The organism is Neobacillus sp. plas4, from assembly GCF_057221695.1.
This window is the reverse complement of record NZ_CM170152.1, coordinates 3,547,593-3,662,935: the sequence shown is the minus strand read 5'-3', so window position 1 is coordinate 3,662,935 and position 115,343 is coordinate 3,547,593. Positions and strand designations below refer to the sequence as shown.

At 38.1% G+C, this 115,343-nt stretch carries 113 protein-coding genes, 1 pseudogene and 2 riboswitches (2 of these 116 cut by a window edge); of the genes and pseudogenes, 87 read left to right on the top strand and 27 right to left on the bottom strand.

Annotation, left to right across the window (positions count from 1 at the left end):
- From AC2TFD_RS18290 to AC2TFD_RS18245, 10 genes are all read left to right on the top strand, one after another.
- Positions 1 to 767 carry the 3' portion of a GntR family transcriptional regulator gene (locus AC2TFD_RS18290; RefSeq protein ID WP_484673695.1) on the top strand. The gene continues 25 nt to the left of window position 1, outside the view, so the window shows 767 of its 792 coding nt (coding positions 26–792); its start codon lies off the left edge, out of view; it ends in the stop codon at positions 765 to 767.
- Between the two features lie 83 nt (positions 768 to 850).
- Entirely contained in the window at positions 851 to 2,056 is a 1,206-nt protein-coding gene (locus tag AC2TFD_RS18285) for an acyl-CoA dehydrogenase family protein (RefSeq protein ID WP_484673694.1), read from the top strand.
- Between the two features lie 54 nt (positions 2,057 to 2,110).
- Positions 2,111 to 3,280 (top strand): acyl-CoA dehydrogenase family protein, encoded by a 1,170-nt coding sequence (locus AC2TFD_RS18280; RefSeq protein WP_484673693.1) that lies wholly within the window; start codon positions 2,111 to 2,113, stop codon positions 3,278 to 3,280.
- On the top strand, positions 3,267 to 4,334 hold the full coding sequence (locus tag AC2TFD_RS18275; protein ID WP_335519698.1) for an acyl-CoA dehydrogenase family protein: 1,068 nt from the start codon (positions 3,267 to 3,269) through the stop codon (positions 4,332 to 4,334). The genes AC2TFD_RS18280 and AC2TFD_RS18275 overlap by 14 nt, the downstream gene beginning before the upstream one ends.
- 369 nt (positions 4,335 to 4,703) lie before the next feature.
- Positions 4,704 to 6,845, top strand: coding sequence for an acetate--CoA ligase family protein (locus AC2TFD_RS18270; protein ID WP_484673692.1), 2,142 nt, complete (start codon positions 4,704 to 4,706; stop codon positions 6,843 to 6,845).
- A 115-nt stretch (positions 6,846 to 6,960) separates the two neighbouring features.
- On the top strand, positions 6,961 to 7,749 hold the full coding sequence (locus AC2TFD_RS18265; RefSeq protein WP_335519705.1) for an alpha/beta fold hydrolase: 789 nt from the start codon (positions 6,961 to 6,963) through the stop codon (positions 7,747 to 7,749).
- Positions 7,750 to 7,816: 67 nt separating this feature from the next.
- Positions 7,817 to 9,034: an LLM class flavin-dependent oxidoreductase gene (locus tag AC2TFD_RS18260; protein ID WP_335519708.1), complete on the top strand. Its 1,218-nt coding sequence runs from the start codon at positions 7,817 to 7,819 to the stop codon at positions 9,032 to 9,034.
- A gap of 201 nt (positions 9,035 to 9,235) precedes the next feature.
- Positions 9,236 to 10,309, top strand: coding sequence for a TRAP transporter substrate-binding protein (locus AC2TFD_RS18255; protein WP_335519711.1), 1,074 nt, complete (start codon positions 9,236 to 9,238; stop codon positions 10,307 to 10,309).
- Between the two features lie 194 nt (positions 10,310 to 10,503).
- Positions 10,504 to 10,686 carry an aspartyl-phosphate phosphatase Spo0E family protein gene (locus AC2TFD_RS18250; protein ID WP_335519714.1) on the top strand — a complete coding sequence of 61 codons (183 nt, stop codon included), beginning with the start codon at positions 10,504 to 10,506 and terminating at the stop codon, positions 10,684 to 10,686.
- 178 nt (positions 10,687 to 10,864) lie between these two features.
- Positions 10,865 to 12,382: a carboxylesterase/lipase family protein gene (locus AC2TFD_RS18245; RefSeq protein WP_335519716.1), complete on the top strand. Its 1,518-nt coding sequence runs from the start codon at positions 10,865 to 10,867 to the stop codon at positions 12,380 to 12,382.
- 46 nt (positions 12,383 to 12,428) lie between these two features.
- Here the strand turns inward: AC2TFD_RS18245 and AC2TFD_RS18240 are convergent, their stop codons facing one another.
- Both AC2TFD_RS18240 and AC2TFD_RS18235 read right to left on the bottom strand, forming a co-directional pair.
- A complete protein-coding gene (locus AC2TFD_RS18240) occupies positions 12,429 to 13,223 on the bottom strand; it encodes a GntR family transcriptional regulator (protein WP_335567972.1) in 795 nt (264 codons plus the stop codon).
- Between the two features lie 213 nt (positions 13,224 to 13,436).
- On the bottom strand, positions 13,437 to 14,348 hold the full coding sequence (locus AC2TFD_RS18235) for an EamA family transporter (protein WP_484673691.1): 912 nt from the start codon (positions 14,346 to 14,348) through the stop codon (positions 13,437 to 13,439).
- 330 nt (positions 14,349 to 14,678) lie between these two features.
- Here AC2TFD_RS18235 and AC2TFD_RS18230 point away from each other — a divergent pair, with 330 nt between their 5' ends.
- From AC2TFD_RS18230 to AC2TFD_RS18105, 26 genes are all read left to right on the top strand, one after another.
- On the top strand, positions 14,679 to 15,278 hold the full coding sequence (locus AC2TFD_RS18230; RefSeq protein ID WP_335516036.1) for a short chain dehydrogenase: 600 nt from the start codon (positions 14,679 to 14,681) through the stop codon (positions 15,276 to 15,278).
- A gap of 250 nt (positions 15,279 to 15,528) precedes the next feature.
- Entirely contained in the window at positions 15,529 to 16,128 is a 600-nt protein-coding gene (locus tag AC2TFD_RS18225; protein WP_335516038.1) for a TetR/AcrR family transcriptional regulator, read from the top strand.
- Between the two features lie 16 nt (positions 16,129 to 16,144).
- Entirely contained in the window at positions 16,145 to 16,513 is a 369-nt protein-coding gene (locus AC2TFD_RS18220) for a DsrE family protein (protein ID WP_335516040.1), read from the top strand.
- 15 nt (positions 16,514 to 16,528) lie between these two features.
- Positions 16,529 to 17,239, top strand: coding sequence for an isochorismatase family protein (locus tag AC2TFD_RS18215; protein ID WP_335516044.1), 711 nt, complete (start codon positions 16,529 to 16,531; stop codon positions 17,237 to 17,239).
- A complete protein-coding gene (locus AC2TFD_RS18210) occupies positions 17,236 to 18,045 on the top strand; it encodes a DUF3891 family protein (protein WP_484673690.1) in 810 nt (269 codons plus the stop codon). The genes AC2TFD_RS18215 and AC2TFD_RS18210 overlap by 4 nt, the downstream gene beginning before the upstream one ends.
- Positions 18,046 to 18,172: 127 nt before the next feature.
- Complete coding sequence (locus AC2TFD_RS18205) at positions 18,173 to 18,403, top strand: hypothetical protein (protein WP_335516050.1); 231 nt, start codon at positions 18,173 to 18,175, stop codon at positions 18,401 to 18,403.
- A 58-nt stretch (positions 18,404 to 18,461) separates the two neighbouring features.
- A complete protein-coding gene (locus AC2TFD_RS18200) occupies positions 18,462 to 19,559 on the top strand; it encodes a zinc-dependent alcohol dehydrogenase (protein ID WP_335516054.1) in 1,098 nt (365 codons plus the stop codon).
- A gap of 5 nt (positions 19,560 to 19,564) precedes the next feature.
- A complete protein-coding gene (locus tag AC2TFD_RS18195) occupies positions 19,565 to 20,722 on the top strand; it encodes an aromatic ring-hydroxylating oxygenase subunit alpha (RefSeq protein WP_335567974.1) in 1,158 nt (385 codons plus the stop codon).
- A 22-nt stretch (positions 20,723 to 20,744) separates the two neighbouring features.
- Entirely contained in the window at positions 20,745 to 21,227 is a 483-nt protein-coding gene (locus tag AC2TFD_RS18190) for an aromatic-ring-hydroxylating dioxygenase subunit beta (protein WP_335567975.1), read from the top strand.
- A 16-nt stretch (positions 21,228 to 21,243) separates the two neighbouring features.
- Positions 21,244 to 22,224 carry a CobW family GTP-binding protein gene (locus tag AC2TFD_RS18185; protein ID WP_335516061.1) on the top strand — a complete coding sequence of 327 codons (981 nt, stop codon included), beginning with the start codon at positions 21,244 to 21,246 and terminating at the stop codon, positions 22,222 to 22,224.
- Positions 22,225 to 22,395: 171 nt separating this feature from the next.
- Positions 22,396 to 22,875 carry an SRPBCC family protein gene (locus AC2TFD_RS18180; protein ID WP_484673689.1) on the top strand — a complete coding sequence of 160 codons (480 nt, stop codon included), beginning with the start codon at positions 22,396 to 22,398 and terminating at the stop codon, positions 22,873 to 22,875.
- A gap of 101 nt (positions 22,876 to 22,976) precedes the next feature.
- Positions 22,977 to 23,732 (top strand): maleate cis-trans isomerase family protein, encoded by a 756-nt coding sequence (locus tag AC2TFD_RS18175; protein WP_335516066.1) that lies wholly within the window; start codon positions 22,977 to 22,979, stop codon positions 23,730 to 23,732.
- A gap of 39 nt (positions 23,733 to 23,771) precedes the next feature.
- Positions 23,772 to 24,653: an FAD binding domain-containing protein gene (locus AC2TFD_RS18170; RefSeq protein WP_484673688.1), complete on the top strand. Its 882-nt coding sequence runs from the start codon at positions 23,772 to 23,774 to the stop codon at positions 24,651 to 24,653.
- A complete protein-coding gene (locus AC2TFD_RS18165) occupies positions 24,650 to 25,126 on the top strand; it encodes a (2Fe-2S)-binding protein (RefSeq protein ID WP_335516072.1) in 477 nt (158 codons plus the stop codon). Before AC2TFD_RS18170 ends, AC2TFD_RS18165 begins: the two co-directional genes overlap by 4 nt.
- 19 nt (positions 25,127 to 25,145) lie before the next feature.
- Positions 25,146 to 27,515 carry a xanthine dehydrogenase family protein molybdopterin-binding subunit gene (locus AC2TFD_RS18160; RefSeq protein ID WP_335567976.1) on the top strand — a complete coding sequence of 790 codons (2,370 nt, stop codon included), beginning with the start codon at positions 25,146 to 25,148 and terminating at the stop codon, positions 27,513 to 27,515.
- 166 nt (positions 27,516 to 27,681) lie between these two features.
- Positions 27,682 to 28,536 (top strand): branched-chain amino acid ABC transporter permease, encoded by an 855-nt coding sequence (locus AC2TFD_RS18155; RefSeq protein WP_335567977.1) that lies wholly within the window; start codon positions 27,682 to 27,684, stop codon positions 28,534 to 28,536.
- Positions 28,537 to 29,526 (top strand): branched-chain amino acid ABC transporter permease, encoded by a 990-nt coding sequence (locus AC2TFD_RS18150; RefSeq protein ID WP_335567978.1) that lies wholly within the window; start codon positions 28,537 to 28,539, stop codon positions 29,524 to 29,526.
- Entirely contained in the window at positions 29,501 to 30,250 is a 750-nt protein-coding gene (locus AC2TFD_RS18145; RefSeq protein WP_335567979.1) for an ABC transporter ATP-binding protein, read from the top strand. Before AC2TFD_RS18150 ends, AC2TFD_RS18145 begins: the two co-directional genes overlap by 26 nt.
- A 1-nt stretch (position 30,251) precedes the next feature.
- Positions 30,252 to 30,956, top strand: a complete 705-nt coding sequence (locus AC2TFD_RS18140) for an ABC transporter ATP-binding protein (RefSeq protein ID WP_335567980.1) — start codon at positions 30,252 to 30,254, stop codon at positions 30,954 to 30,956.
- Between the two features lie 13 nt (positions 30,957 to 30,969).
- Positions 30,970 to 32,217, top strand: coding sequence for an ABC transporter substrate-binding protein (locus AC2TFD_RS18135; protein WP_335567981.1), 1,248 nt, complete (start codon positions 30,970 to 30,972; stop codon positions 32,215 to 32,217).
- Between the two features lie 91 nt (positions 32,218 to 32,308).
- Positions 32,309 to 33,538, top strand: a complete 1,230-nt coding sequence (locus AC2TFD_RS18130; protein WP_484673687.1) for a benzoate/H(+) symporter BenE family transporter — start codon at positions 32,309 to 32,311, stop codon at positions 33,536 to 33,538.
- 4 nt (positions 33,539 to 33,542) lie between these two features.
- A complete protein-coding gene (locus AC2TFD_RS18125) occupies positions 33,543 to 34,784 on the top strand; it encodes an MFS transporter (protein WP_484673686.1) in 1,242 nt (413 codons plus the stop codon).
- A gap of 113 nt (positions 34,785 to 34,897) precedes the next feature.
- Entirely contained in the window at positions 34,898 to 35,950 is a 1,053-nt protein-coding gene (locus AC2TFD_RS18120; RefSeq protein WP_484673685.1) for an XdhC family protein, read from the top strand.
- The gene (locus tag AC2TFD_RS18115) at positions 35,943 to 36,569 is read left to right on the top strand and encodes a nucleotidyltransferase family protein (RefSeq protein WP_484673684.1); all 627 of its coding nucleotides are present in this window, start codon (positions 35,943 to 35,945) and stop codon (positions 36,567 to 36,569) included. Before AC2TFD_RS18120 ends, AC2TFD_RS18115 begins: the two co-directional genes overlap by 8 nt.
- A gap of 305 nt (positions 36,570 to 36,874) precedes the next feature.
- Positions 36,875 to 37,573 (top strand): GNAT family N-acetyltransferase, encoded by a 699-nt coding sequence (locus AC2TFD_RS18110; RefSeq protein ID WP_484673683.1) that lies wholly within the window; start codon positions 36,875 to 36,877, stop codon positions 37,571 to 37,573.
- A 97-nt stretch (positions 37,574 to 37,670) separates the two neighbouring features.
- A complete protein-coding gene (locus tag AC2TFD_RS18105; RefSeq protein WP_335519312.1) occupies positions 37,671 to 38,294 on the top strand; it encodes a fumarylacetoacetate hydrolase family protein in 624 nt (207 codons plus the stop codon).
- A gap of 79 nt (positions 38,295 to 38,373) precedes the next feature.
- Here the strand turns inward: AC2TFD_RS18105 and AC2TFD_RS18100 are convergent, their stop codons facing one another.
- A complete protein-coding gene (locus AC2TFD_RS18100; RefSeq protein ID WP_484673682.1) occupies positions 38,374 to 41,502 on the bottom strand; it encodes a S8 family serine peptidase in 3,129 nt (1,042 codons plus the stop codon).
- A gap of 432 nt (positions 41,503 to 41,934) precedes the next feature.
- Here AC2TFD_RS18100 and AC2TFD_RS18095 point away from each other — a divergent pair, with 432 nt between their 5' ends.
- Together AC2TFD_RS18095 and AC2TFD_RS18090 are read left to right on the top strand one after the other, a co-directional pair.
- Positions 41,935 to 42,621 carry a DNA-3-methyladenine glycosylase family protein gene (locus tag AC2TFD_RS18095; RefSeq protein WP_335567988.1) on the top strand — a complete coding sequence of 229 codons (687 nt, stop codon included), beginning with the start codon at positions 41,935 to 41,937 and terminating at the stop codon, positions 42,619 to 42,621.
- Between the two features lie 404 nt (positions 42,622 to 43,025).
- A complete protein-coding gene (locus tag AC2TFD_RS18090; RefSeq protein ID WP_335520457.1) occupies positions 43,026 to 43,298 on the top strand; it encodes a hypothetical protein in 273 nt (90 codons plus the stop codon).
- Between the two features lie 407 nt (positions 43,299 to 43,705).
- Here AC2TFD_RS18090 and AC2TFD_RS18085 read toward each other — a convergent pair whose 3' ends face one another.
- Positions 43,706 to 43,978 carry a hypothetical protein gene (locus AC2TFD_RS18085; protein ID WP_335567989.1) on the bottom strand — a complete coding sequence of 91 codons (273 nt, stop codon included), beginning with the start codon at positions 43,976 to 43,978 and terminating at the stop codon, positions 43,706 to 43,708.
- A gap of 223 nt (positions 43,979 to 44,201) precedes the next feature.
- On the opposite strand from AC2TFD_RS18085, the gene AC2TFD_RS18080 reads away from it, so the two are divergent.
- The 3 genes from AC2TFD_RS18080 to AC2TFD_RS18070 all read left to right on the top strand — a co-directional run bounded on the left by AC2TFD_RS18080 (position 44,202) and on the right by AC2TFD_RS18070 (position 46,069).
- Positions 44,202 to 44,624 (top strand): hypothetical protein, encoded by a 423-nt coding sequence (locus AC2TFD_RS18080; RefSeq protein WP_335567990.1) that lies wholly within the window; start codon positions 44,202 to 44,204, stop codon positions 44,622 to 44,624.
- Positions 44,625 to 44,956: 332 nt separating this feature from the next.
- The gene (locus AC2TFD_RS18075) at positions 44,957 to 45,325 is read left to right on the top strand and encodes a hypothetical protein (protein ID WP_335567991.1); all 369 of its coding nucleotides are present in this window, start codon (positions 44,957 to 44,959) and stop codon (positions 45,323 to 45,325) included.
- A 543-nt stretch (positions 45,326 to 45,868) separates the two neighbouring features.
- Complete coding sequence (locus AC2TFD_RS18070) at positions 45,869 to 46,069, top strand: hypothetical protein (RefSeq protein WP_335520722.1); 201 nt, start codon at positions 45,869 to 45,871, stop codon at positions 46,067 to 46,069.
- A 350-nt stretch (positions 46,070 to 46,419) separates the two neighbouring features.
- On the opposite strand, the gene AC2TFD_RS18065 is transcribed toward AC2TFD_RS18070, so the two are convergent.
- The gene (locus tag AC2TFD_RS18065) at positions 46,420 to 46,752 is read right to left on the bottom strand and encodes a hypothetical protein (RefSeq protein WP_335519547.1); all 333 of its coding nucleotides are present in this window, start codon (positions 46,750 to 46,752) and stop codon (positions 46,420 to 46,422) included.
- 214 nt (positions 46,753 to 46,966) lie between these two features.
- Between AC2TFD_RS18065 and AC2TFD_RS18060 the strand changes: the two are divergent.
- Positions 46,967 to 47,083: pseudogene (locus tag AC2TFD_RS18060) on the top strand (ketopantoate reductase C-terminal domain-containing protein); the annotation flags it as partial.
- Between the two features lie 86 nt (positions 47,084 to 47,169).
- Here AC2TFD_RS18060 and AC2TFD_RS18055 read toward each other — a convergent pair.
- Together AC2TFD_RS18055 and AC2TFD_RS18050 are read right to left on the bottom strand one after the other, a co-directional pair.
- Positions 47,170 to 47,379, bottom strand: coding sequence for a hypothetical protein (locus AC2TFD_RS18055; protein ID WP_335519544.1), 210 nt, complete (start codon positions 47,377 to 47,379; stop codon positions 47,170 to 47,172).
- Between the two features lie 141 nt (positions 47,380 to 47,520).
- Entirely contained in the window at positions 47,521 to 47,703 is a 183-nt protein-coding gene (locus AC2TFD_RS18050; protein WP_335519540.1) for a hypothetical protein, read from the bottom strand.
- A gap of 364 nt (positions 47,704 to 48,067) precedes the next feature.
- Here AC2TFD_RS18050 and AC2TFD_RS18045 point away from each other — a divergent pair, with 364 nt between their 5' ends.
- The 5 genes from AC2TFD_RS18045 to AC2TFD_RS18025 all read left to right on the top strand — a co-directional run bounded on the left by AC2TFD_RS18045 (position 48,068) and on the right by AC2TFD_RS18025 (position 51,854).
- Positions 48,068 to 48,889 carry a squalene/phytoene synthase family protein gene (locus tag AC2TFD_RS18045; RefSeq protein ID WP_335519538.1) on the top strand — a complete coding sequence of 274 codons (822 nt, stop codon included), beginning with the start codon at positions 48,068 to 48,070 and terminating at the stop codon, positions 48,887 to 48,889.
- A 19-nt stretch (positions 48,890 to 48,908) separates the two neighbouring features.
- A complete protein-coding gene (locus AC2TFD_RS18040; protein WP_484673681.1) occupies positions 48,909 to 49,673 on the top strand; it encodes a DUF421 domain-containing protein in 765 nt (254 codons plus the stop codon).
- A gap of 236 nt (positions 49,674 to 49,909) precedes the next feature.
- Complete coding sequence (locus AC2TFD_RS18035; RefSeq protein ID WP_335519534.1) at positions 49,910 to 50,281, top strand: GntR family transcriptional regulator; 372 nt, start codon at positions 49,910 to 49,912, stop codon at positions 50,279 to 50,281.
- Complete coding sequence (locus tag AC2TFD_RS18030; RefSeq protein WP_484673680.1) at positions 50,278 to 51,174, top strand: ABC transporter ATP-binding protein; 897 nt, start codon at positions 50,278 to 50,280, stop codon at positions 51,172 to 51,174. Before AC2TFD_RS18035 ends, AC2TFD_RS18030 begins: the two co-directional genes overlap by 4 nt.
- A complete protein-coding gene (locus tag AC2TFD_RS18025) occupies positions 51,171 to 51,854 on the top strand; it encodes a hypothetical protein (protein WP_484673679.1) in 684 nt (227 codons plus the stop codon). Before AC2TFD_RS18030 ends, AC2TFD_RS18025 begins: the two co-directional genes overlap by 4 nt.
- Positions 51,855 to 51,998: 144 nt before the next feature.
- Here the strand turns inward: AC2TFD_RS18025 and AC2TFD_RS18020 are convergent, their stop codons facing one another.
- The 5 genes from AC2TFD_RS18020 to AC2TFD_RS18000 form a co-directional block, all read right to left on the bottom strand.
- Complete coding sequence (locus AC2TFD_RS18020) at positions 51,999 to 53,018, bottom strand: FUSC family protein (RefSeq protein ID WP_335520746.1); 1,020 nt, start codon at positions 53,016 to 53,018, stop codon at positions 51,999 to 52,001.
- 499 nt (positions 53,019 to 53,517) lie between these two features.
- Entirely contained in the window at positions 53,518 to 53,754 is a 237-nt protein-coding gene (locus AC2TFD_RS18015; protein ID WP_335519525.1) for a spore germination protein, read from the bottom strand.
- A gap of 52 nt (positions 53,755 to 53,806) precedes the next feature.
- Positions 53,807 to 54,040, bottom strand: coding sequence for a hypothetical protein (locus AC2TFD_RS18010; protein ID WP_335519522.1), 234 nt, complete (start codon positions 54,038 to 54,040; stop codon positions 53,807 to 53,809).
- A gap of 11 nt (positions 54,041 to 54,051) precedes the next feature.
- Positions 54,052 to 54,300: a hypothetical protein gene (locus AC2TFD_RS18005; RefSeq protein WP_335519519.1), complete on the bottom strand. Its 249-nt coding sequence runs from the start codon at positions 54,298 to 54,300 to the stop codon at positions 54,052 to 54,054.
- Positions 54,301 to 54,327: 27 nt separating this feature from the next.
- A complete protein-coding gene (locus AC2TFD_RS18000) occupies positions 54,328 to 54,570 on the bottom strand; it encodes a hypothetical protein (protein ID WP_335519517.1) in 243 nt (80 codons plus the stop codon).
- Positions 54,571 to 54,800: 230 nt separating this feature from the next.
- Here AC2TFD_RS18000 and AC2TFD_RS17995 point away from each other — a divergent pair, with 230 nt between their 5' ends.
- From AC2TFD_RS17995 to AC2TFD_RS17985, 3 genes are all read left to right on the top strand, one after another.
- Positions 54,801 to 55,274: an Hsp20/alpha crystallin family protein gene (locus AC2TFD_RS17995; protein ID WP_335519515.1), complete on the top strand. Its 474-nt coding sequence runs from the start codon at positions 54,801 to 54,803 to the stop codon at positions 55,272 to 55,274.
- Positions 55,275 to 55,317: 43 nt separating this feature from the next.
- The gene (locus tag AC2TFD_RS17990; RefSeq protein WP_335567998.1) at positions 55,318 to 56,415 is read left to right on the top strand and encodes a hypothetical protein; all 1,098 of its coding nucleotides are present in this window, start codon (positions 55,318 to 55,320) and stop codon (positions 56,413 to 56,415) included.
- 192 nt (positions 56,416 to 56,607) lie between these two features.
- Positions 56,608 to 56,706 (top strand): YjcZ family sporulation protein, encoded by a 99-nt coding sequence (locus AC2TFD_RS17985; protein WP_335510086.1) that lies wholly within the window; start codon positions 56,608 to 56,610, stop codon positions 56,704 to 56,706.
- Positions 56,707 to 56,880: 174 nt separating this feature from the next.
- Here the strand turns inward: AC2TFD_RS17985 and AC2TFD_RS17980 are convergent, their stop codons facing one another.
- Entirely contained in the window at positions 56,881 to 58,200 is a 1,320-nt protein-coding gene (locus AC2TFD_RS17980; protein ID WP_335567999.1) for a helix-turn-helix domain-containing protein, read from the bottom strand.
- 227 nt (positions 58,201 to 58,427) lie between these two features.
- On the opposite strand from AC2TFD_RS17980, the gene AC2TFD_RS17975 reads away from it, so the two are divergent.
- From AC2TFD_RS17975 to AC2TFD_RS17895, 17 genes are all read left to right on the top strand, one after another.
- Positions 58,428 to 58,937: a flavin reductase family protein gene (locus AC2TFD_RS17975; protein ID WP_335568000.1), complete on the top strand. Its 510-nt coding sequence runs from the start codon at positions 58,428 to 58,430 to the stop codon at positions 58,935 to 58,937.
- A 40-nt stretch (positions 58,938 to 58,977) separates the two neighbouring features.
- Positions 58,978 to 60,441: a 4-hydroxyphenylacetate 3-hydroxylase family protein gene (locus AC2TFD_RS17970; RefSeq protein ID WP_335568001.1), complete on the top strand. Its 1,464-nt coding sequence runs from the start codon at positions 58,978 to 58,980 to the stop codon at positions 60,439 to 60,441.
- An 18-nt stretch (positions 60,442 to 60,459) separates the two neighbouring features.
- Positions 60,460 to 61,026, top strand: coding sequence for an FAD synthetase family protein (locus AC2TFD_RS17965; protein WP_335568002.1), 567 nt, complete (start codon positions 60,460 to 60,462; stop codon positions 61,024 to 61,026).
- A gap of 151 nt (positions 61,027 to 61,177) precedes the next feature.
- Positions 61,178 to 62,434: an allantoate amidohydrolase gene (locus AC2TFD_RS17960; protein WP_484673678.1), complete on the top strand. Its 1,257-nt coding sequence runs from the start codon at positions 61,178 to 61,180 to the stop codon at positions 62,432 to 62,434.
- Between the two features lie 354 nt (positions 62,435 to 62,788).
- Positions 62,789 to 64,258, top strand: a complete 1,470-nt coding sequence (locus AC2TFD_RS17955) for a 4-hydroxyphenylacetate 3-hydroxylase family protein (protein WP_484673677.1) — start codon at positions 62,789 to 62,791, stop codon at positions 64,256 to 64,258.
- Positions 64,259 to 64,326: 68 nt separating this feature from the next.
- Positions 64,327 to 65,496 carry an ABC transporter substrate-binding protein gene (locus tag AC2TFD_RS17950; RefSeq protein WP_484673676.1) on the top strand — a complete coding sequence of 390 codons (1,170 nt, stop codon included), beginning with the start codon at positions 64,327 to 64,329 and terminating at the stop codon, positions 65,494 to 65,496.
- An 11-nt stretch (positions 65,497 to 65,507) separates the two neighbouring features.
- The gene (locus AC2TFD_RS17945) at positions 65,508 to 66,374 is read left to right on the top strand and encodes a branched-chain amino acid ABC transporter permease (protein WP_335568006.1); all 867 of its coding nucleotides are present in this window, start codon (positions 65,508 to 65,510) and stop codon (positions 66,372 to 66,374) included.
- Positions 66,375 to 66,387: 13 nt separating this feature from the next.
- Positions 66,388 to 67,416 (top strand): branched-chain amino acid ABC transporter permease, encoded by a 1,029-nt coding sequence (locus AC2TFD_RS17940; protein ID WP_335568007.1) that lies wholly within the window; start codon positions 66,388 to 66,390, stop codon positions 67,414 to 67,416.
- Positions 67,406 to 68,200 (top strand): ABC transporter ATP-binding protein, encoded by a 795-nt coding sequence (locus AC2TFD_RS17935; protein WP_335518479.1) that lies wholly within the window; start codon positions 67,406 to 67,408, stop codon positions 68,198 to 68,200. The genes AC2TFD_RS17940 and AC2TFD_RS17935 overlap by 11 nt, the downstream gene beginning before the upstream one ends.
- A complete protein-coding gene (locus tag AC2TFD_RS17930; protein ID WP_335518482.1) occupies positions 68,193 to 68,891 on the top strand; it encodes an ABC transporter ATP-binding protein in 699 nt (232 codons plus the stop codon). Before AC2TFD_RS17935 ends, AC2TFD_RS17930 begins: the two co-directional genes overlap by 8 nt.
- A 102-nt stretch (positions 68,892 to 68,993) precedes the next feature.
- On the top strand, positions 68,994 to 69,446 hold the full coding sequence (locus tag AC2TFD_RS17925; RefSeq protein ID WP_335518485.1) for a Rid family hydrolase: 453 nt from the start codon (positions 68,994 to 68,996) through the stop codon (positions 69,444 to 69,446).
- Positions 69,447 to 69,515: 69 nt separating this feature from the next.
- Positions 69,516 to 70,190 (top strand): DUF1028 domain-containing protein, encoded by a 675-nt coding sequence (locus AC2TFD_RS17920; protein WP_484673675.1) that lies wholly within the window; start codon positions 69,516 to 69,518, stop codon positions 70,188 to 70,190.
- A 496-nt stretch (positions 70,191 to 70,686) separates the two neighbouring features.
- Complete coding sequence (locus tag AC2TFD_RS17915; protein WP_335518494.1) at positions 70,687 to 71,706, top strand: LacI family DNA-binding transcriptional regulator; 1,020 nt, start codon at positions 70,687 to 70,689, stop codon at positions 71,704 to 71,706.
- Positions 71,707 to 72,180: 474 nt separating this feature from the next.
- Positions 72,181 to 73,038, top strand: coding sequence for a beta-keto acid cleavage family enzyme (locus tag AC2TFD_RS17910; protein ID WP_484673674.1), 858 nt, complete (start codon positions 72,181 to 72,183; stop codon positions 73,036 to 73,038).
- A gap of 55 nt (positions 73,039 to 73,093) precedes the next feature.
- The gene (locus AC2TFD_RS17905; protein WP_484673673.1) at positions 73,094 to 74,140 is read left to right on the top strand and encodes a ketopantoate reductase family protein; all 1,047 of its coding nucleotides are present in this window, start codon (positions 73,094 to 73,096) and stop codon (positions 74,138 to 74,140) included.
- Complete coding sequence (locus tag AC2TFD_RS17900) at positions 74,133 to 75,110, top strand: 3-hydroxyacyl-CoA dehydrogenase family protein (protein WP_484673672.1); 978 nt, start codon at positions 74,133 to 74,135, stop codon at positions 75,108 to 75,110. The genes AC2TFD_RS17905 and AC2TFD_RS17900 overlap by 8 nt, the downstream gene beginning before the upstream one ends.
- 151 nt (positions 75,111 to 75,261) lie before the next feature.
- Positions 75,262 to 76,584: a gluconate:H+ symporter gene (locus AC2TFD_RS17895; protein WP_335518505.1), complete on the top strand. Its 1,323-nt coding sequence runs from the start codon at positions 75,262 to 75,264 to the stop codon at positions 76,582 to 76,584.
- 95 nt (positions 76,585 to 76,679) lie between these two features.
- Here the strand turns inward: AC2TFD_RS17895 and AC2TFD_RS17890 are convergent, their stop codons facing one another.
- Positions 76,680 to 77,807 carry a 5-methyltetrahydropteroyltriglutamate--homocysteine S-methyltransferase gene (locus AC2TFD_RS17890; RefSeq protein WP_484673671.1) on the bottom strand — a complete coding sequence of 376 codons (1,128 nt, stop codon included), beginning with the start codon at positions 77,805 to 77,807 and terminating at the stop codon, positions 76,680 to 76,682.
- Positions 77,808 to 78,331: 524 nt separating this feature from the next.
- Positions 78,332 to 79,462 carry an NADH-dependent flavin oxidoreductase gene (locus AC2TFD_RS17885; RefSeq protein ID WP_484673670.1) on the bottom strand — a complete coding sequence of 377 codons (1,131 nt, stop codon included), beginning with the start codon at positions 79,460 to 79,462 and terminating at the stop codon, positions 78,332 to 78,334.
- 129 nt (positions 79,463 to 79,591) lie between these two features.
- On the opposite strand from AC2TFD_RS17885, the gene AC2TFD_RS17880 reads away from it, so the two are divergent.
- Positions 79,592 to 79,768 (top strand): hypothetical protein, encoded by a 177-nt coding sequence (locus tag AC2TFD_RS17880; RefSeq protein WP_335519336.1) that lies wholly within the window; start codon positions 79,592 to 79,594, stop codon positions 79,766 to 79,768.
- A 63-nt stretch (positions 79,769 to 79,831) separates the two neighbouring features.
- Here AC2TFD_RS17880 and AC2TFD_RS17875 read toward each other — a convergent pair whose 3' ends face one another.
- Genes AC2TFD_RS17875 through AC2TFD_RS17865 form a run of 3 tightly spaced genes read right to left on the bottom strand, consistent with a single transcriptional unit; the run spans position 79,832 to position 83,515 of the window.
- Positions 79,832 to 81,001: a Ger(x)C family spore germination protein gene (locus tag AC2TFD_RS17875; protein WP_335519339.1), complete on the bottom strand. Its 1,170-nt coding sequence runs from the start codon at positions 80,999 to 81,001 to the stop codon at positions 79,832 to 79,834.
- A gap of 1 nt (position 81,002) precedes the next feature.
- Entirely contained in the window at positions 81,003 to 82,433 is a 1,431-nt protein-coding gene (locus tag AC2TFD_RS17870; RefSeq protein WP_484673669.1) for a spore germination protein, read from the bottom strand.
- Positions 82,430 to 83,515, bottom strand: coding sequence for an endospore germination permease (locus AC2TFD_RS17865; protein WP_335519345.1), 1,086 nt, complete (start codon positions 83,513 to 83,515; stop codon positions 82,430 to 82,432). The genes AC2TFD_RS17870 and AC2TFD_RS17865 overlap by 4 nt, the downstream gene beginning before the upstream one ends.
- Before the next feature lie 361 nt (positions 83,516 to 83,876).
- Here AC2TFD_RS17865 and purT point away from each other — a divergent pair, with 361 nt between their 5' ends.
- The 3 genes from purT (at position 83,877) to AC2TFD_RS17850 (ending at position 87,180) form a co-directional block, all read left to right on the top strand.
- A complete protein-coding gene (purT, locus tag AC2TFD_RS17860) occupies positions 83,877 to 85,046 on the top strand; it encodes a formate-dependent phosphoribosylglycinamide formyltransferase (RefSeq protein WP_335568012.1) in 1,170 nt (389 codons plus the stop codon).
- Between the two features lie 55 nt (positions 85,047 to 85,101).
- Positions 85,102 to 86,373 (top strand): L-lactate MFS transporter, encoded by a 1,272-nt coding sequence (locus AC2TFD_RS17855; protein ID WP_484673668.1) that lies wholly within the window; start codon positions 85,102 to 85,104, stop codon positions 86,371 to 86,373.
- Positions 86,374 to 86,751: 378 nt separating this feature from the next.
- Complete coding sequence (locus AC2TFD_RS17850; RefSeq protein WP_335520276.1) at positions 86,752 to 87,180, top strand: DUF192 domain-containing protein; 429 nt, start codon at positions 86,752 to 86,754, stop codon at positions 87,178 to 87,180.
- 46 nt (positions 87,181 to 87,226) lie between these two features.
- Here AC2TFD_RS17850 and AC2TFD_RS17845 read toward each other — a convergent pair whose 3' ends face one another.
- Positions 87,227 to 87,424: a hypothetical protein gene (locus tag AC2TFD_RS17845; protein ID WP_335520273.1), complete on the bottom strand. Its 198-nt coding sequence runs from the start codon at positions 87,422 to 87,424 to the stop codon at positions 87,227 to 87,229.
- Between the two features lie 98 nt (positions 87,425 to 87,522).
- The gene (locus AC2TFD_RS17840; RefSeq protein WP_335568014.1) at positions 87,523 to 87,807 is read right to left on the bottom strand and encodes a DUF3784 domain-containing protein; all 285 of its coding nucleotides are present in this window, start codon (positions 87,805 to 87,807) and stop codon (positions 87,523 to 87,525) included.
- A gap of 616 nt (positions 87,808 to 88,423) precedes the next feature.
- On the opposite strand from AC2TFD_RS17840, the gene AC2TFD_RS17835 reads away from it, so the two are divergent.
- The 4 genes from AC2TFD_RS17835 (at position 88,424) to AC2TFD_RS17820 (ending at position 92,563) form a co-directional block, all read left to right on the top strand.
- Entirely contained in the window at positions 88,424 to 88,669 is a 246-nt protein-coding gene (locus AC2TFD_RS17835; protein WP_335515734.1) for a cytoplasmic protein, read from the top strand.
- 170 nt (positions 88,670 to 88,839) lie between these two features.
- Entirely contained in the window at positions 88,840 to 91,422 is a 2,583-nt protein-coding gene (gene ppsA / locus AC2TFD_RS17830; RefSeq protein ID WP_484673667.1) for a phosphoenolpyruvate synthase, read from the top strand.
- A 476-nt stretch (positions 91,423 to 91,898) separates the two neighbouring features.
- Positions 91,899 to 92,060 (top strand): hypothetical protein, encoded by a 162-nt coding sequence (locus tag AC2TFD_RS17825; protein WP_335520011.1) that lies wholly within the window; start codon positions 91,899 to 91,901, stop codon positions 92,058 to 92,060.
- A 56-nt stretch (positions 92,061 to 92,116) separates the two neighbouring features.
- Entirely contained in the window at positions 92,117 to 92,563 is a 447-nt protein-coding gene (locus AC2TFD_RS17820) for an SgcJ/EcaC family oxidoreductase (RefSeq protein ID WP_484673666.1), read from the top strand.
- 68 nt (positions 92,564 to 92,631) lie between these two features.
- Here AC2TFD_RS17820 and AC2TFD_RS17815 read toward each other — a convergent pair whose 3' ends face one another.
- A complete protein-coding gene (locus AC2TFD_RS17815) occupies positions 92,632 to 92,907 on the bottom strand; it encodes a phage holin family protein (RefSeq protein WP_335520016.1) in 276 nt (91 codons plus the stop codon).
- Between the two features lie 298 nt (positions 92,908 to 93,205).
- Between AC2TFD_RS17815 and AC2TFD_RS17810 the strand changes: the two genes are divergently transcribed.
- Positions 93,206 to 95,275 carry a glycoside hydrolase family 3 protein gene (locus AC2TFD_RS17810; RefSeq protein WP_484673665.1) on the top strand — a complete coding sequence of 690 codons (2,070 nt, stop codon included), beginning with the start codon at positions 93,206 to 93,208 and terminating at the stop codon, positions 95,273 to 95,275.
- 182 nt (positions 95,276 to 95,457) lie between these two features.
- Here the strand turns inward: AC2TFD_RS17810 and AC2TFD_RS17805 are convergent, their stop codons facing one another.
- Positions 95,458 to 96,072: an RraA family protein gene (locus AC2TFD_RS17805; RefSeq protein ID WP_484673664.1), complete on the bottom strand. Its 615-nt coding sequence runs from the start codon at positions 96,070 to 96,072 to the stop codon at positions 95,458 to 95,460.
- Positions 96,073 to 96,394: 322 nt separating this feature from the next.
- On the opposite strand from AC2TFD_RS17805, the gene AC2TFD_RS17800 reads away from it, so the two are divergent.
- Positions 96,395 to 97,666: a mechanosensitive ion channel family protein gene (locus AC2TFD_RS17800; protein WP_484673663.1), complete on the top strand. Its 1,272-nt coding sequence runs from the start codon at positions 96,395 to 96,397 to the stop codon at positions 97,664 to 97,666.
- Positions 97,667 to 97,776: 110 nt separating this feature from the next.
- Here AC2TFD_RS17800 and AC2TFD_RS17795 read toward each other — a convergent pair whose 3' ends face one another.
- Positions 97,777 to 98,091 (bottom strand): DMT family transporter, encoded by a 315-nt coding sequence (locus AC2TFD_RS17795; protein ID WP_335568020.1) that lies wholly within the window; start codon positions 98,089 to 98,091, stop codon positions 97,777 to 97,779.
- Positions 98,091 to 98,432 carry a DMT family transporter gene (locus AC2TFD_RS17790; protein WP_484673662.1) on the bottom strand — a complete coding sequence of 114 codons (342 nt, stop codon included), beginning with the start codon at positions 98,430 to 98,432 and terminating at the stop codon, positions 98,091 to 98,093. The genes AC2TFD_RS17795 and AC2TFD_RS17790 overlap by 1 nt, the downstream gene beginning before the upstream one ends.
- Before the next feature lie 68 nt (positions 98,433 to 98,500).
- Positions 98,501 to 98,597, bottom strand: a riboswitch (guanidine-I (ykkC/yxkD leader).
- Between the two features lie 132 nt (positions 98,598 to 98,729).
- On the opposite strand from AC2TFD_RS17790, the gene AC2TFD_RS17785 reads away from it, so the two are divergent.
- On the top strand, positions 98,730 to 99,758 hold the full coding sequence (locus AC2TFD_RS17785; RefSeq protein ID WP_484673661.1) for a DUF421 domain-containing protein: 1,029 nt from the start codon (positions 98,730 to 98,732) through the stop codon (positions 99,756 to 99,758).
- Between the two features lie 103 nt (positions 99,759 to 99,861).
- On the opposite strand, the gene AC2TFD_RS17780 is transcribed toward AC2TFD_RS17785, so the two are convergent.
- The gene (locus AC2TFD_RS17780) at positions 99,862 to 100,086 is read right to left on the bottom strand and encodes a helix-turn-helix domain-containing protein (RefSeq protein ID WP_335568023.1); all 225 of its coding nucleotides are present in this window, start codon (positions 100,084 to 100,086) and stop codon (positions 99,862 to 99,864) included.
- A gap of 10 nt (positions 100,087 to 100,096) precedes the next feature.
- A complete protein-coding gene (locus AC2TFD_RS17775; protein WP_335568024.1) occupies positions 100,097 to 100,573 on the bottom strand; it encodes a DUF2975 domain-containing protein in 477 nt (158 codons plus the stop codon).
- Positions 100,574 to 100,959: 386 nt separating this feature from the next.
- Between AC2TFD_RS17775 and AC2TFD_RS17770 the strand changes: the two genes are divergently transcribed.
- The 5 genes from AC2TFD_RS17770 (at position 100,960) to AC2TFD_RS17750 (ending at position 107,389) form a co-directional block, all read left to right on the top strand.
- Positions 100,960 to 101,649, top strand: a complete 690-nt coding sequence (locus AC2TFD_RS17770) for a response regulator transcription factor (protein ID WP_484673660.1) — start codon at positions 100,960 to 100,962, stop codon at positions 101,647 to 101,649.
- A 1-nt stretch (position 101,650) separates the two neighbouring features.
- On the top strand, positions 101,651 to 102,655 hold the full coding sequence (locus tag AC2TFD_RS17765; protein ID WP_484673659.1) for a sensor histidine kinase: 1,005 nt from the start codon (positions 101,651 to 101,653) through the stop codon (positions 102,653 to 102,655).
- 91 nt (positions 102,656 to 102,746) lie between these two features.
- On the top strand, positions 102,747 to 103,430 hold the full coding sequence (locus tag AC2TFD_RS17760; RefSeq protein WP_335568027.1) for an ABC transporter ATP-binding protein: 684 nt from the start codon (positions 102,747 to 102,749) through the stop codon (positions 103,428 to 103,430).
- A complete protein-coding gene (locus AC2TFD_RS17755) occupies positions 103,427 to 106,018 on the top strand; it encodes an FtsX-like permease family protein (RefSeq protein ID WP_484673658.1) in 2,592 nt (863 codons plus the stop codon). Before AC2TFD_RS17760 ends, AC2TFD_RS17755 begins: the two co-directional genes overlap by 4 nt.
- Positions 106,019 to 106,238: 220 nt before the next feature.
- A riboswitch (purine riboswitch) is annotated at positions 106,239 to 106,342 on the top strand.
- 171 nt (positions 106,343 to 106,513) lie between these two features.
- Positions 106,514 to 107,389: a 5'-methylthioadenosine/S-adenosylhomocysteine nucleosidase gene (locus AC2TFD_RS17750; RefSeq protein WP_484673657.1), complete on the top strand. Its 876-nt coding sequence runs from the start codon at positions 106,514 to 106,516 to the stop codon at positions 107,387 to 107,389.
- Between the two features lie 258 nt (positions 107,390 to 107,647).
- On the opposite strand, the gene AC2TFD_RS17745 is transcribed toward AC2TFD_RS17750, so the two are convergent.
- On the bottom strand, positions 107,648 to 110,149 hold the full coding sequence (locus AC2TFD_RS17745) for an NEW3 domain-containing protein (protein WP_335510467.1): 2,502 nt from the start codon (positions 110,147 to 110,149) through the stop codon (positions 107,648 to 107,650).
- 389 nt (positions 110,150 to 110,538) lie between these two features.
- Between AC2TFD_RS17745 and AC2TFD_RS17740 the strand changes: the two genes are divergently transcribed.
- From AC2TFD_RS17740 to AC2TFD_RS17725, 4 genes are all read left to right on the top strand, one after another.
- Positions 110,539 to 111,744, top strand: a complete 1,206-nt coding sequence (locus AC2TFD_RS17740; protein WP_335510469.1) for an ROK family transcriptional regulator — start codon at positions 110,539 to 110,541, stop codon at positions 111,742 to 111,744.
- A gap of 77 nt (positions 111,745 to 111,821) precedes the next feature.
- Positions 111,822 to 112,910 carry an extracellular solute-binding protein gene (locus AC2TFD_RS17735; RefSeq protein WP_484673656.1) on the top strand — a complete coding sequence of 363 codons (1,089 nt, stop codon included), beginning with the start codon at positions 111,822 to 111,824 and terminating at the stop codon, positions 112,908 to 112,910.
- A gap of 145 nt (positions 112,911 to 113,055) precedes the next feature.
- Complete coding sequence (locus tag AC2TFD_RS17730; protein ID WP_484673655.1) at positions 113,056 to 114,126, top strand: ABC transporter ATP-binding protein; 1,071 nt, start codon at positions 113,056 to 113,058, stop codon at positions 114,124 to 114,126.
- Positions 114,127 to 114,136: 10 nt separating this feature from the next.
- On the top strand, positions 114,137 to 115,343 hold the 5' portion of the coding sequence (locus AC2TFD_RS17725) for an ABC transporter permease (RefSeq protein ID WP_484673654.1). The gene runs 521 nt beyond the window's last position; only the first 1,207 of its 1,728 coding nucleotides appear in the window; the start codon lies at positions 114,137 to 114,139; its stop codon lies off the right edge, out of view.

Genomic DNA, 115,343 nt, shown 5'->3' with positions numbered 1-115,343 from the left:
TTCCCCTTTATTATCAATTAAAGGAAGTACTAAAAGAGACAATAAAGGAAGGTTCATGGGAAGAAGGGCAAAAAGTACCCTCTGAGAGAGAATTAATGGAAACATATAAAGTAAGCCGTGCCACAGTAAGAAAAGCATTAAATGAACTTATGGTAGAAGGAGTCATTTATCGAAAACAAGGGGTCGGAACCTTTATTTCTAAATCCAAAGTGACCCAGGATTTGATAGGGGAACTGAGTTTTAATCACCAAGCGATAAAGCAAGGGTTAATACCAAGCTCTAAAATTGTTTATAGTGCAGTAGAGAAAGATGTTCCAAATCGAATTTTAGAAATATTCCAGTTACCTCGATTTCATAAAACGATTAACATCGTCCGAAATCGTTTAATAAATAATGAGCCTTTAATGCTCGAGTCTTTATACATTCCACAACATTTTGCGCCCAACCTCTTAGATCAAGATTTGGAAAATACAACTATATTTGAATACTTAAAAAAAGAATGTAATTTAAACTTTACCCACTCCACATTAGATATCGAAGCTAACTCAATTAGTGAATTTGAAGCTCAATATTTAGGTTTTGATCTTGGGGTTCCAGCTCTATCGTTAGAACGGGTTGTTTACTCAGGTGAAAATGCCGTTATTGTTCAGAAACGAAAAGTAAGGGGAGATCGCTTAAAGCTATCCTTGACAGTTGGACTAAGTTTAGAAAGAGAAGATAATTATATTTTAGGGTTAGAGTTTAACCAACATTCCCAGGAATCTTAAGTAATAGCTTTGGCTGCAAAAGATTTTTGTAGAAAATTATAGGAATCATTCTTAAAAAAATAAATGAAACTGAGGTGTGTGTTGTGAATTTTGAATATTCGGATAAAGTGGTTCATCTGCAAAAAAAATTAAATCAATTTATGGAAGAAGTTGTCTTTCCAAACGAAAAAACGTATCACGAGCAGATGGAACAAGCTGAAAATCGTTGGGTATCACCTCCGATTATGGAAGAAATGAAAGGAAAGGCGAAGGCAGCCGGGCTTTGGAATTTATTCCTTCAAGATCCGGAATATGGAGCTGGGTTGAACAATCTTGAATATGCTCCTTTATGTGAAATAATGGGCCGTTCCCCTATCGCACCGGAAGTGTTCAACTGTCATGGTCCAAATGCACCTAATTTAGAAATGCTGGTTCAATATGGGACTGATGAGCAAAAAGAAAAGTGGCTTCCTCAACTGTTAAACGGGGAAATTCTTTCTTGTTTTAGTATGACTGAGCCTCGAGTCGCTTCATCTGATGCGTTAAATATTGAGACGTCTATTGTCAGAGATGGAGATCAGTACGTAATTAATGGCAGAAAGTGGTGGTCATCAGGTGCGGCCTCTCCAAATTGCAAGTTTGCAATCGTTTTAGGGAAATCCAGTACCTCTGGGGAACGGCATAAACAACACTCGATGGTCATTGTACCGTTAGACACTCCAGGGGTAAAGATCATTCGAACTACACCAGTGTTTGGATATGACCGTGCTCCTATTGGTCATGCAGAAATTGAATTTAATAATGTTAGAGTCCCTGTCGCCAATATTCTTGTTGGAGAAGGGGAAGGGTTTGCGATTGCGCAAGGAAGGCTTGGTCCAGCTCGTATACAGCATTGTATGAGATCAATCGGGACGTCTGAACGTGCTCTTGAAATCATTTGCAAGCGTTCCATGGAGCGTGTTACTTTTGGTAAGCCTTTATCTGAACAAGGAGTTGTCAGAGAATGGATTGCCAATTCCCGTATTGACATTGAACAGTCTCGTTTATTGGTCTTAAAAGCAGCCTATATGGTAGATAAAGTTGGAAATAAGGCAGCAAAAAAGGAAATTGCCATGATTAAGGTAGCGGTGCCAAACATGAGCACAAAGGTTTTGGACAGGGCGATTCAAATACTAGGCGGAGCTGGAGTAACAGACGACTTCCCTATTGCTCACATGTGGACTCATGAAAGAGGATTGCGAATCTATGACGGTCCGGATGAGGTTCACCGTGCCACGATTGCTAAGTGGGAGCTGCAAGATTATCTGTGATGAGCTTTTTGTTTAGGAAGGATTTAATAGAGACTGATAGAAAGGAGTTTATATATGAATTTATTACATGAAGCCGATCTATGGAATGCGAAAATGAGAAAGTTTGTTGAAGAAGAAATGGTTCCCTATGAATATTTGCTTCCAAAGTTTTTAAATGAACTGCCTGAGGACATTGTTAATCACATCTTTTCCGAAATGAAAAAACAAGGTTTATGGGCTCCTTCCGCACCAAAGGAATATGGGGGTCAAAGCTTGCCAAGCGTTACCTATTTAGGCTGGCGGGAAGCTTTGGGTCGAACAGCCCTATGGAGCGTGATGGGAGTTGTTTTGGAAAACCCTATGTACATTCTCTATTCTGCTAGTGAAAAGCAAAAGGAACGTTATTTGTATCCGACCATCCGTGGAGAAAAGCTGGGCGGGTTTGCTCAAACGGAACCAGAGGCAGGGGCAGATCCAGCAAGGATGACATGTTATGCCACTCGAAAAGGTTCCGGTTGGGTTATAAATGGAGTGAAAAAATTCATTGGGTATGGGGGATATGTGGATTATTGCCTCGTATATGCAAAAACGGATCCAGAAAAAGGGCGAGACGGGATTACCTGTTTTATTGTAGACAAGGATACGCCCGGATTTAACCCAACTGAGCAAATTGTAACTATGGGTGGAGATCAGCCTTGGTATATCAGGTTTGATGATTGTTATGTTTCGGATGAGCAGGTGTTAGGAAATATTGGAGAAGGATTCAATATTGCTCAAACCTGGTTTACCAGAAATCGCTATATGCTCCAGTCACCAATTTGTTTAGGGGCTGTGTCAAGAGCAATAGATGAGCTTTTAAAGCATTTTCCAGATAAAGTCGATCCTGAGTGGCTAGGGCGTGTTCAAGCAGAATATCGTCGTGCGCGTTTCTTGATGTACAATGCAGCATACAAATTTGATAATGGCGAAGATGCTCGTTATGATGCTGCCCTTAGTAAGCTAGCCAGCAACAAACTTTCCATGGAAGTATTTCGCAGAGCTTTAGAAATTAGCGGCCCCTATGGTTATGCTGTTGGCACGGTTTTCGAGCGTTATTATCGTGATCTTCGACGGTTCCCGATTACGGAAGGATCCACAGAGACCATGAAGCTGTTAGCAAGCCGTTCATTAATTCGTGGCTATGAAGAGGTTGATCGTCTTAGTCCGTACAATGTGCATGAGGAGGTAAAACATGTTTCGCAGTAGAGAGGATTCACTATTAAGAAAAATGCTACGGAATTTTGTTGAAACAGAAATGATTCCAGTAGAAAAAAAAAGAATGGCAAACGGAAAGGTTCCTCAAGAAATTTCAACAACTCTTCGTTCTAAACTATTTGCAGAAGGTTACTTAGGGAATGGAATAGGAGATTTGGAATCCTTATCCGCTTATTCCAGCTTGACGGTTTATGAAGAATTGCATCGATCTCTCTTAGGATTTTTGGGAGCAGGCGTAGTCGATGGGGCAGAACCAATGAATTTAGTTTCCTCTGATTGGTCTTCTGATACTCTTAAAGAGGGTGTCTACCCTGTTACAAATGTAACTTGGTGTGAAACCATCCCTGTGGAGAATGGTGTGGTTGTTTCTGGAAGCTTTTCGGCAATCGGGGATGAGAATTGTCAATGGTATTGGATTGATTCGAAGCAGGTCCTCATTAACCGTTCCAGCCCAGGAGTAAGAGTACTTACTCGTGAAGGAATAGGTATTCTAGATGTAAGTGAAGTCCATTTAGATAAAGTTCACGGTCAAAAAATAAATTCTAATAAAGACTTGAACAACGAAAAGAATCCACAATTGGTATTCATGTATTTACAACTGGCCGCAGGTGCTGTTGGAAGTTCTTTACGAGCGATTGAAGAGGCAGTTGAATTCACGAAAACCAGGGTAACCTTTGGAAAGCCGTTAAGTGACAGACAAGCGATTCAATGGAAATTGGCAGACGCGTCTGTCACTGTTCAAGGTGCACGATTGTCATTATTCGAAAGTGCTGTGTCTTTGGAACAGGATCCCTCAAATGAGAATCTACAAGCAATCGCCAAACTTTCTGCAGCAGACGCTGTTCAGGTTGCTATCTCTATCTTTGATGATATCATTCAGATTTTCGGTGGGAAAGGATATTCCCAATATTTTTGGATTGAAGAAGCGTTCCGTAATCTTCTTGGTTATCAGGCAATATTGAATTCAAGCGAAGTTTATAAAGCGGTTGGCGAACGCATTAAACATCAAAAAAAATTATTTAGTAATCTTGCAGAAATTAAATAGTATAGGTTTGGTTACCAATCTATTACTATCTACATGAAGTTAATAGATAAAAAAATAATGCAGATTTTCTCTGCCACTCTTTTACAATGAGACAAAAGGTAAGCGTTGGTTGCAGACTAATGCTTACCAAAAAACTATAATAAAAATTTTTAGAATTGTTTGACACCTATTTATTCATCGCGGTAAAGTATAAGTATACATTAGGTGGACCGTACAACCTTACAATATATTAACATGGTGTTCGCGCATAAATTGATAAAAGACAACTAGACTCTTAATACATTTTGTTGCTGAAAGTAGAATCATAGAGATTTTAGACGTTTTCCGATAGGAGAATCATTAATCTAAAAAATTTTGAGGTGTTCTTGCATGATTGAATTTGATTTAAAACCAATGTTTTCCCCACAATCCATCGCAATTATTGGTGCATCATCTGATGAAAGCAAAATTGGCGGCAGACCCTTATATATGCTAAAACAGATCGGATTTAAAGGAGAAATTTTTCCTGTAAATCCAAAATACGAGGAGATTGCTGGGTATAGGTGTTTACCAGATATTCAAAGCCTCCCGGAACATATAGATTTAGCCATCATTGCGGTTAAATCGAATGCAGTCTTATCTTCTTTAGAATTACTAGCTGCTCGCTCAATTAAAAGCGCTGTCATTTTTAGTTCCGGTTTTGCTGAGGTAGGAGCAGAGGGCATTGAAATGCAGAATAAATTAACTGAATTTATTAAGAAGTCAGGTATCCCGGTTGCTGGACCGAATTGTAATGGTTTTACGAATTTAAAAGAAAATGTAATCGCTTCTTTTTCTCCAGTAAACCTTGACCAGGTCGATCCGATTGCGTTTATTTCTCAAAGTGGAGCAGTTGCCACGGTTACAACAAAATTAATCCGTGATATTGGATGTGGCTATCAATATTTAGTTGGTACCGGGAATGAAGCCGGAGTTGATTTCTTCGATTACGTCAATTATTTTGCACAGCAGCAGGAAGTCAAGGTAATAGGTGGATATCTAGAAGGAGCAAGAAACAAGGAGTCGATGGAAAGAGCATTAGCTTCATGCCTTGAAAATGAAAAACCGCTTGTGCTTTTAAAGGTTGGCAACTCTGAAAAAGGTGCCGATGCAGCAACGTCGCATACGGGATCACTTGCAGGGAACTCAGCGATTTATAGTAGCTATCTGAAGAAGAAAAATGTGATTCAAGTCAATAGCGAAGAAGAATTAGTTGATACGCTTGCCCTATTTAATAATGCCAAGCTGCCTTCAAGTTTTGGGGATGTTGCCTTAGTCACTGGATCTGGCGGTGCCGGGATTATAATGGCGGACAAATGTGAAGAGTACGGTGTTCCACTGGCCAAATTACAACCAGAGACCACGGCAAAGTTAAAAGATTTATTGCCTTCCTTTGCTGCATTTGGGAATCCAATTGATGTCACCGCTCAAGTCTTGCAAACGCTGGACAATTTGTTTGAATCCATTGAGGTTATTTTAAATGATGATAACGTTGGGACAGTTGTGTACTATATGCAGCTTTGGGACCATTTAGCCCCAACTTTTATCCCGAGATTGGAGCAAATTGCTGCCAATACGGATAAAACGTTCATTGTATGTTGGTCAGGTGTAGCGGATGAGACAAAACAAAAGTTTCGTGAGAGCGATTTTTGTTGGATGCCTACTCCAAGCAGAACGATTAGAGCGCTCAAAAACATAAATGAATATAACCGAACTCGATTAACTGGCTCTTATAAAAAGTTTAGCAGCGAAGAGCGAATGACAGTTCCGCAAGCATTGGAAGCAGTTTTTGGTAATGCAAATGAGCACACAGGCAAAACCTATCTTGCAAAGTATGGGATTTCAGTTCCAACTGGCAAAGTCGTAACAAGTAAACAGGATGCCGTAAATACAGCTGAAGAAATTGGTTATCCTGTCGTCATGAAAATTGCTTCTGAACAAATTGCGCATAAGAGTGACGCAGGAGGTGTGAAGATTAATGTGAAGTCTTACCTAGAGGTCAAGGCTGCTTATGATGAAATATGGACCAATGCAAAGAACTATAATCCTAATGCACAACTAGAAGGAATCCTTGTAGAGAAGATGATAGAGGACGGAATTGAGGTTATTATTGGTTCCGTACAAGATCCATTATTTGGTCCATGTATACTGTTTGGGATTGGCGGGATATTTGTTGAAGTATTCAATGACGTCGTTCTCCGTCCAGCTCCACTAACTCGAGAAGATGCTTATGAAATGGTTCAATCTATCAAAGGTTATACCATTTTAAAAGGTGCAAGAGGAAAAGGTCCTTATGATATTGCTGCTCTTGTGGAGACATTGGTGAAAATATCCGAATTTAGTTTTGATCAAAGTGAATGGTTGAAAGAGCTAGATATTAATCCAGTGATTGTACATGAAAAAGGGAAGGGTGTCACAGCAGTCGATGCATTAATCGTTGGAAATGAAAAGAAGGTTAGCCATTCTACTCCTGCCATTGAAGCAGTTCGTTGATACAAGCCGGCTAAGTTTCGCAAGTAAATAATAATGTACTAGGAATTACCTTCGTTATGTGGTTCCATGTGCCATTTGTTTGTATAAATAAAATTAATTAGGAGGGGTTTGAAGGATGTTTAAAAGCGAGATTGTACAAATTGGAGAGGTAAAAGCTCATGTCTTTACTGCAGGTCAAGGGGAACCATTAGTCTGGTTAAATGGAGCTGGGGCTGTTAATCCGGATATTAGCTTCTTTTCAAAGCTAGCAGAAAATAATAAGGTTTATTTGGTTGAAAATCCTGGTTTCGGGCAATCAGAAAAAATTAAATGGGTGAAGGAAGCAGCAGATTATAATTACTTTTATCGGGATTTCCTAGATTATTATAATCTAGACAAAGTAAATCTCGTTGGACATTCCATTGGTGGAAGAATCGCTCTTGAATTTGCCATCAGCCATCCGCATCGCGTGGAAAATTTAGTATTAATCAGTCCGCAAGGGGCGTATGTGAACGGTGTGAAGGTACCTGATTACTTCCATGGAGACAAGGAGTACCAAGCAAAATTAATTTTTCACGATGAAGGTTTATTAAAGCAAGCAATTAATATTCAAAATACCAGAGAAGAAGTGGCAAGAAAAGATAAAAATGAAGCGGCATTAGCAAGATTAATCTGGGAAAGAAATTACAATCCTAAGTTCCCAGTGCTATTAAAATATGTAACTGCACCAACCTGCATTATTTGGGGTAAAGAAGATCGATTATACCCAGTAGAGCATGGTACATTTTTTAATCAAAACATTAAAAATTCTACACTTCAAATCATTGAAGACACAGGTCATGTCCCACATATTGAAAAAAGTGAGGAAACGAATCGAATCGTTCAGGAATTTCTCACAAAAAAGTATTCAGTTAATACATTCTAAAATATTTTAACCATTTATCGTTTAGTAAAAGTAGGATAATAGCTAACAATTCAAGGGGGTAAAAACAATGACAAAAGTATTTTCTTTTCATTTAATGCCATATTTAGACGCTGATATTGAGGGGTATAATCAAAATAAATATGATTCTGCATGGGTAACATACCCTAATAAACATTACGATCCAGTAAAAGGGCATCAATATTATAACGAATTTCTAGAGCAATTAGAATATGCAGACAGAATGGGATTTGATGCTGTGTGTGTTAACGAGCATCATCAGAACTCTTACGGTAACATGCCATCACCAAATATTATGGCTGCAATGTTAGCTCGTAGTACAAAAGGGAAGATTGCCATTTTGGGGAATGCTACATCGTTACACAGCCTCCCACAGCGCGTGGCTGAAGAAATTGCAATGCTGGACGTGGTTACAGGTGGAGACCGAATTATTTGCGGCCTTGTACGAGGAATCGGAGCCGAATACTTTAACTTCCGTAATGTAAACCCGAACGAATCAAAAGACAGATTCTATGAAGCTCATGATTTAATCTTAAAAGCTTGGTATGAAGATGGTCCGATTGAATTCCATGGTGAATATTTTGATGTTCCATTCCTCAATTCATGGCCGAGGCCAATTAGTAAACAGATTCCGATTTTCCTTCCGTCAACTGGAAGCCGGGACACCGTTAAATTCGCTGCAAGACACAAATATCCTTATATCGTAACGGTTTCTTCTTTACCTACCATTAAAAAAATCTATGATGATTATCGTGAGCAAGCGAATCGATTTGGATACACTGCTGTCCAATCTCAATTAGGATTAAACCATAAGATTTATGTGGCAGAAACGGATGCTAAAGCTTGGGAAGAATTTGAAGAGCATATCCGATTTTGGTATAAATACCAAATTAATTTCAAAGGTTATCAGGCCTTCCCTCCAGGATACATTGGAGCAGAAGCAAGACAATTTGCCATGGAAGCATTGGTTAATGATAATATTGCAGACATGTCTCCTCAAGAAATGTTTGATAAAGGTTATGTCACAGTAGGATCTCCTGAGACTGTGAAACAAAGATTAACAGAACTACAAAAAGAAACAGGTGTTGGTGTAATTAATGCATTTATGCAAATTGGTAATATGCCACATTGGAAAGCAATGAAGAACATTGATCTATTCTCACGTTATGTCTTAAAAGACATTCAAAAGCTGGGTGATGATACAGAGTTAGAACAAGGCGACACGCTCGCAGGAAAGAGTAAAGAAGAGGTTGCTTTATTCTATTAAAAGGTCCGTTGTAAAAATTATTCTGTATATTCGGGTTGTAACCGAATATACAGAATAATTTTGTGATTCAATGAAAAAGAGATTCCCTTCTATTAATGATTATTAATCAAAGGAGACTAAATTGGCTGTTTAATAACATTTTAACCGTACTAATAAAATTACGTTAATTTAATAGACCAATTGAAGGGTTGAGGAGCAATTATGAAGAAAATTCATCTATTAGGCGTTTTACTTTTAGGTATTCTTTTAGTTTTATCAGCCTGTGGCGGCGGGGCTTCGCAATCAAATGGAGGAGCCGAAAGCAATGATGATAATTCGTCCACAAACAAAAATAAATACGTATTAAAAGCAGTTCATGGTTATTCTACTAATTCAACCATGCATGATCTTGCTACATGGTTTAGTGACGAGGTTGAAAAGCGAAGCAATGGAAGACTAACGGTTGAAGTATATCCCAATGGCCAAATCGTTCCTGTAGATCAAGAAATACCAGCCATGCTAAATGGTCAAGTGGATATAACTTTAAGTAGTTCCAATGCTTTAGCCGCGATTGAAGATGGCTATTATGTCTTAGAGCTTCCATTCTTGTTCGATTACGATCCAAAAGACGTCTCAGTCTTTCTAAAAGATATGAGAGCCTTTTTATCCCACGAAAATGGAGGTCAACAGTTTGCTAGTAAGCTCGAAAAAAAGGGACTTATCGTATTATCTAACACAGCCAATGCGGATCCCGGAGTTCTTTGGACAACAAAAAAAATGGTTACAAACGTGGAAAGTATTAAAGGAATAAAAACGCGAGTTCCAGGAGGACTTGGTATCCCTGAAACGTTAAAGGTAGTAGGAGCAAGTGGGGTTTCGATCCCTGCCTCAGAACAGATTACTGCTTTACACCAAGGTGTTGTTGATGCAACAATCAATCCTGTCATCTATGCTCTTGATTATAAGATACCAGTTAAATCAGGAACATTACTACCATTAGCTGCCTATGGAAATCCACTAGTAATTTCTAAAGCCAAATATGAATCATTACCTGCCGACCTTCAAGAGATTTTAATTGAAGTTGGTAAAGACCTAGAACCTTACTCGGATGAAAATGTAAAAAATCGCTATGCTACTGTTTTTGATGAACTAGAAAAATCTGGAATTGAAGTGCATTATCCTACTAAGGAAGAACTTGAAGATTGGAAAACAGCAGTAGAGCCTGTTTATAAATGGTTTACAGATAAAGTAAATGGTGGTCAAGAATTAATTGATGCTGTATCAAAAGACAACTAAAATAACGTCAAATTCTTCTTCCTAATTGAAGGCATTTTACATTTTCGGTCAAAGTAAAATTTCTTTGAGATATCTGACCATAACTATTGTTCATTTTTATCTTTGAAAACCTACATTGTACCTCGTTATAGAATATATAAAATTAATTAAATATTAAATATTCCCTTGTATAAAGTTAGAAAGGAGAAGAGCTGATGCAGCTAATGGAATATATGAAAAAATACTATCATTTAAAAAATGTGATGGAATTGTCAGGGGTAAGATTCGGTATGACTGATCAAAGAACGATAGGTCATAGTAAAGAATTAGATTTGTTAATAAATGAAATCTTGAAAATTAAATATCCGGGAAGCTCCAATCGGAAAGAAACTCACTAGCAATCCGTTTAAGTTAAATAGTTAGTCTGTGAAAATACAAATTAACATTCGAATTCTATTATTTTAATTCGTAAAGAAGGGAAAGAACCTGAGATTCTTTCCCTATCTTCGTTTAATTAACTGTCTTTTTTAGTAGTTTAAATACTTGATTTTAAAAGAGAGGAGATAGAAAAGATTAATGTGCACTTTAGTTGAAACTTCTAATGGAAAAATTGAAGGGAAAATGGAGAATGGAATCACTGTTTGGAAAGGGGTTCCTTACGCGAAACCACCTATCCAAAAATTGCGTTTTAAGCCTCCTGAACCACCTGCCCCGTGGAATGGTGTATATGATGCGACTCAGTTTGCACCAGGATGCCCTCAACCCAAAAATCCTTTTGCTAACATTCTTGGCGAAAGGAAGGAATTAGAAACCAGTGAAGACTGCCTTTATCTAAATATTTGGTCACCGGCTGCCGATACGAAAGGACGTCCGGTAATGGTTTTTATTCATGGCGGTGGTTTTTGGTTTGATGCGGGATCAAACCCATGGTATGACGGAACTTCATTTGCTCAACAAGGGGATGTTGTCCTCGTAACGATTAATTATCGTTTAGGTCCTCTTGGATTTTTACATTTAGCCGAAATAGGTGGAGAAGAGTATGCTTATTCTGGAAATTGTGGTTTATTAGATCAGGTCCAAGCATTAAAATGGATACAAGAAAATATTCATCATTTTGGCGGTGATCCTGAACGGGTTACGATTTTTGGTGAGTCAGCTGGGGCAACCAGTGTTGCCTTGTTAATGGCCATGCCTAGTGCGAAGGGATTATTTAACCAGGCAATTTTACAAAGCCATGCTGGTGATTTTTTTACGAAATCAAAAGAGGCAACGGAAGTGGCGAGGAAATGGTTGGAGATTCTTGGTATACAGGAGAATGAGTTATGGAAATTAGAAAATGTACCAGTTGAAGAGCTTTTAAAAGTGACGGATACACTAAGAGTGAATGCAGCAAAATCCGCAGTTTTTCAGCCCGTTATCGATGGTACCCTTATTCCGATGGAGCCACTGCAAGCCCTGCAGTCCGTGGCTTCAAACCATTTATCTGTTTTATTAGGGACAAATAAGGACGAAGATCGGTTGAGGGCAGCAGTAACACCTGGATGGAATTCAATGAGTGATCAACAAATTTATGAATCCATTGAGAAGACGATAGGACAAATCTGGTCGGAGGTCTCAAGTCACTACTTAAACAGAGAGAAAGACGAACAAAGTTTACGAGATTCTGTTGAATGTGCAATTGGCGACTTTCGATTTTGGTTTCCAATGATTAAAATGGGGGAGCGCCTTGTTGAAGCAGGAGCATCTGTTTGGATGTATCGGTTTGATTGGCCATCTCCAGTCCTTGAAGGACAATTAGGGTGTTGCCACTATATGGAAATTCCATTTGTTTTTCATCACTTAAATCATCATGATGCTCTTATCTTAACTGGTGATTCCCCTCAAAGAGAAGATATATCCTTGCAACTGCATCGTGCTTGGATTGCTTTTGCACATAGTGGAAATCCTAATCACGCTCTCATTCCAGAGTGGCCGCACTATGAGGTAAATAACCGGCCAACCATAGTTTTCCACGAGAAGAGCAAGATCGAGAACGATCCTCGCAGGGGAGAAAGGTTGGTATGGGAGGAGGCATGGAAGTTACTAGAATCTTAAATTAAACAGAAAGAGTACATATTACTATAAAAAAAAGAGCGGAAGATTATTCCTCCGTTCCCCCGTACTCTTTATCTAACTTCATTTTAAAAGAATAATCTTTGTCTTTATCCGAACCATGTTTTAGTGTAAACAGGTATTTGGTTCTTTCACCAAGTACCACTCTCTTTTCAATTAAAATAAGGTTTTCTCCTACATAAAACAGTCTTTCAACAGATAATGCTGGTTTTCCAACTGTTGAATTTAAATAATAGGCACTAAAATCATCTAATAAGATTGGATCCATTTCTAAAGTTGAGTGAGTAAAACGGATGTTAAGGTCATTCTCCAAATACTCATGGAACACAGTTTTTTCAAAATCTATCGATTCAATTTTTGGTGCAAATTTCAAAGGAATGTAAGTTGTACCTAAAATTAGCGGGGAATCGTTAGCATTTGCTACAGCATTTATTTTAAAAACACTTTCTGAAGAATCCATTTTAAAAAGGCTATATATACGATTTGGGACATCCTTATCTATGGATGCTTTAATCACTTTAAGGCTTGGATTAAGTCCCTGTTCACGTGCCTGACGAGCAAAGGCGATTTCTCCCGTTAAATCCTGTAATACCTTTTTTGGTGAGACAAATGTCCCGATTCCTTGTTTTCTTTCGATGAGCCCCTCGATCATTAGGTCATTCAATGCTTTTCTAGCGGTTGCGCGGCTAATATTGTACATTTCCATGAGCTCTCTTTCGGAAGGCACCATTTCACCTTCTTTCAAAGAGCCATCCTTTATTTTTTCTTTTAAAATTTCTTTTAACTGATAATACAGTGGGATTATACTTTTTTCATCTAACATTTAATCACTCTTCCATTAATTATATTATTAACTTAATATGTTATACGTACCATTAATTATATTTTAAATTCAAAATAAAGATAATACAAGAAAGATTTATTGATATAGGTGATTAACCTGTCTGAACGGGAAGAGTGAAAAGATCCATTTAAGACCAAAAAATAAAAAGGGGAGGGAATCCCGAAAAGGACCACCCACCCCTGAATACCAACCTTATAAGCTAGACTCCCTTTCCGCATAGGAAGACTTTATTTTTGTTTTAGGTAACCTCAAATTTCCTGCTATTATTCCGCCTAATATTAAAACAACTCCGAGCCATTGGAACATACCTACCTGTTCTGATAAAACTAGCGATGATAAGATGACAGCAATAGGAAGTTCAGCAGATGTTAAAATGGTTCCCAGACCTGGTCCGATATGTGGCATACCGATTGTAAAGAGGATTGGCGGTAATACTACACCTAATAAACCAAGGTAAAAACCGTACGGTGCAATTTCCATTAATACTGGCAATTGCAGCAAATCCGTTGGCGGACTGAGGAGGAAGACGGTAATCATGCCCCCAGTGGTAAACAAAGCACTTTTTTGCACAACTGGTGTATCTTTCTCCACACTGCTGCTAAGAAAAATAAAAGTCGTATAGGTTATTGCAGAAAGCATTCCCCAAATAGTACCTTGCCATGTCATTCCTCCGCTGCCTTCAGCGATAATTCCTGAAGCAAATATGGAACCAATCACCAGAATCGCAATAGAAACAACCTTCCCCATGGTTGGTTTCTTTTTATAAAAGAACCATTCAAATAAGCTGCCAATCCAGACAAATTGAAACAAAAAGATGATCGCAAGCGAAGCGTTAAGTGATTGCAGAGATTGGTAATAAAATAGACTCGTTAATCCAAGCGGAATCCCCGATAAAAGCAATTTGCCTATTTTTGGCAGTGTTAGTTTTTTCTTTTTCGTAAAGAGAGCTGCGATCCAGATTAAGAGAGTCCCCATTAAGAATTGACTTCCTGTCACCGTTGCACTAGTAAAACCAGCGGAATAAGCTAACTTTACAAATGTTGATAATGCGCCGTAGCAGCATCCCCCCAATAAAACAAGTAATGCGTAATGCCAAGTTTTCATTTTTACATACCCCTTTCAGTCTATAAAACATAAAAAGCCACACAGCTTATATTAGCTGTGTGGCGAAAATAGAGAATTCTCTAGAAAAGTCCACGAACAATTTTTTTGGGTTCAATATTACTTTGTTTATTCTAAGGGTATTTACAGTGGATGTCAATCAACAACTTTCATTTCAGAATCTCCTAAGTGAAACAATCTAGTGCCATTTACCCTTTTTTTATTGAGAAAAAGGGATTGGAAGATATAGTATATAATTATCATCTTGATAGGAAGGAAATACCAAATAGGAACATAAATTAGGTAGATACTTAATTTGAGGAGGGTTTTAAAGTGAAAGTTCTTTTAATAGGAGCAAATGGGACAATTGGTCGTGCGGTTCGTAAAGAATTAGAAATGAGACATGAAGTGGTGACAGCTGGGCGGAATGGAGCAGAGTTGCAGGTCGATATCACATCGCCGGATAGCATCAAAGAAATGTACGTAAAAATAGGGAAGGTTGATGCCGTGATTTGTGCAGCGGGTGCCACATTTTTTGGCCCACTGACAGAACTTACGCCTGAAGAGAATGAACTATCGATTCAAAGCAAGTTAAAAGGCCAAGTAAACTTAGTTCTTCTTGGTCATAAACACGTAAATAATAGTGGTAGTTTTACCTTAACAACCGGTATTATTATGGAGGATCCAATTGTGGGTGGTGTGTCTGCTGCTATGGTAGGGGGTGCAATTAAGGCCTTTGTGGAATCAGCAGCGATTGAGTTACCTAGAGGAATTCGGATTAATAATATTAGTCCGACGGTCTTATCTGAATCAATTGAAAAATATGGTCCTTATTTTCCTGGATTCGAGCCTGTTTCTGCATACCGAGTGGCTAAAGCCTATCAAAAGAGTGTAGAAGGTGGTCAAACAGGGAAGACATATCGTGTTTACTAGGTGAGGAAAATCATTTAAGTAATCACCTGAGTTATTGGAACGCTATGCACCTTAATAAACAATTAAAAGTACCAGTACAAAGTTGTACCGGTGCTTTTTTGTATTTTAATATTTATTATATGTCAATCATTTATTTAAATTTTTAAATAATTCAGAAAAAATATTGACACAATTTTGTCACTGTTATAACATTCTTATTAGGAGAAAGTTAGTGAGTACTAACAAACATAGTTAGGTAGGTAGAAGGCATATGACCACGGATGAAAAAATCTTGAAGGTCGCAATTGATATGATTGCGAAAAAAGGATTTAAGGGAGCAACCACGAAACAAATAGCTGAAAAAGCTGGTGTGAGTGAAATGACTCTTTTTAGACATTTTCCGAACAAAAAAAAAATATTAGAAGCAGCAATTGACCGTTACTATTATAGTTTTCAGATGAAGGAGCTGTTTGAGCATAAGTTAATTTGGAATCTAGAAAAAGATTTATTGATGATTGCCCAGACATATCACACCATCATGAAAAAAAATAAAAACGTCATAAAAATTGCCATTCAAGAAGGGCATAATGTGCCGGGACTGCTTGAACAGGTTAATAAGCACCCAAGGCAATTAAAGGAATTGATTGAAAAATATTTAGAAGAGATGAATAAAAGGAAACTTATCAGAGATTGTGATTATGAGCTCACAGCCATGAATTTTCTTTATATGAGTTATGGTCTTTTTATATCACGATCTTTCGTTTCAGGAGAAATCATTACTTCCCTTTCAGAAGAGGATGTAATAAAAGGAAGTGTCCATGTATTTATCGATCACTTAACATCCAGTAAGGTAGATGAAAGAGTCCATTAATGAAGGAGGAAAAAACATGCATTTATTAATTCACTTAACACATGGTCCAGAGGCACCAACCCAAGCAGACCGGGCATTTCTAATTGCTAAAACAGCTCTTCGGGATGGACATCAGGCCTCAATGTTTCTTGCAGGAAGTGCAGTCCAATTACTAAAGGAAGAAAATCTTGACACGGTATTTGGGGTAGGGGTAACGGCAACGGAGTTACGAAACTCTGTTAATGAAATACTTGAACGTGGAGGTCGAATTGTTCTATCACAAGTATCCTGCGGGGCCAGAGGTATTACGGAAGATGATTTACAAGGGAAAAAGATAGAATTAGGGTCTCCCAGTGTCCTAGTCGAAATGACCGCAGCTTGTGATAAGGTCATAACTTACGGGTAAGAGAGGTGAAGTCAAATGACTGGAATTTGGGAAAAATACTTAGATGAACGTGACTCAAAAATATACTCTGGAGCTGGACTAGGGAAGACATATGGTTTAGGCAAAAAAACAGCACTCATCATTGTCGATGTGCAATATGGATTCACTGGGGATGTGCCAGAGGAAATTGAAGAGGCAATTAAAACATATCCAACCAGTTGTGGAGCAGCTAGTTGGGAGGCCATTCCACATATTAGAAGAGTACTAGAAATATTCCGAGAAAAAGGACTTCCCGTGATTTATACCATTATCGAAGGCTCCAAGAGCAGTGATAATGACCGTGTAGCAATTAAAGGTCAGATTTTTGATCACCCGCTGCTCCTGGAAGGAGAAAAAGGAACTAAGGTAGTTGAAGAGTTAGCACCGATCAATGGTGAAATCATTTTATCGAAGAAAAAACCTAGTGCGTTTTTTGGAACTCCATTGGTTTCTCTTTTAACAGCAAAGGGAGTAGATAGTGTAATCGTGACAGGCTGCACAACAAGCGGATGTGTTAGAGCAACTGTAGTTGACGCTTTTTCAAATAATTATAAAGTTGTCGTTCCAGAGGAATGCGTATTTGATCGTGGTATTACGACCCATGCGATTAACTTGTTTGATATACAACAAAAGTATGGTGATGTCATACCTGTAGAACAGGTTATATCCCATTTGAAAGCGCTTAAACTTGAGGGGGAAGGTAAATGATTATCTCAAAGCAGGACGGAAAATTAGTGTTGGTCAGGCAAGACGAACATGCCATCCAAATGGGAACAGTATCCAGGTTATGGGGAAACGAACAGTTTCAAAAGTTAGTAAATCATGAATCTGTTAGTCTTGGAATTGAAAAACATGATGCTGGTTGGAGGCAGCCTGATGATGAAGTATTATTTAACGAAGCAACAAAACGACCAACCAACTTTTTAGAAGTTAATTTACCTGAACATGTTCGTTTCTATGAAATTGGCTATCGTGACACATTAAAACAAGATCAATATGCAGGAATGATGTTAGGAATGCATTGGATTGGTTTATATACAAGTAGGTTTGGATACGATCCAACCTTTACGTATAAAGTTTCCGATGATCTCAGAGGCTTTATGAATGAAACGATTAACACAATCCAAAAGGAATGGGTTGATATCAAGCAGCAATATTGGGCAGCACAACTTAAACGCAGTGAATTTGAAGATAACATATGGATGCAATATGAGTATTTTCAGGTTATGGATCGCTTAGGGTTATTCATGGGATTAAATAATCCAAAAGAAAAGAATGAAGTTACATTAGGTCCAGTTAGAATGACAAGGGAAAGCGAACCGGTTCACTTAACAGTAAAATCAAAAGGAAATGGAGAAATTCTTATTCAGCCATTCCCATTTGCGGATGAATTTGATACCTCCGTCCCCGGAAGAAGAATAGATGACCGTGACTATGAAAATCACCAAGAAGCAAAGGAAATCATCGAAGGTACTGAAAAAGAAGATATTCAATGGAGAATTGTTGCTAGCTAATCTAACACATTATGGTTTTTGTTATCTGAACCTTGCTAATATTCAGGTAACCAACCGATGAAAATGTGCAAAAGTATAAGGTAATGATGTTAGTGGGTACTAACTAACTTCAATCGAATGCAGGTGAATGAAATTGAGCGAAGGCTTTATCCTAAAAAATGAATTTGCACATGTTTCCGTAAAACTAGACAGATCTGCTAATGGGGATCGGTTATTAATAGAGGATATCCGAACCGGAAAAGTTTCCTTTTTCGATCCCCTTGAATTAGAAAGTTTATTATGGAGTACGCACAAGGATCTTACTACTCTATTAGATCCATCACAAACAAGATGGATTGATGAAGCAGACGACATATAGCAATTTTGTCAGTAAAATTGGTTGATAAGAGCGGATAAAAGGTAGGAGGTAAAAGCATTTGAATAAAGTAAAAGCAGCTGTACTGACAGAAAAAGAAACGATAGAAATAAAGGAATTTCCAATCCCTGAAACAGGAGAAAACGACGCCCTCCTCCATGTGGAAGCCTGCGGGGTATGCGGATTCGACAGTGAAGCATATTTAAATGACGGAAATGGGGTTTTTCAACTCCCCTGTGTTATTGGCCATGAAATAGTTGGCAGGGTAACAAATTTAGGTCAAAGGGCTGCAGAACGATGGGGGTTAAAAGAAGGCGACCGAGTGGTAGTCGAAGAGTATATCCCATGTGGTTCCTGTAATAATTGTCTGACCGGAAACTATCAACAATGTTTTGATTTACGATATGGGGCAATGCGGATAGACAATGAGAAAACGGCTTTATGGGGAGGATTTGCAGAATATATGTATCTGCACCCAAATTCTATTATTCATAAAGCGAGTGCTGATGTTTCTCCAGAACTATTGCAATTATATATTCCGATATCGAATGGAATTCACTGGGTTCAAGAAGTAGGGAATACGAAAGTCGGTGATACCGTTCTTATCCAAGGACCAGGACCAATGGGCTTAGGTGCAGTAATCGGAGCTAAAGAAGCAGGAGCGGGGAAAATCATTGTTACGGGTATGTCAAAAGACGAACATCGTCTAAAATTAGCAAAGGAGTTTGGTGCGACTCACACGTTTTTTGCAGATACTCAGGATCTCGTTAAAGAGGTTCATGCAGTAACGGATGGGAAAATGGCAGATACCGTTATTAACGCAGCAACTGCCCCGCAACAGCTCGTAACTTCATTAGATCTTGCTGGACTTAGAGCAACCATCGTTCACTCTGGGACCGATGATAAATTATCCCAAAATCTCATGTCTAGTAAAATCACTTGGAAGCTGCTGACTGTAAAAGGAGTCCTTGGCCGGCCAAAGAAAGCAGTCGGAGTCGCATTAAGGGTCATTGAATCAAGGAAATACCCTCTTGAAAAGATGGTTACGCACAGTTTTTCTATTGAAGAGGCAGCCAAAGCAGTCAGGACCCATGCATACGGTGAGGATGGGTGTATACATGTTGCAGTTGTTAACGAATCTTTAAAGGAAGATAGGTGAAAATAGTGAACATTTCTGATCTCGTAAAAGAAGGCGCAGTACACGGAGATGTCTATAAGGATGAAGGTATTTTTCAAAAGGAAATGAAGAAAATCTTTGAAAATACTTGGGTCTATGTAGCACATGAAAGCGAGATTGCTAATTCAGGTGACTACAAGACAACAGTTATAGGTTCCAATCCAGTCATCGTGACCCGCGACTCTGACACAGATGAGATACATGTTGTTTTGAACCGCTGCAGACACAGAGCTGCTACGGTTTGTCAGCAGGAACAAGGAAATGCAAACTATTTCCGCTGTGCCTATCATGGATGGACATATTCCAATAATGGCGATTTGACAGGAATGCCATTTCAAGATGGATATGATGAAAAATTTGACCGCTGTAAAATGGGGTTAATAAAAGTTCCTAAGGTTGGAGTGTACCGGGGCTTTATCTTTGCTAGTTTATCGGAAGACGTTCCTAGTCTAAAAGACTACTTGGGGCATGCCCGTAAATATATCGATTATGTAATAAATACAGGACCTGAGGGCATTGCACTAAATGCAGGTGTTCATAAATACAGCTTTGACGGCAATTGGAAGCTACAAGTAGAAAATACCATCGACCCTTATCATTTAAGTGTCACTCATAGAAGTTTCTTTAATCTTGTCGCCAACAAAACCGGAAAAAGAATAAATTTTTCTAAAATGCACAAAAACGAAAAAATACGTGACTTGGGTAATGGACACTCCTTATATGAATTAGATGGAGACCTTGGTATTGGTGCATTACCATTTAATTTGATTATTTTTCCTAACCTCGGCTTTGTAGGTTCTCAAGTTCGTGTAACGAGACCAATATCCGTTAATAAGACTCACGTAAGCTTATACCCGATCATGCTGAAGGGTGTTTCCATAGAAGAGAATGCCAGCAGGTTAAGAAAGCACGAAGGTTTCTATGGTCCGGCTGGTTTTGGGACTGTCGATGACCTCGAGGTTGGATTTGACCGAGTCATGGAAGGACTGAATGCAAAAGCCAATGGAGCAGAATGGCTTGAAATCAGTCGAGGAATGAACCGGGAAGAGATAGATGAAGACGGGATTATTACTGCCACTTCAAGTGACGAGGTTTCGGCAAGAGCATTATACAAAGAATGGCGGAGACTAATGACTAAAGAATAATAGGATGTTAGGAGGCATGAAAATGAATGGAGTTCTTATAGACCGAAAGGATGTAGAAGCTTTTCTTATAGATGAGGCCTCTTATTTAAATGATGGGAAGTTTAATGAATGGCTTGAATTATTTACAGAGGACGCTTGGTATTGGATTCCGTCAAATAAGGATCACTATGATCCAAATGCGCATGTATCAATCATATACGATAACAAAGAGCGGCTGGGAGAACGAGTTTGGCGATTACAAAGTGGTTTAGCATATGGTCAAGAGCCGCAATCAAGAACGAGACATTTAATCTCAAATATTAGAGTTCTAGATCAAGATGATCAATCGATTACCGTAAGCTCAAATTTTATAATTGTGGAATTAAGGCGGAGTATCCAAACCATATATTCTGGCAGATTTGAACACAAGCTGAGAAAAAACGGGAACTCATGGAAAATTGCCTCAAAAAAAGTGGAGCTCATTAATAATAACGAATTTATCGGAAACCTGAGCTTCTTGTTATAGAAAAGGTGCAAAATTTATGAGCAGAGTACCGGTAATCATTTTAAGTGGATTTTTAGGAAGTGGAAAGACAACTCTATTATTAAATTTACTTGAGGAATCCAAGCAAAAGGAAATGACGTTTGGAATACTCATGAATGAGTTCGGAAAGATGGATGTTGACAGTCATATTCTTAATGGAAGAAGTTCTGTACCTATTCAATCTCTTAATGACGGATGTGTCTGTTGCAGTAAAAAAAGTGAACTGGTAAAAAGCTTCGAACAACTTTTAAAGACAAACCCAGCTACCATTTTTGTTGAATTAACAGGCATTGCGAATCCAGAGGAAGTCATGGATGAAATGTTGAAAAAAGAATTAGTTTCTCGTATTTACGTGAAAAGTGTCGTTTCACTTGTTGACGCTGAAACTATTTCTAAAATAACTTCTTTCGATATAAGGACCACATTTGCCAGACAACTATGTTCTGCAGATTTTATTATCGTAAATAAGGTAGATACGGTAGAGAATCTGAATAGGTCTAAAATTAAAACATTAATTCAAGTGTTAAATGATTCAGCCGAGCTTCTATTCACGGTTAAAGGTCAGGTAGGTCTGGATCACCTGCTAACGATTAATAGAACAGGAAAGAAACACCATAAAAGGTCCCTTCAAGCGATAGAGGATATGGAGCAGCAGGAAGACCAACCTTCTTACGAATATTTATCTACTATTGCAATTCCTGTTCCAATTAAGGTAACAAAAAGCATGATAGAGGAGTATTTCTTTTGTCTAAAGCCCAATCTAATGAGGGCTAAAGGGTTCGTTTGTTTAGAAGAAGACAATAACATATATTTAGTTCAATGGATTGGGAATAGGCTGAGTTGGGAAGTCTTTATGGAATATGAAAGGCAACCTTTTATTACCTTAATAGGCGTTGATTTAAATGCAAATCAGGCATTTGAAAAGTTCTCCCAACTTGTAAGAATGCCAATTGAAAAGCTTTTGAAAATGAATGGATAAAAATATACAAAAATAATGCTGGTAAAATGCTGTTTGAATAGTCTATGTAGGAATATGTCGATTTTTTTATTATTCAGAAAATACAGAATTATATATAATAGGAAGGGGAAGACTAGTTAATTTTTACTAGTCTTAAACATAAGTACTAGAATACAAGGGGTGTTTGCGCAGATGAATCTTGAAGGTGAAGCGAAATTTTCAATGGATGTCAATCAGTTGTGGAATTCACTGTTAGATGAGGAAATTTTGAAAAAAGTCATACCAGGCTGTCATGAATTGGTCTTGAAAGAAAATGGTGAATACGATATCGTTTTAAAATTGGGCGTGGCTGCAGTCAAGGGAGAGTATGTAGGAAAAGTAAAAATTGAAGGTGTAGATAAACCAAATTATTATATTCTTCACGCCTCTGGAAGTGGATCTCCTGGTCATGTAAAAGCAGAAATGCATTGCCGATTATTTGGGACAGAAGACGGATCTAGACTTGAATGGAACTGTGACGCGGAAATAGGCGGCACGATTGCAAGTGTCGGTAACCGAGTTCTAGGCGGTGTAGCAAAATTTTTAGCAGGTAAATTTTTTAAAGATATACAAAAGGCGGTAAAATCAGCTTCCATAGAATCGCCCGCAGATTCAGCAATTAAAATGGAATAAATCCTTCAATATATCGATTATACCAATAGCACTATTTCTCATTGTCTTAGAAAATCGCAGAAGAACATATATAAACTAAATTAAAGGTGGTTGTTAAGAGAATGACAAGAAATTATCGAGTAGGACTAATTGTCCCAAGTTCTAATACAACAATGGAAACTGAAATACCAGCCATGCTGTACGCGAAAATGAAAGAATCTTCCAAAATCTCTTTCACCTTTCATTCTAGCAGGATGAGAATGAAGCATGTTTCAAAAGAGGAATTATCAAAAATGGATGTGGAAAGTGACCGATGTGCGGTGGAATTATCTGATGCACGTTGTGATGTTCTTGCTTATGCGTGTCTGGTTGCCATCATGTGTCAGGGAGCGGGCTACCATATAAGCTCGGAAAAAAGGTTGTATGGTGCAACGGTTGAAAATGATGGTGCGGTCCCAGTAATCAGTAGTGCTGGAGCATTAGTGGAGGGGATAAAAACCATAAATGCAAAGAAAGTCTCTATTATTACCCCATACATGAAACCTTTAACTCAGATGGTAATTGATTATTTGGAACAGAGTGGAATTGAAGTAATTGATGCGATCAGCCTTGAGGTACCGGATAATTTAGAAGTTGGGCGATTAGATCCAAATAATCTTCCTGAGATTGCAAAAAAGCTAAATATTAAAGGAGCTGATGCAGTCGTTCTTTCTGCGTGTGTACAAATGCCATCGCTTCCAGCAGTCCAAAAGGTCGAAGATGAGCTGGGTATTCCAGTATTAACTGCTGCCACTTCAACGGTTTATAAAATTTTAAAGCAATTGGAGCTGGAGACATCAGTCCCTAACGCTGGAAGCTTATTATCAGGTAAATATTAATAATCGAAAAAATGAACCTAGTAAAAGGAGGTCATCATAATGAAGCCCCCAAAGTTCTCCTATCTAAGACCTAATAATCTCCAAGAAGCTCTAAATATGCTGGCTGAATATGGAGACGAAGCCAAGATTATGTCTGGAGGCCAAAGTTTGATTCCTTTATTAAGCATGAGGCTTTCAACTCCTGGCTACATAATAGATATTGGCAGAGTAGAAGAATTGAAAGGAATCAGAGAAGAAGAAGATGCCCTTGTAATCGGCGGGATGACTCGTCATGTGGATGTAGAAAAGTCTGCATTGGTTCAGGAAAAATGCCCGCTACTGACGGAAGGAATACGCTGGGTAGGACACAATCAAATCAGATCGAGGGGCACGATTGGCGGAAGCATCGCACATGCTGATCCCTCCGCTGAGCTGCCATGTATGTTAACTGCCTTAAGAGGCGAAATCGTTATTGTTTCAAGTGAGGGGGAAATGACCTTATCACCTGAGGAATTTTTTCTAAGTTATTTATTAACGACGTTAGAACCAAATCAGCTTGTAAAGGAAATTCGCTTTCCAAAAATCAAAAAGGGGAGTGGATACGCCTTTGAAGAAGTTGCTAGGAGGCATGGGGATTTCGCTCTAGTAGAGGTAGCAGCCGTCATAGAGCTTGATCATAATGGGACGATAGCTGATGCAAAAATTGCACTAGGCGGTGCAAACTCGGTTCCTTTTGTCCCTGAAGCAACAGAGGAATTTTTAATAGGAAAGCTGCCTGACTATTCCATTATCAAAGAAGCAGCTACTCTTCAATTAGATGAATTGGATCCAGAAGGAGATATACACGGCTCGAAGGAATACCGTCGATATTTATCAGGTGTTTTACTAGAAAGGGCATTATATAAAGCGGTTGATCGGGCTAGGGAAGGAGTAATCGCATGAGCAATTGTAACGTCAAAATGAAAGTAAATGGAAAAGTGATAGAAAAAGAGATTGAGCCTAGATGGCTTTTATCCGACTATCTGCGAGATAAACTTGGCCTGACTGGAACACATGTTGGCTGTGAACATGGTGTGTGTGGAGCGTGTACGGTATTACTAAATGGTGAGCCTGTTCGTTCCTGTTTAATGCTTGCTGTCCAGGCGGATGGCTCAGAAGTTGAGACAGTGGAATCCCTTGCTGAAGTAGATGGTACTTTACATCCGATTCAACAAGCATTTGCAAACAATCATGCGTTACAATGTGGATTTTGTACTCCAGGTTTTCTAATGTCTGTAAAAAACTTCATGGAAACTCATCCTGATTTACCAACAGATGATGAAATCCGTGAAGCGATCTCTGGTAACCTTTGCCGTTGTACTGGATACAGCAATATTATTAAAGCTGTGAAAGAGGCATACGTACTGAAATGTTAACCAAAGGAGGGACCCGAGCGTGAAACAATTTGTTGGACAAAATGTAAAAAGAAAAGAGGATTATCGGCTGCTTACTGGTTCTGGAAGGTTTGTAGCGGATATTCGAATTGAAAATATGGTCGAAGCAGCGATTCTAAGAAGCCCTTATGCACATGCAAGGATAAAAAACATTGATCTTTCACAGGCAAAGAATTATAAGGGTGTCCTTGATGTCATCATTGCTGCTGATTTAAAAGGAAAAGTAAAACCTTTCACTGAATTTGTAGAATTCACCTTGCCTCCGCAGCTAGAAGCTGATATAAAGCCCACGATTAAGAAAAACCCTGAACCCATGTTAGCAGAAGACAAGGTAACATTTGTCGGTCAAGCGGTTGCGATTGTATTAGCAGAAGACCGGTATGTTGCTGAGGATGCACTTGCTTTAATCAAGGTAGACTATGAGCCTTTGCCTGTAATTACGGATCCCTATGAAACCATAAAGGAAGACGCACCTGTTATCCATCCAGAGCTGGGTAATAATATTCAATCACATTTTGAGGTGAAAGTTGGAGATGTTGACCATGTCTTTAGGCAGGCAAATCACATTTTAAAAACAAGAATAAAAACTCCAAGAGTATCGGGAAATCCACTTGAGACCAGAGGAGTAATTGCCGAGTACCAAGAACGAAATCAACAACTTGATGTTTGGTCATCTACTCAAGTACCATTTATGGTTCGGTCCTATCTTTCAAAGCTCGTTGGGTTGGTCGAAGGCAATATACGTGTTGTTGCCCCAGATGTTGGCGGCGGATTCGGTCCGAAATGTGCGGTCTATCCAGAGGAAATTATCATACCGTATCTTGCGATGAAATACAAACGTCCAGTTAAGTGGATTGAAGATCGTCTTGAGCATATGCAGAGTACCAGACATTCGCGTGATCAGGTACATGACGTTGAAGTTGCATATAGAAATGATGGAACAATTCTTGGATTGAAAGATCAGTTCCTCTTAGATAATGGAGCACATAACTCCTTTGCTTTATGCTGTGCCTACAATTCGGCCGCACATTTGCGGGGAATGTATCACATTCCAAATTATGAGATAACCGGACGAATCGTCTTAACCAATAAGACACCAAACGTACCATACCGCGGGGCAGGCAGACCAGAAGCAGTTTACGTAATGGATCGAATCATTTATATGATTGCTGACAAGTTAAATCTTGATCCGGTAGTAGTTTCGATGAAGAATTTTGTTCGTCCTGATCAAATGCCGTATGAAACAGGTATTTTTTACCGCGATGGTGCAAATATGGTTTTGGAAAATGGTGACTACGTAAAATCGTTGCAGCAAGCAATGAAAATAGCCGGGTACGAGGAATTCCGTCAACAACAAAATGAGGCTAGGAAAAACAATAAAAATATCGGGATTGGTTTTTCGTCTTACATTGAGGGAACAGGTATTGGTCCATTTGAAGGTGCTGCTGTCAAAGTTGACTCCACTGGACATATTTTGGTAGGGGTTGGCTCTAGTCCACACGGCCAAAGTCATGAAACCACTTTTTCCCAAATTTGTGCTGATGTGTTTGGAGTAAATCCAGAACAAGTATCAGTACGGGCCGGAGATACAAGTCTGTTGCCATATGGTGTGGGTACTTTTGCAAGCAGGGGTGCAGTTACGGCTGGATCAGCGGTTCATGGCGCTTCCAAACAATTAAAAGAAAAGTTCATTCTCATTGCTGGCCAGATGCTTGGAGTTTCAATAGATGAACTAGAAATGAATGGCGGTAAAGTTTATTTGAAAAATATGCCTGCCAAATTTGTTACTTTACAAGAAATAGCTCAGGCTGCTAAACCGGGTCCTCGCTGCAAGGTTCCAAAAGGAATTGAACCAGGTGCGAGTGCGACTTACTACTTTGTACCTCCAACCGTGACATTTTCGTCTGGCTTTCACATAGCAGTTGTGGAGGTTGATAAGGAAACAGGATTTGTCGACATCTTGCGTTATATTGTCGTTCATGATTGTGGCCGTGTAATTAATCCTAAGATTGTCGATGGTCAAATTCAAGGTGGAGTTGCACAGGGTATTGGTGGTGCACTTTATGAAGAAATTATTTACGATAAAAACGGCCAATTAGTGACCGGAACCTATATGGATTATTTAATTCCTACGGCAATGGAGGTCCCTGAAGTTGAAATGGGTCACCAAGAGTATCTTTCGCCACACAATCCGATGGGGATTAAGGGAGTGGGAGAAGGTGGTGCCATCAGCCCGCCAGCTGCAATCGCCAATGCTGTTTGTGATGCAATGAGACCATTAAAAATAGAAATAAACACTCTCCCAATTAGCCCTAATAAACTAAGAAGTTTAATAGAAGAAGCTGAAAATGCAGAAAGTGTCCTAAGTTAAGAGGAATCTAGTAACCTTTTTAGAAATTTTTTTAGTCGGTAAACAATATAAGTTTAGTGATAATAAAGAAATCTATTCAAGGGTAAGACCAGCCTTATTTACGAGTCTGACCCTTGAACTGTCAATGGATAAAAACCATGTATAAAGAATGTAGGGGAGGCTGAAGATGGAATACGTTATATATGGAATTATTACTGGTTGTATCTTAATCATTGCTTCCATTGGTTTTTCGATGGTTTGGAAAACAGAAAACTTCTTAAATATAGCACATGGTCAAATGCTATTAATAGGGGCTTATATGGCTTATCTCTTTAAAAGCGTGCTCAACCTTCCATTTGCTCTGGCAATGGTCCTTTCCGTCATCGCTACAGCTGTGTTAGGGCTATTGTTAGCTAAGGTATTCTATTTTCCAGTAAGGAAAAGTGGAATTCTAGTATTACTTTTTACATCCATAGGTCTCTCTTGGGTAATTTACGGTATTGTTCAGGCAATAGTAGGTCCGCAGATTCGAACATTTGGACTTGAGACGAGCAAAATGATTGAATTGTTTGGCAGACAGATTCTTTCCTTTCAGGAATTGTTGATTATTGTTATCTCGGTGGCGTGTGTCGTTGGTCTTCATTTTATATTAACAAAAACAAAAAATGGCAAAGGTTTCAGAGCCATGGCAGAAAATCGCGATTTAGCACAATTAAGAGGAATAAATTCTAAGAAACTATCAAATTACGTTTGGTTACTATCATCAGGATTGGCAGGATTAGCCGGCATTCTACTGGCGATGTCGGGCACACTTAATATGGAGTTAGGCTGGCAGCAGATTTTGATCATCATGTCAGTTGTTATTGTTGGAGGTATGGGGAATTTATACGGTACGATGCTTGCTGCATTAATTATCGGATTGAGTATGGATGTTAGTACGGTGATAGTCCCTACATCATATAGAACAGCAATAGCATTCGTTATTGTGATTCTTGTCCTTTTAATCCGTCCTCAAGGACTGTCAAAGGGTGGTGCACATTAAATGGAGATTCTAGTCTTTTTATCAGGTCTCATAGCATTAGGTGGGATTTATGCCATGCTGGCGTTGGCATTAAATGTCAATGGTGGACTACTAGGACTGTGGGATTTAGGGGTTGTTGGATATTTTGCAGTTGGTGCCTATTCCTACACATTGCTCACCATTGATGCTCCCGAGGGACTCGGGCTCCCGATGTTCGCCGGTGTGATTGGTTCGGTTATCATCACTGGGTTACTAAGTTTATTTATCGGCTATACTTCACTTCGTTTACAAAATGAATATCTATTAATTACAACTTTTGCTTTCGCTGAAATCATTCGAATTCTTGCTGTTAATGAAGAATGGTTAACAAATGGAAACATTGGATTTTTTGGTTTAGATAAACCATTTCAGGAGCTTATCCCTGGTGCAAATTACATGTTATTTTTCTCAGGATTGGTCCTGATAAGTTTGGCTGTCTTTTACTTCTTTGCCCAAAGGTTGGCCGATTCTCCAATGGGGCGTTATATGAGGGCTATTCGTGAAAATGAAATCGTAACGCAATCGATAGGTAAGAAAATATTTGCTACAAAGTTAAAAGTGTTTGTTTTAAGTAGTTCCATGGTTGGTTTAGTGGGTTGCTTTTATGTTTGGTACATGTCCATCATTGCACCAAATATGTTTACCTCTGCTATAACGTTTACGGTTTGGACAGCACTTGTATTAGGTGGAATCGGTAATAATCGTGGAGCTGTCATTGGTGCCTTCGTACTTATTCTTGTTCAAGAAGCTACACGCTTCATTCCAGTACCAGCTGAATATAGCGTTGTATTGGCGGGCTTACGTCAGTTTATCTCTGGGATGATGCTGGTTCTTGTTCTTCGCTTCCTTCCTCAGGGATTGATCGCTGAGAAGTTTAAATCTGTTGAGAAGCTATTTAAGTTCCATGATAATTCGTTAATCCTAGAACCGAAGGGAGTAGGGAAAAATGCTGCAAGTCAAGGAGCTGAGTAAAAACTTTGGAGGCGTTCAAGCCGTTAAAAACGTAACATTGGAGGTTAATAAAGGGGAAATTGTTGGATTAATCGGTCCTAATGGTGCAGGAAAAACAACCCTTTTTAATATGATTAGTTTATTTCTAGCTTCCAATTCTGGTGAAATCTCCTTCTTGGATGAAAAAATTGATACTTCTACTCCCGAAGCTGTAGTGGAAAAGGGATTATTAAGGACTTTTCAGACTCCAGTCGGTTTTCCAAAACTAAGTTTGCTTGAAAACTTAATGGTAGTGCCTTCCAATGCTGGTGAAGGATTATTCTCTATCTTTTATAAAAAGAAGAAAATTATCCGCAAAGAGCAAGAGCATTATGATCAAGTTTGTGGGCTGCTTCGACAATTTAACTTATATGAAAAACGAAATGAACTTGCGGAAAATTTAAGTGCGGCAGAGTTGAAATTGCTGGAACTATGCCGCCAGTTAATGGCAAATCCAAAAATCATGCTCCTGGATGAACCTGCATCAGGTGTAAATCCAATCATGCTTGATAAAATGGTTCAACACATCTTAAGACTTAGAAGTGAAGGAATGACATTTCTTGTTATTGACCATAATCTAGGTTTTATCTATCGTATATGTGACCGGATTTATTGTCTTGCAAATGGAGAGCTCATCGCTTCAGGTACTCCAGAAGAAATTTCCAATAATGAAAAGGTTAAATCTGTATACTTGGGGGCGAGTTAAGATGAGCTTTCTTGAGGTTAAAGATGTGGTTTCTGGTTATGGAAAAATCCCCATTTTACATGGACTCAATCTCCATGTAAATCAAGGGGAGATGGTGGGGATTATTGGTTCTAATGGAGCAGGGAAGACAACCTTAATGCATACTATTAGTGGTTTGCTTCCTGTCATGAGCGGTTCGATTTCCTTTCAAGGGAAGCGGATTGACAATGGCTCCCCAAGTGACATTTCAAAGATGGGTTTAGGTTATGTCCCCCAGCGAAAAAATGTTTTTGCGGAATTAACGGTTTTCGAGAATCTTGAAATGGGTGCGTACACGCTAAAAAAACCTAAGGAAAAAATAAATGAGATGTTGGAGATGTTTCCACGCCTAAAAGAACGGATTAATCAGAAAGCTGGAACCTTAAGCGGTGGAGAAAGACAGATGTTAGCTTTAGCAAGTGCATTGATTGTGAACCCTAAATTTCTCCTCCTAGATGAACCGATAACCGGATTGGCTCCTCAAATTATTCAAGGGTTAATCAACATGATTGTTGAAATTCGTGATAAAGGTACAACAGTGATATGGGTCGTTGAGGAAAATCCAAAAGAAGTTTTAAAGCATGCTGATCGCGTTTATTTAATGGACTCTGGAATCATTAAAATGGAACGGACTGGAAAGCAATTTTTAGAAGAAGAAAATTTCGAAGAACTATTCTTGGGCCACTAAGGGGGATAAGGAAATGAAAAAAGTATCGATGGCTGCTATTTCTATTTGTACGGCATTAACAGTAATGACTGGCTGCGCAAGCTCTACAGGAAGTTCAAGTAATAGTGGTTCTAACAGTGGCAGTGATATTAATGTCGGATTTTTATCAGGACTTACTGGCTGGCTCGGAGCATTTACAAAAGAAAATATCAATTCTATTCTTTTGGCAAAGGATGAAATTAACGCAGCAGGTGGAATCCTAGATGGGAAGAAAATTAATATTATCGACGTAGATACAGCTTCTACTGTTGAAGGCTCCATTAAAGGGTATCAAAAGCTGGTAAACGCAGATAAGGCTGTTGCTGCGATTGGACCTGAAACAGAATCTATGCTTGCTTTATTAAAAGAAGCGCCAAAATCAAAAGTGCCGATCATGTCTGCTTTTGCAGGTTCAACAGAACTTGATAAGGTTGGCGGAAATTATGCATTCCGAACAGCCGCTTCAGATTCAACCATTGGTGAAGTTCGTGCAAAGGTATTAATTGAGAGCGGTGTGAAAGAAATAGCCGTTATGGTAGGAAACTATGAAGGAGCCCAAAGTGATGTGGAGAAATTTAGAGAAACATATGAAAGTTTGGGCGGGAAGATTCTTGCGGAGGTAACCTTTAATACAGGTCAGAATACGTACAATGGTGAATTGAAAAAGATCGCTGATGCGAATCCAAAATTAGTTTATTATTCTGGTGCCATTGATACTGCACCTACCATTTTTAAATCAGCAAAGCAAAGAGGTTACAATTGGGAATGGTATGTAACACCAGACGTTGCTGTACAAGAATTTATTGATGTTATTGGAAAGGATATCGCAGAAGGAATTAAGACGATTATTCCAATGGAAGATGAAAATAATGAAGGCTTCAAACGTTTCAACCAGGAGTACGAAGCGAAGTTTAAAGCTAAACCATCTGGCGGATACTATAATGCCAATACGTATGACTTATTAATTGCCTCTGCTCTGGCTATGGAAGCAGCAGGTGAAGCAAGCGGCAGTGCGATCAATGAAAAAATCCGTGAAGTTACGAACCCTCCAGGCAAGGTAGTCACTACATTTGAAGAAGGAATTAAGGAACTTCGTGCAGGAAACGATATCGACTATCAAGGTGCATCTGGCCCCATCGACTTTGACGAACACGGAAATGTATTAGCTTCCTATGCCTTAATGGAAGTTAAAGGTGGCGAATGGAAGCAAAATGAGTTTTTTACTGCAGATTTTCTTGAATAGAGATTTCAGAATAGTAAAGAAATAAAAGACAAAGAGGCAATGATCAAGTAACTTGCCTCTTTGTTTATTTAAAATATTGGGAGGTGTACAGATGAGGAAAATCGGTTTCCCTAAACTAAATTTACCTTCGATACATCATTCAACTGCAGCAATTCATCCAAAGAATCTTTCGGCAGGTATTGTTTCTGGGTTACTGGCAGCCACTGGTCCGCCCGTTATTATATTAGAAGCAGCAGCAAATGGCAATTTTACAGACGCTCAAACGATTTTTTGGATGTTTTCCGTCTATTTTTTTGGAGGGCTTTTTAGTGTTGTCCTCCCATTATATTATCGAATCCCCATTGTAGGAGCCCACTCCATTACTGGAGTTGCCTTTCTTGCAACAATCACTTCACAGGTCCCTTACAATCAATTAATCGGCAGTTATATCATAACAAGTCTATTAATCTTACTAGTTGGCATACTAGGGTTGTTCTCAAAATTTATGAAATATGTTCCAAAGGAAATTATTGCAGCGATGATGGCAGGAATCATTACAAGCTATGTTGTAAGATTAATTGTTTCCATACAACACCTGCCACTAATAGGGGGAACCGCTTTACTTACATATTTTTTGTTTTCAAAGTGGAAATTACGTGTTCCGCCCGTCATAGCTGCGGTTTTCTCAGGATTTATCGTTCTGTTACTAACATATAATTTTGATTCACCAGCTGAAAGTAACATTGGTTTTGTCATGCCGCAAATACAACTGCCGGAATTTAATCTATTAACTATCTTTACCGTTTCAGTACCTCTTGCCTTATTAATCTTGAGCAATGATGCGGCACCCGGAATAGGCGCATTGGAACAAAACAACTTTAAGCCTCCTATTAATAGAATTGTTACGTTAAGCGGGATATTTTCTCTGTTTGCTAATTTGTTTGGCGGTCAGTCTGCAAATGTAGCGGGAATGATGACGGCTATTTGCTCAGGAGAGGAAACGGGTATTAAAGAAAAAAGGTATATTGCCGCCATTGTATCGGGAATTTTAATCATAATGTTTGGTATTTTTTCCTGGTGGACGGTGCCTGCTATTAAAGCATTACCAAGTGAATTTGTATCAATGCTGGCTGGATTTGCTCTATTTGGAGTACTGGGTTCCAGCCTAAATTTGAGTTTTTCGCAGCCAAAAATGATGATGAGTGTTACCTTTACGTTTGTTATTGCGATGTCAAACATAAGTTTATTTTATATAAGTGCACCTGTTTGGGCATTAGCTGCAGGAGCGTTAATTGCAAACTTTATAGAAAGAAATGTAGAAAAGCAGGTCGGAAAGGGGTGAATTCATGGGTAAGGCGGCTCTTACAGCGGTGGAAAATAAGCCGAAAATTTATTATGGATATTTCATAGTTGTTTTATCTTTTATAGCTATGTTTGCCACTTTAGGAATCCGCGGTACATTTGGAACATATGTTACACCTTGGGAAGAATCATTTTCTGTTAATCGTTTATGGGTAAGTATCGTTTCCTTTACGAGTCTTTTTATATACGGTATCAGTATTGCCATTGCTGGTAGACTGGCTGATAGAATTGGTCCACGAAAAGTATTAACCTACAGTATGGTATTAATGAGTTTTTGCTTATTAGGATCCTATTTTGCCACAAACATATGGCATATCGTAATTCTATACGGATTGATTGGCTCTGTTGGGTTTGGTTTTGCTTCAAATATAACTGTTTCTGTTGCAATTGTTCGTTGGTTTAAGGAAAAAAAGGGGCTTATGATTAGTATTGTAGTTGTTGGAATGGCAGCAGGACCTATGGTTTATACCCCGCTTAATATTCTGTTGATCGAAAAGATGGGATGGAAATGGCTGTTTGTGCTCTATGGCAGTGTATATGCCCTACTATTAATCCCATTGTTTGCACTTTTTTTCAAGGACCACCCGGTTCAAAATGCTGTTATTGAAAGAAATAAATCAAAGCAAAATGAAAAAATAAAAGGTGAATCGATATTTTCTATATTTCGTTATCCAATTACCTGGGTGATTTGTATGACCTATTTTATATGCGGCTTCACCGATGTTGGCCTAGTTTATACACATATGGTTCCCTTAGGGGAAGGAAAGGGATACTCTCGTATACTAGTAGGTAATGCAATGATGGTTTATGGGATTGCCAATATCGTCGGAACCATTATAGTAGGGTATATTTCTGATAAATTTAATAATAAAAAATTACTTTGTATATTGTTTTCCATTAGGGTAATTGCGTTACTGTTTCTGCTATTTATCAATCATCCCATCCTATTATTTACATTTGCACTTTTATATGGTTTTACCGATATCGCAACGATTGCTCCTTTTACAATGCTTTGTTCCAAAATATTTGGAATCAATCGAATGGGTTCTGCTTTTGGGATGGTTAGCTTTTTCCACCAATTTGGAGCTGCATTCGGTTCGTTGATTCCAGGATTATTATTTAGCCTTTCATTAGACTATATATCAACGCTGTGGCTTTGTATTATACTCCTATTGGCTAGTGCTATTCTCATCCAAACTATTAATACGAAGCAGATATTAGATTGAACATGCCAACTAAGGATATACGATATCTAATAAATTAACAGATTATTGATAATATTCTTTAAACAATATATTATTACCATAGAGTAACACTTACAAGGGGGAGGAACTAGAGTATGTCACAATTAAAAGAATTTCGTACAATCATGAATTCGATGAAATTTGTATGGGAAAAGGATAAAAAAGCTTCGATTGTTATGTTAATTGGTGTTAATGGCTCAGCATACAGATTGCCAGGAACTAAAATGATGATGGCAGAGGATGCTGAAATGATTGGAACAATCTCGGGTGGGTGCTTAGAAGGTGATATTTACGGTCATGCAGAGAAAGGGCTGCAAACAGGGATACCGACAATAATAAATTATGATTTAAGTGATAACGAAATCTGGGGTTTAGGAATTGGCTGTAAAGGTTCATTAGAAATTCTCATCCTTCCGGCAAAAAAAGAGGATCCTTTTTGGAAGTCAACGGACAAATTGTTAAACGACGAAGAGGAATTTTCCTTTATTATAGAAATACAAACAGGAGTTAAAGCAATCGTAACAAAATATGGAGATATCATTGGTGACAGCGATTACCTTCCTTCTATGGTGTACGAAAGTGCACGAAAGAGCCTCAAATCACAAAAGCGAGCTGAAATTGTCACTTTGGATGGGCGGAAATTTGTGGTTGATGCCATTCGTCCAAGCCAAAAATTAATCGTAGCAGGTGCTGGTAAGGACGCAATACCAGTCGTTGAACTTGCTGCAAAAGCAGGCTTTTCCGTAACCGTCCTAGATCCACGAAGTGATTATAATAAAGAACGCTACTTCCCTGAGGCACATCATTTTGTTGAAATACCTGAAAACATAAATCCAGTAAATGTGAAAAATGCATGGTGGGTGATTATGAATCATTTGCAGAGTCGCGATGAAGAGGCTCTCCATCTAGCCCTAAAAAGTAATCCGAAATACATTGGTGTTTTAGGTCCTGTATCAAGAACACAAGAAATGCTATTGAATATAGGAGCGGATCTAACCATTGGAGAAGATATTTTTTCACCTGTTGGTTTAGATATAGGTGCAGAAACCATGGAAGAAGTGGCAATAAGTATTGTTTCTGAATTGATGGCGGTACGATCCAATCGTGAGGGGAAATCACTGAAAGGGAAATTGAAGATTCATGCCTAAGATTGGGGCCATCATTCTTGCTGCTGGATTGTCTAAACGGATGGGGCATCCTAAACTTTTACTGTCCCTAAAAGGAAAACCACTTTTTCGTTATCCACTTGAACAAGCAATAAGAAATCACTTGCAGCCAATCTGTTTAATTGCGGGTCAACATATGCAGGCGTTTCAAACAGAAACCTCTGATTTACAAAATGTGGAATATATTTATAACCCTAGATATGAAAAAGGAATGTCTTCTTCACTAAAAATAGGGATTGAAAATATTAAGTATCGTACAGATGCAGCCATCATTTTTTTAGCAGATCAGCCATTTGTTCCAGATTTGGTCCTACAATCTATGATTGAACAGTTTTGTAATGATACGCTTATTGTACGACCCCAATATCAAGGCAATTTCGGTCACCCCATTTTAATTGATAACAGCTTATATGATGAATTTCTAAATTTAGAGGGTGATCAAGGTGGTAAAGAAATCATAAATAAATATATAAAAGATACAAAAATTCTTTCATTTGATCACCTATTTTGGGGTATGGATATTGATACACCTGAAGATTATCAAAAATGTGCACAACTTTTAAAATATGATCGAGGAATGAACGATGGTGAAAAGAAATGAGGTAACAAAAAGGATAGTGAAACAAAATCTAATCTAAACCTCATTTTCAACTGAATAATACGTTAAAACACTCACAAATGTATGTCAATGTTTGCGAGTGTTTTTATTTCGGCGGAAACGGCTGAAAAATGTAGGAAATTGCCAATAAAAGGAAATATGACGAATATGGTATAATTCATCTGTGAAAAACCTTGATAGCTGGGACAGAATTTTAGATAAACGTGCCCCCGCCGAATCTTAGTTAATGATTGATGCAAACATACTTTCAGTTGAAAGATGGGGACAAACACAACGGAGGGAAATCGTTGAAAAAACAAACAAAACGCTATAAACAAAACATATATTTTGAGGAAGATTCAAACGATAATTTCTCTTTTATTGCAGGATATACGGATGGTGGTGCACCCTATGGAATGACTTGGGAAGAAATCATTCCCCAAGATTTGAGATTTAGGGCGGCATTGAAAAAGGATGCCGAGAAAGCTGCAGAACTCATTCATATCGCAATTGCTGATATCGCTGAGAAGTTGACTGGACAAACGAAAAATGAAAATATCCGTGAAACACTAGCGCATTTCTTCCGCGAAGAGAACAATCGTCTAAGCTACAAAAATACGATTGTTGCAGATATTTTAGGAGAAGCAGCAGGAATTGTGATTACTTATCCGGGAGAGGCTGCCTCTCGATTAGACGAGCCTATATTAAAACGATTAAGAAAGAAAAGACAGAATGAAGAGATATTCTTGGATAAGGAAGCCGACGAAGGGGATTTTTATGTTGACACACTGTGTGTTGCTGATCGGTTTAGAGGCAATGGAATCGGATTAAAGCTTCTAAAGGAAGCCGAAAAAACAGCATTACAAAAGGGATATTCAAGACTCTCGTTAAATGTTGCTCAAGATAATCCGCATGCAAAGAAGGTATACGAACGGATTGGCTATAGGAAGGATAAAGTTATTGAAATAAACGAACATCCATATGATTATATGGTGAAGATCCTTTGAGATAAAAAACGATTTAAAAGGTAAAAAGCATTGAAGTAATATGGTGTGGTGAATGAATAATCAAGGCTTTAAAAATTTATTAAGGGGCTAAAACTTAATGAATATCAAAAATATCTATTGTATTGGAAGAAATTATGCTTCGCATGCAAAAGAATTAAATAATGCAGTACCAACTTCTCCATTTTTATTTTCTAAGCCAACACATGCTGTTGTTGAAGCAAATGGTCAAGAGGTGATTTTACCTGGAGATAGAGGGTCCGTGCACTATGAGACGGAGCTTGTCCTTCATATTGGACAAGAGTATGAAAAAGGGATTACTGTCGATGAAATTGTGGATAAACTGGCGCTGGGGATTGATTTTACCTTAAGAGATGTACAAAACCAATTAAAAGAACAGCGTTATCCATGGTTATTAGCAAAAGGTTTTCCGAATTCAGCTCTACTAACGAAATTTATTGAATTTCCCGGAGAAGCTGCATGTAAAAATACCGATTTCTCATTACTAAAAAATGGGCAGCAGGTACAAATCGGCAATATCACAAATTTACTTTTTAATCTGCAAACAATCATTGACTTCACAGCTAAGCATTTTGGATTAGGTAAAGGGGACATCTTATTCACTGGGACTCCAGAAGGCGTGGGTCCCATTCAAGATGGTGACATCCTTTCCTTAGCATGGGGCGAAGAAACGCTTGGACAAAGTATCATAAGATTAGTGTGAACCAGTGTTAAAAGAATCATGAAAAATAATAAAAGGCTAGCAACCATAATAGTTTGCTAGCCTTTTTACAACTATTTAATTATTTTTTATTACCTGTAGTTCCATTATTTCCTTTGCTGCCAACTTTTACAGTGTTCTTAGTTACGTTACCGGCATTATCAACAGCAATGACTTCAACTTTTTGACCGTTTGTTACTGGCGAAGCAAGAACGTGTGAAGTTTCACCATGTACATAAGGTTTTTCTGTTACAACTTTTTCGTCAACTTTTACATACCAGGAAGCAACACCACTAGTTTTATCCGTTACATCAACTGTTACTGTTTGATTGTCAGCACCTAGTGTTGTTTTTAGTTTAGGCGTTGTTACATCAAGCTTTACTGGTAATGTAATGGTTTGAGCTTCTGCACCATCATAGTCAATCGTCGCTTCTACTTGCAAGTAGTATTGACCATCTGGAGCTCGCTTGCCGTTATGCATGGTTCCATCCCATGTCCAATCGGAGAATAGGTAGTACATTGCTCCTCTTCCACCGTCATAGTAGTTTTTACGTACATCTACTTCATTCGCAATTTCTTTTACTAAGTTGCCATCTGCATTCACTACACGTAAATTAAATTGTTTTGCATTGCGGATGAGAGATAAAATGTAAGTAGCGCTGTCATTTTCTCCATCACCATTTGGTGAAATCGCAATAAGGTCTGGGTTTAAATTGCCAGTGGCCTGGTCAATACCTAAGTAATCATAGCTGCCACCACCGGTATGAGTCAAAACCCCAGTATATCCATAGTAAGACATTGGATCCCAAGCAGGAGTATCAACAATTGGTGATGCATTCCAGTCACCTTTAAATCCAACGTATGGTACTACTAAATCTGGATTTGTATCAGTTGGGTCCGTTAGTTTTACAAAACCTTCTAACCAATAACCATTAGTGAAATAAGATTTTAAAGCTGCATCCCAATCACTTACATCAACAGTTACGTCAAATGACGTTGAACCATTGGCAGGTACTTCGATGGAGCTACTAGCTTTACCGTTAATTGTCGCAATTGCTCCTAAATCCATTGCTCCAAAAAGGTTAGGTGCTGATACCAATACACCTGCGTTTACCGGAGTATCCGTTTGAGCACTTGCGCTAACATCATAAGTCACAGCTTCATTAGAGTGGTTTTCCGCTGTTAATGTAAACGTAACTACATTATCGGTTACTTCTTTAAGTGCTACTTTTGCTTCACCAGTTTTGAAGTCAGTTACAGTTACTGGTGTTTCTAATGCTGCATGAAGTTGCATTAAACCTGCACCTTGTCGGCGTGGAGATACAGGTGCTCCATCAAATTCAACAGGTTTAGATGTGTTTAATAGGAATTTCTTCGCAAGTTTTGATCTTGTTGCACCTTGAAGTCCAAATTCTTCGTCAACACGTTGTAGTACTAATGCTGATCCACCAGAAACGTGTGGAGCTGCCATTGATGTACCACTCATGATTTGGTATTCGTTATGATTAGCAGTTGAGTAGATTTGTCCACCTGGAGCAGTGATTTCTGGTTTAAAATCAAGGTTTGGAGTAATACCCCAAGATGTGAAAGAACTCATTTTGCCGGATTCAACATTTGGTACTGAAGTTTTTTCGCCGCCAAAGCTTATTGTTACAGTTTGTCCAGCTTTAAGTGCTTCTGCAAATCGGTCTCCATCGGCCTTTAACATAAACAATTGTGGAATCTTAATGGCCTCTTCAGTTGCCATGTTTACGGTTCCATCCGCATTGTTGTAGATAATTACTCCTGCTGCTCCTGTAGCTTGAGCATTTTTAGCTTTATCAACAAATCCTAATGTTCCACGTTGAACTAGAGCGAATTTGCCTTCCATATCTTTCCCCGCAAAGTCTTCTGGAGCTCCTATTCCAGCATGAACCAATTCAAAATTTGTTCCTACTGTCGGGGCAGTCTGGCCAGCAGATAAAAACATTACTTGCTTTGCTTCACCATCACCTATCGAAACATTAGCTGCGTCTACAGTTAAAGTAGTATTTTCAAATGACGCTACGGAAATAGAATCATAGGATACACCAGGTGATCCCACTACTCCGTAATCAGGATTTGAGGCATAGGGGTGGAAATAGCCGCTTCCGTAGTAAGTAGAGTTACCTGCAGAAATAGACATAACGACTCCGTTGTCAACGGCACGTTTCACCGCTTGTTGTTCAGGAGACTCAGGATCTACAAACCCAGCTGAAGAACCGAGACTCATATTAAGAACGTCTGCTCCTAGTTTGATAGCATCATCAATCGCTTTAATATAAATATCACCTGTAGTTGTAGCTTCGTCTTCACCAAATACTCGTAGAGCTAATAGTTGTGCCTCTGGAGCAACACCTTTAATACCACCGTTTTCTTCGTCACCGTTTGCAGCGACTGTTCCACCTACGTGCATACCATGCATTCCAGTGTCAACATTGTCGTCAATAATGTCTTCGGTGCCATCCGCATAATTCCAGCCATAAGGAACTTTTTCATTCCAGAATTGTCCAGGTAGTTCAAACTCGGAAATAGCGCTATTAACCTCAGCCTCTGATAATTCACCTTTTGATTCATCAGTTAATAGAAAATCTTTATGCTCCGGGTCTATTCCCGAATCAATGATCCCCACAACCATACCTTCACCATCGTAACCAAAATCACGCCAAGCCGCTTGTGCCTCTACTAGTTCTTTACTATACTTCATATCAGGTGCTTCATTTGGGAGTTCATACTCAGTTGCTATGTACACACCTTTTACTCCTGCTACTTCTTTAATCTTTGCAATATCACCATATTTTACTTCGGCGCTAAATCCGTTAACGACTGCATTAAATTCTTGTTCGTAGGCAATTGTAATCTTTTTATCTTTGATTTTATCTTTTGCTGCCTTTTGTTGATTTTTAGCCGCTTTCTCGAGTTGCTTCCGTTCTCCTTTAGAAAGCTTATCGTACTTTACCCCTTTTTTGGTTGCTGTTTCAACTGGGGTAGTACCATCTACTTCTACGATAACTCGAACCTCTTTGTTGGGATCAACGTCTATTAAATCTGTAGCTACTAGATTTGTTTTTGGAAGTGTCGGTTTTTGCACATCTAATGGCTGTGGTGTAATGCCACCTGTAGTTGCAAAACCGCTATTACCAATTGCTAATAATGAAACTAGTAAAATTGCAGAAATTCTTCTTTTCGACATGTTCTTCCTCCTTTAGTTTTTTAAAAAAATAGTAGACAAGACGAAGATCCTCCCTTCAAAATGGTTAATAAAAATAAGACATAATATTCGGTCTACTTTCACTATATTAAATTACCATTTTATGGACTAGTTCTTTTGGGCATGGTGGAAAAGTACTAATTTTATTAGGTTGTTGGAATTTGTTATTCTTTCTGAATTTAGCAGAAGTTTATTATGTAGGATGTGGTCGAAAATCCAAGGTTATTGGCGAATATACGATGTTGCTTGAAGGTATATTTGAAAAATAGATAGAATTTTCTCGAAAAAATTTTAGTGCACTAATGCCTATGATCAGCTAATAGAAAACATAACCTGGGTAGTAGAAAATGCAAAAGGAAAATAGGGAAGTAAATATGGTATATTTATTGATAAAAAATAGGTGAGGGAAAAGTGATGAAGATAAAGATTGAAGCGAATTTAAAAAATGAAGATGTTCAGTTTTTATGGAAAGCAGATAAGGTTATGGGTAAATTGATTCAAATAATTGGGAACATTGAAATACCGATTAAGGGAAATCGTTATGAATCACTTGTAAAGTCTATAATCGGACAGCAACTTTCTGTAAAAGCTGCGGGTACGATTATAGGAAGGGTAGAAGCACTATGTAACGGAATTACTCCTCAATCCATTGATAATGCTTCCATTGATGAATTAAGAGCAACAGGTATTTCAAGATCAAAAATCAATTACATGAAAGATTTGACCGAGAAATTTTTATCTAACCAATTAAAATTAGACCAATTAGACCGTTTTAGCAATGATGAAGTAATTACTGAACTTACAAAAGTTAAAGGGATTGGGCAATGGACAGCGGAAATGTTTCTCATTTTTTCGTTAGTAAGAAATGATGTTTTGTCGTTAGGTGATGTTGGCCTTCAACGTGCCTGCAAATGGTTGTATCAAGCTGATAAAGAAACGAATGGAAAAGATTTTTTAGAGCAAAAAGCCGAGAAATGGAAGCCTTATTATTCTATTGCTTCACTATATTTGTGGGAAGCAGTCAATAGGGATTACGTTATTAAATACAAAACAATCGACGATCTTTTTTCCGAAAAGGAAATACACATGGAGGAAGCATGAAACCAATTAAAGGTTACGAAAAGCTTTATTTGATTGGTCTTGATTTTATACGGATCTCAAGTGTTAAAATTTGGCAGTGATAAAGCCATATTGATACAAAGGAATCTTAATCATCTATGTAGAATATAATTGAGGACGCTTACATTATGTGACTCTATTTGAAAAATAAAAGGAGGGATGCAAAGGAGACATATTATTACATATTACCCTTGTAATTGAAAAAATTGAGGGGAAGAAATAGAAAGATAGTAAAGATTAAAACTAAAGTATTTTGTGTTTCACCTCTCACTGAGGCGTCTTACAAGCCAAAAAAATCCTAAATAACAATTGTAGAATTATATTTTTATCCTCCAGTAGATGCTTTCTAACTAATTCCAGTGTAAAAAATTGTGGGTGGAAGTTAAATGTATAATAAAAAGGTTATAGATATATCAACCAAAATGATTCCAGAATGGTTAAACAAAGACATTGAACGGATTACCAAAAAAGAAGAGGTATCAGCTAAACCTGGTTATATTATTTCACGAATTTATAACCAATATTCTATTGGTTATAGACATCTTGTTTCGGTGATGACGGGAAATACGGAATGGGCACGCATCGCTAGGGAAAGGCTTACTTACATTGATGAAAACCTTGAATTAATAGTAAAACACCTAAAAAGGCAGCAGAATTAGTTCTAAGAAGTTCGGTTGAAGAAATTTGTAGATAACAAGCAAAAGTGGCAGGAACACACCAAAAATTGGGAGATACCTTGCGTTTTATTTGGTGAATATTGTTTATTTTAATACTTTCGTGGTCTAGCTAGACCTTATTATTATATTTTCTTTTTTTATTATTTTTTTGTCGGCATTTCTTCAAAAAGGGGAAATGCTCTTTTTGTTGAAATAAATTAAATGTTAATGGTGATATAATTTCTGAAGAAAAAGAACCCATTATTGAGTTCTTCCTCTATACATTTCACCGTTTAGCACCCCATATAGTAGTTCTTCATCATCTGAGATTAACGGAAAATGTACATTTGCTTGTTAAATTGTTGTTAGGGATCCTTATGAAATAAGGCTACTTGTTAATAGCGTTAATATTATTGCTCATCACGATTATTGGAAGCTGAATCGTTACCTGCTTCAGCCTCCTCCACCATCTGGTTGCCAATCACACCGCCAGAGACACCGCCTATAACAGTACCAATTAATCCAAATTGGGAACCTATCATAGCACCCGCAACAGCATCAGTAATCGTTCCTGCTGTTTCACCAAAGTCACTGGTACCTTGATTAGCAATACCATCAGCCTGATTGTTGCCACTTTCTTCTGCATTTCCACCGAAGTCATTGCGTTCTTTACTCTGATTCATCTTTTCACTTCCTCGTTTATTGATAGGGAATATGTTAAATATGAAAGAACACTATCCCTAACATATACTACCCAGGTGAAGTAGTTTTACTCACTATATGTGTAGGAAGCATGCTTTATCCTCATTCGAGCCTTTGTGAAATCGCTTGATAGTACATAAATAAATTTAACATTGGCATTTGCCCAGATATTGCATACTTATATAAAGAATGGGGTGAAATACATTGTATGCTCAAAACGAAAATAAAAACCAAATCAAGGAAAATAGTAATACTGATAATGTGGAAATTATTTTACAACTTGAAAAACAAATTTCAATAACTATATGGATACAAACCATTGGTAAAATAATGGAGGTATTATTATTAACCAAACTTTTTCTCAAAGATGAGGAAGCCAAACATGACCCCTATGAAAGAAATTTAGTTGAAGGGGTTTGGATACAGACCATTGGACAAATTTTAGAAGCTATCGGTGTAACAAGGGAAGTTTTATCCAACGAAGAACCCGTCAGGCTAGAAGCAGCGACGATGGCTAATATCGGGGATTGGTTACAAGGAATTGGTGCAACTTATGAATCATATGCAGGGAAACAGATTATTGCTGAAGATAGAGAGGGATTGGTAACCAATATTTTCGTCCCATAAAAAAGAATGTACTATTTATTAGCAGTTCAATAGTCTGGGTCATGCAGCGAGAGATTTGGCAATTGCAAGGAAATCAGAAAACAAAATTCTGACATAGAAATTTCTTGGCTCGCTGCAGGTCCGGCACTTAGGATCATAGTAGAGGCAGACGAGAATCTGCTGCCGGAGTGCAATTTGCTAACTGAAGGCTTAGCCGAAAAGGTGTCAAATGGGTTCGGACTGAATGTGTATATATATTTGTTCAGGGTGCTATTGGGTGGAGAAAAAGCATTGCTGCCATAAAAAAGATTATTGGAGAGAAAAAGTTCATTAGTGCAGACGAAGCCTATGATTTGATCTTAACTTTTCTAGTCTATCCAGGCATGAAAAAGAAAGCACCTTTTGTCATGATTTATGATTTTTTTGGCTTTGATGCGACAACAAAAAATCCCTTTGAAAAATTAGGTACATATTTTTGGAATTTCGCCTGGATTACCGGAAATGGAACTCCCTGGGTGGAGGATCTTACTCTGTTTGTTGGGTATCCAGAGGATATTGTTGACAGTTCCTATGGAGTTTTCCTGCCAAATGCCAGAAAACAAGCTAAAAAGCATTATCAAGGTGGGGGCACAACGAAGACAGAGCTTGCTGTATTAAACAAGAATTTCCTCTATTTTCTTTGGAAGAGCACTTTGAACAAAAACTTGTTTCTGATCGACTAGAAAGAATGGGCATAGGAGTCAAAACGAGGTTTTCAAAAACAGGCGAAGCAACCCTTTCAAGATTAGTAATGGAAAATATAGAAAAAAACCTGACGATCGAAAGATTAAGATTGACGGTGCGCAAAAAGCTGCAGAATTAATCTTACAACTGGGATTTTAACTGGCATCGCAAACTGTTATTAGATGAAATCATTGGTTTAGGTTTAGTCCTCCGGTGCGAAAAGCTTTGCTTCACTTGGGAAACCATTATTAAAATTAGAAATCCTAATGGTACTATTGGAAGTTTTATTGATACAATAGGATCATTTACAAATGCTCCGACACCATATCATGAGTTCCAATGGGATGGCACCGTACAAGGGGAAAGAATCTTCCTAATGGGAATTGGGTATTAGGTGTGTATATAAAAAAAGCTGGTGTTGTGAATATAAAGCATATTTAGTCACAAAAAGAATAATTGTAAAGTGTTCCTTCTAGCATTGCTAATGGGAATTTTATTTTATTTCCCAAAAAAGCCACCAGAACCGTCCCCACGGTCAAAAAGTGGCAAGAAAAGAAGATGTAAAGGCAACCCTGTTTTTTAAGTATGATGAGAATATGCCTGAAAGATTATTTGAGTACCAGATTTGGTTCAATCAAAGTAATGATACAGCAATGATTATTAGCAGCAATGTAAAGGAAGGGTACGGAACTTTAGATAAAGAGAATGCACAGGCATTAGAAAAAATCTTACTCAATAAATAAAGTCTTTTATCGAAAAATTTGTTTTTTTAGGTGTTTTAAATAATCGTTCTTTTATAGAAATTATCAGCTGTATAATCTTATAGATTAACGAGTTAATCCTAGTCCAAATTCCTCTTATATCATTGGATAATTTTAGTAATATTTCCTCTATATTAGATTTCGTAAACACATTATAATTGGAATCACTATTTGACCCCCTATTAAATAGATAAGTACTGTTTGGACTCCCAAGATTTTGGGAGTCTCTTTTTTAATAAAATTTTTCTTAATCAAAGAATGTTTGTGAAATACTGTACCTAAACTGTTTAGAGACACGAAATAAATGAAAAAATGCAGCAGGGCTTACCCAGCTACATCTTATCCAGCCTATTTAACAAATAACAGCTTCCATCTTCCGCAAACCATAAAAATTCTCCAAATTTAAAATTAAACTCAACGGTGTTTTTATTATAAATTAACTTTGTTGCTTTTTTAAATTGCTTTAGTAATTCAAACGGGGGATCTGTGATGATGTCCTGAGTGTCGTTAGTAATGACGAATCCTTTTGGATCTAACCTTCGCTCAGGTTTTACTTCTGTCTTCCAATTGCCGTTAAGCAAAATCGATTTAGCCGTTATTTTCTTTTTTCGATTCTGGATAGACCAGATCTTTCGACAATTACACCGATGTATTTTACTCTTCATCCCATAACCTCTTTTCTTTTAAAATAAGGTCATGGTTCATTATATTTACACTTGTAGCAAAACAGTATGATAAGATGGTTACCTATTATTAGTTATTTTGGAGAATTCAGCAGCGATGACCGAGGAACTTGTGTGAACACTGGGACATATTTACGTTAAAAAGAAGACATCTTGTATCGTCAACCATTGGACAAAATAGTTAGTCGAAGTCGAGCATTTACAAGGAGGGGCACTTCGTTTGGCAGCCGAACACAATGTGGAGGTTCCAGTCATTGAAACCTTGTATGGGATTTTAAAACCGTATGAAAATGGAAGACCGAACGTTCAATAATATTTGGTCCTTCTTCAATAAGGGGGTAATTCTGCTATAGAATGTTGGATGGCTATAGTAAATTCCCCCAATAAAAAAGCATCCGATTATTCGGATGCATACTTAAGTATTCCTTGTAAATAAACTGAGTATTCTCTCTGTACATTTTCTCTTAATTTAATTCTTTTTTCTGTTTCTAATACTCTAATTAAATCTTGAATCTCATTTTCATTCTCTTTTGTAGTAGGAATCTCTAATGCAAACAAATTACCTCGACTACTATTTAACAATTTTTTTAATAACTCAACTTTGTTCATTGGATAATCCCCTTTATCTCCTATATTCGACATAAAGGCGACCTTTTCCTTGGAATATTTTATATTGTTTCAAGTTTTCCCTCTTTCCACTAAAAAAATCTGATTAGAGGTACTATAACATGAATGGGGTATCTTTTGTTATTAACTTTTTTTATAAGTACCTTCTACCAACCTAATCATATCGCGCCCAGATATCTTTTCAGTTTCATGATAACCTTCTTTATCTCGCAAACTTAAGTACCAGCTGCTATCGTTATCTTCATTTAACCTATATACCTTATTGGTCAAAATATTTGTATAAAAATCTCCATTTCTTAGCCTCATAAGATCCCCCTCTCTACTATATATAAATTGTATTATGCCCAAGATCCTGACTGGGAGTCATTAGACATATACAGTCTCGAAATCCAGGATATACAAGGGTAATAAGTGAAAAAACAAAACATGGATGTTGTGTAAAGGAAAAAGTTCGGGCAACAGAATGTTTGCTTATTTAGCTAAATGATACATCAGCTCAAACAGAATTTCAGCGGTGTTCCTTTTCTTATTTAAAACGGTCAGGTTTATAAATTAACAAGGGCTTAAATTTTATGTTAGAGTTATTTTATTATTTATTTTAAATAGGGAGGATAATCCCCACTTTAAATGGAAAAAATCTGCATGTTGATAAAAAGGAGACAAAAACTAGATGAGTAAAGCAACTAATTTACATAAAAGTGCGAAACACATGTTAAAGGAGACAAGCCGGACCTTCTTCATTCCTATTAGTTTACTGCCGTCAGGATTACAAGAAGCAGTAGCATCTGCTTACTTATGCATGAGAGCAATTGATGAGATTGAAGACCACCATCAACTCCCATTGGAAACTAAACATAATCTATTGCATTCTATCAGCGATATTTTGAAAAAGCCCTTTACGAATAAGGAGGTAATGGCTTTATTTCACCCATACGACACCCTTCTGCCGGAGGTTACCTTACGGTTAGGAGATTGGATCAATCTTTGTCCACCAACAATTGTTGAGAAGATGTTGGATGCCACATCTACGATGGCGAAGGGGATGGGTGACTGGGCTTTAAAAGAGTGGGTGATTCATACTGAAGAAGATTTAAATGAATATACATTTTATGTTGCTGGATTGGTAGGAGTCATGCTCTCAGATATTTGGAAGTGGTACGACGATGTTGAAACGGACAAGGAACTGGCTGTAGCTTTTGGTCGTGGCTTACAGTCTGTCAATATTCTTCGCAATCGCGCGGAAGATTTTGAACGTGGTGTGAATTTCTTTCCCGATGGATGGGAGTTAGAAGATATGTTTAAGTACGCCCGACGTAACCTAGAATTGGCTGACGTTTATATGGAGGATATTAAACCCGGTCCGATTCTTAATTTTTGTAAAATCCCGATAGCACTTGCTCATGGTACTCTTGATGCCTTAATGGAGGGGAAGGAAAAAATGGGTAGAGCTGCTGTAATTGAAATAGTTAGTCGTGTAGTAAATAAAAAATAAGATTTCCGGCGTAATTCAGTTGAATATTAGTCTATATTTCCATCCTAAAAATATATGGATTCATAAATTTTGTTATTATCTCGTTTCCAAAACCATCTACATATTTGGTATGTATTTAACAAATAATAACAAAAAACTTAAAGGAATGAGAGATATGATGGACTTTTTGGACAATCTACCAACCTTGCCTTATATATTTAAGGCATTGTTAATTTTTTTGGCTGCCATTATGCTTTTGCGTATCGCAGGCAAGAGATCGCTTGCAGAAACGACGGTTTCGGAAGCAGTGTTAAGGATTTCGATTGGTGCTGTACTAATCCAACCTTTAGCATTAAGAAATGAATGGGAAGCAATATATGCTGGAACTTTGCTTATTATCGGAATTGTATTACTTGCAAAAATACAAATATGGATACCAAAATCCAGAAAGTTTATTAATGGAGTACCATCCATACTAATTAATGATGGGCAGATGAGATTAGAAGAGCTAAAAAAAGCCAGACTCACGACAGATGAGCTGCAAAGTTCACTTCGCTTAAAAAACATAGGCAATGTCGAAGATGTGGAATTGGCGGTTTTAGAGTCCAATGGAAAAATATCGACTACTCTAAAGCCAAATAAAGCACCTGCAACCAAAGAAGATATTCAAAAAATTTTGGATATCTTAGCTCAAAATGGAATTAATCCCCCATCACAAAATCAGTCTCAAGCGAAAACGCCGCCGTTATTCCAAGAAGCATATGACGAGGGGGACATAGTGGACTATAAACCTCAGATCCATTAAATAAGGTTTTGTCTTCATTCCAATGAAAATATTCATAATAAAATATCTTAAATGCTCACAAACGTTATTAAATCAACGTTGTGAGCATTTTTTGGTTTTAAAGAGATCAAGTTTGTTTTTTTAGGTTAAGAAAAAAATGTAAAAATTTAACTCTATGTACGAACATCTATTGACTCTATACTTTACTTGTTATATGGTTAATTACATAAGTAACTAACCAACATGGTGGTGAAGAGATGAAACAGTTAATTGATGACGGTCGGCCCATATTTTTGCAGATTTCTGAACGTATTGAGGATGAGATTATTGAAGGTGGGCTGCCGGAGGAATCTCAGGTTCCATCGACAAATCAGTTTGCCGCATTTTACAAAATTAATCCTGCAACTGCTGCGAAAGGTGTCAATTTATTGGTGGATGAAGGTATTTTATATAAAAAACGGGGGATTGGAATGTTTGTTGCTGAAGGAGCACGTGAAAAGGTCATTAACAAACGGAAAGAACAGTTTTTCGAACAGTATGTAATCACGATGGTTCATGAGGCAAAGAAGTTAGGGATTACGGTTGATCAGTTGACCGATATGGTTCGGAGAGGGGATGAAAAACAATGAAAAAAGTAGTTGAGGTTAAACAACTTGTTAAGTCATACGGGGAATTTAAGGCGATAGAAGATATAGATTTTATCATGGAGGAAAACAAAATTTACGGATTACTTGGAAGAAATGGTGCGGGTAAAACAACATTAATGAAATTATTAACTGCCCAAGAGTTTCCTACTAGTGGTGAATTAAACGTGTTTGGTGAAAATCCCGAAGAAAACAGGAAAGTATTAAGTCAAATTTGTTTCATAAAAGAAAGTCAAAAGTATCCGGATAATTTCAGTGTTCAAGATATTTTAAAAGTGTCAAAATCACTTTTTCCGAATTGGGATGAAGAATTCGCCTACTCCTTAATTAAGGATTTCAATCTCCCTTTAAAAAGAAAACCAAAGAAACTATCAAGGGGAATGCACTCTGCAGTTGGGGTGGTGATCGGCCTTGCCAGTAGAGCACCGTTAACAATTTTTGATGAACCCTATTTAGGACTGGATGCCGTTTCAAGAAGTTTATTTTATGACAAGTTGATGCAGGATTACTCAGAGCATCCGCGTACGGTAATCTTGTCGACTCATTTGATTGATGAGGTAAGTAATTTACTTGAACATATTTTAGTCATTGACAGAGGTCGATTAATCATTAATGATGAAGCGGAAAATTTACGAGGTATCGCCTATACGGTAACCGGGCAAGCAGCAAAAGTAGAGGCATTTGTGAAAAACAAAGAAGTTATTGATCGGGAGCCTTTTGGCGGATTGTTATCTGCTACCGTCATGCAAATGGAGAACAGGTTGGATATTCAACAAGCAAGTGCTAGTGGATTAGAAATTTCGCCAGTGTCCTTACAGCAATTGATTGTCCATTTAACGAAAGAAAAATCTACTCGTGAGGGAGAGATTGTCAAGTGAATATACAAGGTGTGTTAAAAATGTACTCGAGAGATAAATGGGCGTGGTTTTTCATACCAAATATGATTCTCTTCTCAGTTTTCCTTTTAAATTTTATCGTCAGTCTCCTGATTTCAAGTAATGTGATGATGTATACCGGAGGAGTTTCCTACATCTTTTTCTATATGCTGGTCATGGGGATTATGGTTGTGACACAAACTTTTCCATATGCAATCGGCATGTCAATTAGAAGAACAGATTATTTTCTTGGTACTGTCGTTATGGCTGTGGCTGTAAATGTATTGTTTGGCATTATGTTGGTATTCTTTTCGGTAATTGAAAATGCAACAAATGGGTGGGGTGGCCGGTTCCATTTCTTTCATTTTCCCTATTTGAATGATGGGTCAATTTTGGAACAATTGACAATGTATGTGATCTTGTTAATAAATTTATTTTGTATGGGGCTATTAATATCCAGCACTGCTCGTCGCTTTGGTGCAAAAGGCCTTGTAATTGCGGTTATTTCTGTATTATTAATCTTAAGCGTTGTTGCACTGCTTGTGACTTATTATAGTGTTTGGCTGGATATTTTTCATTGGTTCGCCAGTTATACTGCTGTTCAAATCGCGTATTGGCTCATCATTCCAACAATAGTATATATGTTGCTTTCATTTGCGTTGCTGAGAAGAGCAACTGTCTAATTGTTTACTCGAAAATGAAGAACCTACACTTTTGTTCCTCGGTTGTACCTATATCATGGTATTTTTAGAACTTGCTTATTTCATTTAATACAAAAGGAGTAGCAGAATATCATCTAGCTACTCCTTTCCTATTATCCCTGCTTTCTAAAGTGACTTCTTCCTATATTGTTCTATGAGCGTGTTCAACCTGTTCAATTGAAAGGCATAATGATAAATAGAAGCCCCAACGACGGCCATTTGAATTTTATGATCTTCATGATAGGATTGCATAACTTTTTCTAAAAAGACCTCTGTTTGTTTCATAAACTCATCTTCTACTGAAGGCAGATCCATTTTTATCTTTCCATCATATTTTAATAGATATAGCTCATGATACTTGATGAGATATTCGAGGTGTTGATCAAAGAGTTGATTTTCTTCAGGTGTCGGCTTGCTCTTAAAATAGAAGGAATCAATATCCTCTATGACAATAAATCCCTGTTGGAGTGATTTAAACATTTGCTTAAAAACGACGATTTCCCGTACATCCATATTATTTACTTTGGCCATTTTTTCACGTTCTTCATCAAATAATATAAAGTGTTCTTCTAAAAGGAAAATATTATTTTCTAATTGTTCCATTTGCTCCTTAAACGACTTTTCAGTCATTTCGTCAGAGATAGCTGTTCTCATTAAAATAGAAAACTCTTGGAAAATATCATTGATTTTATTTAAGTAATTTTTCTTGTAGTTGGGCGGGTAGATAAAAATATTGACTAGCAGTGCGGTTGCCATTCCAACGAAAGTAACGATAAAACGGTTCAAAGCAAAAAACCAATCGTTTCCTGGTGCACTCATAATCGCCAACACTGTTACGACCGTTAGCGAAATCGTTTCGCCCATTTTTAATTTTAAACTAATCGAAATCAGGAGAATGATAACAAGTCCAATCGAAAATGGATCATTGCCAAGAAAGTATAAACCTAGAAAGGCAAAAATCGCACCTAAGATATTGGTTTGAGCTTGGTTCCATACTTGTTTCCATGTGCGATAAATGGACGGTTGAATCGTAAAAATAGCAGCAATTCCCGCAAAGACTGCAGATTCAAGCTTTAATACAGAACAAATATATAAGGCTAATGTAACAGCAATTCCTGTTTTAATGACGCGCGGTCCTAACTTCACAAAACTCAATCCTCCATAAAAAGCGCAGAACAATAATTCTCCCCAGTCACTTTCGTCCATTCCCCTATCAAATATAGCTATTAAAACGAAACATTTCAATTGTTTTTTAAGATTTTGGGGACATTCCCCGGTTGGTCTTGCTAGCAGAATTAGAGGTGATTATTTTAACAGAAAATAATAGGGAGGAGGTGAAACTTCGATGAAAAATAAAGTGTCATAAATACAATAGGAATTAGCATAATGGGATGATTTTATAAATTCTACTTATCCAAAATACAAAAGGAGTAGCTGAATATCATCTAGCTACTCCTTTCATATAACCAAAGCTTTCAATTTTGATTTCTACTTCATATATTCAGTCTAATTGACGCATAAATTATTCCCTTATAACCAGGAACGCTTCTGTTAAAATAAATTACCCTCGGTCCCCAGACATCATACCCATCTTCAATGCCCAAGATCTTTGACATCCTAAAAAACGAAAGAACCATCCCATGCTTTATACTACACTGTTTTTAATGGCATTACTATCACTGACATCGGGATCAATGACTGTGGCAGCTGGGACAGCTACAGGGGAAAAGTCGCCATTTTGTTCTCCAAAGGCTTGATTTCGCTTATAGGTTACAAGTTGATCAATTAATTGAACGGTCCCCATATTCGCTACTGCACCATTATCTAATGTATTCACTTTAAATCCAAGAACATTGATGACAACTGGTGAAACAAAAAACATGTTAACACCCCTATTTTTTAAGTCATTCAAATCTTGTTCGGTACATTGCCCACTATAAAAAGCTTGTTTTAACCGAGTTGCTATCAGAGATATCCGGGTCCAATACCCAGGAACTAGACAGTATTGTTGGGGATAAGTCCCCGTTCTGTTCTCCTATTCCTTGATTCCGTTTATAGGAGACAAACTGATCCAAGTGTTGACTTGGACCAAGGTTGACGACTGCTGCATGGTCAATGGCATTGATTTTAATTCCTAAGATATTAAGTGATACGGGTGCAAATTTCATATGATTACTCCTTATAAATTAGGCAGATTGGCGGTTTCAAAAGAAGAATTTGAATCAATTTGATCCCGGTCATCGACGGCGCTTTTCGTTCCAATAAAATTGGTTCCATCACCCATATTTTGGCCTAGTCCCTGGTTTTTCTTATCAGAATTATGCCACTCCGCTAAAAGGTTTTGACCCACATTGATTGCGGATGCATTCTCAAATGAATTGACTTTAATGATATTGATATTGATATTAATGTATGGAACGGGACCCACTAATTAAAACCTCCTAATTATTTTTCCTTAAAGGGGTGGTTTACCATTTACTTTTTGTGAGTTGGAATCCTCGATATCATGATCCAAAATCGAGCTTGTTGAGTATATTCTCAAACATCCATCAGCCAACTGCTGGCCAAAACCTTGATTTTTCTTTGCCGCAACATTCCTGTTTTTTTTCAAGGTAGAACTAAAAGAGATGGAACTACCATGATCGATATTATTTAGTTTTATTGCTTTAATAGTCACCTTGGTTGGTATAAAGTCCATGAATGATTATCCTCTCTTTACCTTTGCCCCGGGGTACTTAACTATATGACTGTTAACTAGAAAATATGTTTTTTCAGTATATAAGGACTATACGGAACGTGGGTAAATCATGGGGGTTTCATTTCAGATTGGACACTTTTTATGAATGATTTACTAAATAATAAATATCATTAATATAAGAAGACATGTACTGGGATTTTTACCGAGCCTTACAAGGAGGATGATCCATCATGGATATGAATAAGATCTTACAATGGATGGATTTGGCGAAAAAATACCAAACTGGTGATTTTTGGGATGGGATTTTTGATCAATCCTCCTTTCAAGAATTTATGAAAAGTAATTTGGAATCAAATAAATCGGGTGAAACGGCTGCGAAAGCCGGGCATGGAAAAAAATTTCCTCCAACAGATATTTTTATTACGGATGAGGAAATTTTGTTAATATCGGATTTAGCGGGTTACGTAAAGGAAAATATACAATTATCGGTATCAGGAACGAATCTTTTAATCAAAGGAAACAATCACCAATTGATGACGGGAGAGCCAGTACAGAAAGAAAGGTATCATGGCTCCTTTGAACGGGTTATCCAGCTTCCAGAACCGACGTATCCCAATCTAATCCGAGCTAAATTTAAAAATGGACTTCTATTTGTTTCATATAAACGGCAATTTTTGACAGAAGAGCGAGTAAATATCGAGTAACCTTGGTCGGGAAAATAAAATTACGTTAATGTGGGGAGACACGATGCCTATAAAAGGGATGTTCAATCAAAAAGTTCAAAAGCAAGCCCTAGATGATTTGGAAAAGCAGACGTTAAGAATCAATGCACTTGAGGTTCAATTGAAAAGCTTATTGGAGTTTGAGAAGAAGATTCGAACATCAATGTATAGTTACAACAGTGGGGAAAAAAAAGAGCAGGAGCGAGTAAAGACACAAGGTAAGGATTTCCAAATAAACATGATGGAGAACGCCCAGAAATTTAAAGAAATCAATCAAAGATTGGAAGAAATGGGACAAAGAGTAGATCAACTTGAAAATATTAATCCCTTTCCAAGAAAAAATGAATATAAAGTCGATGAACGTTTAATCCATTTTATAGAACAACTCATCTCAGAAAAATATGCCGTTCATATCCAAAAGGAAAAAAAGTTGGTTGAAAAAATTCAAGCTTTAGAAAATGAAATTTCGATATTAAAGCACAGAAAACTACCTTACGAAGATCAATCAATAATAGAAGATCACCGACAGACATCTTCTGAAGACTTTTCAACACATGAGCATAAAAGTGAGAAAAGAGATGACAAGGAAGTGTTTTACACGCAGATTGAAATGAGAGTACAACTCTTAGAACGCAATATTTTATTGGTAAATGAAGTTCAGGCTGGGTTGCTAAAACGGATGGAGGAAACCATAGAGAAAAGTAATGGTTTGGTGAAACAAATGAACGAAACAGAAGTTTCAATGAAGAACGAAGAACCTATTTTAAAAACGTTATATATTGATAAGTTATATTTAGAAAGGTATGAACAAAACAATAACTTTGCTCAGATTGGCATCAAAAGTTTAAGCGGAGCATTAAATATTGGTGCAACATATGGAAAAGAAGCAATCCCTAAGAAAATCACTGATCAAGTAAAAGAGGAAATGGAAAAAATGAAGGAAATGAAAGTGGAAATGGAAAATAGCCCGCCTAGTACAAACCAGTCTTCTGCTATTCACGATGATGAATCATCCTCAGAAGTAGCCTCCGCTCCATCAGACGAAAAGATTCAATATACGGAGATTGTTATTGAAGAGGACAACCCTTCTCTTGATGAAGATATTTATAATGATGAGAAATAGGGCTTCTCCATCCTAGAAGTCCTATTTTTGGCAGATCATAAATGAAGATGATACTGTTTGCAGAAACACGATGAATAATCCCCCAGTTAACTCTCCATAATTTAAGCCCAAAATAAAAAAGTCGGGATTTAATCCATTCCAATGACCGTGCAATGACATAGACTATTTTAAATAGCATGGAGGTGATCATATATGAGCGGAGCAGGAGCAGGCTATGGAGGCGGATTTGCCTTGTTGGTCGTATTATTTATTCTACTAATCATTATTGGAGCTTCTTGGTGGGGTTACTAAGATGTTCGCAGCCAGCACACGTGGTGTTATTTAATTAGGTGTGTCGGTAAAATTTGAAAAGAGCCGTCCGCTCTATTGCCTATTATATAATAGTTAATAGAGCGGGCGGCTCTTAATCTTAGTATGACCTGTGTAAAAAATCATGATTTATTCTTGTAATAGGTATTAACTTGTCTAGCTTGTCCCCGTTTCGACTCCATCACTCACTCGATATATTTTCCGTGGACGTCCTTTGGAGGTTGGAGCTTCATCGCCAATGATTTCCGCAATTCCCTGGTCCACTAAACCCGTTAGAATCCGGCGGGCATTTCTTGGTGTCATTTTTAATGTGTCTGCTATTTGAGTTGCGGTAATGGTCCCATTCCCAACTCTTTTTTGCACGGATAAAATTTTGTTAAATGTTGTGATGGTGATTCCGCTATTTTTTAGTTTCTCACTTATTTCCTTATTTTCAGTTCGGTATTGGAAGGTGAGGACTTCTTGTTGTTCTAAAGGCCCTTCAATGGTTCCATTATTATCAACAAGGAAAGCACAGAAAGAGTCATAGTTTTGCGCATGATTTAAAGCAAGCCGGGCGTTTTCTTCGGCAGACAGAGCGGTATCGCCATAACCAATACCAATATTGGATGGTAAATCAGAAATTAACGATAAATCATCTAGAAGAGATCCTATCGGTTTCTCGGTTTCTTCAACAGAACCTCTGGTGGAGAAAATAACAAAGGCTCCGGTTCCAATCGTAATAAAAGAGCCAGAAATGGATTCTGCAAAATTTAAGATGGCGGCCTGAATATCTAAGATTAACCGATGTAAATCGTACGATACCATATTATGATCATCTTTTTTCTCTATCCCTTGAACTTTCACGAGTATTACGGCGATTTGTGATTGTTTAAAATGCATCGTTTCCCATTGTTGTATGGCCGTTGATAGCGTCTCACGAATGTTGCTTCTTGTAGGAGTAACTCTGAAGGCAGGAATGTTTTCCAACCGCAATTGATCATAGATAGAACGCAGACAAGTGATACAAAGTTCTACTTTTCCATCTTGATAAAGGTTTTGATGAAAGGTTAGAAGATGATCTAGAGGAGTTTCATGTGTATACTCATGCACATAAACCTGACTGCTAGAAATATTAAGGTCGTTGAAAGTTTCATAGACATCACGTTCTGTCACCATATCAATACTAATACTTTCTAAGGCTTTTTTATCATTGTATCCAATCTCCACTAAAGTCTTTGTTAAGCTGGCACCATCTAACTTTAGTAGAAAAAAGGGCTGATTGACACCACTTTCTAGAAATGAATTATATAATGCCGGTCCTGCCAAGATCCAAAGATCAACTAGGTGTTGATTATGTTGTATGAGGCTGGCAGCTTCATTTGTATTCGAATAAATGAAAGGCACTGGTTGGATTTGTTCGCTATATTCCATTGCAATTTCAGAAATAAGTTGGACAGAGTCTGCTGGTCCAATAATTCCAACACTTGGTTTCAAGTAATTCCCCCCAATAAAAAGATTGTATTTAATTATATCAATGATGAAAATAATTAGGTATAAATAACTTCATTTTAAGTTTACCTCATCTTTAAACCATATTTCCAACATAATAATAGTGAATTTTTTGAAAATTCTGTTGACATTAATTTATCACCTCTGTATAGTTTTATTTAAGGAACAGATTAAGAAAAATTCCGTAAATTAATAAAGAGGAGTGTTTGTAAATGAATGCATCGAAGGAGAATAAAGAACAATCACCTTTGGTTGAACAAGATCAATTCAAACATGTCATCGGCCATTTTGCCAGCGGTGTATCGGTGATCACCGTTAGAAACAATGGAGTCGATTTTGGTATTACTGCCAGCGCTGTCAGTTCTGTATCCGTTGAGCCGCCCATGCTGCTCGTTTGTGTCAATAAAAGCACAGGAACATGTCATGCGATAACGGCTGCAGAATCCTTTACGGTCAACATAATGAACGAAAGCCAAAAGGATTTAGCTCTTACATTTGCTAGAGCAAATACTGATAAATTTAAGGATGTGAATTTTTCTTATGGGGAACTGGGGAATCCTGTCCTCGAAGATACACTTGCACATCTTGAATGTCGTGTAGTTGAAGAAGTAACAGGTGGAACTCATACGGTTTTTCTTGCTGAGGTACAAAATGCCCAAGCAGCAAGCGCCGATCCATTAGTCTATTTTCGGGGGAAGTTTGGTCAATTTAAAGAAGCTTAGTAGATAAGAAATTAATAACATTAATAGGGAGGAAAATGGAATGACATTAATGACAGGGAAACAATATCGGGAGTCACTGAATGATGGCAGGGAAGTTTATATCGATGGAGAAAAGGTTCGGAATTTAGCTGAACATCCATCTTTTAAGCCCATCATTGATGTAAAAGCTAGAATGTATGATATGGCGTTTGAAGAGAAGTATGCTAGTACTTTAACGACTAGACTTGAAGATGGTGAGATTGTATCCCGAGCATACAAAGCACCTGAGACGAAGGAAGATTTAAGCGCGATTCGCAAACATGTGGAAACCGTTCTAGACGACCTTGGCGGGGTAGTATACCGAGTTGGTGATGAAACGATTGGTGAAATGTGGTCGCTCTTTGACGCCCAAGATAAATTAAATGAAATTGACCCAACGTATGCAAAAAATATTAAGTATCACATTGACCGTGTCGCAAGAGAAGACTTGTTCCATGTTTCGGCAAACACCGATCCAAAAGGCGATAGAAGTAAATTATTCGGTGGAAAAGACGGTGGAACCCTGCTTCATGTGGTCGAGGAAAATGATAAAGGAATCGTCGTAAAAGGCGCTAAGTTTGAAACAGCCGCTGCCTATGCCCATCAAGCATTTGTAAAACCAACGATTTTAGATTGGAATGCTGGATCAGAAAAAATGGCTCCTTTCGCTTGTGGATTCATCTGCGATATGGGATCACCTGGTCTGAAGCATATTTGCCGGACATCTTTGGGTGCTGACCGAAATCCACAAGATTATCCGATTGCCACAAAATTTGAAGAAATTGATACATTACTTATCTTTGATAATGTCCTAATTCCATGGGAAAATGTACTTTTCCATCGCTCCTTAGAATCAGCCGCTTATATCCGTTCCACCCTTCATCGTTATTCTGCTTTTAATTACACCCTTAGAATGTTACGTCGAGCCGATTACTTAATCGGAGCCGCCTTATTGAATGTGGAACAAACTGGTTTAACCCATCTACAAGCTGTAAAAGAGAAAATCTCAGAACTTATCAATTATCGTGAAGGAATTAATGCTCATTTAACTGCAGCGGTAGCGGCAGCAGAAAGAAGCCCAGGCGGGTTAATGATGCCAAATCAATCACTCCTTTACACAGGCCGAGTCTTCGCGTTGGCTAATTTCCCGGCAATGGCCCATTTAACGAGAGAGCTTGTTGGCGGACAATTAGCGGTTACTCCGGACTCTACGACGATGGCAGACCCGGAAATCCAATCTTATATTGATCAATATTACTCTGTTGGGGAATGGACACCAGAGGACCGTGGAAAATTACTTTATTTCGCAAGAGATTTGTTAAATTCCTCTTATGCCGGTCACCGTACAACCTTTGAATTATTCGCCCAAAGTCCGCCATTTGCACAACAAATGGCTGTGTTTAACAATTTTGATTTGGAGCCTAATCGTGAATTGGTGCGAAAAGCAGCAGGAATTCAACCGTCTGTACCTGTTTCTAGCATCTAGTAGAAAGGAGTTTTTACTTTGGAAATTCATGCACCTGGTACGTTAAAGCTCCCAGCATCAACGCTCACGATTGGAGCCCTTGACGGTGTGCATTTAGGGCACCAAGCATTGCTTTTAAAAACAAAATTACGGGCGGAAAAACTTGAGGTTCCATTTGTGGTTTATACCTTTGATCCGCCTCCGAAGGTATTTTTTAAAAATTGCCAAATGATCACTTCACTCGATGAAAAGCTTAGCCGGCTTGAGATGCTGGGAGCTGAGCATGTGATTGTGGGGGAATTTAACGAAGCATTTACCAAACAAACTGTTTCTTCTTTTTTAGAAGAAATACAGCGAATCAATCCGATTGAAATTTGGGAAGGGCCAAACTTCCAATTTGGTAAGGATCGAAAGGGCACAATTGATGATCTACGGGCCCATTTCAATGTCGGTGTTTTAAATCCGCTGCAATGTGACCAAGGTGAATTAATCTCTTCCACTCGTATCCGCAAATTATTACTGCAAGGAAACTATTCTTCAGCCAAAAAATTACTAGGAGATATCCGCCATATTTCCTTTTTGGCAGAAAAAAACTTTGCCGTATAAGGAATTCGCGTTTTATTAGTAGACAAGTAACCTATAAAAATTGGAGCAGCAATGATTGAGTTATTCAAAATTGTTGCTCCCGTTTATTTTTTGATAAAAAAATAGAATCAGATTGCTAAACTGATAGGGTTTGAAAGTGGGGAACTGTGTATTGAAAATTAATCTTGGTCGTTTATTACAGGATATTGAGCGATATGGAAAATATGGAAAGAATGAATATGGAGGTGTGACTAGACCTAGTTTTTCTTACGAAGATCATCAAGTACGTCAATTGTTTATCGAAGAACTAAAGGAAATGGGACTTGAAATTACCATTGATGGTGCGGCCAATATATGGGGGAAATATAAAGGAACAGGAAAAAAGAAAGACAGTATCGTGATTGGCTCCCACTTGGATTCTGTTCCAAATGGGGGAGAATACGATGGGCCTCTTGGTGTTCTGATGGCAAAAGAAATTATCAAAACGTTAAAAGAGCATAGTATTCCACTTGATCATGATATTGAAATCGTTTCCTTCACTGCAGAAGAATCTAACGATTTTAATGTATCCACTTTCGGCAGCCGTTGCTTTGTCGGAAAGCTAACATCAGGAATGTTAGAGGATGTACGAGATTCAAAAGGAGCTCTATTGAGTGAAGAACTGAAGAAGGTTGGCGGTGGACTTGAAAAGTTCCCAGAAATGAAGGAGATGCACAAGGATAAAAAAGCTTTTATTGAACTTCATATTGAGCAGGGGCAGCGGCTAGAAAGCGCGAATATTTCGATGGCGGTAATTAACAGTGTTGTTGGGACGTATCGTAGTTTTGTATCCGTAAAAGGAGACCCCAATCATTCTGGTACGACCATGATGGTCAATAGAAGAGATGCCCTTACCGCAGCTTCGGAAATGATTCTTGAAGTGGAGCGGTATTGCAAATCCAAGGGGAATGTTGTTGGAACCGTAGGGAGATTAAATGTAAGTCCTAATGCTGCCAATATCATTCCAGGACAAGTTGATTTTATAGTAGAAATAAGAGCTGAGTCACAGGGAATCATTCAGGAGGCAATAGATTCCATCCAGGATGTTTGGAATGAGATTTCAAGTAGAAGACAGGTAAAAGTTTCACAAGAAGTATTTCTTGACCAAAAACCAGTACGTCTAGATCAGGAGTTGGTAGCTGTTCTTGAAAACACTGCCAGGGAAATGAAGGAACCTTGTTTAACGCTGCCAAGTATGGCTGTGCACGATGCCGCCCATATGGCAAGTGTAACGAAATCGGTTATGGTTTTTGTGAAGAGTATCGGCGGGAAAAGCCATTGCCCTGAAGAGTTTAGTGAACCCGAGGATATTGAAAAGGTTGGAAATTTAATCCTGCAAGGTATAATTCGGCTGGATCGAACGCTTTCAGAAAAGGAAATTAGCGTCTAAGAAAATACATGAAAGGGAAAGGATACGTATCAGTCTTTTTTTTCTTCAAAATGGAGGCTTGCTAGTAAACTAGCAAGCTTTCATTTTGGCATAGATATTTTGTCCTAACTTTAAATGGTTATCTAGTTTCTCTATTAAAATAGGTATAAGATTTATATTTATTTGTGATATAGTAATTATTGAATTTATAAAATAAAGAATTTTTAGAATATTTAATTGACATTAACACTGTGGATTTGTTATTTTTAATTAAAGAATAATTAAAGAAAAGTTCCGTAAATGAAAAAAGAACACTTAATCTTTGAAATTCATGTAGCGGATTCAAGTCATCAATGAAATGATAGGAGGAATCGTATGGCATTAATGACAGGAAAAGAGTACCGTGAATCGCTGAATGACGGAAGGGAAGTCTATATTGATGGTGAAAAAGTTCGGAACGTAGCAGAACATTCATCCTTTAAGCCCATTATTGATGTAAAAGCTAGAATGTATGATATGGCATTTGAAGAGAAGTACGCTGAAACCTTAACCACTAGACTTCCAGATGGTGAGATTGTATCCCGAGCATACAAAGCACCAGAGACGAAGGAAGATTTAAAGGCGATTCGCATACATGTGGAAACCGTACTAGACGACCTTGGCGGGGTAGTGTACCGGGTCGGTGATGAAACGATTGGTGAAATGTGGTCGCTCTTTGATGCCCAAGATAAACTAAATGAAATTGATCCAACGTATGCAAAAAATATAAAGTATCACATTGACCGTGTCGCAAGAGAAGACTTGTTCCATGTTTCGGCAAACACTGATCCCAAAGGCGATAGAAGCAAATTGTTCGGTGGAAAAGACGGTGGAACCCTGCTTCATGTGGTCGAGGAAAATGATAAAGGAATTGTCGTAAAAGGCGCTAAGTTTGAAACAGCCGCTGCCTATGCCCATCAAGCATTTGTAAAGCCAACGATTTTAGATTGGAATGCCGGATCGGAGAAAATGGCACCTTTCGCCTGTGGTTTTATATGTGACATGGGTTCACCTGGGTTGAAACATATTTGCCGGACATCCCTGGGTACTGACCGAAATCCACAAGATTATCCGATTGCCACAAAATTTGAAGAAATTGATACATTACTGATTTTCGATCATGTCTTAATTCCGTGGGAAAATGTACTTTTCCATCGCTCCTTAGAATCAGCCGCCTATATCCGTTCTACCCTTCATCGTTACTCTGCTTTTAATTACACCCTGAGAATGTTACGTCGAGCCGATTATTTAATCGGAACCGCATTACTGAATGTGGAACAAACTGGTTTAACCCATTTACAAGCTGTAAAAGAGAAAATTTCACAACTCATCAACTATCGTGAAGGAATTAATGCTCATTTAACCGCAGCTGTAGCGGAAGGGGAAAGAAGCCCTGGCGGATTAATGATGCCAAATCAATCACTCCTTTACACAGGCCGAGTCTTTGCATTGGCTAATTTCCCGGCCATGGCTCATCTAACAAGAGAGCTTGTTGGCGGACAATTAGCGGTTACTCCGGACTCTGCGACAATGGCAGACCCGGAAATCAAACCATACATTGATCAATATTACTCCGTTGGGGAATGGACACCAGAGGATCGTGGGAAATTACTTTATTTTGCAAGAGATTTGTTAAATTCCTCTTATGCCGGTCACCGTACAACCTTTGAATTATTTGCCCAAAGCCCGCCGTTTGCCCAACAAATGGCTGTGTTTAACAATTTTGATTTGGAGCCTAATCGTGAATTGGTGCGAAAAGCGGCAGGAATTAAACCAGCTACTACTGAGTCTTCTATTAACCTATAAAAATTTTGAGATAATTAAATTTTTGAAGTGAATAAAAATTCCTATAAATAATTAAAGGGGGACTTATGTTGGCACATTCTACAAAATTATTAATGAAAAAGATGGTTATGTTTTTGGTTTTAGCTGTATTGTTGGTTGGGTGTTCTGGGACTAACTCTTCATCGGGAAATGGTGATTCTTCTTCTGAAAGCGGAGACAAGATTCTCGTAGGGCTGCAAGCACCGATGACTGGTGATAACGCACAGTACGGACAGGATATGAAAAATGGCGTAGACCTTGCTTTTAAAAAGATTAATAGTGAAGGCGGCATAAACGGAAAAAAGCTTGAGTTAGTAGTCGGTGACGATAAAGCTACTCCTTCAGAAGCAGTTGCCGTTGTGAACAAAATGATTATGAATGATGGGGTAAAGGCCATTATCGGAGGATATAATTCATCACCAACATTGGCTGCACAGGAAGTTTCAGGATCCTCAAAAGTACTTCATTTAAATATGGGGGCGAGCCCTGATTTATCCAAAACAGGTAACGAATACCTATTCCGTGTTATTTTAACTGGTTCCGTTTATGTACCTGCTGTAATGAAATATATGGCGGAAGAGAAAAAGGTAAAGAAAATAGCCGCCTTATTTGAAAATACAGATTATGGAATTACGATGTATGACGCAGCAAAGGAATCTACAAAAGACCTTGGGGTAGAATTTATCGCTACTGAAAAATATAATCCAGGCGATAAAAACTTCTCAGCACAATTATCAAAGATTAAAAACCTAAACCCTGACGCTGTAATGGTAGTTGGATTGTACAATGAGGTAGCTTTAATTGAGCAACAAGCAAGACAGGCTGGATTGAATGTTCAGTTCTTCTCACCAGATGATTCTATGTATTCAGAGCAACTCATCACATTAGGTGGAGATGCGGTTGAAAATCATATTTTTGCTTCGATGATTGATTTAAATGCTGGTTCAGATGAGATGAAAGAATTTAAAGCGTTAGCAGATGAAAATAAGATTCCAGCACAGGCTAATACGGCAATTGCTTTTGACGCGGCCATGGCTCTTGCAAAAGCACTAGAAGAGGGTGCCGGAGATGCTGAAAAATCACGTAATGCTTTAGCCAATATTGAATATCAAGGAATTACTGGACCAATTAAATTTGATAAAAACGGTGATCGTGCAAATACTCCAATGATTATGCAAGTTCAAAAGGGTAACTTCTCGGTAATTAAAGAATCAGAATAGGGGGATAATCAGTGTTCTTTGACCAACTAATAAATGGAATCGTCCTCGGCAGCATATACGCATTAATGGCGATTGGATACACAATGGTATGGAATGTGCTTCGTTTTATTAACTTTGCACACGGTGAAGTCTATATGGGAGGGGCATTCGTGTCCCTTTATCTTCTATTATTAGACACACCTATTTGGCTGGCTTATATTGGAGGCGTGTGTGCAGGGGCACTTCTTGGGTATTTAATGGAGAAAATGGTATACATGAGAATGCGAAGTGCACCGAAATTAAATTTGCTGATTGCAGCGATTGGGATTTCGATTGTCCTTCAAAATTTAGCTCAATATATTTGGGGGGCTACACCGGAAAGATTAACCTCTCCATTCCTTTCCAATAATATCAGTATCGGGGATATGCTGATCAATCAGCACTATGTTTATATCATCATTGTCACCATTCTTGTCATGATTGTTTTAGAATTATTTATCAATCGAACACTTATGGGAAAAGCTGTCCAAGCTGCCTCACAGAATATTCAAGCTACCCAATTAATGGGGATAAATGCAAATAAGATTATTTCGATTACGTTTGCAATTGGTTCAGCTGTTGGTGCGCTAGCAGGTATTTTAGTAGGACCGGTATTCCTGGTATATCCGACCATGGGAGTATTCGCTGGACTAAAAGGATTTACTGCCTCGGTTATGGGGGGAATGGGGAATATTCCAGGAGCCATGATTGCCGGCTTATTATTAGGTATCATTGAGAGTTTTGCAGCTGGTTTTATTTCTTCAGGTTATCGAGATGCGGTTGCCATGGTTATCTTATTATTTATTTTATTAGTTCGTCCTCAAGGGATCTTTGGGAAAATCGTTCAACAAAAGGTATAAGGGGGGAGAAAGGATGGAACAAATCAAAAAAACAGGTTTTCGAAAAATCGTGTTCATTTTTGGAGGGATTGCATTATTTCTCCTGCCTCTTGCAGTAGTGAATCCTTACTTTATGTATGTGATTAATCTTATCCTAATCTATGCCATCCTTGCACTAGGTCTAGATTTAATTGTTGGATACACGGGTCAGGTTTCCGTGGGACATGGTGCATTCTTTGGAATCGGAGCATATGTCGCTGCCATATTGGCCAAAAAACTGGGCTTTTCACTATGGATGAATCTTCCACTCTCCATTCTGGTTACAGCATTAATCGGATTTGTCATTGGATTTATTGGATTGAAATTAATTGAAGAATACCTAGTTATGGCAACGCTTGCATTTGGAACCATCATATGGCTTGTATTTTTAAACTGGAATGATCTTACAGGCGGACCGATGGGAATTGCCGGAATACCTGCTCCTCCGCCCATTAAAATAGGATCATTTGAGCTTTTGTTTACGCGTTACCATGATTATTATCCCTTATTATTGATATTTGTATTTTTAGGCATTTTCGTCACACGGTTAATCATTAAGTCCGGATTTGGCCGTGCATGTACCGCCATTCGTGATGACGAACTCGCAGCTCAAGCAATGGGGATCCCTGTATTTAAAACAAAAGTAATGATGTTTACCATTTCCGCTGCTTTTTGCGGTGCGGCTGGTGCCTTATATGCTCATTTCCTGCGTGTTGTTAGTCCGGAAACATTTGCTTTTGGGATGTCTGTCACGATTTTAACGATGGTTATGATTGGCGGCCAAGGTTCGATAGCAGGAGCGTTGATTGGAGCATCGATTCTTACCGTTTCTTCAGAGTTACTACGTGAGACACCAGAATTAAGAATGTTAATTTATGGAGTTTTAATCGTCGTCATGATTATGTTTTTCCCTAAGGGAGTCATGGGGTTATTAAAAATGTCAAAGAAACGATTTTTTCAAAGAAATTCACGAATTGAAAAAAAAACAGCGATAGAGAAAGAGGGGTTAAGTTATGAGCAGTAATGTTGTGAATGACTCAGCCATCTTAACCGTCAACAATCTTTCAAAGTCTTTTGGGGGAGTAAAGGCAGTAAACAATCTATCGTTCTCGGTTTCACAAAACAATATCCATGCCATCATTGGCCCGAATGGTGCAGGGAAAAGTACGCTATTTAACCTAGTCACAGGTGTGATTACCCCAGATGAAGGGAAAATACAACTACTAAATCGGGACATCACTTCATTGAGACCAGATAAAATTGCAGAGCAAGGGGTTTCCCGTACCTTCCAAAATATCCGGCTATTTCCTGATATGACAGTCTTTGAAACTGTATTGATAGGAACCTATCTTTTAACAGGCGGCAACCTTCTGCCTGCTTTATTTCGGACGAAGAACTTTCGGAACAAGGAAAGGCAGGCGAAGGAACGTATAGAGGAAATATTGAAATTCGTAGGGTTGTGGGAGCTGCGTCATGAGTATGCAGCAAAACTTTCCTATGGAAGTCAAAGACGTGTTGAAATTGCCAGGGCTTTAGCAACAAATCCTGATCTATTATTACTTGATGAGCCAACCGCGGGTATGAATCAGAAGGAAACAAAAGAGCTTATGAATCTATTTACACAGGTGAATAAACAAGGCATAACGATTTTAATTATTGCGCACGATATGCATCTCGTAAATACGTTGTCCGACCAAATAACGGTGATAAATTTTGGAGAAAAGTTAGTAGAAGGTCCTCCTGAAGTGATTCAGAATCATCCTGCAGTATTGGAAGCTTATATGGGGAGGGCTGAGGTAAATGCTTAATGTAGAAAATGTAAGTACCTATTATGGACAAATATGTGCTTTAGACAATGTAAGCTTGAAAGTAGGAGAAAAGGAAGCCGTTTCGGTTATCGGTGCTAATGGTGCAGGGAAAAGTACATTATTGAAAACAATCATTGGAGAGCTGCGTCCCAAAAGTGGAAGTATTCAACTTTCTGGTAAATCAATCGTGAATGAAAAAACCTTTAAATTAGTTAGTCGCGGCATGACACTTGTTCCTGAAGGAAGGCATGTATTTCCATTACTTTCGGTTTGGGATAATTTACTTCTAGGTGGTTACACACTTCCAGCTAAAAGTCGTCAGCAAAGGGCGGAAGAGGTTACAGAGCCTTTTCCGATTTTAAGAGAAAGAAAAGAACAGTTGGCAGGTCTATTGTCTGGCGGAGAGCAGCAAATGCTGGCAATCGCAAGAGCCATGATGACGAAACCGAAACTATTATTACTCGATGAACCATCAATGGGTTTATCACCAAAACTAGTGTTTGAAGTCTATGATAAAATCACCGAATTACATCAGCAAGGAACCACCATCCTTTTGGTCGATCAGAATGCTGAAATGGCGATTGATTTTTGCAGTCGCGGCTATGTACTAATGGCTGGGCGTTTAGCTGGGCAAGGAACAAAAAAAGAATTAAAAGAAAGCGAAATTGTTCAAAAATCTTATCTCGGGTAATTGTTTAAAATGTTGACAATTTTCAGAAAAAACATTATATTATTTTTAGGGTATAAATAGGGATAAATTCCTTTAATAAAAATTTAGGGAGGAAATACCAAGATGACAGTCCATGGTGAAACAAAAAAAGTAGAGATTCAGAGATTCCGAAAGTTCAAAACAGCCCAATATTATCCAAAAAACCTGGGAAAACCAGAACACCATATTGATAATGAATTTTGCATGGCCGTTCGAGCTGGAAATCGAATCTTCTTACGAGGTCAAACGGGATTTGATTTAGATGGAAACTTTCATGGCATTGGCGATGTGGCAGCGCAAGCGGAAATGGCATGTACCTGTGTAAGGCAGCTGATTGAAGAGGCTGGCGGCACGATTAATGATATTTGTAAGATTACCGTTTACTTAATGCATCGTGAAGATCGAAGCAAAGTCTATCCGGTAATTGCGAAGCATTTTAAAGATGTATATCCTTGCAGTACTGGTTTATTGGTAAGTGGGTTTGCGATGCCTGAGATGTTAATGGAAATTGATGTTGAGGCTGTCATTAGCGAATAGGTTTTTATTTTAGTAGATTCATACAGTATTAAAGTGAATATAAATATATCTACCGAGGAGGGATAGAAAATGACATTTTCGGTAGCAGGACGTTGTTCTTCCACCGGTGCATTAGGAGTCATTGTTACTTCTAGTAGTCCAGCAGTTGGGGCAAGATGCCCATGGGTGAAAGCAGGAGAAGGTGCTATTTTATCGCAAAATGTGACTGACCCAAGATTAGCCACTATCGGTTTTACCGTGTTGGAAAATGGTTTCGATGCCGAATGGACGATACGTTCCATGAAGGCGGCTTCACCATATCCTGAATACAGGCAACTGGCAGTAGTGGATTCCAAAGGAAATTCCGCTGCCTTTACAGGGAAAAAGGCACTAGGTGTCCATGGCGAATTTTGTGCAAAAAATGTTGCCAGTATTGGAAATCTCCTCAGTGATCCTGCCATTCCTGAAGCAATGGGGCATGTATTTCTAGAAACAGAAGGAATGCCATTAGCAGAAAGGTTAATTTTTGCGCTTGAAAAAGGCTTTCAGTTAGGCGGGGAATTAGATCAGGAACGCTCTATTGGACTCCTAGTATACACCGATGAACCATTCCCTTATGTGGATCTAAGAGTAGATTATAGTGATCACCCTCTTGAAGATTTAAAGAAGCTTTGGGAAATTTACAGCCCTCAGGCAAACGATTATAAAGTAAGGGCAGTTGTTCCAGAGATGGCTCCTTCCTATGGTGTTTTAGGGGACGAATAACTAATTTTTAATTAAGCTTTGTTAGATACAGATGTTGATTATTTTTTGAAATCCTTATGAAGGACAAAACTCATTGAGAAATCACTCGATCTGTCTTTCATCAATCTTTTATGTCGCTATAATGATAATCAACACTTTAAACAATCTAATATTAAATTAAAATCTATTACTAATTATTAGTCTAAGAATGAATAGTAAAACACATGGGAGATTTCCATTGAGGAACCCCATGTGTTTTTTTGTGTATATTTGAAGAAGTAATAGCAGTGATTATTATATAGCCGAGAATCACCATTGCATTTCACACCCCAATTTTTTATTGTGATATATAATAAACATACATATCCATGTATGTTTTTATTAATTTTAGTTTTTAAATTTTTGGGGACTTGGGGACTATGAATTAATAATTCTAAGAAATATGACAATTGAATAGCGAATAGTCTAAATTTAATATAAATTATAGATATCGAAACATTTTTGTGGAGGTTTTTAAATGGCAACGATGAAAGATATAGCAAAAAAAGCGAATGTTTCACTTTCTACCGTTTCGGCTGTCATTAATCAGTCAGCATATGTCAGTCCGGAACTTACGAATAGAGTGATGCAGGTAATTGAGGAACTACATTACCGACCCAATGCAGTAGCACGAAGTTTGAAAAAGAAGAGCACCAACACGATTGGTTTCATCGTAACAGATATTTTAAATCCTTTTTATCCGCCTATGATCAAAGGAATTGAGGATGTAGCGTTTAATCATAATTTCAATGTCATCCTTTGTAATACATCCAATGAACATTCTAAAATTTTGGCTTATTTAGAACTAATGCTAGAACAACAGGTTGACGGTCTCCTTTTAGCGAATATTGCTTTAGCGGAAGATTTAATCGAAATTGAAAAATCAGGATTAAAATATGTTCTCATTAATCGAAAACCCCCATTGTATGATAAACACTTTGTTGGAGTTAATAATCCGCTCAGTTCTGAAATAGCTGTTAATCATTTAGTGGCACAGGGGTACAAAAGAATTGCTTATTTTGGAGGTGATTTAAAAATAAACACTGCAAGGGAAAGAAAAGCTGGATTTATTAGCTGCATGACCCTTCATGGTTTAGAAGTGGATCCAATGCTTGTTTTTGATGGAGAATACACCTTGGAATCGGGATATACCAATGTGAAAAAGATGCTCGAACAAGAGGGAACATTACCAGAGGCGATTTGTACGGTAAGCGACGTAGTGGCGTTCGGGGTGATTAAGGGACTTAGAGATGCTGGGATTCGTGTTCCGGAGGATATCGCTGTCATCGGAAATGATAATAGCTCTTTTTCTGAAAACTTTCTTGTTCCTCTCTCTAGTGTAGATCACTCTACCTATGAAATGGGTAAATTATCGATGGAGTTGCTTTTACAGTTAATCAAGGAAAAGAATGAAACCGTTCCTAGACAAATAACACTAACACCATCTTTAGTGGTTCGCGAAAGTTGCGGGTATACAGGAAATGATGTCAATAATTGATTATCTGCTTGAAAAAGGGAGACAGGAACATCGAGAGGGTACCTTCTGTCTATTATAAGGTACATATAAAAGTTACCAGCTTACTCAATGTTTCGTTCTCCTACAAAATGTAAAAATGGACGATGATTTAGATAAAGATCTGTTTCCCGAGGCACGTCGTTACCAATAGTGAATAGTGAATTCGATATATTCAGAAAAACCTATTGATTTTGAAATCAATTCTATTTATACTAAATTTATACAGCGAAACGTTTCGATAGTAAAGAAAAACTAAAACGGTTTCAAAACTATTATTTCGATTTTCAAAAGGGTAAGAGTCTATTTAATTTTTTAAAAAGATAATAGACACCCATTGTAAAGAGTTGGGGAATGTGATTTTAGCCCATAGAAGCAGCAATATTTTATCTATTATTTTTTGATTTAAACGAAACGTTTCGCTGGGCGTATCTTACGTTAAAAAATGGAGGGATTATTTTGGAAAAATTGATTATTACAGTTGCTCCAACTGGAGCTCAGACCACTCGCAAACATACCCCTTATGTGCCGCTTTCACCTAAGGAAATTGCAGATTCTGTTTATGAAGCTTATCAAGCGGGAGCGTCTATCGCACATATTCACGTGAGAGATGAAAGCGGTAACAACACCCTTGAATTGGATACATACATTGAGACAGTGAATCGAATACAGGACAAATGTGATATTATTATCAACTTAACAACGGCCGGCGGAGTGGCGATGAACGATGAAGATCGGCTGCGAGTATGTGAATTGGGCTCTGAGATGGCGACATTTGATGCTGGTACGATGAACTTTGGATCTGATGTATTTTACAATACGCCAACTTTTTTAGAGAGATTAGCCGTAAAATTAAAAGAATTTCAGATAAAACCTGAAATTGAAGTATTCGATGTTGGAATGATTGAAAATACGATGCGGATTGTCAAAAAGGGCTTGATTGAGCCTCCATTTCATTTCCAATTTGTATTAGGTATACATGGCGGGATGCCTGCTACACCAAAAAATTTACTGTATTTAACAGAATGTATCCCACCCGGTTCAACCTGGTCAGCTATTGGGGCGAGTAAGGATCAACTAGCGATCAATACCATGAGTATTCTATTGGGTGGACATGTCCGAGTAGGAATGGAGGACAGTGTTTATTATCGACGGGGTGAATTAGCGAAAACCAATTCTCAATTTGTTGAAAGAATTGTAGATTTGTCTAAAACCTTGGGAAGAGAAATTGCTACACCAAACGAGGCAAGAGAAATTTTAGGCCTAGATTTAACCAGAAATAGAAAACTGAATAACGTGACTGGAGTCCTTAAGTAATTGTGGGTGTTGTCCATTTATTAAATCGTATATCACATTTGAAGGAGGAATACATATGAGAATGGCCATCATGGGTGCGGGTTCCTTAGGTACTATCATAGGGGCTTTGATTACTGCAAGAGGACAAGAAGTAGATTTAATTGATATCAATAAGGAACACGTAGAGGCACTAAATCACTCTGGTGCAAAAATTACTGGTTTTATGGATCTTACTGTACCTGTGAAAGCATTGTTGCCGAATGATATGAATGGGAAATACGACCTGGTATTTTTATTGACTAAACAAGTATATAATCAAACTTCATTAGAACAGTTACTTCCGCATCTTCATTCTAGTAGTATCGTTTGTACGCTGCAAAATGGAATACCTGAAGATTTTGTTTCCTCAATTATAGGACACGAAAGAACCATTGGGGGCGTAGTAGGATTTGGGGCAACATGGTTAGGACCGGGTGTTTCTGAACTCGTAACAGAAGTACATACTGTAAAAAATTACGCATTTGACATTGGTGAACTAGATGGTTCAATCACACCACGTATTGAAGAAGTAAAAAGGATATTAAATGTAATTGGTCATTGTCATGTCTCAGATAACATTATGGGAATTAAATGGTCAAAACTATTAATGAATGCAACATTTAGTGGCATGTCCGCTGCATTAGGCTGCCGCTTTGGTGACGTTTTAACTAATGAAACGGCGATGTTTAGTTTAGCACATATTGCTGATGAAACGATAAAGGTTGCACGGGCACACGGTTTTAAGCTAGAAGAGATGCAAGGGAAAGATATGGAATTTCTTGAACTCCAGGGTGAAAATGATGTGCCAAATAAAATGGATTTCTATCATGAGGTGTGGGAACCACATAGTAATACAAAAGCGAGCATGCTGCAAGACTTGGAGAAGAATAGAAAGTCCGAAATTGACTATATCAACGGTTTTGTTTGTAAAAAGGGAAGCGAAGCAGGGATTAAAACCCCTTACAATGACCTTGTTGTCAAATTAGTGAAAGAATCTGAGAATCTAGGATGTCTGCCAGAATTCTCAGTGAATATCAAACATTTCGAGCCTAGTTTCGTAACTACGGTGATTGATCATGATTAAAAAGATTGCTGTTTTAGGTGCAGGTACCATGGGGCACGGCATTGCAGAAGCTTTTGCGATGTATGGCTATGACGTTCATTTGTATGATACGGACGAAGATAGATTAAGGGATGCGCTAAAAGAAATTGAAGAAGAACTCAACATGTTAGTTGAGACAAACTTTATCGAAGCGCAGTCTGTCGGTTCAACGCTCGAGCGGATTACTGTATTTACGGATTTAAAGCAAAGTGTGGAAGATCGTGATTATGTCATTGAGGCTGTCCCTGAAATACTCGAGCTAAAGCAAAATCTTTTTAAGCAATTGGATGAATATTGTCCATCACATACGATATTTGCAAGTAATACCTCAAGTCTGCCATTAACGGGCATGATGGAACTGATTAGTGATAAACGGAAAGAGCGAATGCTGGTAAACCATTGGTATAACCCAGGTCACTTGATGCCTCTTGTAGAACTCTCATATTTTGGGAATATGCCAGATGATCTTTTTAAAGAAGTAGAACAATTATATCAGTCTATAAAAAAGCAAACCATTAGAGTTCTACAGGATATACCAGGACTTATAGCGAACAGAATTCAACAGGGTATTGCACGGGAGGTTTTTTCTCTCATTGAAATGGGAGCTGCAACTCCAGATGATATTGATAAAGCACTAAAGTTTGGTCCAGCATTTAGGTATGCGACTACAGGGCAATTAGAGATTACCGATTTAGGTGGTCTAGATATTTGGTGTACAGTTGGTGATAACTTGTTAAAGGCTATGGATCATTCTCAACATGCCAATGAGATGTTAAGGCAAAAAGTAGCCCAAGGGAAACTAGGCATAAAATCAGGAGAAGGATTTTACGAATATAATCAGGATGAAAAATCCGCGGTTAAGAAAAGGTTTGCGGAAAGACTTATCCATCAACTTAAAGCATCAGAGTTTTATATTAATAAATCTTCTATCAAAAAGGAAGTACCAAATTAATAAACTTTAATAATAGTAAAAATGACATCCGAGAAGCTTGAAGCATAATTGTATAGTTGGCGATAAACATTCCTAATAGGGAGATCTTCCCTTTTAGGATAAAGTTGAAAAGAAAATACATAAATGGATGTAGGAATGGAGTGTTTATATTTTGCCGCTTATAGCACTGGCTTTAGGAATTGTTATATTATTTATTTTAATTATCGTGTTTAAGCTTAATGCTTTTCTATCTTTGATGTTATCAGCTATATCTGTAGGGCTTATCCTTGGGATGGAACCATTAACTATCGTCAAATCCATTGAAACCGGTCTTGGCGGAACTCTAGGGCATTTAGCCATCATTATTGGATTGGGTGCTATTTTCGGAAAAATCATATCTGAAGGTGGCGGAGCCAATCGAATCGCAACATCTCTCATTAAAATTTTCGGCGAAAAAAGGGTGGACTGGGCCATCTGCATAGCCTCATTTCTGATGGGGGTCATCTTATTCTATGAAGTTAGTTATATTCTAATCATTCCAATCGTATACACAGTTGCCATTGAAGCGAAGGTAAAGCTGTTGAAAGTGGGTCTCCCGTTTCTAGCGGCAATATCCATCACACACGTCTTTTTACCACCTCATCCAGGACCAACTGCAATTGCAGGCGCTTTAGGAGCAAATTTGGGCGTTGTTCTGGGCTATGGCTTGATTCTTGCCATTCCAGCTGCCGTTATTTTTGGACCGCTATTTACAAAGTTGTATAAAAACTGGGATATCCCCATTCCTATGCATTTAGTATCAAAGAAAGAATTTAACATGGATGAAGTCCCATCCTTTGCAACATCTATTTTAACTACTTTGTCACCTGTTATTTTAATTTTGATAGGGGTAATAGCAGAATTTTCATTACCTGAAACTTCTATCATTAGGAAAATCTTAACCTTTATTGGTAATGCTGATATGGCTTTGCTGATCGCGCTGTTTATCGCAATTTACGTCTTTGGTTTGCATAAAAAAAGAAAGACGATGCCTCAAATCATGAAAATTGTAGAAGAAGCACTGATCGGTATGGGAGGAATCATTTTCATTCTCGGTGGTGGTGGTGCCTTTAAACAAGTTATTCTTGATAGTGGAATGGCAGATTATATTGCTGATTTTACAAGTGGATGGAATATCTCACCTTTTATATTAGCTTGGCTTATTGCCCTTACCATACGAATTGCTGTTGGGTCTGCGACCGTTACGGTATTAACTACCGCAGGAATTATGTTGCCAATTGTAACAGCAACTGGAGTTAATCCTGAATTGATGGTACTTGCAATTGGAAGTGCCTCCATCGCTTGGGCACCGCCAAGTGACGTATCATTCTGGATGACGAAAGAATACCTTAACTTGACCATTGGACAAACAGTCAAAACAGTGTGTTTCATGTATACCCTTGTGGCTATTTATGGAATACTTGGAGTATTAGCATTGAACATGATCTTTGGGTAATTCTTTGAAGTTAAAAAAAATAGTAGTTTGCAGGGGATAGAAAAAATACCTCCTTCCGGTGTGTTTGATGGAAGGAGGTATTTTTTTTTATATATTTAGATAGCGCTCCATACACTGTTAGCAATGGAAATTACGTGTGTAATCTTATTCCATTGATCCTCTTCTGTTAAGAGATTTCCTTCTTCTGTACTGGCAAAGCCACATTGCGGACTTAATGCTAGGTTTTCTAAAGGAATAAACTGGCTTGCTTCGTTGATCCTAGCTTTAATGTTTTCAGGATTCTCAAGTTCTGCGAATTTAGATGTGATTAATCCAAGAACAACGGTTAGATCAGGTCGTTTAAAGTTTTTTAATGGTTCAAAATCACCTGAACGTTGATCATCGTATTCTAAGAACAGCCCATCCACATTTAACTCAGCAAAAATCGCGTCAGAAATTTGATCATAACCTCCGCTTGTAATATACGTGGATTTAAAGTTTCCACGGCAAATATGCATCGTAACTAACAAATCATTGGGCTTGTCTGCAATCACTTCATTAATACAGGATACCCTCTTTTTGATGATCTCTTGAACGTCCATGCCTTCTTTTTCAACCACTGCTTGAATCCGTTCTTCGGAGACAAAATCAATCCAAGAGGTATCATCTAATTGCAAATATCGGCAGCCGGCATCGTAAAATGCTTGAATGGCCTTTCTGTAAGCTGCGACAGTATCCTCATAAAATTGCTCTCGATTGCCGTTATAATACTCGTCACCTTGAATTCGAGTAAATAGCATATTCGGGCTAGGAATAGAGAACTTCGCTACTTGGCTGCCATCCCCATATTTTTCAACCGCTTCTTTTAAAAACTGAAAGTGTTCAATCATATAATGTTGATCGAAGTCGACCTTACCAACCACTTTAATCGCATTATTTCTAGTTTTCTCACCTTTAAAGGCACTTACATATTGGCTTTCAAAGAATTCTACGCCTTGGAGACCTGCTAAAAAATCCAAGTGCCACCATGAACGTCGAAACTCCCCATCCGTGATGGATTTAAGACCAACCTCTATTTGTTTTTGTACCAGTTTCTCAATTTCTTGATCCTCTACAACCTTTAAGGCATCTCTGTCAATTTCCCCATTTGCAAAAGCTTTTCTTGCTGTTTTAATCGGTTCTGTTCGAAGAAAGCTTCCTACATGATCCGCTTTAAATGGTGCTTTTACTCGTGTTTTTGTCATTACATCAAAACCCTCTTTCAGTATGATAAAATAGCCTTTTATTAAAAGGCTATTTTGTAAACTTTGTTGTTTGGAAAATCGGGTTCAAAATTCGGATTAGGTACTATTCTGATTCCCACTTCCATGTTTTTTTCATATTCAACGATAACCAGAAGACTCTTTTGATTCCCCTTAGCATAATTTTAAGTGTTCAAAGGTAACCAAAAGGGTCTTTTGATTCCCGTTAGAATGATTTTTCATGTTCAAAGGTTACCAAAGGGCTCTTTTGATTCCCGTTAACATGATTTTTCGTGTTCAACGGTAATCAAAGGGAACATCTGATTCCCGCTACCATGATTTTTCAAGTTCAACGGTAGTCAGAAGGGTCATCTTATTCTAATAAACTCCAAAAGAATCTTCTTAAATCAACAAACTTTTAGAAAAGAGCCCATTAAAAAATAAGAAGAGAGGATGGCATTAGCCAACCCTCTTCTTAAACTCCTAAAATGAAACACTAAGTTTCGATGTGAGAGGTATATGTCTTTTTACTCTTCCATTGGAACCCATCCAGGTCTGCTGACAATTATTTTCCAAAGTCCTTCTGGTACAACAAGACGAGATTGGGCGTCTTTCCTTAGTTTTATTTCAATTTCAGCTTCTTTTCCTTGTTTAACCTTTTCAACCCAATCAGGGTCAATAATAAGCTCCCGTCCGAGTGCAATCAAGCCAACACCGGCTTGAATCGCTTTTAATGCATCGTCTGCAGAATAAATAGAGCCACAACCAATCACTGGAACACTTTCTCCCACTCTCTCCTGAATCAATTCAATACGAGAACGTGAATCCTCACCCCCGAGTCTTGGCGGTGACCAGAAATCCACTGAGGAAACATGAAGATAATCAAGTTCTTTTCTTGCCAAAACATCCACTAATGCAAGCGTATCTGCCATTGTAATTCCGGGTGTTTCTGGTTCCTCTGGTGTGAATCTATAACCTATAATGAAAGGTTTTTTTGCATGTTCCGCTACTGCCTTTTTCACTTCATCCACCACGGCAATGGGAAATGCTAATCTTTTTTCCAAACTGCCGCCATACTGATCTTCCCGTTGGTTGGTATGTGGCGAAAAGAACTGATGAATTAAATAGCCATTCGCTCCATGTAATTCAACTCCATCAAATCCAGCTTCGATCGCCCTCCGGGTTGACTCGCCAAAATCACGAATAATGGATTGAATTTCTGCCTCCGACAAGGCACGAGGAATTTGATTGGATCCTGTACTTTGTTCTAACGGAAGTGCACTAGCACTAACAACATCCCCATTAGGAACTAACTCTGGCGGACACTTCCTGCCGCCATGGAAAATTTGCAATACTGCTTTTGCTCCTTGTTCTTTAATGGCAGAAGCGAGACGGCGTAAACCTGGAATAAAGTCATCATGATCGCTTCCAAATCCACCATGAAATGCTCTTCCGCTAGCTGAGACATATGCACACCCTGTGACAACCATTCCGACACCATTTGAACGAGTGCTATAGTATGCGATTTCTTCATCTGAGACAGTGTAATCATGGTTACTCGACCAAGTTGTCATGGGTGCCATCACGATACGATTATCTAATTGAATTCCGCTGCGCAACAGAATTGGCCGGAATAGTGGTGAATACTTTGGATTCATTATTCTTGACCTCCGCATTTTTTGAATACTCACTTATCATACGTTTCCGATATAAAAAATACATTAAATATGCTTGATACTAGTAGATACCAGTAAAATTTTTCTAGGGATGTCCTTGGAACATTCGGCGTGAAAATAGAAGCGTTAATAGACGTGATTCGTGGTAAATTTAATTCGACAGGAAAACTGCCTCATACCATTCCGGCAAGTCAGGAAGAAGTGGTAAATGAAAAAGGGGATGTACCATTCTTTGATGAAGCCTGTTCCTATGTATACCCGGCAAAATCCTGGGACAGTTATTCTTAAAATAAAAAGGGTGAGGGGGATATTCGAAAAGGAATCACCCCGCACCGGAATACCTTTCTAGTATTATTCCTTAATCGTGATTTTTCGGTTTTTAAATGACCCCGAATGTTCAAGCGTGATATGCACTTCTATTGACTTTATGCTGTCTTCACGGAGCAAGGTGTCCTGATCTTTTAGCTTTTTCCAATCGGATTGATATTTTCTGTAAAGTTGATGCTCCAAGTTTAAAAAATCGATATCATGTGATAAACCTAATTGATATAATTGTCTCACCTCAGATAAGATCCCTTTTTTTACAAACTCCTCCATGGCATCTACATTTATCGTGTTGTTCTTCATGCGATTACTAACAATCCCATTGGCAATGTAGAGGATGGTGAAGCGAAAGTTTTCATCTAGTTTTTCAGGATAGATCTTTACCAATTGGTCCTCAAGAACCGTCAGAAATGCAGGGTTGTTTTTATTTGGCAATAGGATGGAAGCACGTTTAGTCTTCGGAGTCAGCCAACGCATCCCTTTTAAGTTCTTATACGGAAAATAGCCTTTATACTTTTGGTTACTTAGAAAAAACGCTCCATCAATTGCTAGCTTCGCCTCGTTCTTTTTATTATTCTTCCACTGTGTATCATTAATCGTGAGCGAAGGTATATATGTGGTGCGACCTGGTTCAAAAAACTCACGTGCAAATTGATTTAACTTTACGGGATTGATGGTCGAGCTTTGCTCATATGAACTTTCCGGACTATGTAGAATTGTATTCAATGAGGTTTGATTAAAAAATCCAGTAGTTGAGAGAATGTCTACCATCGAGGCCTTAGTCCCGAAAATCCATGGAGTGGGTCGGAACTCATAATAACGAGTCAAACCATCAAAGACACTGCCAAGTCCCTTTTTTAGTACATTTTCGCTCAAAACAATTGCAGTCACATTTGCCCACAGAAATCGTTCTTGTGCAGTATAATAAGCTTTGAAAAATCCATCTATAAACGTTTTCCCTCTCGTCTCGGAAACATAAACCTCAGGTGGGGCTTTATAACCGCCTTCACTTTTGGCAACAGAGCTTAATCCTATCATCTGAATATAAACATAATATTCCCCATCCCGGTAGTCGACACCGATAGCAGTTGCAAAGTTTTGGTTTTCGATTTCACCAATGTCATTCTCACAAGCCGTAACAAAGAGGAGACAAAGAACAAGAATAGTGGGGCAGGCCATCATTGCTTTTCGCTTCATACTACTTTCTCCGTTTCTGAATGAATGAAATGCCGTATTTTTTTCGGTCAAATGGGTTCACAAACAACCCTGCTAAATATTCTTTAAATGTTAACGAGGCAATGGGTTCGAGATATGCTACTGTAAACGACTCCAATTTAGAGAGATAAATAAGAATGCTAAAGAATCCAATAATAAGCCCGTATACTCCTAAAAAAATGGATAGTATTAACGTATAAACACGGAGTATACTTACGGTTCCAACCAATGATTGGTTCACCAGGGTATAGCTTGCCACTGCTGTTAAAGCAATAATAACAATCATCGTTGGGGAAGCGAGCCCTGCTCGAATCGCCGCGTCGCCGATGATAATACCTCCGACAATGGAAACCGTTTGGCCAAGAAAGGTCGGCATTCGAACTCCTGCTTCTCTTAACAATTCAAACAGCCCCAGAATAAAAATTGCTTCAAGTCCGATTGGTAACGGTAACCCTTCGCGTGAGACAACGACAGTGGCCAATAGGGCAAATGGCAGTTGGTCAATATTGACAGAAGCCAGCGAAACCCAGAAGCTCGGGAGGAAAATGGCTGCCACTAAGCCGATAATCCGAATAAATCGTCCAAACAGAACAAGATAGTAAGGGAAATGAACATCCTCAGGTGATTTAATCAACTCTAAAATATTAGTTGGTCCAATTAATACAGAGGGTGACCCATTTACAATTAAAATAAATCTTCCGCGTAACATGCTTTCAATGACAAAATCTGGTCGTGTAACATAATCAAATAATGGAAACAAAGACAATGAGCGATCTGATAGCCATTGCTCCAATTGACCACTGCTGACAACACTTTCGCCATTAAAATCCTTAAGGCGCTTTCTGATTTCCTGAATAATGTTTTGATTGGCTTTATCATTTAAATAAAGCAGCGAAACTTCTGTTTTACTCAGTGAACCTATAGTAAAGTATTCGCAATAAAGCTGTTCAGACTTCATTCGTTTGCGAATTAAAGAGATGTTAATATTCATCTCCTCGGTAAAACTATCCTTTGGTCCCTTAATTGAAACCTCTGTATTCGATTCTTGTGGATTTCGTTGAGGAACCTTGCTAATATCAAACACATGAAAAAACGGAGTCCCTTCCCGGAACACAATCAACGAACCTGAAAACAAAAGACTCACTATCTCATTCGATTTTTTTATATGTTGGACTGGTGGGAGCACTTCAGAATGTCCTCGTGGTTCTTCTTTACTAATACTCAGAAGAATACGGTTAAAATATTCATTTAACTGTGTTGAATCGATCATCCCTTTGCAATAAAAAGCTTGCAAGGTCTCATCTGTTTCAATCGGAATGAATTTTATATCGGCATAAGGAAGAAAAAAACTTTTTACTTCATCACAAGTCAACGTTCCTTTTGCTAAAAAATGATTTAATTGATTCATGTTCATATGCGCTGGATTCCTTTCTTCATTGGCAGGTAGCCAATGATCAATAATACCAACGAAATTAATACCGCACTTATTAAAGCAGCTGGATAAAAGTATTTTCCAATTAACGTTTGCACCCATATATCACTTAACGGAATTAACGGCAATAATCCTAAAAGTAGCGAAGAAACGGCAAACACATGCTTTTTTCTAGAAGCGGATGAATCGCCTTTAACCATATCGGCAAGCAGGTAGAGGCCTAAGGAAACCCGTATGATCTCGCCGCTTAATAATTGAAATACTGCCAAAAAGTCAACATGGGATATATATTCTCCCAAGGTAATAAGTCGCCATTGTTCAAAAGCTGGGAACCGCATACCAGATGCAACAGCTGGTCCAAATGAAGACAGGGAACCCATGGTAGGGCCAAGAATGAGAAAGACTAGAATGGAGATGAGAACGAAAAGGTTGAATAAGGTAAACGATTTTTTTAAATGGTGCTGAAGAAGCAAAAGCACAAGCAAATCCGCACTTCCCCCAAGAATGATGACTGTACCTTTTAAAACGGGGTGATAGCCATCAGCAAGAACAGGGAAAAGATAGGAGTAATCTTTATCTTTAATAGTAAACAAAGCGACAAATATCCCAAGAATCCACACAATTGGCAATAATACAGCTGAAACATAGACAATTGATTTTAATCCACTATAGGCTGACCAAGCACTTATTAGCAGGAAAGGCAACATCACAACAAAGGATGGCGTTCGCGGCAGAAAATAAATATTAATGGATTGAATTAAATCATAAAAAGAAATTGCACTGATCGCAAAAACATAAGCCGCAAGGACGCCAATGATAAAGTGGGAAATCGCGGCCCCCGCACGTACTTTTAACCAGTCATAAAGACATAGTCGTTGATGATTTTTTTTCATAATCAAATAAAGGATAACTCCCCAAAACAGTAAAAAGGCATAAGAAACCAATACACATAACCATGCATCCCGTTTTCCCGATGAAAGCAAATGAGGCATGATGAGCACATGATTGGAAATACCAATAAAAAGGATGAGAACAAAAATTAATTGAGTCCTTGAAAAATGCATATAAACACCACCGAATAAATTCCACTGTTGTTAGGTTTTGTTTGCGTTTCCAAATTATGCATAACAAAGCAAAGAGATAAAACTTCAATAAATAAGGAGCAGAACAAGTTGAAAACGAAAGAATAAGGGGAGGCGAAGAATTACACTCAAAGGAACGGGTGATTTTCTTAGAAGAAGAAGTGTCCTTTTTTGTTGAAGTTATTGTAGGGACTAGGAAGGTTTGCTCTGACAAATAACAAATATACGAATGATAAAATAAAAAAATAAATAAATGTTCGTGTTTTATGAGAAAAAAATGCTTGAAATTGTCGAAAACATAAGATATCATAATCAAAAGACAAACGATAAGGGGTTGTAACAGGTGTTCGGTACCCAAACGAAAAAAGTAATGTTACTAGGTTCAGGTGAACTTGGAAAAGAGACCATAATAGAGGCGCACCGTCTAGGACTCGAGACGATTGCGGTAGATCGTTATGAAAATGCTCCGGCCATGCAGGTTGCTCATCGTTCTTATGTGGTGGACATGCTTAATGGAGAAGAGCTTCGTAGAGTGATAGAACAAGAGAAACCAGATTTAGTCGTTCCGGAAATTGAGGCGATTGCTACAGAAACATTGGTGGAGCTTGAAAACGAAGGTTTCCGTATTGTGCCGACAGCTAAAGCCGTGAATCTGACCATGGATAGGGAAGGAATTCGTCGATTGGCAAGTGAAGAATTGGGGCTGCCTACTGCGAAGTACGCTTTTGCGGACACACTTTACGAACTAAGGAAGGCTGTAGAAAAAATCGGCACTCCATGTGTGATCAAACCAATCATGAGTTCTTCTGGAAAAGGTCAAACCATATGCCGTTCGATAGAGGATGCAGAATGGTCTTGGAATGAGGGGGTTGCAGGTGGACGAGGTAAAAAAGCCCGAATGATTGTGGAGGAATTTATCCATTTTGAGTCTGAAATCACGCTATTAACCGTCCGTTCTGCTTCCGGAACAACCTTTTGTGCTCCTATTGGGCATGTGCAGAAAGATGGTGATTATATAGAATCCTGGCAGCCGCATGACATGTCAGAGGAACATATCCAAGAGGCTCAGGATATCGCCAAAAAAGTCACCGATGCTCTTGGCGGGTATGGAGTTTTTGGAGTGGAATTATTTCTAACTCCACAAGGTGTCTATTTTAGTGAAGTGTCACCCCGGCCACATGACACAGGAATGGTTACCATGGTTACGCAAGATCTATCCGAATTTGCATTGCATATAAGAGCCATCTTAGGCTATCCGATTCCAGAAATTCAGCTCATGAGACCTGGTGCCAGTCACACGATTAAGGCAAGTAAAGAAAGTAAGACTTACCAACTATCTGGGGTTGCGGAAAGCCTATCCATTCCTCAAACACAGGTGAGGGTATTTGGAAAACCGGAAACAAAAGAGGGACGACGGATGGCGGTCGCGTTAAGCACCGGAGAATCTGTAAATGAGGCGAGAGAACGCGCCGAGTTAGCAGCTTCTAAAATAAAGGTGAAGTATAACGAATAACATTTTTGCAATCATCGACAACAAGACTATACAATTTGGAAAGTAGGGATGGAAGTTGCAAACAAAAAATCGTTGGTTTATTGCTCTAGCAGCAGTTGGAATTCATATCTCAATCGGTTCAGTATACGCATGGAGTGTTTTTACAAATCCACTTCAACAAGAAATGGGATGGGGATTAAAGCAGATTTCCCTAACGTTTAGCTTGGCTATTCTGTTTTTAGGTCTATCAGCAGCCTTTTTAGGACATTTTGTTGAGAAGTTTGGTCCGAGAGCAGCTGGAACACTAAGTGCTGTGTTTTTTGGAGCTGGAGTTGCAGGGTCAGGATTTGCCATTCAAGTAGAGTCATTGCTATTACTCTATTTATTTTATGGAATGATTGCTGGAATTGGGTTAGGAGTTGGGTATATCACACCGGTTTCTACCCTGGTAAAATGGTTCCCAGACAGGAGAGGACTGGCAACAGGACTCGCAATCATGGGATTTGGATTTGCTGCATTAATCAGCAGTCCGATTATGAATTATTTAATCGAACAATATGGGATTTCTAACACTTTCTATATTCTTGGAGCGTCCTACTTCGTCATCATATTTTGTTCTGCACAATATCTGGCACCGCCTGCATCGGGATGGGTACCTAAGAGCCTAGACGGAGCAGGAGAAAAATCAGGAGCTAGGAAACTCAAAGCGGATCTGCGTCAGTTAACGGCTAACGAAGCAGTTAAAACAAGACAGTTTTGGGCCTTATGGGTGATGTTATTTATCAATATTACCTGTGGTATTGCGATTCTTTCTGTTGCATCGCCTATGGCGCAAGAGCTAGTAGGAATGTCAGCAGCTAGTGCCGCAGCCATGGTTGGAATCATGGGATTATTTAATGGTGGAGGTAGGATTGTTTGGGCCACCATCTCTGATTATATCGGTAGGCCAAACGTTTATACACTTTTCTTTGCTTTTCAAATTGTTGCCTTTTTTATCCTTCCAAGTATGACAGTGGGTATTCTATTTTCAATTATTGTTTATATGATTATGACCTGTTATGGAGGCGGCTTTTCTTCGATCCCAGCCTATATTGGCGATTTGTTTGGAACGAAGCAGCTTGGAGCCATTCATGGATATATTTTGACCGCATGGGCAGCAGCCGGTCTAGCAGGACCGATCTTTGTATCCTGGGTCAGGGAAACAACCGGAAGCTACCAAAGGACATTGGTCATTTTTTCAGGAATTTTTATTGTAGCCCTGGCACTTTCGCTCCTCATTCGTCTTGATATAAAGAAATTAAGAACCATGAACGAAAAACAAATCTTCAAAAATGTAGAGAATTTTTAGGAATTTATTGCTTCTAGATACGGAAATTTATTAAACAAAGTGATTGGAAAACTCGCTGAGTGGGCGGGTTTTCTTTAATTCTCGGATGAAGACCCAATCCCCTTAGAAAACCGGATAAAGTGGTCTTCATAAAGGCGATGAAGACCCAATCTCTTAGGAAAACTGGAGAAAGTGGTCTTCATAAGTGCAATGAAGACCAAATTCCTTTGGAAAACAAGAGAAAGTGGTTTTCATAAAGGCGTCATCGAAAATAAAGTATTAAATGTAAAACTATATCATAAGTATTTGAATTGAAAAGGAGTTTTTTTCTTCGTGTTTCATTTAATCTCCTATTTTCCTCCTTTTAACGAAAGTGTAAAGACAAGGCGAGTGATTATGTTGAAAAAAAGAAAAAACTTACTCGGTTTCCTTTTTAGACAAGAAAAAGCAGCAAGTCTTCAAACAAGAATAATTAAAGTTATCAGTGGAAAACGGACAATCAAATTAACCGTTCACGTTGCTGATACGTTTAAAAAGAGAGAAAAAGGCTTAATGTTTGTTGAACAATTACCCGAAAACGAAGGGATGCTGTTCGTCTATTCAGGAAAAACCTATGGTGGTTTTTGGATGAAAAACACCTTCATTCCTTTATCGATTGCTTTTCTTGATTCAGATGGGAGAATTCTAAAAATACTCGATATGGTTCCGTGTACAGGGGATGAATGTCCAACTTATGACCCCGAACTTTTTTATCAATATGCCCTAGAAGTCAATCTTGGATGGTTTGAAAAGAATCAAATCAAAGAAGGGGATTTTGTAAGGTTTTAAACATATCATCTCACCTCTATGAGTTCTTAGGGGTGAGGTGATTTTTTTAATAAGCATCATTGTTAATTTTTTTTAAAGTAATTAAATTCCCCAGAACTCCTACAAAACCTGTAATTGCAAATACTATTGGAACAATCAATAGACTATCCGTTGATGGAGCTTCTACAATTACACGATATACTCCAAAAAGACAGACAATAAGGGATCCAATCAGTCCAATGAAGACCTTTGTTTTTTTGTTCACCAGCCACACCACCTTAAAATAGTTAATTTTTTCTCCAATAACCTACTTACTATAGATAGGAAGTGATTACCTTTTTGAACAATCGCGCTTACATTTAACTAATCGAGTAACCTTCTATTTATAAATAGGTACACAAATGTTAATAAAACGAACATAGCAACTAATAAAACAGTTTTCTCATAAGGATATTCAATAAAACTATGGACTACCGCCAACAAACCTAACGGCAGGAAAAAACCTCCTCCTACCACTTTCCTCAATAAATCCTTATTTTTTATCATTTTTTCATTGAATCCAGCTAACAACCAAGTTTGTTTTTTCACAGCTACTAGGTATGACACAACTAAGTGGACTATACCAATAATTAACAATTCGTATTCCAACTTAACACCACCTAATTGCTTAATACTTTTTATACGAAACACCAAGATAATAGTTTCATTAATAGATACAGAGATAGCTGTATAGAAAGGACCAATTATTCCTGAAAGTTATCTTAAAGAATGGGAAATGAAAAAGGTTGTTAATGGTGAAATCCATCCTTGGAAAAACGAGTTTTGGAGCCAATTAACAAAACTAAAAGGATCTTCCAGACGAAGATCCTTTTTCAAGAGTTTGCAATAATCATAATATACGTTGTTCAATTTCTTCTGCAATTTTTAATCCAGGAAAACGTCCATCTTCAATGTTTTTCCAAGGTCAAGAGTTAAATGACTCTTGTTTTTTTCTTTTTCACCGACAGGGTAAGAGTAGAATAGGTAGGGGTGGTCGTCGAAAGTAAGTCTTACTTCTTTTTCCCTTCTCATTTTGAAGAGTAAACATGAAAAAAATTGCAGATGAACGTTTAGTATTAAAAATTTAAAAAACATCAGCATTGATATATCATTAAAACTGTTGGTATTCTTGGGATTTTAGGATATGACTTAGTTACAAAAGGCTTAGAAGGGTATGTTTGAGGACAGGGAGAATTTAGTTGGTTAATAAAAGGGGAGAATAGTAATGGAAAAACATTTTGAAGAAGCCCACCGATTTAGTAGCCATAATAGAAAAGGCCTAGAAAAGGATAGCATATGTGGGTGCTTTTATTGTTTGAAAATATATCATCCCAATGAAATTAATGAATGGTGGGATAACGATGACACAGCCGTTTGTCCTCATTGTGGAATTGATTCTGTAATAGGCGAGAGTTCTGGAGCTCCCATAACAGAAGTATTTCTAAAAGGGATGCATAGGGTTTGGTTTTAATTAGCTTGTATTAATAGATTCTTCAAAAAAAAGGGGTCGTTTTTTCTTATTTTTAAAATCGTAGTATTCCTAATTTAATTATAGCACATAAAAAAAGGTCAAAATAGACTATTTATTACCATTTACAACTGCTAAAATCAATAGACATTAATGGTTAGGAGAGATGTGGAATGAGTTCTTTGGTACTCGGTCTTCAGGAGATAGAAAAAACACAGCTTTGGCTCGTTGGCGGAAAAGGGTTGAATTTACGGGAATTATCCAAAATTCAAGGAATACCAGTACCAGAAGGATTTTGTGTGACAACAGTGGGATTTCAAAAAGCCATCGAACAAAACGAAACGTTTCAAGCATTGTTGGATCAACTAATACTGCTAAAAGTTGAGGATCAAGATCAAATTGGGGAAATCAGCAGGAAGATTCGACAAATCCTAATGGAAGTAGAAATTCCTTCCGATGTTGCGAAAGCTGTTTCTGACTATCTCTCCAAGTTTGGCGATAAACATGCTTTTGCCGTTCGTTCTAGTGCAACTGCTGAAGATTTGCCACATGCCTCTTTTGCTGGGCAACATGACACCTATTTAAATATCCTCGGAAAAGAAGCCATCTTGCAGCATATCAGAAAATGCTGGGCTTCCCTATTTACGGATCGTGCGGTCATCTATCGAATACAAAATAAATTTGACCACAGCCAAGTATCTTTATCCGTTATCATTCAAAGAATGGTATTCCCACAGGCTTCAGGGATTTTATTTACCGCGGACCCAATTACTTCTAACAGAAAGTTACTCTCCATCGATGCCAGTATTGGACTTGGAGAAGCATTGGTCTCTGGCTTGGTCTCCCCAGATTGTTATAAAGTACAGGAAGATAAAATCGTCAATAAAAGGATAGCAACAAAAAAATTGGCTATCTTTGCACAAAAAGAAGGCGGAACAGAGACCGTGCCGATCGATCCTAATCAGCAAAAGTCTCAAACACTTACTGACCAAAAAATCGTACAGCTTGCTCGCATCGGTAGACAGATCGAAGCTCATTTTGGCTGCCCTCAAGATATCGAATGGTGTTTGGTTGATAATACCTTTTATATTGTCCAGAGTAGGCCAATCACTACGCTTTTCCCTATCCCAGAGGACAATGATCAAGAAAATCATGTCTATGTATCTGTTGGCCATCAACAAATGATGACAGATCCAATCAAGCCATTGGGATTGTCTTTTTACCTATTAACGACACCTGCACCCATGCGTACAGCCGGTGGAAGGTTGTTTGTGGATGTCACACCTAAGCTAGAAATGGTAGTAAATACCCTGGGTCAATACGATCCGCTCATAAAAGACGCACTTATGACACTTTTAGAGCGCAGTGATTTTATAAAATCGGTATCAAGTGATATAAAAGCACCGAGCCCAAGCAGAAACAATACAAATTTGCTGGCAGAAATCGAAAACCTTCCGACCATCGTTTCTGATTTAATTAAGAGTAATCAAACATCAATAGATGAGTTAAAACAAAACATCAAAACGAAATCAGGCTCGGATTTATTTGATTTTATTCTAGATGATATCCAGCAATTAAGGAAGATCTTATTTGACCCACAAAGTTCTGCTGTGATTATGGCTGCTTTTAATACTGCCTCATGGATTAATGAAAAAATGAACGAGTGGTTAAGAGAAAAAAACGCAGCAGACACACTTTCTCTATCAGTACCAAACAATATTACTTCTGAAATGGGGCTGGCGTTATTGGATGTTGCGGATGTGATTCGTCCTTATCCAGAAGTAATTAATTATTTACAGCAGGTTAAGGATGATACCTTTTTGGATAAAATGGTTAAGTTTGAGGGTGGAAAAGAAAGCCATGACGCAATAGTAACTTATCTCAGCAAATACGGAATGCGTTGTGCCGGAGAAATCGATCTAACGAAAGAACGTTGGATTGAAAAACCCACTACACTTGTCCCATTGATTCTGAGTAACATCAAAACATATGAGCCTGGTGCTGCCAAACGAAAATTTGAGCAAGGGCTGCAGGTTGCTTTGAAAAAGGAACAAGAGTTAGTACATCGATTGAAGCAATTACCTGATGGTAAACAAAAAGCCGAAGAGGCAAAACAAATGATTAGTCTACTACGGAATTCCATCGGATATCGTGAATATCCAAAATACGGGATGATTAATCGCTACTTCGTTTATAAGCAGGAGTTACTGAAAGAAGCCGAACAACTTGTACAAAACAAACTTATTTCTGAAAAAGAGGATATCTACTATCTCACGTTTGAAGAACTTCACGAAGTCGTTCGTACAAACAAACTGGATTACGAGATGATCAGCAAACGAAAAGACGAGTATAAATTATTTGAAAAATTAACTCCCCCACGTGTTATCACGTCCGATGGTGAAATCATTACGGGTCAGTACAAACGAGAAAATCTCCCGGCACATGCGATCGTAGGCCTGCCTGTTTCTTCTGGCGTAATAGAGGGGCGGGCACGTGTCATCTTAAATATGGAAGGTGCTGATTTAGAAGAGGGAGATATCTTAGTCACCTCCTTTACGGACCCTGGCTGGACACCATTGTTTGTATCCATAAAAGGACTCGTCACCGAAGTCGGCGGGCTGATGACCCATGGAGCTGTTATCGCACGTGAATATGGCTTGCCAGCAGTTGTTGGCGTCGAAAATGCTACCAAACGGATTAAAGACGGGCAGCGAATTCGCGTGAATGGTACTGATGGGTATATTGAAATTTTGTAATGGCTGAATACATCCAGATATAATTAGTGACACCGCTTCTGGAGATACCAGAGCGGTGTGTTATGTAATAGAAATAATACTAGGGGCAGCACCAAGATTACTTGACAGACAGTTATGTTGATAAAGGATAATATGAAACTTTTATGTAGAAATAACCGTATAAGTTTAAAAGATTTTATGTGTAAAGGGATGGAATTAATTTGCTCAAAAGGAAAAAGTTATCTTTGCTGTCTGTAACGGCTTTAATAATTCTATTATTTTTAGCAGTTTTAAATTATCATTCATTAAATTATGCAAAAAATGCTTGTATCAATAACAATAAGACTCCTATAATCGATAAGACGTTATTATCAATTAATTGGAGTGTTTCATGCGAATAACAAATGAAGGTCATAGGAGATTCTTTTTGTTATAGAGCTAATAGCAAGAATAATATGGTATTAATATTTAAAATTATTTAAATGGGTGTGATGATTATGAAACGATTTTTAACGGTTTCAATCAGTTATTTTATTACCGGAATTGGTGGTTATTATATTTTTTCGGGTGGCGCTAACTTTTATAGCATTATTATATTAGCAGTAGGTTTATGTGGTATTCTATTTGATGTTTTTCATAAAAAATTGAAAACAGAATGAATTTTATTGTTACTTATTTTAATACATATGTAGTTATTTAAGGAGTAGTGAATAACATGGAAAGCAATTCACCAATAGAAGTACAAACAATCTATAACCAACTATTAAATGCCTGGAATCATCGTAATGCTCGTGCCATGGCGGATTTATTTACCCAAGATGGTGAAAGCATTGGATTTGATGGAAGCCAATCAATCGGCAGGGAGGAAATATTTTCACACCTTCATCCAATCTTTGAGCACCATCCAACAGCTCGCTTTGTTAGCAAAGTGAAAGAGGTACATTTTCTAAGTTCTGAGATCGTAATGTTACGCGCAATTGCTGGTATGGTACCGCCTAAATCAAACGATATTAACCCAAATGTAAACACTCATCACACTCTAATTGTGGTAAAAAAAGATGGAACTTGGCGTATTCAATTATTCCAAAATACTCCTGCCCAGTTTCACGGAAGACCTGAATTAGTAGAACAAATGACAGAAGAGCTTAGAGCTTTATTATAGACGTAGGGCGGCAACATAAAAAATGTTTCTTACACTTGTAAGGAACATTTTTTATATTCATAACTGGTTCACTCTTCCTTCTTATCTTTATTCTCACTATTAGGGTTTCTTTTGATTTTTGATTCATTTAATCCATTAAACGTGTTATAAAATAAATTGCTTGTTAGTACAGCTACTCCAGTAACAAGTATACCTTGAACAACAGATTGTATTTCTAGACCATAATAGATGAGACATGCAATAACTGAAAAAAACAACTGTATCCAAGCATGTGTCCATACAGGAATGAAAGGAGTTTGTCTAAGTAACAAGCTGATAATGTATAGAACTGGGACTAAAATCAATGCATCAGACCTTATATACTTATCAAAATTAAGATCCATTTTATCACCTACAGCCTATCCGGGTTTTAAAATAATATATTCTTGATAAAATAACTTGGTTCATCTTGTTTCTTTCATTTAATAAATATTGTTTAATTTGGTAATACACAATTAAAACGAATTCAAGTTTGTCAACAGGTTAGAGCAGGTCTTTGTATTGCCTCGTTTTGAGTGAATAATTTTTCCTGAAAAGGAAAATATATGTGAAAATTGGAGACTAAACATCAACCACCATGAATGATTGAAAAGAGGGAACTTGTTGAAGTTGAAGTGCAGTTTGATAATCCTCGTTTTATCTTTTGTCATCGTTAACCCTGCTGTAAATGCCCAACGTGCTAATCCTCAAGTCGTGGCACGGGTAAAAGCAACGCTTACGATCGACGGAAAAGTATATAAAGATTTAAATTCAAATGGAACACTCGATGATTATGAAAATTGGGAGTTATCGGTTGAAAAGAGAGTCGCAGATCTACTATCTAAAATGGCCCTAGAAGAAAAAGCGGGACTTATGGCTATACCTGAATTTCAAGACATCGAAGGATCTAAAATGGAACAGCACAATAATCTGATCAATCAACATGCTCGATATTATGTATATCGGAAGACACCTGGTGTTGACGAAATTGCCAATACTAATAATCAATTGCAAGAAAGGACGGAGGGAACAAGATTAGGGATTCCAGCCGTTCTGATTTCAAATCCCCGGAATCATTACACAACGATTGCTGATATTACAAATTTAGGAGAAACAGAAGATTATTATGTTACCGCAAAAGATGAGCCTGGCCAATTTACCATCTTTCCTGATTCATTAGGTCTTGCTGCTAGCCGGGACCTTGATTTGGTTAAAGATTTTGCTCAAATTGCACGTAAAGAATGGACGTCTTCCGGTCTTCGTAAAATGTATGGCTACAATGCTGATCTTGCAACACAACCTTTATGGTCAAGGATTTTAGAAACATTTGGAGAAAGTCCTAAACTTGTTTCAGATATCAATTATACGTTAATCAAAGGTTTTCAAGGTGAAGAACTTGACGATACAAGTGTTTCTTTGACAACAAAGCATTTTCCTGGCGGGGGATCGAGATATTTGGGTAAAGACCCGCATTTCGAGGAAGGGAATTTTAATATTTATCCAACAAAAGGGAGCTTGCAAAAGTATCATTTGCCGCCGTTTATCGCAGCCATTGAAGCTGGAACAACTTCCATGCTGCCTTATTATGCTTATCCAAGTAATAAAAGTGCAGAGCAAGGGCTTCCTCCTTATGATGAAAATCAGCAATTTGAAGAAGTTGGTTTTATTTTTAATAAAGCATTCCTCACCGACTTATTGCGTGAGAAACTTGGTTTTAAAGGATATGTCAATTCAGATACGGGAGCAATTATTGATATGGCTTGGGGAGCTAAACATTTGTCGAGGGAAGAAAGAGTTGCTAAAGCATTGGAAGCGGGTGCAAATGTTTTTTCCGGACAGAAAGATCCGCAGCCCATTATAAATGCAGTAAAGCAAGGTTTGGTTAGTGAAGGACAAATCAATCAATCTGTATCCTATTTGCTCACAGAAATGATGGAATTAGGTTTGTTTGAAAACCCGTATGTGGATTCGAAAAGGGCACTTGACGTGGTTAACAATCCCGCCTCAAAAGAAAAGGCAGATTTAGCCCATCGCAAGTCGATCGTTCTATTACGCAATGATCAGAAACTTTTGCCACTAAATGATAAAAAAATAAAAGATATGAAACTTTATGTCGAATCGTTCCCAGCTGGAGAACAGAATGCAAATACGATTGCATTTAAAGAAACTATTCAGAACTATGATCGGGGCATCACTTTAACAGACCAGTTGGAAGAAGCAACACATGCACTAGTATGGATAAAACCCAAACAAGATCTTCTTTCGAAGCAGCCAACCATTTCCATTGGACCTGATACAAATATTCATAACAAAAGCCGGATTATCGAAATTGAGAAAACGGTACCGACGATTACCGTCATCAACTTTAGTAACCCTTGGCTGATTCAAGAAATTGAACCGAATGCGGCGGCTGTCATTGGGACGTTCGGAGTGAAAGCCGAAGCATTAATGGATGTGATTCGCGGGAAATTTAATCCGACAGGAAAACTTCCTCTAACCATTCCAGCAGGTCCGGAAGCTTTAGCCATCGACAGGATGGACGTACCAGGCTTTGATGAAGACCCTTCCTATGTATACCAAGCAAAAACTGGAGACAAGTATGGTTACGATTTTGGACTAACCTATAATGAGGAGGACATGAAAACAGAATCCGGTGGTTTCGGTGATTTCTTGAGGAATATCTTTAAAGATTAGGCTAGTTAAAGACAAATGTTGGTTTTTTTGAAAATCCATATGAAGGACAAATCTCACTAGGGACTTTCCTAATTTATCCTTCATCGATCTTTTGTTCGAATTTCCTAATAATAACAATGAAATTTAACAACGCTTAACATAAAAGAAAGGAAAACGTCAGTCGTTTTCCTTTTTTGTCCTATTTATTTCAACATATTATCTAAATACCGGATAATTTCATCGGGTTTACCGGATACTTTTTGATCCCGTTCTTGGTCCTTCACAAGTTTTTCTTTTGCTTTCCTTAATACATCTTCCTCCATTGCTTTCGGAATTACTACAACTCCGTCCGCATCTCCTACGATGATATCCCCAGGACATATAGAGGTTCCACCGCAAGAAATCGGCACGTTTACTTCACCCCAACCACCTTTAGCGCTTGAGGCTACCGTTGTTCCTTTACAAAAAACAGGAAAGTTAAGTTTTTTCACTCCTATGATGTCCCGGATCACCCCATCGGTTACGACCCCTTTAATGCCTAATGTTTGCGCAAGTCCAAGGATAAAATCTCCTGCGATGGTTCGATAGGTATCTCCTTTGGCATCCACTACAAGAATATCGCCCGGCTTGGCTTCACGAATACCACGTAAAACGCATTGATTATCCCCAACCGGCATTTTTACGGTATAGGCCCGCCCTGCCATTCTGTATTCCTCTTTTAACGGTTTAATGAGTGGATCCATATTATTTAGACCTTGCATAATATCTGAAATACACGTAGTTGGAATCTCTTGAAACGCCGAAACAGTCTTGCTCATTTTTATCCTCCTTTAAGATTATGGCTGTGTTAAAGGATTGTTGAGTAAACAGAAACACAGCCAAGGCAATTATAAAATGTACTTCCATGCTACAAAAAATATTCAACTTTATATAATAGTTAAAAAGAATAGATAATTATTACTTATTTAATTGGAAAACCTAATAGGAAAGTAAATTAATTTGATACAAAAAATCCCTGCTTTTACAATCGATATATCCGCTCAATTGGGATCGTCTCTGGCATTAGAGGGCAAACAGAACCTTCCATTTAGGTTCTTATTATAATGATCACTATCTCAAAACACCATGGGAGGAGAACAAATGAATTACATTAATAACATGCTATTAGATTTAGAAATGACTCCTTCGATAGCGAGATATCTTTCAATCGTCATTATGATATTTTTTATCGCGACTCTCTGTATTGTTGCGAATTTTATCACGAGAAAGGTCGTATACAGAGTGGTCACTCGTATTGTGGCCACTACCAAAAATACCTGGGATGATATGCTGTTGGAAAGAAGGGTTTTTCAAAAGCTGTCTCATATTGTTCCGGCACTTATTATTTATTATTTTGCAGCTACCTTTCCGGGAAAACGGCATTTAATCGAAAAGGGTGCTGTTGCCTATTTAATCATTATGGGATTAATTGTTATAACAACGATATTAAATGCCATTAATGATATTTATAAAACCTTTGAAATTTCTAAGATCCGGCCAATTAAAGGGTATATCCAGGTCATCAATATTATTGTCATAACCATTGGAATCATTTTGCTTATTGCACATCTTATTGGCAAGAGTCCTTTAATTTTTCTAAGTGGAATTGGTGCTCTTTCTGCTGTCCTTTTGTTGGTTTTTAGAGATTCATTATTGGGGCTGGTTGCCGGGATTCAGTTGGCAGCCAATGATATGGTCCGGGTAGGTGATTGGATTGAAATGTCTAAATATGGTGCGGACGGGGACATTATTGATATCTCGTTAAATACGGTGAAGGTGCAAAATTGGGATAAAACGGTTTCGATGATTCCAAGCTATGCCTTGATATCCGATTCTTTTATCAATTGGAGAGGGATGCAGAACTCTGGAGGACGCCGGATTAAGCGGTCATTATTCATTGATACATCAAGTATTTCCTTTTGTACCGAAGAGATGATTGAAAAATTTAAAAATATTCACTACCTCACTGAACATATTATCAATCGGGAACGTGAAATTGCAGAGTTCAATGCTAGGCATGAAATTAACCGGAGCAATCCGGTGAATGGAAGGGCACTTACGAATATCGGAGTGTTTAGAGCTTATATTAGCAATTATCTTCAACATCATCCTGGTATTAATCTAGAAATGACGCTAATGGTCAGACAGTTAGCACCCACCGAACACGGGCTGCCATTAGAAATCTATGCATTTTCAAATGATACAAAGTGGGCAGTGTACGAAACTGTACAGGCGGATATTTTTGACCATCTTTTTGCCGTTGCAAAGCAATTTGGACTTTGTATATTCCAAAACCCATCGGGGAATGATTTGAAAGCCATGGCGGCTGATTTACATAAGGGTGGATTCGTAAGAGAAAGGGACCAATCATGAATCAATTACCAGGAGAATTGAAAAGAAATAAGGAAAAGCCAAATTTTACTGTAGCTCAAGTAAAATTTGGCCTTTCTGATGGATAAATATAGATTATTTATTTGCCTTCATCATGCAACAAGTTTTAATCCAATAGCTGCACCTAAAACCATTGCGATGAAAACCAGCCTTTTCCAGTCCTTTGATTCTCCATATAAAAGCATTCCCAATATCGCCCCACCAGATGCACCAATTCCCGTCCAAATTGCATAAGCTGTACCCATAGGGAGTGTTTCCATTGCATAAGATAGAAATAGGAAGCTTGCTCCAAATCCAAGAAACAATAGAACGAGGGATTTCCAATTACGATCTTTATGAAGTTTATTTATCATAACAACTCCGAACATTTCAAATAACCCTGCTAATACTAAAGAAATCCACGCCATTAGGAATCAGCTCCTTCCTGAACGTTATCATTTGTGACTAATTTCAAGCCAATTACACCTGCTAGTAACAATAAAATTAAAAGTATTTTACTTATTTTAAATGGTTCACCAAAGAATAGTATTTCAGAAATAACAGTGCCTGCTGTGCCTAACCCCACAAAAACTGCATATACCGTTCCCACGGGAAGTTTTCTGCCTGCCATAATCATTCCATAGAAGCTGATAATGATGGCTATAACTGTCCCAGCCCACGACCAAAAGTCATCTGCGTGTTTCAATCCAATAACCCAAAATACTTCAAATAGAGCAGCAACAAATACTTTAATCCAATCTGTGTTCATATAATGACACCTCCAATTTTATTCTTACCTAACATTAAAAAAAGCCTGGGAGAAACTGTTTAACAGTTATCTCCCAGGCTTTTATCCTTCCGTGACACAGCAAAGCTGTGAGTTTTCTCTCGGACCAGCCCAACCGTTCGTTGCGGAACCCTAGAAAACATTTTCGTTATGCAATTAACTTTTAGTTTACATACATTTAAAATTTAATCAAGATGAAAGTTATGGATATTTTGAAGAGTAAGTTCTTAAGGTTTAAAAGTGGTGTGATGGCAAGCTTATTCTTCTGCCATGGAAGGAATGAACTTTAATTTACATTTAGTCCTTCACGAAAAAGGGGCAATTCTGCCATCGGAAGTGTCCCTTATTGCCTTTAGGACCATTTGCCCGTTTATTGCTAATAATGATATTTCCTGTGAAATCGGGGAAAATAGGATGGATTATGAAACTTCGGAGGTTGTAATGCCGGAATATGTTGAAGTAGCACTTCGGGCTACCTTATCCTTTATCGTATTATTTACTCTCGCAAGAATACTAGGTAAAAAGCAGATATCACAGCTGACCTTCTTTGATTACGTGGTTGGAATTGTCATTGGGGACATGGCTTCTACGTTGGCAATCGATACGAAATTAAAGATTACAAGCGGTTTAACAGGTTTAGTTGTTTACACACTTTTTTCAGTGATTCTTGCATATGGTGCGATTAAATCCTTTAAGTTTAGAGATTTGGTCGAGAGCAGCCCCTCCATCCTTGTTAAGAATGGCAAGATTATGGAGAAAAACCTTTTAATACATAAGATGACCTATGATGATTTATTGACTGGCTTAAGGGGAAAAGGTGCATTTAATCTTGATGAGGTTGAAATGGCTATTTTGGAGACAAACGGACAAATCAGTGTCATGAAGAAACCTGAGTTTCAGTCACTAACAGCAAATGATATCGACCTGACGGTAGAAGAGGATCATGCCCCTTCCTTAATTATTATAGATGGAGTCCTGTTACCAAAACGGCTGCATTATTTAGGCTATACCGAGGAATGGCTTCTCAGTGAGATTAAGCAGCAGGGTGCCACTAAATTTGAAGATGTCTTTTTGGCACAGATTAATTCTGATGAAAGTGTATACGTTGATTTATATAAAGATGATGAAAGATCGCAACAGGAAAAGCGTAAGCCAAACATTGCGGCAAAGCTGAGAACCATGCAAGGTGAAATTGAACGGATTGCTTATCAAACGAAAGATAAGAATGCTAAGAAGATGTATTTTAAGCAATCCAAAGAATTAGAAGATATGATGAAAAAAATCAATCCATATCTTAAAGAAAGCTAAGTACGGAGTACAAAAAAAGGAATAAATAAATTTGTGAAAAAGGTTCGTCTTGGTTATCAAGACGAACCTATTTTTAAGTTACAATTCCTTATTTGTCTTTTGACTATAATTTTTGAGTGTCATCATCGCTTCTATACTCTAAAATATCTCCTGGCTGACAATCTAATGCTTTACAAATTGCCTCTAATGTTGATAATCGAATCGCCTTTGCCTTTCCATTTTTCAAGATCGAAAGATTCGCCATCGTTATTCCAACTCGCTCAGAAAGTTCTGTTACGCTCATTTTCCTTTTAGCCATCATCACGTCAATATTAATTATAATTGCCATTTTATTCACCTCAGACCGTCAAGTCATTTTCTGATTTAATATCAATTGCCTCTTTTAATAGCCTTTGAAGAACAGCAGCAAAGACTGCGATGACCATGGAAGCAAAGATAGGGACCATTCCAATGATGATGAGACCTGGTGCATCGTCTAGCTCTGCTACAAGATAAACAAATGGCAGAATAACCACATACAGACCACTAATTGTGATTGCTGCAATCTTGATATTCTTTAGAGCCTTAACAGACAATTCAGAGAAAGCTTGGCTCTTGTCAATATAGCCCAAAAGTTTAAAAGCCTGATACAATGCAGCAAAAAACGGTATCACGGATAGATACATCCCGATTACAATTGGATATAATATATGAGAATAATCTGGATTTGCTGGATTCTTAGCTAACCAAGTCAATCCAAATATTCCTAATGCAAGAACTGGAGTTCCAATAAGAAAAACTGCCATCCTTAAAAATAATGTTGACCCTCGTTTCATAAAAAGCACCTCACCTATTTATTGTCTATTTGAATTTACCACAATATTTATTGTTTATCAATAAATTTTTATTGAATTTAATGATGTTTTTGTTGTTATAAAAGATTAATTTCCTTTTCTATTTTACCCCAATCATGTTTAAACCATAATTTGGCTAAATGAAGCGAATCCATTTTGTTTTTTTTCTAATATGATGTCTATTAATTGGAAAAACTTTCTATCAAGATCTCTTATTTAGTCACTACTAGGGATGGTTTTTTCATGAAAAATAGAAGGAACTTAGAAAATGAGCCTAATTCTTCGTTCAACCTATATTTTGTCAGGAATAGTTTGTTAAACTAATCTAGTACATTACCATGTAAATAAAGAAAGAATAAGGTGTTACCATGAAAATTTTATTAGTAGAAGATAATAAGACGATCGCTTCTGGCCTGGATTATTCGCTGAAACAAGATGGGTATGAGACGATTGTTTGTCATAATGCAGAGGATGCCAAACGGGTAATCGTTGATAATTTGGAATCTGTGAAATTGTGTTTATTTGATTTATCTTTACCGGACGGCAGTGGTTATGAATTATGCGAATTGGTCAAGAAGCAAAGTGATAAACCCGTTATTTTTCTAACGGCACTTGATGATGAAGTGAATGTGGTAATGGGGCTGGATATGGGGGCGGATGATTATATTACCAAGCCGTTTCGTTTACGTGAGCTTCTCTCTCGCATTAAATCCGTACTGCGTCGTTATCACAAGCAACAAACAACCCAGCCTAAGAACGTGATTGATATCGAAAATATCCGGATTAACGTGCTAGAAGGAAAGGTTTACAAAAATGGGGAGGAAGTGTTGCTTACCTCATTAGAATATCGGCTATTCTTAATTTTTGCTAATCATATTGGGCAAGTCCTTACGCGCACCCAGTTACTGGATCGTATATGGGATGTTGCGGGAGACTTTGTGAATGACAACACATTAACAGTTTACATTAAAAGATTACGAGAAAAGCTTGAAGACGAGCCGCAAAATCCAAAAATCATTAAGACCATTCGCGGTATGGGCTATAAGGTTGGTTACTAATATGATGCGAAACCGAGAAATTCAGCTTTACATGCTTGTGTTCATCGCCATAACACTCACTGCAATAGTTGCTGCGATTGTCCTATTTTCTGCTCACGTTGCTCTATTTGTTTTTGTAACAGCTGCCTTACTCATTCTATGCAGCTTGCTTTTTACCAAATGGAGATACAACGAAATCGCTAAGCTTTCAGGCTATTTACGGAGAATCACGAGCGGGGATTATAGCCTGGATTTGCGCGATAACCATGAAGGTGAACTAAGCATTTTAAAAAGTGATATCTATAAAGTTACATTAAAGCTGTCAGAGCATAGCTCTCTATTACAGCAGGATAAAGTAAAACTGACAAATGCTATCTCGGATATCTCCCATCAACTAAAGACACCTCTCACGTCGATGATGGTTATGGCAGATTTATTAGGAGATACCAAGTTAGAAGATTCAAAGCGGGTTGAATTTACTGAAAACATCCGTGTTCAATTAGAGCGAATTGAGTGGCTAGTGTCGTCACTATTGAAGCTTTCGAAAATGGATGCGGGTACAGTTCCATTTAAAAAGGATACCGTTTATGTTGCTGAATTGGTGGAGCGGGCGATTCAGCCTGTTCTCGTGCCGATGGATGTTAAGCAGCTAACTCTTCATATTACAGGTGATAAAGAAGTTTCCTTTATTGGCGATTTTAACTGGAGTACAGAAGCTCTTATCAATATTTTTAAAAACTGTGTAGAGCATACCGAGGACAGTGGCGAGATTTCGATTTCCTTTTCAGAAAACACCTTGTTTACACAAATCATCATTTCTGATAATGGAAAGGGGATACCGAAAGAAGATTTACCCTATATTTTTAAGCGCTTTTACAAAGGGAAAAATGCAGGGGAAGAAAGTATTGGAATTGGCCTTGCCATGGCCTATAGCATCATCAAAAGTCAACAAGGAGACTTTGAAGTAAGAAGCGAGATTAGCAAAGGAACACAGTTTTTTATTAAATTTTATAAAAGGGTGATATAACCCAAAGTGAATAAATTGTCACTTTAGAGTCACTGAATAGTCATACTAGGCAGATATACTGAACGCAACAACGAACAATTGGAGGTTACCCATGGATATATTACAAATTGAAAATCTGTCTAAGGTATATGGCAAAGGTGAAACGGCGGTTAAGGCCCTTGATAATGTCTCGTTTTCAGTGAAAAAAGGAGAATTCGTCGCGATTATCGGTCCATCAGGCTCAGGGAAGTCAACTTTGTTGCACCTGCTAGGCGGCGTAGACCGCCCGTCTAGCGGGAAGGTACGAATCGATAACACCGACATTTATGACCTGAATGAAACACAATTGGCGATTTTTAGAAGGCGGCAGATCGGATTGATCTATCAATTCTATAACCTAATTCCGATTTTAACGGTAGAAGAAAATATAACCTTGCCAATGCTGTTAGATGAACACAAGGTGGACCCGAAGCAGCTCGCAGATGTGGTGAAGATTCTTGGCCTCGAAAACCGATTGAATCATTTGCCAAACCAACTTTCAGGCGGTCAGCAGCAGAGGGTATCGATTGGACGAGCGCTTATTAGTCATCCAGCAATCATGCTCGCTGATGAGCCGACCGGTAACTTGGATAGCAAGAACAGCAGCGAAATCATTGAATTACTAAAAATGTTTAATAAAACCTATCAACAAACCTTGCTTGTGATTACACACGATGAGCGGATTGCCCTTCAAGCCGACCGTGTGATTTCCATTGAAGATGGAAGGATTGCCAAGGATGAGGTGATTCGGCCGTGAACATCATCAACAAATTAACGATCCGTCATCTGAAGGAAAACAAACGAAGAACACTGGTTACCATCATTGGTGTCATCATTTCGGTTGCGATGATCACCGCAGTGGCGACGCTTGGCGTATCATTTTTGAACTTAATGATTCGGCAGGAAATCGCCAATAATGGAGAATGGCATGTCAAATATAAAGACATCAATCGTCAGCAACTGGAATCGATTAAAAAAGATCGTGATACAGAAAAATTGATCCTCACAAATGACTTGGGATATGCAGCACTTGAAGGCTCTGAAAATGATAGTAAACCATTTTTGTTTTTAAAAGAATATAGTGCAGCTGGACTTAAACAATTTCCAATAGAGTTGAAAGAGGGAAGACTTCCTGCTGCTGATAATGAAGTAGTTATATCAGAGGAAATCGAGGAAACTGCTCATGTGAAGTATTCCATTGGGGATTCATTCACACTTAATATTGGAGAACGATGGTTACCTGGAGGCGATAAGCCGCTGAGTCAAACCGATCCCTTGCAAAAAGATGAAAATGGACTCATAGAAAAACTTACAATTCAAAGTACAGAAAGTTTTAAAATCGTAGGTGTCATTAAGCGGCCAAAATGGGAACCGACGTGGTCACCCGGATATACGGTTATTGAGTTTATTGACGAGAACTCCCTGAGCGCAAGTGATACTTTTGATGCAGTCGTGGTGGTAAAAAAGGTAAGGGGATCTTTATATCAAGATTCAAAAGCACTTGCCAGCCAGAGTGGAATCAAAACCATTCAATACAATAATGAAATACTGCGCTATTACGGAGTCACGAATAATGATAACCTGCGAATGACTTTGTTTTCTTTAGCAGCAATCATTATGGGAGTTATTATTGTTGGATCCGTTGCGTTAATTTATAATGCCTTCGCCATCAGTGTATCGGAAAGGGCAAGGCATTTAGGGATGTTATCAAGTGTAGGAGCGACTAAAAAGCAAAAGCGTAACTCTGTCTTTTTTGAAGGTGCTGTAATTGGAGCCATCAGCATACCATTCGGGATGATCTCGGGATTGGTTGGAATTGGTGTTACCTTTAGCTTTATTAACTCATTTATTGAAGGTGCACTTGGAGGGACGGAAAAATTAAAGCTGATCATTACTCCCGCTTCTCTACTTGTGGCGTGTGTGATCTCAATTGCTACTATTTTCATTTCAACGTATTTACCTGCACGAAAAGCTTCGAAGGTAACTGCGATTGATGCCATTCGACAAAGTGATGATATTAAATTATCGGGTAAAGCGGTTAAAACCTCCAAATTGGTTCGCAAGCTTTTTGGAATTGAAGCAGAAATTGGCTTAAAGAACCTTAAACGGAATAAAAGAAGATATCTTGCTACCGTTTTCTCCCTTGTGATCAGTATTGTCCTCTTTTTATCCGTGTTTTTTTTTACCGAAAGCCTTAAAAAGTCAATAGAGCTTTCTCAGGAGGACATTGCCTATGATATTCACGTGGATGGAGGACAAATGGAGAAAGAGGATTTGCAGCCGTTTACCAAGCTTGACTATGTGACAGCTTCGAGTATGGTACAAGAGCTCCATTTTTTAAATACATGGGTAGAGGAGAAACAACTTCCTAATGAATTACAAAAACAAGTAGAACAGGAACCTTCTATCCTAGAGGATGGGAAATATCCTTATTCCGTTAGTTTATATGGTTTAGATAAGAAAAGTTTCGAGAATTTTGCTGTCAAGTTGGGAGTAGATCACAAGAAGTTAGAAAATAGAGATTTGCCTGCAGCCATTCTTGTTGATCGGATTACTTACCAGGATTATGAGTCTGGAAAATTTATTGAAACGAAATCTATCGATACAAAGATAGGTGCTGTTATAGATCTATATAGGATTGTAGATGAGAATGGCAAGCAAGAGATTATTAGTCAGGTAGAAGTGGGTGCATTAACTGCCGAAGTTCCAATTGGGGTTCACACATCTGGTCCTGGTGCAATCGATATCATTGTTTCCGAGGAAGGTTGGAATGCGCTCTTGGCTGGTATGGACCCGAAAATAGGCGAAGTCGGAACTTATTTGTACTTGAACAGCTCCGACCCTATGGCCACTCAGGCGGAGCTCGATCAGGTGAAACCATCGAACTTGTATGTATACAATGTCTATCAATCTCGTCAAGAACAAAAACAACAAGTCATGTTCATGTCCGTGTTTACGTATGGGTTCATTGTATTAATTTCACTAGTTTCAATAGCCAATATCTTTAATACGATTTCAACCAGTATCTCCCTAAGGAAACGTGAATTTGCGATGCTCCGCTCCATCGGGATGACACCCAATGGTTTTAATAAAATGATCAACTATGAGAGCATTTTTTACGGGGTAAAGGCATTACTGTACGGACTGCCTATAAGCTTTGTTGTTATAGGTTTGATTTTCTGGTCTATGCGCCATACCTTTGAATATGGATTCGCCTTTCCATGGGTAAGTGCTGGCATTGTGATTATCATGATTTTCATTATTGTTGGTTTAGCTATGCTTTACTCCATTCAGAAAATTAAAAAGGAAAATATTATTGATGAATTGAAGCAAGAAAGTATTTGATTTTACTAAGCCAAAAACATTAGAAATGACGTGTGAATGTCACATGTCATTTCTATTTTACGGGTTGAACACATTTTGTGCCGGTTTTAAGAAATTATTGTAAAAATTATCCGTTTTACCGGTACTTTACTCACAAAACACGAACGTTATATAGTTAATTTAAATTAATGTTCACCTTTTAGTTGTAAATCTATTATGAATTTGTTATATTAGCAAAGTATTAATCTTAAATATCATTACTCGTATATACTCAGTAATACGGTCTGAGTGTTTCTACATGGTTCCCAATATAAGAACTAGACTACGAGTTAAAGTATTCGGTCGTATGATTTCAAGCTGCAGCCGCTTATGATTAAGCAATAAATTTTTGCTCAATTATTTATACTTTGACTTTCGTAGGTCTAGAAGACAGGAATGATCCTGAATTTCTAGACTTTTTTCTTTTGGAACCACTTGCGAGTAAACAAACAACAAGAAAAAGGGGATAGATTATTTATGAAAAACAAAATGTTTAAAAAGATCGCTTCAGTCGCTGCTATTTCCGGCATGTTCGTGATGCTTGCAGGATGTAACTCATCTTTACTTAAAGAAACAGAAGTAGAAGGTGCTCAGAGACCGATCATCATTCAAGGTCCAATGCCTATCGAAGCTGAATATTTTGCCGGAAAATTAGAAAAAGTAAAAGTGGAAAAATCCGGGAAATTTGTTTTCTATAAAGGTAAGCTTAACAATTACCCTGTTATTGTGACTAAAACAGGCAAGGGAATGGAAAATGCAGCTGCTGCAACAGCATTGGCGATTGAAAAATATGATCCTATCGCCATCATCAACCAAGGTACATCTGGCGGGCATAATCCAGAGCTAAATGTATTTGACATTGTGTTAGGAGAAAGAACGACAAACATTGGTTCATTAAAAACAACACATATGGATGAAGGCCAAGGAATGGATCCTGCTTCATGGATTCCGATGGACTTAATGGCTTCGGAAGGAAGCGGATCAGACGATAGTGCGAGTCAAGTCCGATACTACTACGGCGATAAGGATTTACTTACAGCTGCAAATGCAGCAAAAGACACATACACGAAGGGTAAGGTTGTCGAAGGTACCATTGGTTCTGCAGACTTTTGGAATAGTGAAGTGGATAGAATTAAATGGATTCATGAGATTTACGATACTGATGTAGAGGAAATGGAAGGTGCCTCAGTAGCTCAAATTGCTGATGCTTATGACGTAGCCTTCTTGGGTATTCGAATCTTATCGAATAATAAAACAAATGGCGGTACTTACGATCCCGGAACTGCACCAGCGAATCAAGCCTATGTTTATGAAGTAGTAAAAGAGTATATTTCTATGATTAAAAACAAATAAAATATTATACAATTTTATTCATGACCTGCTTCCTTTGTTTATTGCTTCTAGGGTAACGAATAGCAGCTATTCGTTACCCTTTTTTCACTTTCCAACCAAAACAGGCACGAATACTTTCTATTCATTACCAAATTTCTTTTTCCAAGTCAAAACGGGCACGAATAGCACACCCAATACTTTCCTAATAGCAAATAAAGCCCTCTTTCGTAAGTGAAAGAGGACTTTATTTTTTTAAACCTATTTAATGAGCGTTCCTAGTTAGTTATTTGCACCATAGCTAATTAAGTTTGTAAAGATTCGATATCCGCCCGGAACTTGTGCGTTGATTTGGCGGTAGAATACTAGGTTGGTGTAGAGGAATGTTCCTTCACCGTATTCAGCCATTAGGATTCCGCTATTGAATGGGTCTTCGCCAGGGTCTGCCATGGATACAAATGTTTCATATTTTGCATCCCATGCAGTTGGGAAGTAAAGAGCTCTTTCTTGTACCCAGTTATCCCAGTCACTATCATTAATTTTATTTGGATAGTTAAACAAGGCATGTTCTGGTTGAGTGACTGTTACCTTTGCATTTTCATCCGTCACACGCACACGTATTGAAGGTGATCCGATGGTTAACGGATATGGTGGTGTGAATTTATTATTATTCCATGGATCCCCAGAAGTAACATACTGCATCACTAAATGTCCGCCATTTTTTACATAATCAAGTAATCTTGCGTTATTCTGCAATACATCTGGTCTACCAAGTGTCGATCTGATTCCAGCGACGATGGTATCATATTGTGATAGATCACCAGCAGCTAGATCATCAGGAGTAAGCTTCGTAATATCAAATCCAGCATTCAGCAAGGAATCAGCAATCGTGTCAAAGCCGCTGTCGATGTAACCAACCTTCAAATTGTCTGGCTTTAATAACTCAAATGCAACCCCATTTATGTTGGAAGGGTACATGAAGTAGGAGTCATTAATATGGTCATATTTAATTTCTTGTACGGTCGTATCAAATATTTTGCCGTCTGCTTCAGCTATCGCTCCGATTGTAAAATTACCTTCAGCAACCGAAGTAGGAGGAACTAATGTGAATGATACTTGTTTTTCTTGATTTCTTTCAGTAAAGCTGACATCTGCTGCTGCAGGTTGACTTTCCCAGCCTTTAGGAAGATTCAACAAAACGGTACCTTTCTTAGCACCATTGAAATAGTTTTTCACTTTCACCGTAACCGGTATTTCCTCTTGTACATTTGCTGTGTTAACCGTAATATTGACTGGATCCGGTGTAACACTTAATTCAGGGAGCACACTCACTGTATTATCTAGGTCAATGACAGATGTTGTTTCCACACCGTTTTCCTTAAATGTTAGTTGTGCCTTGATCACAGCGTCGCCATATGGCTGGTAATATTCTGCCTCAGAAGGGACAGTGACATTGAAGGTAACAGTCTTTGATTCACCCGGCTTCAGATGTTTTACTTGACTTACCCCTTCGTGTTTCCAATTTTCCGGAGTCAGTAACGCTGCTTCGATATGCTGGACTTTTTGCTTTCCTTCATTTGTAATCTTAACCTTTACTTGAGTTTGTTCACCTTGTGCTAATACATAGGAACCGATCTCAACATCAACAGCAAGATCGGAAGCAACGAAACTAACCTGTTGCAGCTGTTCTTCTTTTAGGGCAAGCTTATGAAGCAAGTCATTTTTAACAGCGGCATCTAGCTTAGCAGTTTTTGTACTTGAAATTAATTTTTGGACATTTCCCAAAGCCTTTTGTGATTGAGGTAAAATCGCTGCACGGTCTGGATACAGCTTAATAATGCCTTCTAATTGGTTTTGTAATGTATCCAACTGCTTGCTTACATTCGCAGCAGGAACGATATCCGCCCATGCATGGAAGTCATATGGAACCCCTGCAAAAAGGTCAGTTGAATCTGTTTCCACCGCAGATTCTATTAATTTTAGATGTGATTTTCTAGGTGCAACAGGAATATCATTTCCCATTCCTTGGCTCTTGTGAAGATATCGGGATGCTTCACCAAGCTGCGGGTAACTCATACCGTAGATTGGGTCAAAGTCCCCTATTTCAATCGAGGTGGTAGCAGTATCTTTATCAACTGGTAAATAAAACTTTTTGATCTGCCAAGGCTCTAAGCCATTTTCCAATTGTTCAGGGAAAACAGTTGGGTCGGAAGCATCTTTAAATGCTTTCTCAGATAAAATCGCCATCAATCGATGGTGTCCATGCTGGCTGTCAACATTTTCGAAAGAAGGCATCACAATATCCGGCTGAAACGTTCTAATAAATTTGATCAGACGTTCGTACGTAACATCTTCGCCCCATTTTTTAAGGGTCTCATCTGGAGACTTCGAAAAACCAAAATCATAGATCGCATCAGAAGTGGTTTCACTTAAATGGTAGGCTTTTACACCATTTACCTTGGCCGCTTCAATCATTTCGTTGGAACGGATTATTCCAAGTGCATTACCTAATTCATTTCCAATCGCATTTTGTCCACCTTCGCCACGGTTGGCGATTAAGCTAGCTGTTTTCACACCTAACCCACGGGATAAATAGGCAAGTAAATCACTGCGTTCATCGTCTGGATGTGCTCCTGTGTTCAAGAAAGTAACAGTAGTATCTAGAGGTTTAACAACATTCCAAAGCTCAACATCATTTTCACTTTGTTCTTGTGCAAGACTAATCGGAGGCAGGAAGGAAGCAATTAAAAGAATGGACATCAATAGACAAAAAAGCTTTTTCAATTTTTGAAACCCCTTTCATTAGTAAGTGAAATAAACCGATTCAATTCTCCTTTCTATATATGTAATTTTAGTTAGTAAAGATAACTAACTAATTGGGAGAATATTCTTACAAGTCCGATTATAATATCTTTCGAGTTTTTGTAAATATTACCAATTTACTATCTGGTAATCAAATATTAGTTCTTTTAAATTAGGTGATAAGTACTAGATATTAGCGTTCATACAGGCTAGGGGCACTGAGTCTAGATTTATTATTCACTGATTAATCATAATTATCCAAATTTTTAAAATTTAATATTGAGAACGCTTCCATTATAAGGTATAGTGTATTTAAATTAGTTAAACTTACTAACTAACAACAAACAATATGAATTAAGGCCGTGATGTTTATGAATAAGAAACTCTCCAATGCACAAATACGGACTAATAATAAAAAGATCGTCTTACAATGTATTAAAAATCATCAACCCATATCGAGAGCAGAAATAGCAGAAAAGGTCCATTTTAGTAAACCTACTGTTTCCTTACTTGTCGATGAATTAGTAAGAGAGAACTGGGTTCATGAAAAAGGAATTGGAGAATCCTCATCACAAGGCGGGAGACGACCTATTCATCTTTATTTTAACGAAAAGGCTGCTTATGTCATAGGGGTTGATATCGGTGGCACCAAAGTAAAAACCGTTATTTCAGATCTAGGTGGAAAAATTATTTGTTCAAGCAGTTTTGCTACAAAAAAACATTTAAATTATGAATTATTGAAGCAAATTCACAAAGAAATTCATGAGATGATCCAAAGGAATCAAATTGATAAAGGATTGATTCTCGGTATGGGAGTAGGAGTACCAGGAATTACAGAAACCAAAACAGGAGTTGTAGTAGAAGCGCCAAGCTTAAAATGGGTTCGTTATCCATTTTTGAAGGAGGCTGAACGATTTTTTCCCTTCCCTGTTTTTGTTGATAACGATGTCAATGTAGCAGTACTTGGAGAACAATGGTTAGGCAGGGCTAAAAACAAAGAAAATGTCCTGTTTATAGCCGTAGGAACAGGGATTGGCAGTGGCATTATTATTCATGATCAACTTTATCGCGGCTCCTCCCATGCAGCTGGTGAATTAGGATATATGGTTACGGATAAAAACGATATGAAAAATGAGTTTAAACCAATCTTCCATCGCTATGGTTATCTTGAAAGTGTTGCAGGCGGTAAAGCAATTGGGAGAAAATTTACCTTGCTTGTCCAGCAGAATAAGAATCATCCTTTATATATAGAAGCGGCTGAAACGGAGCTGACTGGTGAGCAAGCGTTCACACTCGCAAAAACGGGAGATTCTATCGCACTTTCGGTTGTAGAAGAAGCCATTGAGCATTTAGCTTATGGCATCATTAATTCGGCTACTCTGCTAAATCCAGATGTTGTTATTCTAGATGGTGGAGTGATGCAATCCGCTGATTTCATTCTTCCAAAATTGAAAGGGATTGTTCATCACTACCTGCCAAGCTCGGTTGAAATAGCTCAATCCCAGCTAGGAGAAAATGCAGGAGTTTTGGGAGCAGTTTCTTTGTTCCTTCGGGAATACGACAGTATTTTAAAATAGATTGTTTCCTACTTTGGTTCTTAGCAGGTATTTTAGCCTGCTTTAAGAATAAATAAAATTATTATAGGGGGAGAAGGATGTTTAAGAAAAAAAGTTTATTGGCGCTCTTAATAGCTGTTCTAATGCTTTTCGTCGCAGCCTGTTCGAGCAGTTCCTCAAATGGGGATACTCCAGCAAAAGATGATGAAGAAGGAAAAACAGAAGAAAAAGCTGAAGCTAGTGGCAACTTAGTTGTTTATACTGCCCGGGACCAAACAATTGTCGACAAAGTGGTTGAAATGTTTAATGAAAAATACCCTGATGTTCAAGTTGATGTGCTAACCATGGGAGCACAGCAGGTACTTGAACGTGTTCGTGGGGAAAAGGCCAATCCTCAAGCTGACTTTTGGTGGGGTGGTACACAGTCTGCTTTTATGACTGCAGCGAACGAAGATTTATTAGAGCCGTTTAAACCAAGCTTCGATGCAAGTATTTTACCTGAACATAAGGATGCCCAAGGCCTGTGGTATGGTGAAATGCTGCTGCCAGAAGTAATTATGTACAACTCTGACATGCTTAAGAAAGACGAAGCCCCACAAGACTGGGATGACCTGCTAGATTCGAAGTGGAAGGATCAAATCATTATTCGTGGTGTTTTAGCATCGGGAACAATGAGAACGATTTACTCTGCGATGATTCATGAACAAGGTGCAGATACTCCTGAAAAAGGTTATGAGTGGCTTAAAAAGCTCGATGCCAATACAAAAGAATATGCACAAGATCCAACAAACCTATACTTAAAGCTAGCTCGTCAGGAAGGTTCGATTTCACTTTGGAATCTTCAAGATATTCTGATCCAAAAAAATCAGCACAACCAACCATTTGATTATGTGTATCCAGAAAGTGGAGCACCAATTTTAGTTGATGCGGTCGGACTTGTAAAAGATGCGAAGAATCTAGACAATGCAAAATTATTCTATGAGTTCTTGTTTGATCCAGCAACTCGAACTACATTAGCTGAAGATTTATACCAAATCCCAACTCGTACAGATATCGACAAGGACACTATGCCTGATTGGTATAAAGAGCTTGACCTGAAGTCACTAGACCTTGATTGGGAAGTAATGGCTGAAAAAGAAGCTGAGTGGATGCAGCATTGGGATGAAAATATAAAAGGTAAAAATTAATAGTTTGGTATAAAAGGGGTGAAGGAGTTTTTCACCCTCTTTTACAAGGTAAGCAGGCAATAACACTTGCTTATCTTGTAAAAGAGTAAGCCCGACTATAGGCTTTTCTTTTTAGCTAAGTTTTAAGAACAGCGAGGTGTTTGTGTTGAAAAGTGTAAGGCTTGATCATGTTAGTAAAATGTTTGGAACCTCCATTGGGGTAGAAAACGTTGATATTGATGTCAAACCTGGAGAGTTTTTTACCTTTTTAGGTCCATCAGGATGTGGAAAAACAACGACATTACGGATGATTGCGGGATTCTATTATCCGTCAAAAGGGAAGATCCTTTTTGACAACAAGGACGTCACTACCCTGCAGCCGAACAAAAGGAATATTGGAATGGTCTTTCAAAACTATGCCCTTTTTCCTCATATGACGGTCTTTGAAAATATTGCATTTGGTCTTGAAGTTCGTAAAATGTCAAAAGCGGTGATAAAAGAAAAAGTCGAACGTGCCCAAAGGCTGGTTCATCTCGAAAAATATGGATCCCGTAAAATAAACGAGCTTTCAGGTGGTCAACAGCAGCGTGTAGCTTTAGCCCGCGCTCTCGTGATTGAGCCGGATATTCTACTGCTTGATGAACCACTGTCCAATTTAGATGCAAAATTGCGTGAGGAAACGAGATTAGAGATTAAGAGACTTCAAGTTGAATTAGGTGTTACAACCATTTATGTTACCCATGATCAGACAGAAGCGATGACAATGTCAGATCGAATCATGGTCATGAAAGAAGGGGTCGTTCAACAAATTGGAACACCACAAGAAATTTATAACCAGCCTGTCAATCATTTTGTTGCTTCCTTTATCGGAGAATCAAATATCCTTGAAGCGGAAGTCGTTGAAGTAAAAGCTGACGCAGTCAAGATTAAGTTGGATGAGAATATCTTCTTACAAGGCAGTATGTCACAATCTGCAAATGGGAAAAAACTAGACGCAGGAGAATCTATTAAAGTTTCGATTCGTCCTGAAGCTGTATATGAAGGTACAGGTCCGAATCAGGTGACAGGCACTATTCAACTCGTTGAATTTACTGGGGTGAGTATCAATTATGTGGTTAAAATAGGCCCTAATATTATGAAGGTCATGATAATTAATAAAGGCAATGAAATCCTTAAGCGCGGTGATTCGATTACCCTTCACATACCTGAAAAAGGAATCTACTTAATCGGAGAATAGAGGTGATAGAATGAGTGCGAATCAAACTACGGCCGTACAGGAAAGCTGGTGGGCGATGCTTATACGTTCTAAATATTTTATTTATGTGTTAATTTCACCGCTTTTTTTAGTTCTTTTAGCGTATGTGATCTATCCGTTTTACCAAACCTTTCTTCAAAGTGTAGTGGGCGAAGAAGGGACCACTCTCGAAAATTACCAGCGTTTTTTTGGGTTAACAAGTACAGCCAACCTTGAAGCGCTTTGGACAAGTGTATATATTTCAGTCATTAGTGTCATTACCTGTGCCATTGTTGGTGTTACTATGGCGTTTTTAATGGAAAGATATGAGTTTCCAGGAAGAAAACTTCTTTCTGTGTTAATTCTGGTACCAATGGCATTGCCGCCACTCGTAGGAGTGTTATCTTTTACCTTTCTTTATGGAGAAAGCGGGATCATCCCACGGGCTTTTCAGGTATTATTTGACCTTGAAAAAGTACCGTTCTCATTAAAAGGTGTTATGGGTGTTATCGTCGTTCATACCTTTACCATGTACACATACTTTTATTTAACGGCAGCAGCAGCAATTAAAGGCCTGGACCCTTCCTTAGAGGAAGCAGCAACAAGCCTAGGGTCAGGAAGAATACGTATTTGGTTAAAGGTCACCCTTCCAATGTTAACTCCAGCGTTAATCGCAGCTTCCTTATTGGTATTTATGATTTCAATGGCGTCTTACACAGCACCATTGATGTTTGGTGTGGAACGGACCATGACGATGCAAATCTATTTATCTCGTACAAATGGTAGTCTCGATATGGCAGCCACACAATCTACCATTCTATCGATTGTATCAATTAGTTTCTTAATTTTAATGAGATGGTACCAAGGAAGACGGAACTACCAAAACCAAAGTAAAGGGATTAGTGTTCATCGCACCGAATTACGTTCTCAATTTGCAAAGTACCTATCGATGTTTCTTTCATTTATCGGGGTTATTATTTTAATGCTTCCGATCCTTGTTCTTGTCCTGATTTCATTTTCAGTTGATGGCGAATGGACGGTTCAGGTAATCCCAACGGCATATACCTTTCAGCACTATATTGATCTGTTTACCGATGAACGAACATGGCGTCCAATCTGGAACAGCTTACAGATGAGCTTTGTGGCAACAGCCGGAAATATTTTGTTTGGTGTGGCGGCAGCTTATGCCATGGTCCGGACAAAGTTTAAAGGAAAAGCTT

What these genes read in the sequence shown, in the direction of transcription:
- AC2TFD_RS18280 (WP_484673693.1), top strand. Translation starts at nt 2,111, where the DNA reads ATGAATTTATTACATGAAGCCGATCTATGGAATGCGAAAATGAGAAAG.
- AC2TFD_RS18275 (WP_335519698.1), top strand. Translation starts at nt 3,267, where the DNA reads ATGTTTCGCAGTAGAGAGGATTCACTATTAAGAAAAATGCTACGGAAT.
- AC2TFD_RS18270 (WP_484673692.1), top strand. Translation starts at nt 4,704, where the DNA reads ATGATTGAATTTGATTTAAAACCAATGTTTTCCCCACAATCCATCGCA.
- AC2TFD_RS18265 (WP_335519705.1), top strand. Translation starts at nt 6,961, where the DNA reads ATGTTTAAAAGCGAGATTGTACAAATTGGAGAGGTAAAAGCTCATGTC.
- AC2TFD_RS18260 (WP_335519708.1), top strand. Translation starts at nt 7,817, where the DNA reads ATGACAAAAGTATTTTCTTTTCATTTAATGCCATATTTAGACGCTGAT.
- AC2TFD_RS18255 (WP_335519711.1), top strand. Translation starts at nt 9,236, where the DNA reads ATGAAGAAAATTCATCTATTAGGCGTTTTACTTTTAGGTATTCTTTTA.
- AC2TFD_RS18250 (WP_335519714.1), top strand. Translation starts at nt 10,504, where the DNA reads ATGCAGCTAATGGAATATATGAAAAAATACTATCATTTAAAAAATGTG.
- AC2TFD_RS18245 (WP_335519716.1), top strand. Translation starts at nt 10,865, where the DNA reads ATGTGCACTTTAGTTGAAACTTCTAATGGAAAAATTGAAGGGAAAATG.
- AC2TFD_RS18240 (WP_335567972.1), bottom strand. Translation starts at nt 13,223, where the DNA reads ATGTTAGATGAAAAAAGTATAATCCCACTGTATTATCAGTTAAAAGAA.
- AC2TFD_RS18235 (WP_484673691.1), bottom strand. Translation starts at nt 14,348, where the DNA reads ATGAAAACTTGGCATTACGCATTACTTGTTTTATTGGGGGGATGCTGC.
- AC2TFD_RS18225 (WP_335516038.1), top strand. Translation starts at nt 15,529, where the DNA reads ATGACCACGGATGAAAAAATCTTGAAGGTCGCAATTGATATGATTGCG.
- AC2TFD_RS18220 (WP_335516040.1), top strand. Translation starts at nt 16,145, where the DNA reads ATGCATTTATTAATTCACTTAACACATGGTCCAGAGGCACCAACCCAA.
- AC2TFD_RS18215 (WP_335516044.1), top strand. Translation starts at nt 16,529, where the DNA reads ATGACTGGAATTTGGGAAAAATACTTAGATGAACGTGACTCAAAAATA.
- AC2TFD_RS18210 (WP_484673690.1), top strand. Translation starts at nt 17,236, where the DNA reads ATGATTATCTCAAAGCAGGACGGAAAATTAGTGTTGGTCAGGCAAGAC.
- AC2TFD_RS18205 (WP_335516050.1), top strand. Translation starts at nt 18,173, where the DNA reads ATGAAATTGAGCGAAGGCTTTATCCTAAAAAATGAATTTGCACATGTT.
- AC2TFD_RS18190 (WP_335567975.1), top strand. Translation starts at nt 20,745, where the DNA reads ATGAATGGAGTTCTTATAGACCGAAAGGATGTAGAAGCTTTTCTTATA.
- AC2TFD_RS18185 (WP_335516061.1), top strand. Translation starts at nt 21,244, where the DNA reads ATGAGCAGAGTACCGGTAATCATTTTAAGTGGATTTTTAGGAAGTGGA.
- AC2TFD_RS18180 (WP_484673689.1), top strand. Translation starts at nt 22,396, where the DNA reads ATGAATCTTGAAGGTGAAGCGAAATTTTCAATGGATGTCAATCAGTTG.
- AC2TFD_RS18175 (WP_335516066.1), top strand. Translation starts at nt 22,977, where the DNA reads ATGACAAGAAATTATCGAGTAGGACTAATTGTCCCAAGTTCTAATACA.
- AC2TFD_RS18170 (WP_484673688.1), top strand. Translation starts at nt 23,772, where the DNA reads ATGAAGCCCCCAAAGTTCTCCTATCTAAGACCTAATAATCTCCAAGAA.
- AC2TFD_RS18165 (WP_335516072.1), top strand. Translation starts at nt 24,650, where the DNA reads ATGAGCAATTGTAACGTCAAAATGAAAGTAAATGGAAAAGTGATAGAA.
- AC2TFD_RS18155 (WP_335567977.1), top strand. Translation starts at nt 27,682, where the DNA reads ATGGAATACGTTATATATGGAATTATTACTGGTTGTATCTTAATCATT.
- AC2TFD_RS18150 (WP_335567978.1), top strand. Translation starts at nt 28,537, where the DNA reads ATGGAGATTCTAGTCTTTTTATCAGGTCTCATAGCATTAGGTGGGATT.
- AC2TFD_RS18145 (WP_335567979.1), top strand. Translation starts at nt 29,501, where the DNA reads ATGCTGCAAGTCAAGGAGCTGAGTAAAAACTTTGGAGGCGTTCAAGCC.
- AC2TFD_RS18140 (WP_335567980.1), top strand. Translation starts at nt 30,252, where the DNA reads ATGAGCTTTCTTGAGGTTAAAGATGTGGTTTCTGGTTATGGAAAAATC.
- AC2TFD_RS18135 (WP_335567981.1), top strand. Translation starts at nt 30,970, where the DNA reads ATGAAAAAAGTATCGATGGCTGCTATTTCTATTTGTACGGCATTAACA.
- AC2TFD_RS18130 (WP_484673687.1), top strand. Translation starts at nt 32,309, where the DNA reads ATGAGGAAAATCGGTTTCCCTAAACTAAATTTACCTTCGATACATCAT.
- AC2TFD_RS18125 (WP_484673686.1), top strand. Translation starts at nt 33,543, where the DNA reads ATGGGTAAGGCGGCTCTTACAGCGGTGGAAAATAAGCCGAAAATTTAT.
- AC2TFD_RS18120 (WP_484673685.1), top strand. Translation starts at nt 34,898, where the DNA reads ATGTCACAATTAAAAGAATTTCGTACAATCATGAATTCGATGAAATTT.
- AC2TFD_RS18115 (WP_484673684.1), top strand. Translation starts at nt 35,943, where the DNA reads ATGCCTAAGATTGGGGCCATCATTCTTGCTGCTGGATTGTCTAAACGG.
- AC2TFD_RS18105 (WP_335519312.1), top strand. Translation starts at nt 37,671, where the DNA reads ATGAATATCAAAAATATCTATTGTATTGGAAGAAATTATGCTTCGCAT.
- AC2TFD_RS18100 (WP_484673682.1), bottom strand. Translation starts at nt 41,502, where the DNA reads ATGTCGAAAAGAAGAATTTCTGCAATTTTACTAGTTTCATTATTAGCA.
- AC2TFD_RS18095 (WP_335567988.1), top strand. Translation starts at nt 41,935, where the DNA reads ATGAAGATAAAGATTGAAGCGAATTTAAAAAATGAAGATGTTCAGTTT.
- AC2TFD_RS18090 (WP_335520457.1), top strand. Translation starts at nt 43,026, where the DNA reads ATGTATAATAAAAAGGTTATAGATATATCAACCAAAATGATTCCAGAA.
- AC2TFD_RS18085 (WP_335567989.1), bottom strand. Translation starts at nt 43,978, where the DNA reads ATGAATCAGAGTAAAGAACGCAATGACTTCGGTGGAAATGCAGAAGAA.
- AC2TFD_RS18065 (WP_335519547.1), bottom strand. Translation starts at nt 46,752, where the DNA reads ATGAAGAGTAAAATACATCGGTGTAATTGTCGAAAGATCTGGTCTATC.
- AC2TFD_RS18055 (WP_335519544.1), bottom strand. Translation starts at nt 47,379, where the DNA reads ATGAACAAAGTTGAGTTATTAAAAAAATTGTTAAATAGTAGTCGAGGT.
- AC2TFD_RS18050 (WP_335519540.1), bottom strand. Translation starts at nt 47,703, where the DNA reads ATGAGGCTAAGAAATGGAGATTTTTATACAAATATTTTGACCAATAAG.
- AC2TFD_RS18045 (WP_335519538.1), top strand. Translation starts at nt 48,068, where the DNA reads ATGAGTAAAGCAACTAATTTACATAAAAGTGCGAAACACATGTTAAAG.
- AC2TFD_RS18035 (WP_335519534.1), top strand. Translation starts at nt 49,910, where the DNA reads ATGAAACAGTTAATTGATGACGGTCGGCCCATATTTTTGCAGATTTCT.
- AC2TFD_RS18030 (WP_484673680.1), top strand. Translation starts at nt 50,278, where the DNA reads ATGAAAAAAGTAGTTGAGGTTAAACAACTTGTTAAGTCATACGGGGAA.
- AC2TFD_RS18015 (WP_335519525.1), bottom strand. Translation starts at nt 53,754, where the DNA reads ATGTTTTTTGTTTCACCAGTTGTCATCAATGTTCTTGGATTTAAAGTG.
- AC2TFD_RS18010 (WP_335519522.1), bottom strand. Translation starts at nt 54,040, where the DNA reads ATGAAATTTGCACCCGTATCACTTAATATCTTAGGAATTAAAATCAAT.
- AC2TFD_RS18000 (WP_335519517.1), bottom strand. Translation starts at nt 54,570, where the DNA reads ATGGACTTTATACCAACCAAGGTGACTATTAAAGCAATAAAACTAAAT.
- AC2TFD_RS17995 (WP_335519515.1), top strand. Translation starts at nt 54,801, where the DNA reads ATGGATATGAATAAGATCTTACAATGGATGGATTTGGCGAAAAAATAC.
- AC2TFD_RS17990 (WP_335567998.1), top strand. Translation starts at nt 55,318, where the DNA reads ATGCCTATAAAAGGGATGTTCAATCAAAAAGTTCAAAAGCAAGCCCTA.
- AC2TFD_RS17985 (WP_335510086.1), top strand. Translation starts at nt 56,608, where the DNA reads ATGAGCGGAGCAGGAGCAGGCTATGGAGGCGGATTTGCCTTGTTGGTC.
- AC2TFD_RS17975 (WP_335568000.1), top strand. Translation starts at nt 58,428, where the DNA reads ATGAATGCATCGAAGGAGAATAAAGAACAATCACCTTTGGTTGAACAA.
- AC2TFD_RS17970 (WP_335568001.1), top strand. Translation starts at nt 58,978, where the DNA reads ATGACATTAATGACAGGGAAACAATATCGGGAGTCACTGAATGATGGC.
- AC2TFD_RS17955 (WP_484673677.1), top strand. Translation starts at nt 62,789, where the DNA reads ATGGCATTAATGACAGGAAAAGAGTACCGTGAATCGCTGAATGACGGA.
- AC2TFD_RS17940 (WP_335568007.1), top strand. Translation starts at nt 66,388, where the DNA reads ATGGAACAAATCAAAAAAACAGGTTTTCGAAAAATCGTGTTCATTTTT.
- AC2TFD_RS17935 (WP_335518479.1), top strand. Translation starts at nt 67,406, where the DNA reads ATGAGCAGTAATGTTGTGAATGACTCAGCCATCTTAACCGTCAACAAT.
- AC2TFD_RS17930 (WP_335518482.1), top strand. Translation starts at nt 68,193, where the DNA reads ATGCTTAATGTAGAAAATGTAAGTACCTATTATGGACAAATATGTGCT.
- AC2TFD_RS17925 (WP_335518485.1), top strand. Translation starts at nt 68,994, where the DNA reads ATGACAGTCCATGGTGAAACAAAAAAAGTAGAGATTCAGAGATTCCGA.
- AC2TFD_RS17920 (WP_484673675.1), top strand. Translation starts at nt 69,516, where the DNA reads ATGACATTTTCGGTAGCAGGACGTTGTTCTTCCACCGGTGCATTAGGA.
- AC2TFD_RS17915 (WP_335518494.1), top strand. Translation starts at nt 70,687, where the DNA reads ATGGCAACGATGAAAGATATAGCAAAAAAAGCGAATGTTTCACTTTCT.
- AC2TFD_RS17905 (WP_484673673.1), top strand. Translation starts at nt 73,094, where the DNA reads ATGAGAATGGCCATCATGGGTGCGGGTTCCTTAGGTACTATCATAGGG.
- AC2TFD_RS17900 (WP_484673672.1), top strand. Translation starts at nt 74,133, where the DNA reads ATGATTAAAAAGATTGCTGTTTTAGGTGCAGGTACCATGGGGCACGGC.
- AC2TFD_RS17890 (WP_484673671.1), bottom strand. Translation starts at nt 77,807, where the DNA reads ATGACAAAAACACGAGTAAAAGCACCATTTAAAGCGGATCATGTAGGA.
- AC2TFD_RS17885 (WP_484673670.1), bottom strand. Translation starts at nt 79,462, where the DNA reads ATGAATCCAAAGTATTCACCACTATTCCGGCCAATTCTGTTGCGCAGC.
- AC2TFD_RS17875 (WP_335519339.1), bottom strand. Translation starts at nt 81,001, where the DNA reads ATGAAGCGAAAAGCAATGATGGCCTGCCCCACTATTCTTGTTCTTTGT.
- AC2TFD_RS17870 (WP_484673669.1), bottom strand. Translation starts at nt 82,433, where the DNA reads ATGAACATGAATCAATTAAATCATTTTTTAGCAAAAGGAACGTTGACT.
- AC2TFD_RS17865 (WP_335519345.1), bottom strand. Translation starts at nt 83,515, where the DNA reads ATGCATTTTTCAAGGACTCAATTAATTTTTGTTCTCATCCTTTTTATT.
- AC2TFD_RS17835 (WP_335515734.1), top strand. Translation starts at nt 88,424, where the DNA reads ATGGAAAAACATTTTGAAGAAGCCCACCGATTTAGTAGCCATAATAGA.
- ppsA (WP_484673667.1), top strand. Translation starts at nt 88,840, where the DNA reads ATGAGTTCTTTGGTACTCGGTCTTCAGGAGATAGAAAAAACACAGCTT.
- AC2TFD_RS17825 (WP_335520011.1), top strand. Translation starts at nt 91,899, where the DNA reads ATGAAACGATTTTTAACGGTTTCAATCAGTTATTTTATTACCGGAATT.
- AC2TFD_RS17820 (WP_484673666.1), top strand. Translation starts at nt 92,117, where the DNA reads ATGGAAAGCAATTCACCAATAGAAGTACAAACAATCTATAACCAACTA.
- AC2TFD_RS17805 (WP_484673664.1), bottom strand. Translation starts at nt 96,072, where the DNA reads ATGAGCAAGACTGTTTCGGCGTTTCAAGAGATTCCAACTACGTGTATT.
- AC2TFD_RS17800 (WP_484673663.1), top strand. Translation starts at nt 96,395, where the DNA reads ATGAATTACATTAATAACATGCTATTAGATTTAGAAATGACTCCTTCG.
- AC2TFD_RS17795 (WP_335568020.1), bottom strand. Translation starts at nt 98,091, where the DNA reads ATGGCGTGGATTTCTTTAGTATTAGCAGGGTTATTTGAAATGTTCGGA.
- AC2TFD_RS17790 (WP_484673662.1), bottom strand. Translation starts at nt 98,432, where the DNA reads ATGAACACAGATTGGATTAAAGTATTTGTTGCTGCTCTATTTGAAGTA.
- AC2TFD_RS17785 (WP_484673661.1), top strand. Translation starts at nt 98,730, where the DNA reads ATGAACTTTAATTTACATTTAGTCCTTCACGAAAAAGGGGCAATTCTG.
- AC2TFD_RS17780 (WP_335568023.1), bottom strand. Translation starts at nt 100,086, where the DNA reads ATGGCAATTATAATTAATATTGACGTGATGATGGCTAAAAGGAAAATG.
- AC2TFD_RS17775 (WP_335568024.1), bottom strand. Translation starts at nt 100,573, where the DNA reads ATGAAACGAGGGTCAACATTATTTTTAAGGATGGCAGTTTTTCTTATT.
- AC2TFD_RS17770 (WP_484673660.1), top strand. Translation starts at nt 100,960, where the DNA reads ATGAAAATTTTATTAGTAGAAGATAATAAGACGATCGCTTCTGGCCTG.
- AC2TFD_RS17765 (WP_484673659.1), top strand. Translation starts at nt 101,651, where the DNA reads ATGATGCGAAACCGAGAAATTCAGCTTTACATGCTTGTGTTCATCGCC.
- AC2TFD_RS17760 (WP_335568027.1), top strand. Translation starts at nt 102,747, where the DNA reads ATGGATATATTACAAATTGAAAATCTGTCTAAGGTATATGGCAAAGGT.
- AC2TFD_RS17750 (WP_484673657.1), top strand. Translation starts at nt 106,514, where the DNA reads ATGAAAAACAAAATGTTTAAAAAGATCGCTTCAGTCGCTGCTATTTCC.
- AC2TFD_RS17740 (WP_335510469.1), top strand. Translation starts at nt 110,539, where the DNA reads ATGAATAAGAAACTCTCCAATGCACAAATACGGACTAATAATAAAAAG.
- AC2TFD_RS17735 (WP_484673656.1), top strand. Translation starts at nt 111,822, where the DNA reads ATGTTTAAGAAAAAAAGTTTATTGGCGCTCTTAATAGCTGTTCTAATG.